At 42.0% G+C, this 115,343-nt stretch carries 109 protein-coding genes, 4 pseudogenes and 1 CRISPR repeat array (1 of these 114 running past the window's edge); of the genes and pseudogenes, 8 read left to right on the forward strand and 105 right to left on the reverse strand.

Annotated elements, in window-relative coordinates:
* The 27 genes and pseudogenes from ADI74_RS03235 to ADI74_RS03365 all read right to left on the reverse strand — a co-directional run.
* Positions 1 to 526 (reverse strand): annotated as a pseudogene (locus ADI74_RS03235) (endo-beta-N-acetylglucosaminidase); the annotation flags it as partial.
* A gap of 90 nt (positions 527 to 616) precedes the next feature.
* Positions 617 to 2,338 (reverse strand): aminodeoxychorismate synthase component I, encoded by a 1,722-nt coding sequence (pabB, locus tag ADI74_RS03240; protein WP_049536989.1) that lies wholly within the window; start codon positions 2,336 to 2,338, stop codon positions 617 to 619.
* A 230-nt stretch (positions 2,339 to 2,568) separates the two neighbouring features.
* Entirely contained in the window at positions 2,569 to 3,096 is a 528-nt protein-coding gene (locus tag ADI74_RS03245) for an AAA family ATPase (protein WP_007518403.1), read from the reverse strand.
* Between the two features lie 55 nt (positions 3,097 to 3,151).
* Complete coding sequence (locus ADI74_RS03250; RefSeq protein ID WP_049536990.1) at positions 3,152 to 3,715, reverse strand: TIGR01440 family protein; 564 nt, start codon at positions 3,713 to 3,715, stop codon at positions 3,152 to 3,154.
* 109 nt (positions 3,716 to 3,824) lie between these two features.
* Positions 3,825 to 5,516 carry a cache domain-containing sensor histidine kinase gene (locus ADI74_RS03255; RefSeq protein WP_049536991.1) on the reverse strand — a complete coding sequence of 564 codons (1,692 nt, stop codon included), beginning with the start codon at positions 5,514 to 5,516 and terminating at the stop codon, positions 3,825 to 3,827.
* On the reverse strand, positions 5,513 to 6,250 hold the full coding sequence (locus tag ADI74_RS03260; RefSeq protein ID WP_049536992.1) for a response regulator transcription factor: 738 nt from the start codon (positions 6,248 to 6,250) through the stop codon (positions 5,513 to 5,515). The genes ADI74_RS03255 and ADI74_RS03260 overlap by 4 nt, the downstream gene beginning before the upstream one ends.
* A gap of 70 nt (positions 6,251 to 6,320) precedes the next feature.
* The gene (gene msrB / locus ADI74_RS03265) at positions 6,321 to 7,433 is read right to left on the reverse strand and encodes a peptide-methionine (R)-S-oxide reductase MsrB (protein ID WP_049536993.1); all 1,113 of its coding nucleotides are present in this window, start codon (positions 7,431 to 7,433) and stop codon (positions 6,321 to 6,323) included.
* Between the two features lie 9 nt (positions 7,434 to 7,442).
* The gene (locus tag ADI74_RS03270; RefSeq protein ID WP_049536996.1) at positions 7,443 to 8,006 is read right to left on the reverse strand and encodes a redoxin family protein; all 564 of its coding nucleotides are present in this window, start codon (positions 8,004 to 8,006) and stop codon (positions 7,443 to 7,445) included.
* A gap of 13 nt (positions 8,007 to 8,019) precedes the next feature.
* Positions 8,020 to 8,730: pseudogene (gene ccdA2, locus ADI74_RS03275) on the reverse strand (thiol-disulfide oxidoreductase-associated membrane protein CcdA2).
* 163 nt (positions 8,731 to 8,893) lie between these two features.
* Positions 8,894 to 9,445, reverse strand: coding sequence for a GNAT family N-acetyltransferase (locus ADI74_RS03280; protein ID WP_049536997.1), 552 nt, complete (start codon positions 9,443 to 9,445; stop codon positions 8,894 to 8,896).
* 346 nt (positions 9,446 to 9,791) lie between these two features.
* A complete protein-coding gene (nadE, locus tag ADI74_RS03285) occupies positions 9,792 to 10,616 on the reverse strand; it encodes an ammonia-dependent NAD(+) synthetase (RefSeq protein ID WP_049536998.1) in 825 nt (274 codons plus the stop codon).
* Complete coding sequence (locus tag ADI74_RS03290; protein WP_049536999.1) at positions 10,613 to 12,073, reverse strand: nicotinate phosphoribosyltransferase; 1,461 nt, start codon at positions 12,071 to 12,073, stop codon at positions 10,613 to 10,615. The genes nadE and ADI74_RS03290 overlap by 4 nt, the downstream gene beginning before the upstream one ends.
* A gap of 116 nt (positions 12,074 to 12,189) precedes the next feature.
* Complete coding sequence (locus ADI74_RS03295) at positions 12,190 to 12,678, reverse strand: DUF6773 family protein (RefSeq protein ID WP_049537000.1); 489 nt, start codon at positions 12,676 to 12,678, stop codon at positions 12,190 to 12,192.
* Positions 12,668 to 12,877, reverse strand: coding sequence for a helix-turn-helix transcriptional regulator (locus ADI74_RS03300; RefSeq protein ID WP_001107501.1), 210 nt, complete (start codon positions 12,875 to 12,877; stop codon positions 12,668 to 12,670). The genes ADI74_RS03295 and ADI74_RS03300 overlap by 11 nt, the downstream gene beginning before the upstream one ends.
* Before the next feature lie 198 nt (positions 12,878 to 13,075).
* Positions 13,076 to 13,486: a GNAT family N-acetyltransferase gene (locus ADI74_RS03305; protein ID WP_080980344.1), complete on the reverse strand. Its 411-nt coding sequence runs from the start codon at positions 13,484 to 13,486 to the stop codon at positions 13,076 to 13,078.
* A gap of 99 nt (positions 13,487 to 13,585) precedes the next feature.
* Complete coding sequence (locus ADI74_RS03310) at positions 13,586 to 14,950, reverse strand: amino acid permease (RefSeq protein WP_000006111.1); 1,365 nt, start codon at positions 14,948 to 14,950, stop codon at positions 13,586 to 13,588.
* 78 nt (positions 14,951 to 15,028) lie between these two features.
* Entirely contained in the window at positions 15,029 to 15,511 is a 483-nt protein-coding gene (gene greA / locus ADI74_RS03315) for a transcription elongation factor GreA (protein ID WP_000818752.1), read from the reverse strand.
* A gap of 63 nt (positions 15,512 to 15,574) precedes the next feature.
* A complete protein-coding gene (gene mltG / locus ADI74_RS03320) occupies positions 15,575 to 17,326 on the reverse strand; it encodes an endolytic transglycosylase MltG (protein WP_080980345.1) in 1,752 nt (583 codons plus the stop codon).
* A 74-nt stretch (positions 17,327 to 17,400) separates the two neighbouring features.
* Positions 17,401 to 17,904 (reverse strand): GNAT family N-acetyltransferase, encoded by a 504-nt coding sequence (locus tag ADI74_RS03325; protein ID WP_049537001.1) that lies wholly within the window; start codon positions 17,902 to 17,904, stop codon positions 17,401 to 17,403.
* The gene (locus ADI74_RS03330; protein ID WP_049537003.1) at positions 17,901 to 18,380 is read right to left on the reverse strand and encodes a GNAT family N-acetyltransferase; all 480 of its coding nucleotides are present in this window, start codon (positions 18,378 to 18,380) and stop codon (positions 17,901 to 17,903) included. Before ADI74_RS03330 ends, ADI74_RS03325 begins: the two co-directional genes overlap by 4 nt.
* 9 nt (positions 18,381 to 18,389) lie before the next feature.
* The gene (murC, locus tag ADI74_RS03335; protein ID WP_049537005.1) at positions 18,390 to 19,724 is read right to left on the reverse strand and encodes a UDP-N-acetylmuramate--L-alanine ligase; all 1,335 of its coding nucleotides are present in this window, start codon (positions 19,722 to 19,724) and stop codon (positions 18,390 to 18,392) included.
* Positions 19,725 to 19,735: 11 nt separating this feature from the next.
* Positions 19,736 to 20,347: a hypothetical protein gene (locus tag ADI74_RS03340; protein WP_049537007.1), complete on the reverse strand. Its 612-nt coding sequence runs from the start codon at positions 20,345 to 20,347 to the stop codon at positions 19,736 to 19,738.
* 47 nt (positions 20,348 to 20,394) lie between these two features.
* A pseudogene (locus ADI74_RS03345) lies at positions 20,395 to 23,485 on the reverse strand (DEAD/DEAH box helicase).
* A gap of 92 nt (positions 23,486 to 23,577) precedes the next feature.
* Positions 23,578 to 24,744, reverse strand: a complete 1,167-nt coding sequence (locus tag ADI74_RS03350; protein WP_049537009.1) for a MalY/PatB family protein — start codon at positions 24,742 to 24,744, stop codon at positions 23,578 to 23,580.
* Positions 24,745 to 24,751: 7 nt separating this feature from the next.
* On the reverse strand, positions 24,752 to 25,846 hold the full coding sequence (locus ADI74_RS03355; protein ID WP_049537011.1) for a cystathionine gamma-synthase: 1,095 nt from the start codon (positions 25,844 to 25,846) through the stop codon (positions 24,752 to 24,754).
* A gap of 145 nt (positions 25,847 to 25,991) precedes the next feature.
* On the reverse strand, positions 25,992 to 27,950 hold the full coding sequence (locus ADI74_RS03360) for a peptide ABC transporter substrate-binding protein (protein WP_049537013.1): 1,959 nt from the start codon (positions 27,948 to 27,950) through the stop codon (positions 25,992 to 25,994).
* A gap of 202 nt (positions 27,951 to 28,152) precedes the next feature.
* On the reverse strand, positions 28,153 to 29,775 hold the full coding sequence (locus tag ADI74_RS03365; protein WP_049537014.1) for a putative polysaccharide biosynthesis protein: 1,623 nt from the start codon (positions 29,773 to 29,775) through the stop codon (positions 28,153 to 28,155).
* 105 nt (positions 29,776 to 29,880) lie between these two features.
* On the opposite strand from ADI74_RS03365, the gene ADI74_RS03370 reads away from it, so the two are divergent.
* The gene (locus ADI74_RS03370) at positions 29,881 to 31,326 is read left to right on the forward strand and encodes a UDP-N-acetylmuramoyl-L-alanyl-D-glutamate--L-lysine ligase (protein WP_049537016.1); all 1,446 of its coding nucleotides are present in this window, start codon (positions 29,881 to 29,883) and stop codon (positions 31,324 to 31,326) included.
* A 30-nt stretch (positions 31,327 to 31,356) separates the two neighbouring features.
* Here the strand turns inward: ADI74_RS03370 and ADI74_RS03375 are convergent, their stop codons facing one another.
* The 16 genes from ADI74_RS03375 to ADI74_RS03450 form a co-directional block, all read right to left on the reverse strand.
* Positions 31,357 to 31,557: a CsbD family protein gene (locus tag ADI74_RS03375; protein ID WP_000051179.1), complete on the reverse strand. Its 201-nt coding sequence runs from the start codon at positions 31,555 to 31,557 to the stop codon at positions 31,357 to 31,359.
* 101 nt (positions 31,558 to 31,658) lie between these two features.
* Complete coding sequence (locus ADI74_RS03380; RefSeq protein ID WP_049537018.1) at positions 31,659 to 32,309, reverse strand: DUF1803 domain-containing protein; 651 nt, start codon at positions 32,307 to 32,309, stop codon at positions 31,659 to 31,661.
* A complete protein-coding gene (locus tag ADI74_RS03385; protein ID WP_049537020.1) occupies positions 32,293 to 32,805 on the reverse strand; it encodes a YiiX/YebB-like N1pC/P60 family cysteine hydrolase in 513 nt (170 codons plus the stop codon). The genes ADI74_RS03380 and ADI74_RS03385 overlap by 17 nt, the downstream gene beginning before the upstream one ends.
* A gap of 85 nt (positions 32,806 to 32,890) precedes the next feature.
* On the reverse strand, positions 32,891 to 33,826 hold the full coding sequence (locus ADI74_RS03390) for a manganese-dependent inorganic pyrophosphatase (protein ID WP_049537022.1): 936 nt from the start codon (positions 33,824 to 33,826) through the stop codon (positions 32,891 to 32,893).
* A gap of 85 nt (positions 33,827 to 33,911) precedes the next feature.
* Positions 33,912 to 34,196, reverse strand: coding sequence for a GIY-YIG nuclease family protein (locus ADI74_RS03395; protein WP_049537023.1), 285 nt, complete (start codon positions 34,194 to 34,196; stop codon positions 33,912 to 33,914).
* Complete coding sequence (locus tag ADI74_RS03400; protein WP_049537024.1) at positions 34,186 to 34,935, reverse strand: tRNA1(Val) (adenine(37)-N6)-methyltransferase; 750 nt, start codon at positions 34,933 to 34,935, stop codon at positions 34,186 to 34,188. The genes ADI74_RS03395 and ADI74_RS03400 overlap by 11 nt, the downstream gene beginning before the upstream one ends.
* A gap of 53 nt (positions 34,936 to 34,988) precedes the next feature.
* Positions 34,989 to 35,348 (reverse strand): S1 RNA-binding domain-containing protein, encoded by a 360-nt coding sequence (locus ADI74_RS03405; RefSeq protein WP_000689618.1) that lies wholly within the window; start codon positions 35,346 to 35,348, stop codon positions 34,989 to 34,991.
* A gap of 1 nt (position 35,349) precedes the next feature.
* The gene (locus tag ADI74_RS03410) at positions 35,350 to 36,750 is read right to left on the reverse strand and encodes a bifunctional Cof-type HAD-IIB family hydrolase/peptidylprolyl isomerase (RefSeq protein ID WP_049537026.1); all 1,401 of its coding nucleotides are present in this window, start codon (positions 36,748 to 36,750) and stop codon (positions 35,350 to 35,352) included.
* A gap of 82 nt (positions 36,751 to 36,832) precedes the next feature.
* Complete coding sequence (locus ADI74_RS03415) at positions 36,833 to 37,342, reverse strand: GNAT family N-acetyltransferase (protein WP_049537028.1); 510 nt, start codon at positions 37,340 to 37,342, stop codon at positions 36,833 to 36,835.
* Positions 37,343 to 37,724: 382 nt separating this feature from the next.
* Positions 37,725 to 37,964: a 30S ribosomal protein S18 gene (gene rpsR, locus ADI74_RS03420; RefSeq protein ID WP_000068664.1), complete on the reverse strand. Its 240-nt coding sequence runs from the start codon at positions 37,962 to 37,964 to the stop codon at positions 37,725 to 37,727.
* Between the two features lie 31 nt (positions 37,965 to 37,995).
* Positions 37,996 to 38,466 carry a single-stranded DNA-binding protein SsbA gene (gene ssbA, locus ADI74_RS03425; protein WP_000609592.1) on the reverse strand — a complete coding sequence of 157 codons (471 nt, stop codon included), beginning with the start codon at positions 38,464 to 38,466 and terminating at the stop codon, positions 37,996 to 37,998.
* A gap of 11 nt (positions 38,467 to 38,477) precedes the next feature.
* A complete protein-coding gene (gene rpsF / locus ADI74_RS03430; protein ID WP_001151776.1) occupies positions 38,478 to 38,768 on the reverse strand; it encodes a 30S ribosomal protein S6 in 291 nt (96 codons plus the stop codon).
* Between the two features lie 135 nt (positions 38,769 to 38,903).
* The gene (locus ADI74_RS03435; RefSeq protein ID WP_049537030.1) at positions 38,904 to 40,109 is read right to left on the reverse strand and encodes an MFS transporter; all 1,206 of its coding nucleotides are present in this window, start codon (positions 40,107 to 40,109) and stop codon (positions 38,904 to 38,906) included.
* A gap of 133 nt (positions 40,110 to 40,242) precedes the next feature.
* Complete coding sequence (asnS, locus tag ADI74_RS03440; protein WP_049537032.1) at positions 40,243 to 41,586, reverse strand: asparagine--tRNA ligase; 1,344 nt, start codon at positions 41,584 to 41,586, stop codon at positions 40,243 to 40,245.
* Positions 41,587 to 41,738: 152 nt separating this feature from the next.
* On the reverse strand, positions 41,739 to 42,917 hold the full coding sequence (locus ADI74_RS03445) for a pyridoxal phosphate-dependent aminotransferase (protein ID WP_049537033.1): 1,179 nt from the start codon (positions 42,915 to 42,917) through the stop codon (positions 41,739 to 41,741).
* 9 nt (positions 42,918 to 42,926) lie between these two features.
* Entirely contained in the window at positions 42,927 to 43,403 is a 477-nt protein-coding gene (locus ADI74_RS03450) for a DUF5590 domain-containing protein (protein WP_049537035.1), read from the reverse strand.
* A 247-nt stretch (positions 43,404 to 43,650) separates the two neighbouring features.
* Here ADI74_RS03450 and ADI74_RS03455 point away from each other — a divergent pair, with 247 nt between their 5' ends.
* Positions 43,651 to 44,199, forward strand: a complete 549-nt coding sequence (locus ADI74_RS03455) for an NAD(P)H-dependent oxidoreductase (protein WP_000039630.1) — start codon at positions 43,651 to 43,653, stop codon at positions 44,197 to 44,199.
* 31 nt (positions 44,200 to 44,230) lie between these two features.
* Here the strand turns inward: ADI74_RS03455 and yaaA are convergent, their stop codons facing one another.
* The 4 genes from yaaA to ADI74_RS03475 all read right to left on the reverse strand — a co-directional run bounded on the left by yaaA (position 44,231) and on the right by ADI74_RS03475 (position 49,857).
* On the reverse strand, positions 44,231 to 44,959 hold the full coding sequence (gene yaaA / locus ADI74_RS03460; protein ID WP_049537037.1) for a peroxide stress protein YaaA: 729 nt from the start codon (positions 44,957 to 44,959) through the stop codon (positions 44,231 to 44,233).
* Positions 44,960 to 45,038: 79 nt separating this feature from the next.
* The gene (locus ADI74_RS03465; RefSeq protein WP_049537039.1) at positions 45,039 to 46,634 is read right to left on the reverse strand and encodes a hypothetical protein; all 1,596 of its coding nucleotides are present in this window, start codon (positions 46,632 to 46,634) and stop codon (positions 45,039 to 45,041) included.
* An 11-nt stretch (positions 46,635 to 46,645) separates the two neighbouring features.
* Positions 46,646 to 47,056 (reverse strand): peptide deformylase, encoded by a 411-nt coding sequence (locus ADI74_RS03470; protein WP_049537042.1) that lies wholly within the window; start codon positions 47,054 to 47,056, stop codon positions 46,646 to 46,648.
* 104 nt (positions 47,057 to 47,160) lie between these two features.
* On the reverse strand, positions 47,161 to 49,857 hold the full coding sequence (locus ADI74_RS03475; RefSeq protein WP_049537043.1) for a cation-translocating P-type ATPase: 2,697 nt from the start codon (positions 49,855 to 49,857) through the stop codon (positions 47,161 to 47,163).
* A 307-nt stretch (positions 49,858 to 50,164) separates the two neighbouring features.
* Here ADI74_RS03475 and mntE point away from each other — a divergent pair, with 307 nt between their 5' ends.
* Positions 50,165 to 51,358, forward strand: coding sequence for a CDF family manganese efflux transporter MntE (mntE, locus tag ADI74_RS03480; RefSeq protein WP_049537044.1), 1,194 nt, complete (start codon positions 50,165 to 50,167; stop codon positions 51,356 to 51,358).
* A gap of 95 nt (positions 51,359 to 51,453) precedes the next feature.
* On the opposite strand, the gene ADI74_RS03485 is transcribed toward mntE, so the two are convergent.
* The 9 genes from ADI74_RS03485 to cdaA all read right to left on the reverse strand — a co-directional run bounded on the left by ADI74_RS03485 (position 51,454) and on the right by cdaA (position 60,330).
* A complete protein-coding gene (locus ADI74_RS03485; protein ID WP_239682806.1) occupies positions 51,454 to 51,900 on the reverse strand; it encodes a hypothetical protein in 447 nt (148 codons plus the stop codon).
* Positions 51,901 to 52,025: 125 nt separating this feature from the next.
* Positions 52,026 to 53,894: an ABC-F family ATP-binding cassette domain-containing protein gene (locus ADI74_RS03490; protein ID WP_049537046.1), complete on the reverse strand. Its 1,869-nt coding sequence runs from the start codon at positions 53,892 to 53,894 to the stop codon at positions 52,026 to 52,028.
* The gene (locus tag ADI74_RS03495; RefSeq protein ID WP_080980347.1) at positions 53,891 to 55,090 is read right to left on the reverse strand and encodes a CCA tRNA nucleotidyltransferase; all 1,200 of its coding nucleotides are present in this window, start codon (positions 55,088 to 55,090) and stop codon (positions 53,891 to 53,893) included. Before ADI74_RS03495 ends, ADI74_RS03490 begins: the two co-directional genes overlap by 4 nt.
* Entirely contained in the window at positions 55,087 to 55,854 is a 768-nt protein-coding gene (gene dapB / locus ADI74_RS03500; RefSeq protein ID WP_049537050.1) for a 4-hydroxy-tetrahydrodipicolinate reductase, read from the reverse strand. The genes ADI74_RS03495 and dapB overlap by 4 nt, the downstream gene beginning before the upstream one ends.
* 152 nt (positions 55,855 to 56,006) lie before the next feature.
* On the reverse strand, positions 56,007 to 56,855 hold the full coding sequence (locus tag ADI74_RS03505) for a DegV family protein (protein WP_049537051.1): 849 nt from the start codon (positions 56,853 to 56,855) through the stop codon (positions 56,007 to 56,009).
* 2 nt (positions 56,856 to 56,857) lie between these two features.
* Complete coding sequence (locus tag ADI74_RS03510; RefSeq protein ID WP_001050092.1) at positions 56,858 to 57,232, reverse strand: DUF1149 family protein; 375 nt, start codon at positions 57,230 to 57,232, stop codon at positions 56,858 to 56,860.
* 73 nt (positions 57,233 to 57,305) lie between these two features.
* Positions 57,306 to 58,658, reverse strand: a complete 1,353-nt coding sequence (glmM, locus tag ADI74_RS03515) for a phosphoglucosamine mutase (protein ID WP_049537053.1) — start codon at positions 58,656 to 58,658, stop codon at positions 57,306 to 57,308.
* Between the two features lie 30 nt (positions 58,659 to 58,688).
* Complete coding sequence (locus tag ADI74_RS03520) at positions 58,689 to 59,486, reverse strand: CdaR family protein (protein ID WP_049537055.1); 798 nt, start codon at positions 59,484 to 59,486, stop codon at positions 58,689 to 58,691.
* On the reverse strand, positions 59,473 to 60,330 hold the full coding sequence (cdaA, locus tag ADI74_RS03525) for a diadenylate cyclase CdaA (protein WP_049537057.1): 858 nt from the start codon (positions 60,328 to 60,330) through the stop codon (positions 59,473 to 59,475). Before cdaA ends, ADI74_RS03520 begins: the two co-directional genes overlap by 14 nt.
* A gap of 136 nt (positions 60,331 to 60,466) precedes the next feature.
* Between cdaA and ADI74_RS03535 the strand changes: the two genes are divergently transcribed.
* Positions 60,467 to 61,435: an NAD(P)/FAD-dependent oxidoreductase gene (locus ADI74_RS03535; protein WP_049537059.1), complete on the forward strand. Its 969-nt coding sequence runs from the start codon at positions 60,467 to 60,469 to the stop codon at positions 61,433 to 61,435.
* Positions 61,436 to 61,467: 32 nt separating this feature from the next.
* Here ADI74_RS03535 and whiA read toward each other — a convergent pair whose 3' ends face one another.
* From whiA to ADI74_RS03585, 9 genes are all read right to left on the reverse strand, one after another.
* Positions 61,468 to 62,379 (reverse strand): DNA-binding protein WhiA, encoded by a 912-nt coding sequence (gene whiA / locus ADI74_RS03540; protein WP_049537061.1) that lies wholly within the window; start codon positions 62,377 to 62,379, stop codon positions 61,468 to 61,470.
* Positions 62,376 to 63,353 carry a YvcK family protein gene (locus ADI74_RS03545; RefSeq protein ID WP_049537062.1) on the reverse strand — a complete coding sequence of 326 codons (978 nt, stop codon included), beginning with the start codon at positions 63,351 to 63,353 and terminating at the stop codon, positions 62,376 to 62,378. Before ADI74_RS03545 ends, whiA begins: the two co-directional genes overlap by 4 nt.
* Positions 63,350 to 64,240, reverse strand: coding sequence for an RNase adapter RapZ (gene rapZ / locus ADI74_RS03550; RefSeq protein WP_000163048.1), 891 nt, complete (start codon positions 64,238 to 64,240; stop codon positions 63,350 to 63,352). Before rapZ ends, ADI74_RS03545 begins: the two co-directional genes overlap by 4 nt.
* Before the next feature lie 51 nt (positions 64,241 to 64,291).
* Complete coding sequence (locus ADI74_RS03555) at positions 64,292 to 64,672, reverse strand: RidA family protein (protein ID WP_001140420.1); 381 nt, start codon at positions 64,670 to 64,672, stop codon at positions 64,292 to 64,294.
* 9 nt (positions 64,673 to 64,681) lie between these two features.
* Entirely contained in the window at positions 64,682 to 65,269 is a 588-nt protein-coding gene (gene yihA / locus ADI74_RS03560; protein ID WP_000405196.1) for a ribosome biogenesis GTP-binding protein YihA/YsxC, read from the reverse strand.
* Positions 65,270 to 65,277: 8 nt separating this feature from the next.
* Positions 65,278 to 66,510, reverse strand: a complete 1,233-nt coding sequence (clpX, locus tag ADI74_RS03565; protein WP_004240351.1) for an ATP-dependent Clp protease ATP-binding subunit ClpX — start codon at positions 66,508 to 66,510, stop codon at positions 65,278 to 65,280.
* Positions 66,511 to 66,711: 201 nt separating this feature from the next.
* The gene (locus ADI74_RS03575) at positions 66,712 to 67,218 is read right to left on the reverse strand and encodes a dihydrofolate reductase (protein ID WP_049537063.1); all 507 of its coding nucleotides are present in this window, start codon (positions 67,216 to 67,218) and stop codon (positions 66,712 to 66,714) included.
* A gap of 118 nt (positions 67,219 to 67,336) precedes the next feature.
* A complete protein-coding gene (cmk, locus tag ADI74_RS03580) occupies positions 67,337 to 68,011 on the reverse strand; it encodes a (d)CMP kinase (protein ID WP_049537065.1) in 675 nt (224 codons plus the stop codon).
* 9 nt (positions 68,012 to 68,020) lie between these two features.
* The gene (locus ADI74_RS03585; protein ID WP_049537066.1) at positions 68,021 to 68,527 is read right to left on the reverse strand and encodes an SAG1386/EF1546 family surface-associated protein; all 507 of its coding nucleotides are present in this window, start codon (positions 68,525 to 68,527) and stop codon (positions 68,021 to 68,023) included.
* Between the two features lie 45 nt (positions 68,528 to 68,572).
* Between ADI74_RS03585 and ADI74_RS10740 the strand changes: the two genes are divergently transcribed.
* Positions 68,573 to 68,776 (forward strand): ferredoxin, encoded by a 204-nt coding sequence (locus tag ADI74_RS10740; RefSeq protein ID WP_009755186.1) that lies wholly within the window; start codon positions 68,573 to 68,575, stop codon positions 68,774 to 68,776.
* Between the two features lie 82 nt (positions 68,777 to 68,858).
* On the opposite strand, the gene ADI74_RS03590 is transcribed toward ADI74_RS10740, so the two are convergent.
* From ADI74_RS03590 to ADI74_RS03615, 6 genes are all read right to left on the reverse strand, one after another.
* Positions 68,859 to 69,842 (reverse strand): glycosyltransferase family 2 protein, encoded by a 984-nt coding sequence (locus ADI74_RS03590; RefSeq protein ID WP_192833026.1) that lies wholly within the window; start codon positions 69,840 to 69,842, stop codon positions 68,859 to 68,861.
* The gene (galE, locus tag ADI74_RS03595) at positions 69,826 to 70,845 is read right to left on the reverse strand and encodes a UDP-glucose 4-epimerase GalE (RefSeq protein ID WP_049537068.1); all 1,020 of its coding nucleotides are present in this window, start codon (positions 70,843 to 70,845) and stop codon (positions 69,826 to 69,828) included. The genes ADI74_RS03590 and galE overlap by 17 nt, the downstream gene beginning before the upstream one ends.
* 101 nt (positions 70,846 to 70,946) lie before the next feature.
* Complete coding sequence (locus ADI74_RS03600) at positions 70,947 to 72,050, reverse strand: NAD(P)/FAD-dependent oxidoreductase (protein WP_049537069.1); 1,104 nt, start codon at positions 72,048 to 72,050, stop codon at positions 70,947 to 70,949.
* Between the two features lie 16 nt (positions 72,051 to 72,066).
* Positions 72,067 to 72,864, reverse strand: a complete 798-nt coding sequence (locus ADI74_RS03605; protein ID WP_049537070.1) for a Nif3-like dinuclear metal center hexameric protein — start codon at positions 72,862 to 72,864, stop codon at positions 72,067 to 72,069.
* Positions 72,851 to 73,528: a tRNA (adenine(22)-N(1))-methyltransferase gene (locus tag ADI74_RS03610; protein WP_049537071.1), complete on the reverse strand. Its 678-nt coding sequence runs from the start codon at positions 73,526 to 73,528 to the stop codon at positions 72,851 to 72,853. The genes ADI74_RS03605 and ADI74_RS03610 overlap by 14 nt, the downstream gene beginning before the upstream one ends.
* Positions 73,529 to 73,629: 101 nt before the next feature.
* Positions 73,630 to 75,966 carry a cation-translocating P-type ATPase gene (locus tag ADI74_RS03615; RefSeq protein WP_049537072.1) on the reverse strand — a complete coding sequence of 779 codons (2,337 nt, stop codon included), beginning with the start codon at positions 75,964 to 75,966 and terminating at the stop codon, positions 73,630 to 73,632.
* Between the two features lie 133 nt (positions 75,967 to 76,099).
* Between ADI74_RS03615 and ADI74_RS03620 the strand changes: the two genes are divergently transcribed.
* Positions 76,100 to 76,849, forward strand: coding sequence for a lysophospholipid acyltransferase family protein (locus ADI74_RS03620; RefSeq protein ID WP_049537073.1), 750 nt, complete (start codon positions 76,100 to 76,102; stop codon positions 76,847 to 76,849).
* 42 nt (positions 76,850 to 76,891) lie between these two features.
* Here the strand turns inward: ADI74_RS03620 and ADI74_RS03625 are convergent, their stop codons facing one another.
* The 10 genes and pseudogenes from ADI74_RS03625 to ADI74_RS03670 form a co-directional block, all read right to left on the reverse strand.
* Positions 76,892 to 77,584 (reverse strand): alpha/beta hydrolase, encoded by a 693-nt coding sequence (locus ADI74_RS03625; RefSeq protein ID WP_049537075.1) that lies wholly within the window; start codon positions 77,582 to 77,584, stop codon positions 76,892 to 76,894.
* A complete protein-coding gene (locus ADI74_RS03630; protein ID WP_049537077.1) occupies positions 77,565 to 78,575 on the reverse strand; it encodes an ABC transporter substrate-binding protein in 1,011 nt (336 codons plus the stop codon). Before ADI74_RS03630 ends, ADI74_RS03625 begins: the two co-directional genes overlap by 20 nt.
* A 19-nt stretch (positions 78,576 to 78,594) precedes the next feature.
* A pseudogene (locus tag ADI74_RS03635) lies at positions 78,595 to 79,348 on the reverse strand (ABC transporter ATP-binding protein).
* 1 nt (position 79,349) lies between these two features.
* A complete protein-coding gene (locus ADI74_RS03640; protein WP_049537078.1) occupies positions 79,350 to 80,396 on the reverse strand; it encodes a FecCD family ABC transporter permease in 1,047 nt (348 codons plus the stop codon).
* Between the two features lie 233 nt (positions 80,397 to 80,629).
* Positions 80,630 to 81,241: a CadD family cadmium resistance transporter gene (locus tag ADI74_RS03645; RefSeq protein WP_049537080.1), complete on the reverse strand. Its 612-nt coding sequence runs from the start codon at positions 81,239 to 81,241 to the stop codon at positions 80,630 to 80,632.
* Between the two features lie 298 nt (positions 81,242 to 81,539).
* Positions 81,540 to 81,963: a CRISPR direct-repeat array (repeat unit 35 nt; unit sequence GTTTTTGTAGTCTCCAAAATTGTGATCGATAAAAC).
* 307 nt (positions 81,964 to 82,270) lie between these two features.
* Positions 82,271 to 82,540, reverse strand: coding sequence for a 30S ribosomal protein S15 (gene rpsO / locus ADI74_RS03650; protein WP_001018251.1), 270 nt, complete (start codon positions 82,538 to 82,540; stop codon positions 82,271 to 82,273).
* Between the two features lie 144 nt (positions 82,541 to 82,684).
* Positions 82,685 to 85,393, reverse strand: coding sequence for an ABC transporter permease (locus ADI74_RS03655; protein WP_192833028.1), 2,709 nt, complete (start codon positions 85,391 to 85,393; stop codon positions 82,685 to 82,687).
* Positions 85,389 to 86,090: an ABC transporter ATP-binding protein gene (locus ADI74_RS03660; RefSeq protein ID WP_049537083.1), complete on the reverse strand. Its 702-nt coding sequence runs from the start codon at positions 86,088 to 86,090 to the stop codon at positions 85,389 to 85,391. The genes ADI74_RS03655 and ADI74_RS03660 overlap by 5 nt, the downstream gene beginning before the upstream one ends.
* 118 nt (positions 86,091 to 86,208) lie before the next feature.
* The gene (locus ADI74_RS03665; protein ID WP_000240124.1) at positions 86,209 to 86,901 is read right to left on the reverse strand and encodes a phosphoglycerate mutase; all 693 of its coding nucleotides are present in this window, start codon (positions 86,899 to 86,901) and stop codon (positions 86,209 to 86,211) included.
* Positions 86,902 to 87,087: 186 nt separating this feature from the next.
* A complete protein-coding gene (locus ADI74_RS03670; protein WP_000856379.1) occupies positions 87,088 to 87,468 on the reverse strand; it encodes a hypothetical protein in 381 nt (126 codons plus the stop codon).
* A gap of 206 nt (positions 87,469 to 87,674) precedes the next feature.
* On the opposite strand from ADI74_RS03670, the gene ADI74_RS03675 reads away from it, so the two are divergent.
* Positions 87,675 to 88,466, forward strand: a complete 792-nt coding sequence (locus ADI74_RS03675) for a nucleotidyltransferase domain-containing protein (RefSeq protein ID WP_049537084.1) — start codon at positions 87,675 to 87,677, stop codon at positions 88,464 to 88,466.
* A gap of 407 nt (positions 88,467 to 88,873) precedes the next feature.
* Here the strand turns inward: ADI74_RS03675 and ileS are convergent, their stop codons facing one another.
* The 14 genes from ileS to pbp2b form a co-directional block, all read right to left on the reverse strand.
* Positions 88,874 to 91,666 carry an isoleucine--tRNA ligase gene (ileS, locus tag ADI74_RS03680; protein WP_049537085.1) on the reverse strand — a complete coding sequence of 931 codons (2,793 nt, stop codon included), beginning with the start codon at positions 91,664 to 91,666 and terminating at the stop codon, positions 88,874 to 88,876.
* Positions 91,667 to 91,917: 251 nt separating this feature from the next.
* Positions 91,918 to 92,712: a DivIVA domain-containing protein gene (locus ADI74_RS03685; RefSeq protein ID WP_049537087.1), complete on the reverse strand. Its 795-nt coding sequence runs from the start codon at positions 92,710 to 92,712 to the stop codon at positions 91,918 to 91,920.
* Positions 92,713 to 92,720: 8 nt separating this feature from the next.
* The gene (locus ADI74_RS03690; RefSeq protein ID WP_049537090.1) at positions 92,721 to 93,512 is read right to left on the reverse strand and encodes an RNA-binding protein; all 792 of its coding nucleotides are present in this window, start codon (positions 93,510 to 93,512) and stop codon (positions 92,721 to 92,723) included.
* Positions 93,509 to 93,769: a YggT family protein gene (locus ADI74_RS03695; protein ID WP_000576501.1), complete on the reverse strand. Its 261-nt coding sequence runs from the start codon at positions 93,767 to 93,769 to the stop codon at positions 93,509 to 93,511. The genes ADI74_RS03690 and ADI74_RS03695 overlap by 4 nt, the downstream gene beginning before the upstream one ends.
* Entirely contained in the window at positions 93,769 to 94,299 is a 531-nt protein-coding gene (locus ADI74_RS03700; protein WP_049537092.1) for a cell division protein SepF, read from the reverse strand. The genes ADI74_RS03695 and ADI74_RS03700 overlap by 1 nt, the downstream gene beginning before the upstream one ends.
* 9 nt (positions 94,300 to 94,308) lie before the next feature.
* Entirely contained in the window at positions 94,309 to 94,980 is a 672-nt protein-coding gene (locus ADI74_RS03705; protein WP_049537094.1) for a YggS family pyridoxal phosphate-dependent enzyme, read from the reverse strand.
* A gap of 3 nt (positions 94,981 to 94,983) precedes the next feature.
* The gene (gene ftsZ / locus ADI74_RS03710; RefSeq protein ID WP_000144251.1) at positions 94,984 to 96,240 is read right to left on the reverse strand and encodes a cell division protein FtsZ; all 1,257 of its coding nucleotides are present in this window, start codon (positions 96,238 to 96,240) and stop codon (positions 94,984 to 94,986) included.
* A gap of 16 nt (positions 96,241 to 96,256) precedes the next feature.
* Complete coding sequence (gene ftsA / locus ADI74_RS03715) at positions 96,257 to 97,627, reverse strand: cell division protein FtsA (protein WP_049537096.1); 1,371 nt, start codon at positions 97,625 to 97,627, stop codon at positions 96,257 to 96,259.
* A 217-nt stretch (positions 97,628 to 97,844) separates the two neighbouring features.
* Positions 97,845 to 98,549 (reverse strand): TIGR02206 family membrane protein, encoded by a 705-nt coding sequence (locus tag ADI74_RS03720; protein WP_049537098.1) that lies wholly within the window; start codon positions 98,547 to 98,549, stop codon positions 97,845 to 97,847.
* A gap of 88 nt (positions 98,550 to 98,637) precedes the next feature.
* On the reverse strand, positions 98,638 to 99,249 hold the full coding sequence (locus ADI74_RS03725; RefSeq protein WP_049537099.1) for an NUDIX hydrolase N-terminal domain-containing protein: 612 nt from the start codon (positions 99,247 to 99,249) through the stop codon (positions 98,638 to 98,640).
* Positions 99,236 to 100,609: a UDP-N-acetylmuramoyl-tripeptide--D-alanyl-D-alanine ligase gene (locus ADI74_RS03730; RefSeq protein WP_049537100.1), complete on the reverse strand. Its 1,374-nt coding sequence runs from the start codon at positions 100,607 to 100,609 to the stop codon at positions 99,236 to 99,238. Before ADI74_RS03730 ends, ADI74_RS03725 begins: the two co-directional genes overlap by 14 nt.
* Before the next feature lie 84 nt (positions 100,610 to 100,693).
* On the reverse strand, positions 100,694 to 101,737 hold the full coding sequence (locus ADI74_RS03735) for a D-alanine--D-alanine ligase (protein ID WP_049537102.1): 1,044 nt from the start codon (positions 101,735 to 101,737) through the stop codon (positions 100,694 to 100,696).
* A gap of 175 nt (positions 101,738 to 101,912) precedes the next feature.
* Positions 101,913 to 102,509, reverse strand: a complete 597-nt coding sequence (gene recR, locus ADI74_RS03740; protein ID WP_000966754.1) for a recombination mediator RecR — start codon at positions 102,507 to 102,509, stop codon at positions 101,913 to 101,915.
* A 10-nt stretch (positions 102,510 to 102,519) separates the two neighbouring features.
* Complete coding sequence (gene pbp2b, locus ADI74_RS03745) at positions 102,520 to 104,562, reverse strand: penicillin-binding protein PBP2B (RefSeq protein ID WP_049537104.1); 2,043 nt, start codon at positions 104,560 to 104,562, stop codon at positions 102,520 to 102,522.
* Positions 104,563 to 104,817: 255 nt separating this feature from the next.
* Here pbp2b and ADI74_RS03750 point away from each other — a divergent pair, with 255 nt between their 5' ends.
* On the forward strand, positions 104,818 to 105,669 hold the full coding sequence (locus tag ADI74_RS03750; protein WP_049537105.1) for a MurR/RpiR family transcriptional regulator: 852 nt from the start codon (positions 104,818 to 104,820) through the stop codon (positions 105,667 to 105,669).
* A 288-nt stretch (positions 105,670 to 105,957) separates the two neighbouring features.
* Here the strand turns inward: ADI74_RS03750 and ADI74_RS03755 are convergent, their stop codons facing one another.
* The 10 genes from ADI74_RS03755 to ADI74_RS03800 all read right to left on the reverse strand — a co-directional run.
* Positions 105,958 to 106,722 (reverse strand): class I SAM-dependent methyltransferase, encoded by a 765-nt coding sequence (locus ADI74_RS03755; protein WP_049478458.1) that lies wholly within the window; start codon positions 106,720 to 106,722, stop codon positions 105,958 to 105,960.
* Positions 106,723 to 107,050: 328 nt separating this feature from the next.
* A complete protein-coding gene (locus tag ADI74_RS03760; RefSeq protein WP_049537107.1) occupies positions 107,051 to 107,935 on the reverse strand; it encodes an ROK family protein in 885 nt (294 codons plus the stop codon).
* Between the two features lie 17 nt (positions 107,936 to 107,952).
* On the reverse strand, positions 107,953 to 108,870 hold the full coding sequence (locus ADI74_RS03765; RefSeq protein WP_033630084.1) for a dihydrodipicolinate synthase family protein: 918 nt from the start codon (positions 108,868 to 108,870) through the stop codon (positions 107,953 to 107,955).
* A gap of 170 nt (positions 108,871 to 109,040) precedes the next feature.
* Positions 109,041 to 109,685, reverse strand: a complete 645-nt coding sequence (locus ADI74_RS03770; RefSeq protein WP_044020393.1) for a YesL family protein — start codon at positions 109,683 to 109,685, stop codon at positions 109,041 to 109,043.
* A 20-nt stretch (positions 109,686 to 109,705) separates the two neighbouring features.
* Positions 109,706 to 110,158: a YhcH/YjgK/YiaL family protein gene (locus tag ADI74_RS03775; RefSeq protein WP_049537109.1), complete on the reverse strand. Its 453-nt coding sequence runs from the start codon at positions 110,156 to 110,158 to the stop codon at positions 109,706 to 109,708.
* 490 nt (positions 110,159 to 110,648) lie between these two features.
* Positions 110,649 to 111,488, reverse strand: a complete 840-nt coding sequence (locus ADI74_RS03780; protein ID WP_001192118.1) for a carbohydrate ABC transporter permease — start codon at positions 111,486 to 111,488, stop codon at positions 110,649 to 110,651.
* A 15-nt stretch (positions 111,489 to 111,503) separates the two neighbouring features.
* The gene (locus ADI74_RS03785) at positions 111,504 to 112,370 is read right to left on the reverse strand and encodes a carbohydrate ABC transporter permease (protein WP_001209416.1); all 867 of its coding nucleotides are present in this window, start codon (positions 112,368 to 112,370) and stop codon (positions 111,504 to 111,506) included.
* Positions 112,371 to 112,588: 218 nt separating this feature from the next.
* Positions 112,589 to 113,917 (reverse strand): ABC transporter substrate-binding protein, encoded by a 1,329-nt coding sequence (locus tag ADI74_RS03790; RefSeq protein WP_049537111.1) that lies wholly within the window; start codon positions 113,915 to 113,917, stop codon positions 112,589 to 112,591.
* Positions 113,918 to 114,031: 114 nt separating this feature from the next.
* On the reverse strand, positions 114,032 to 114,730 hold the full coding sequence (locus ADI74_RS03795; protein ID WP_033630087.1) for an N-acetylmannosamine-6-phosphate 2-epimerase: 699 nt from the start codon (positions 114,728 to 114,730) through the stop codon (positions 114,032 to 114,034).
* 245 nt (positions 114,731 to 114,975) lie between these two features.
* Positions 114,976 to 115,343 carry the end of an SIALI-17 repeat-containing surface protein gene (locus ADI74_RS03800; RefSeq protein WP_049537112.1) on the reverse strand. It continues 3,241 nt past the right edge of the window, so 368 of the gene's 3,609 nt are visible here — the last part of the coding sequence; its start codon lies beyond the right edge, outside the window; it ends in the stop codon at positions 114,976 to 114,978.

Here is a 115,343-nt window from a genome sequence, read left to right on the forward strand (position 1 = left end):
AAGCATTTTGGACATAGTTTCCCGAAGCATTTAGATAGAAATAAGAATTAGCTTTTTTATCAAAAATCCACTTATTAGTAACTTTAGTACCATTTTGATAGTATGATGAGCCTACCCAACCAGACTGAGCTGTAGATTTGGACTTATCCTCTTTAGGACTTGTATTTTTTGCCTGCTCAGGAGATTTTTGTGCTGGTGTTTTCGGTTTCTCAGCAGGATTTTGAGCTGGCGTTTTCGACTTCTCAGCTTGATTTTGCGCTGGTGTTTTCGATTTCTCAGCTTGATTTGGTGCTGGTGTTTTCGGTTTCTCAGCAGGATTTTGCTCTGGCGTTTTTGACTTCTCAGCTTGATTTGGCGCCGAAGTTGTATTCTCTTTTAGAATCTTACCGTTTTTAGATACATCCTTTTCTTGAGCAGAAACATGCTGAGCCGAAAAAGGAAAGGCTCCAGTTGTATCTGTAAGTGAAAGAAGTCCCAGTGTTGCAGTTGCTAAGCTAGTTACTAAAATTTTTTTTGATTTTTTCATCAAAAATCTCCCTTAAATTTTTATTGTTTACGGTTACATTATAACACAAATATGTATTAATATATACTAAAAACTATTAATCGATAAAACTCACAATACTATTAATTCCAACTCATACAAGCCTCTGACTGCATTACAGCCATAGATAGTCTCCGCTTGGTTCAAGTCTGCCAAAGTCAAAACTTTTTCCTCTACCTGTCCTCTTTCCAGCAAATGTTGACGATAAATTCCTGGCAAAATCCCTAGACTGATAGGCGGTGTGTAGAGCTTACCATTAATTTTTAAGACCAGATTTCCAATAGAGGTTTCTAATAGCTCTCCTACCACATTATGGTAAATGATTTCCTGTTCCCCTAAGCTCAAGTGCGGTCTGTGAGTGGTTTTGAAGTAGGTAAATGGCGTTTGCAAATCAGCTTCTTGCAGACAAAGTTTGGCTTTGCAGAAGGTCGGACTAAGAGGTTCCAATATTTGGGGACTGAGTTCCATCTCTCCAGACTTGCTGATAGTAATTCGCAAACGGTAGTCTTGGTGGGAATCACAAGCTTGACACTCTTCCTCTATCTTTTGTCTCATTTTTTTTGGATCAAAAGGATAGGCAAAATAACGACTCGCCTTTGTCAATCTTTCCAGATGTTGATCTTCAAATAGCAGGCTCTTCTGACTGATTCTTCCTGTAGTAATCAATTTGAAACGAGCTTGTTTACGGTAGAGAACAGCCGCCTTTTGATGAACTTCACGGTACTCAGACTCCCAGGTGCTATCCCAAGTAATCCCTCCGCCAACTCCATAAATGGCTTGACCCTTGTGAAGTTGGATAGTCCGAATGGCGACATTAAAAATCCGTCGCCCATTTGGAAGCAAGATACCAATCGTTCCACAGTAAACTCCTCTGGGTTGTGGCTCCAAGTCCTTGATGATTTCCATGGTCGCAATTTTGGGAGCTCCTGTGATGGATCCACAAGGAAAGAGTGACTGAAAAATGGCAACCAAGTCCACATACTCTCGCAACTGACTCTTGATGGTCGAAGTCATCTGCCAAACAGTCGAATACTGCTCCACTTGGCACAGACACTCCACATGCTCACTGCCCACTTCAGAAATACGGTTCATATCATTTCGCAAGAGATCCACAATCATCATATTTTCAGAGCGATTTTTAGGATCCTGCTCCAACCAAGCTGCCTCTTTCAAATCATCATCGTCAGTCAGACCACGTTTAGTTGTTCCCTTCATTGGACGAGTCGTTAATTCTCGGTCATTTTGCTCAAAAAAGAGCTCTGGGCTCATGGAAATCACTGCCATCTCATCATGTTCAACATAGGCATTGTAGCCCGCCTCCTGCTCTACCACCATGCGATTGTAGATGGCAAAAGGATTAGCACTCAAGTCTTGCTTGAGTTGGACAGTGTAATTTACCTGATAGGTGTCCCCCTGACGCAAATGATGGTGAATCTGGGAAATAGATTTTTCATAGTCCTCTGCAGATGTTACTTCCTGCCACTTTGAAGGCAAATCTACTTCCTCATAAGTCAGTGGAATAGGGGATGTTTCCACCCTATCATGAACTGTAAAGTAAAGCAAGTACTCGCCCAGTAAAGGAGCTTTATGAACTGCTAGTTTTTCCTCAAAAGCAGGTGCAGCCTCATAGCTAACATAGCCCACCACATAATATCCTTGCTCTTGGTAGCTCTCCACCTGTGCCAGCAGGTCCGCGACTTCTGCTAAATCTCTCGTTTTTAACTCTTTTATAGGCTGGGTAAAGGTAAATCTCTCCCCCAAAGCTCTAAAATCAATCACTGTTTTTCTATGCATACCTTAAGTATAGCACAAAAAAGCCGACCTAGAACAGCTAAATCCAGCTTTGTTTATTGATTTCCATAACTAAAAATCTTCTCTAAGTTGCTTTTTTCTACTTTTGGCAATTCTCCATCAGATAGCACCCCTTCTTCTTGTAAAAAATGGTCTTATTTGGAGCACTTTTCACAAAAATTCAACAAAAACAGAGAGAGTCTTGGTTGCTATACCCTCACTCTCTCTGTTTTTTACTGTTCAGAAATTAAAAATTGATTTGAAGTTTTAATGATGTTTACCGTTTCCTTGACATCTAAATCATCCGTGAATAGAAAATGATGTTTCTCACTATTTTTAGCTAGAAACTCATTTCTTGCTTGGATTGATAAATCGCCCGTTCTCTCAATTTCTTTTCGAGAAGAATCCCTATCTTTCAAGGTTTCTTCTTGAGCCATTAGGACACAATATTTTAGCTTAATTCGTTTTTCTTTTAAGAAGGCTGCAATTTTCTTCAGTTGATCTTCAAATATGACATACTCTATCACGACAGTAATGCCACGATCCAAGAAATTATTGGTCAGACTGATGATATTATCCCAGAATAAATCCATGTAAAATCCATCATCTTCCCAAGGAGCTACGAGACCTCCTTTAATCATTAAGTAAATCATGTCGCCCTCTATAACTGCACTTTTGTCAAAAGAATAGGCCAACTCTTTGCTGACGGTGCTCTTTCCAACGCCTGGGGGACCTGAAATAATATAAACACAATTTTCCAACCTTATACCTCTACATACTTGAAATATCTCTAACTTACGATAACTTTCAGCCCACTTATGACTTTCTGATAGAATCTTCTGGATACTGCGCACGCGCACCTCCAATTAATTTTGGACGACTTGCGAGAGCCGTTACATGGGCATGCCCAATCTCTCGTAGTACAGGACGAATCGGTACCTGCACATGCTTGACATGCATGCCAATTGCAGTATCTCCGATATCAATCCCTGCATGAGCCTTGATAAATTCAACCTCAACTGGATCCTGCATAAACTTGAAGGCTGCCAATTGACCCGAACCTCCTGCATGAAGTGTAGGAAGGACACTGACGATTTCAAGACCAAACTGCTCTGCCACCTGACGTTCAACGACGAGGGCTCGATTGACATGTTCACAACCTTGAACGGCTAGATGAATTCCTTTCCCTCCCAGGATATCTAGGATCGTCTTCACAATGATTTCCCCAATTTCTTGGCTGGATTCCTTGCCAATCTGGCCACCTATCACCTCACTAGAAGAAAGGCCCAAAACAAAGATAGCTCCTTGCTTCAAATCAGCCTTTTCTAATACATCTTCAACAATCTGGCTTGTTGCTCTTTGAATGTCTTTTTCCGTCATACTTGATACCTCTTTTGTTACTATCTATCATATCTTTTTTTACTGATTTTATCAAGGCCAACTAATCATTCTGATTTTTAATAGCAAAACTCCCAGAATTGACTGGGAGTTAGCTAGTTGCTAATTTATTGATGTATATTTCAACTGTCGTCCCTTTTTCGGGTGCAGAATTAATCTTCATCTGGTAATTGTCTCCAAAATGAAGTTTGAGTCGTTGGTCGACATTTTGAAGACCAACTCCCCCACGTTTGAGCTGACTTTGACTACTATCGTCAGGATTTTGGAAACCAACGCCATCATCCTCAATGCGGATGATTAGTCCTGAATCCTTTTTATGGACGGAAACTTTAATATGTCCCTGTCCATCTTTCTCCTTGATGCCGTGATAAAGAGCATTTTCTACTAGGGGTTGTAGCACCAGTTTAGGCAAGACTAAATTATCAAAGTCAGGATCTTCAGCAATTTCATACTCCAGCTTATCCCCATAACGTTGTTTCTGGATAAAGAGGTACTGGCGGACATGATTGATTTCATCAGAAAGAGAAATCAAGTCCTTTCCTTGATTGAGCGCCAAGCGGAAATAGGTTGCCAAGGACTTAGTCACCTGAACCACTCGCTGACTATCCTGAAACTCAGCCATCCAGATGATAGTGTCCAAAGTATTATAGAGGAAATGGGGGTTAATCTGGCTTGACAAGGCTTGAAGTTCATACTGCCGGGTCGCTTCTTCCTGCCTGCGAATAGCTGCCATCAGCTGATCAATCTGATCCAACATGGCATTAAACTGGCGAGTCACTTCTCTCAGTTCATAGGCGCCAGCTTCCTTAGCACGAAGATTTTGTGTACCAGAAGCAATTTTCAGCATGGTTTCTCTCAGGTCCTTCAAAGGGGCAATCCAGCGTTTGAGACTGAACCACACCAAGCAGATACAGGCAAGAAGAGATGTCACACTGGCCCCAAGAAAGGTCCACATGAGTTGACTCCGAACCAGGTCTAACTTCTCCAACGAAGACACGCCTATAACCGTCCAATCAGTCCCTGCAATCTGTTCTTGACTGACGTAGGATTGATGATCCAGCGTATAGCCCTGCCCCGTCTCGATGTAGGGTTTCATAGCCTCCATTTCACTTGCTGAGCTATAGACAGTACGTTTAGGATGGTAGACAAATTCATGGTTTTCATTGATGATAAAGGCAAAGCCCTGATGGCCCAACTGGAGTTGGTTGAGATAGGCTTCCAGAGTTTCATAGGAAATATCCAAGCGAAGCACGCCAAGATTGGCTCCCTTTGCATCAACAAGTTCCTGAGTGACAGAAATAACCCACTGACTATCCGATTTACGAGCTGGTGTCAAAACTGGCTTAGCTCCCTGATGAATAGCCTTTTGGTACCAATCCTCAGCCATCATATCAGAGGAAGTTTTCATCTGCACACTGTCATCTGTAGAAATAACCTGACCTGATTTGGTGACCAGTACCACCGTTTTCAAGTCCTGGTCTGCCTTTAAGATAGTCAAAAACAGATCTCTGATTCCCTTGACCTGGTCTTGGTTAGAATTCTCAGCATAGGCTAAGACATCCTTCTGCTGGGTCAAACTGGTAGAGGTGGTTTCTAATTTTTTGATATAAGACTGAATAAAGTGGCTAGTCTGGCTAATTGTCGTTTGGCTATTACCCTCAATAGTGGACTCAATGGCTGATGAACTAGATTGATAGTAGAAAGTCCCAACCAGAGCTAGGAGAATGAGAAAGACCAGAAAGATAGAAATAACCATTCTGACTAGGAGAGAAGAACGTTTCATTGACCTTCCCCCTTCTTAAACTGACGAGGTGTCACACCTGCAATCTGTTTAAAACGTTGGGTAAAATAGTTCATATCTTCAAAACCAACCTTTTCGGCTATCTGGTAAATCTTTAAATCCGTGGTCAAAAGCAAGAGCTTGGCTTGTTTGACACGCTCTCTCACCAGGTAATCCTGAAAAGGCAAACCCAACTCTTTCTTAATCAAGGAGCTCAGATAAGTCGGACTAAAGCCCAAGTCACTGGCCAAAGACTTCAAACTAAACTGACTGTCAGCCAGATGAGACTGGATCTTCTGAGCCAGGTTTCCCTCAAACTTATCGGTTAATAAATCTTGTAACTGCTCTTCTTTTTCTTCCTTGTCTAGTTTTTGCTTGATTTTCCCCAACATTTCCTCAATATCCTGACGAGAAAAGGGCTTGAGCAGGTAGTCATCTACACCGAGTTTGACGGCAGACAAGGCATAATCAAAATCATCGTAGCCAGTCAAAAAAACCAAATGCACCTGAGGATAGGTTTCTCGGACCAGACTGGCCAACTGGATGCCATTTAGCTGAGGCATGTTGATATCGGTTAAAATGATATCTGGCACCTGCTTTTGAATCAAGTCCCAAGCCTGCCTTCCATTTTCAGCCTGACCGATGATTTCCATATCGTAGGCTGCTACATTGACCAGCTTGGTCAAGCCTTGTCTTACCAGATACTCATCTTCTACGATTAAGATTGTGTAGGTCATGCTCTGCTCCTTTGTCACTTACTAGTATCAGTATAGCAAAATTCTCCTCTAACTGCTTAGAAAAGACTTCTTAATCAACATAATCTAGTAAATAAGCATAACCTTTTTCTGCCATTTGATCTTTGGGAATAAAGCGGATAGAGAGACTATTGATACAGTAGCGTAAGCCCCCCTTGTCCTGAGGCCCATCTGTAAAGACATGGCCAAGGTGAGAATCTCCAACTCTGCTCCGCACTTCCATACGCGTCATATTGTAAGACTTATCTTCCTTGTAGGTGGCAACATCTGGACTGATTGGTTGGGTGAAACTAGGCCATCCGCAACCAGACTCAAACTTGTCCTTTGATGAAAAGAGGGGTTCGCCAGTAGCGACATCTACATAGATACCGGATTCAAATTTATCCCAGTAGCGGTTTGAAAAAGCTCGTTCTGTTTGATTTTTCTGGGTAACTGCATACTCCTCAGGTGACAAGTTCTTTTTCAATTCCTCATCACTTGGTTTAGGATATTTACTGGCATCGATGACGGGGTAGGCAGCCTGATTGACATTGATATGACAGTAGCCATTTGGATTTTTCTTGAGGTAGTCTTGGTGGTAATCCTCAGCCACTACAAAATTCTTCAAGTTTTCCTTTTCAACTGCCAGAGGTTGGTCATATTTTTTAGCAACTTCATCAAAGACTTGGTTGATTACTTCCAAATCCTTGTCATCTGTGTAATAAACGCCGGTACGATACTGGGTCCCTACATCATTTCCTTGTTTATTTTTGCTGGTTGGATTGATAATGCGGAAGTAATGAAGCAGGATTTCTTTGAGGGAAATTTGGTTGGCGTCATAGGTGACATGGACAGTCTCTGCATGTCCTGTTTGGTTAATCAATTCGTACTTGGTTGTTTCCCCTCTACCATTTGCATAGCCTGAAACGGCATCTGTCACTCCAGGCACGCGTGAGAAGTATTCCTCCACTCCCCAGAAACATCCCCCAGCTAGATAAATTTCATGCAAGTCTGCGTCTTTGCTAATCTCTGTTTTTTTCACTGTTTTTCCTCCTTGGCTAACTGACGCTTTCTCAATTTGCGAGCTATCTGTCTGGCCTGCATTTCGCATCAATAGAAAATAGAAACCGCTTATGGCTAGGAGAATGACCCCTGCCAAGACAAACAATTTTACTTTATCATTCATGATCTTTCTCTACCCCATTTCTTTCAATTCTTTTAAAATCATATCCTTATCCATAAAACCTGGTTGCGTTTTGACCAGCTTGCCTTCCTTGTCTATAAAGGCTTGAGTCGGGTAAGAACGAATACCATAACTTTCCAAAAGTTTGCCTGACGGATCAATTAGAACTGGAAAATTTTTATAATCCAAGCCCTTGTACCAGTTCTTAAAGTCCGCTTCTGCTTGCTCCCCCTTGTGGCCAGGAGATACCACTGTCAAGACCACGTAGTCATCACCAGCATCCTTAGCAATTTCGTCCGTATCTGGAAGGCTGGCTAGACAGATGGAACACCAAGAAGCCCAGAATTTAAGATAGACTTTCTTGCCTTTGTAGTCAGATAAACGATAGGTCTTACCATCTACTCCCATCAGTTCAAAATCAGCGACTGCCTGACCTTTAGTCGCAGTTTGCGCACCGACTTGTTCTGTTTTGGTTTGCTCCTTCATAGTTGATTCGTCTGACATGTTTTTAGCCGAACAAGCTGCCAAGCAACAGATTGAGCCTACTCCAAGTAGACATGTTTGCCATTTCTTCATTTCTTCTTCCTCTCTATTCAAATAATCTTGTCAAAATAGAAGCATTTCCCAAAAGCACCAAGATTCCCATCAGGATAATGAGGAAACCACCCACTTTTTTGAGGGTTCCGAGGTAAGGATGGAGTTTTCGAAAATGTTTCAAAACATAGCTGGAGGCGAGAGCTAGAACCAAAAATGGTAGCGCCAAACCTAGCGTGTAAACCAACATGAGACCAGCTCCCTGTCAAGCACCTGAGCCACCTGAAGCCGCTAAGGCCAAAACAGACCCCAGAACTGGCCCCACACATGGCGTCCAAGCAAAACTAAAGGTCAACCCCAGTAAAAATGCCTGACTATAGCCGTTAGCGTTTTGACCCTGTCTCTTTAATTGTAGCCTTTTTTCCTTGTAGAGCCCCTTCAAATGTAAGACTTCCATCTGGTGTAAGCCCAAGAGAATGATAACTGCACCTGTCACATACTGAAACCAAGAAGCATACAGCAAATTGCCTAAAAAACCAGCTCCATAGCCCAGTAAGATAAAGATAAAAGAAATCCCCGCTATAAAGGCCAGAGTTCGCACTAAACTAACAAGTGAGATTGAAATTTTTCCGCTAGAAGCCTGAGCACCATCTTTGTCATCCAACAAGATCCCTGCATAGACCGGTAACAAGGGTAAGATACAAGGAGAAAAGAAGGAAAGAATTCCAGCAAGAAAAACACTGATAAAAAAGAATACATTGTCCATTGCCTTCCTCCATTCTTTGATTTGTTAAGTCTATTATAATTCCCAACTCTAAGAAAAAACAGGGACAATGATAGGAAAAAATAGGAATTTAATCAGTTTATTCAGAAATATGGTACAAAAAAAGCCAGACAAGGTCTGACTTTGATAGAAACAGAAAAGAAAATCACCTGTCTTCCCTACTTATCTGGTAATAAATAAGGTCCGAAACGTAGTCTTTTCTCTCCACACCATTGGCAATAGTTTTTAGATAGGACATTCCAGCCTTCTCCATCACACGGCCTGAAGCTGGGTTAAGACTGGCGTAACGAGCTCTGACCTTTTGAAAGCCTGCTTGAGTAAAACAAAAGTCTAACACAGCTCTCAAGGCTTCCGTCATCATACCACGACCCCAATAGTTTTTTCCTAAAATATATCCAATTTCACAACTTGAATCTTTCTCATTCATCTCAACGATGCTGATATCTCCTATCACTTGCTCAGGATTTTCTTTGAGACAAATGGCCCATTTGTAATAGTTGGGATTGGGATAGGATGCAACCCAATTTCGAATCGAGTTTCGAGTCACCTCGACATCAGGATGAGGATCCCAGGTGACATAGGTCAGATTCTCAGCAGACGAAGCCCAATTTTGAAACATGGCTTCCGCATCACTCTCCACAAATCTTCTCAAAATCAAACGATCTGTCTGTAACATTTGCGTACCGATTGCTTCCATAATGTTACCTCGCTTTCTAAGCTTAAGGCTCAAGCTAAAAAAGTCCCCCGGGCCTTCCTCGCTTTCTCATTTCTAGATTCAGGGTAAAAAGACTGTACTCAGTAACAGCTAGAAAACAAGTTTTTCATCTAGTTACTTGACGCAGTAGCTGTCTGGTTTGAAATGCGCTTTACCAAGATTTTTCAGACCTAGTCATCGTTGCGGGGGTGAGGCAAGGAAAATAGAACTCTACGAGTTACCGAATCTGCCTCGCTTTCTCGTTTCTAGACTCGGGCTAAAAAGGTCCCCCGGACCTACCTCGTTTTCCTATTTTTAGACTCGGGGTAAAAAGGTCCCACGGACCTTTTTACTCCCAAAAGTCATCAAATACGGTGATTGGTAGGTGGCGTTTGTGTTGGCCTTTGTGCCACCAGTTTTCAATAGTCGCTTGGGCTTCTGGGCTGATTATTTTGCCTTCGAGGTAGTCATCAATTTCATTGTAAGTGACTCCCAAGGCTACTTCATCTGCAATACCTGGTTTGTCTTCTTCCAAATCTGCTGTTGGGATTTTTTCATAAAGTGCTGGGTCCGCACCAAGTTCCTTCAAAAGTTGCTTTCCTTGGCGTTTATTGAGGCGGTAAAGAGGAAGAATGTCTGCACCACCGTCACCAAACTTAGTAAAGAATCCTGTGATATTTTCCGCAGCGTGGTCTGTTCCAATGACCGCTCCGCTATGGGCACCCGCAAGGGCATATTGGGCAATCATACGACTACGAGCCTTGATATTTCCCTTGTTAAAGTCTGAAACAGGACTTCCTGCCACTTCAACTGCAGCTGTCATGGCATCAGCTGATTCCTTGATATTTACAACCAAGCTGACATCTGGCTGGATGAAAGCGAGAGCTTTTTGTGCATCTGCTTCATCAGCTTGCACGCCATATGGCAGGCGGACAGCGATAAATTTGTAGCTGTTATCTCCAGTTTCTGCTCGCATTTCTTCCATAGCTAATTGCGCCAAGCGCCCTGCTAAGGTTGAGTCTTGTCCTCCAGAAATCCCTAGTACAAAGGTTTTAAGGAAGGGGTGTTTTTTTAGGTATTTTTTTAAGAAGTCAATGGAACGACGAATTTCTTCCTGGGCGTCAATCACTGGCTTGACACCCAGTTGCTGGATAATAGTCTCTTGCAAACTCATTCTTCTTCTCCTTCACCAAGAGCTTCTTTGCGCATCTTATCAATCAAGTCCATCTTATCTTGCCAAATATCACGCGCCAAGTCCACTGGATAGTGCTGCGGATTGAGCACACGCTTGTACTCATCCCATAGCTTGTCAAATTCCTTGCGAGCATAGGACTGAATCTCAGTCAAACTAGGCAAGTTGTAAACTAATGTTCCTGCTTTGAAAATATCCACCAAGAGAGGAACGGCATCAAAATTTCGAACGGTCTTTTTGATGTAGGTATAAGTTGGATGGAACATCTTGATTTCTGTCATGTCACTCACATCCACACCATCATAAGTGATGTAGTCGCCTTCTGACTTGCCTTTTTCACGACTGGTAATGCGCCATACCTGCTTCTTACCTGGCGTTGACACTTTTTCTGCATTATTAGACAGTTTGATGGTATTGCGCATCTGACCATTTTCATCTTCGATAGCCACAATCTTATAAACTGCCCCAAGAGCTGGCTGATCATAAGCTGTAATCAGCTTGGTTCCCACGCCCCAGACATCAATCTTGGCCTTTTGCATCTTGAGGTTGAGGATGGTATTTTCATCTAGGTCATTAGAAGCATAAATCTTAGCCTCTGTAAATCCAGCCTCGTCCAATTGCTGACGGACTTTCTTGGAAATGTAGGCAATATCCCCAGAGTCAATCCGTACACCCATAAAGTTAATCTGATCACCCAACTCACGCGCCACCTGAATGGCAGCTGGCACACCGATTCGCAACGTATCATAAGTATCCACAAGAAAGACACAATCACGATGGGTCGCCGCATAAGCCTTGAAGGCTTCATAGTCGTTTCCATAAACCTGTACCAAGGCATGGGCATGAGTCCCCAAGACAGGAATGCCAAAGAGCTTCCCTGCTCGCACGTTGCTAGTTCCGTTGGCTCCACCAATCACGGCTGCGCGTGTTCCCCAGATAGCTGCATCCATTTCTTGCGCACGACGTGTCCCGAACTCCATTAAGGGTTCATCCTCAATGACCGAACGAATACGTGCTGCCTTAGTCGCTATCAAGGTTTGAAAGTTAACGATGTTTAAGAGAGCCGTTTCGACCAATTGACATTGGGCTAGAGGCCCTTCCACCTGTACAATCGGTTCATTGGCAAAGACCAAGTCCCCTTCCTGAGCAGAACGGACTGTCAACTCCAACTTGAGATTGCGGAGGTAATCTAAGAACGCCCCATGATAGCCAAGCGTCTCCAAGTAGGCAATATCGCTATCTGAAAAGCGTAAGTCTTCAAGATAATGTACAATTCTTTCCAAACCAGCAAAAACCGCATAGCCGTTATTAAACGGTTGCTGGCGGAAGTAAACCTCAAAAACCGCCTTCTTATTGTGAATTCCTTGGTCAAAGTAAACTTGCATCATGTTAATCTGGTACAAGTCCGTGTGCAATGTCAAACTATCATCTGGATACATCTGTTTTCCTTCTTCCTACTTTACAAAGGTATGAACGTATTCTACCACTTTCACACCATCCGATAAATTAGTACTATTATAACACATTTTACTGAGATTGATAAAAAGCTAACAAGCTATTCTCCATTCTCCAATTCATCCATATCTTGCTCAAACTTTTTTTGAGCCCATTCGCCATAACTTTTAAGCCCAAGATTGCCGATAAAAACCCAAGGAAGGTAAATCAGATAAGTAATAACCCAAGCAGACAAATATTTAACGTTCAGAGGATTGTGCTGATAAATTTCGATATTGAATTGATAATTCTGCAACATCAAAAGAGTCGTAATAGCGAGAGTTACCAGCAAACACCCTATAATTGTAAAATGAAAACGACTATAGTAGTTCACACCCAAATCTCGAGCACGGCCGAAAAAGTAAGAAGTTCCAATAATGATAATGATGAGAATCATTCTCGGATTAAAAAGACTTGGTGCTAATACTGTAATCATATAAGATAAAAGCAAGAAAGCTATAGAGATATAGAAACTTTCAGCCCCCGCTTTATTCATCAGTTGTTCTTCTCTTTCGTCTAGTAATTGATAATAAAAAAATCTATTTTTCATCTTCTTCCTCCCAAAATAATTGATCTAAAGTTTTGCCTAAGCATCTGCAAATAGACTGGCAGAGGGAGAGACTAGGATTGTATTTCCCTGCTTCTATCAAGCCTATAGTCTGCCTCGTAACACCCACAGCCTCTGCCAAATCACCCTGTGTCATATCAAGCTCCACACGAGCTAGTTTTAACTTTAAATTTTTAGCCACTTGCATCCTCCTTCTATTTTTTAAAAAGTTACGCTTCTTTTAAAAACATTATACCATATATCTAACTTAATGCAATATATATATGTCATTTTGTAATATTTTATTAACAAAAAAACTCTCTATCATCTTACATGATAAAGAGTATTCGTTATTTTATGCCACTTAGCTAAGCTCCTCTTCAAAGGAAAGAAGTCTAGGTCACAAATCCTTTTGGTAATAGTATCTTTGCCCTGTATAGGGATAGTCTTGCAAGGTAAAGACTTCCTTGTAGCCATGACTTAGATAAAAATCTGGTGCTTGAAACTGGTAAGTGTTCACAAAAGCAAAACGACAGTTTCGATTCTTGGCTTCATTTTCTGCTTGCTGCAGTAGTTGCGAACCAATTCCTTGTCCCCTTAATTCCTCTTTGACAAACAAATATTCGATTTCCAACCAATTTCCGAAAGTCTCAGCTACTAAGCCCGCCATGAGATTGCCCTTTTCGTCCTCAACATAAAGGTTCAGTGGCTTACTTTCAGCCTCTTCTCTTTTAGAACGATTATAAGAACGAATCAGATTTCCTATTTCTTGCGCTTTATGCGATTCCTTATTTTCCAATCTAAGGTACATCCAAACCTCCTAATAAACTGCTACAGCTTGATTATAATCTTATTTCAATAGACTGTCAAACTAGAAAAACTCACCAAACAGAGTTGATGAGTTCATGATTTATTTTCTAAATTTCCACTGACTATAAATCCCAAAAACAAGGATCCAAATAGCAGAACCAACTGCCCCCATGAAAGTAGACTCTTGCAAAAAGAGGGTCACAAAAACAAAGACAAAAAAGAGAATGGTTAGGGGATTAAGCAAGCGATACTGAGGCATGAGGTAGCCATCAGCCATGAAATCTTGTGACTTGCGGTATTTGAGGTGAGCCACCATAATCAAGATATAAATAGCGATATAAACACCTGATGAGGATGCTGTGATCAAAGCAAAAGCATCTGAAACACCTGGCAACACATTGATAAAGGCGGCGAGAGCAATCAAGATTGCTGAGGCGATGATGGCATTTTGTGGAACATTGTGGCGAGAAAGGGTATCGACCTTGATGGCCTTTAAGAAACGATTGGGCGAATCATGGGCAATCTGATATAAGTGTCTCCCTGTTGAGTAGAGAGTTGAGTTAAGAGCAGACGCCGCTGAGGTCAAGACAACAAAGTTGATTAGAGCTGCTGCCCACTTGATTCCCGCCAGTTCAAAAACCGTTACAAATGGAGAATCTGAAGAATTAAGATAAGACCAAGGAATAATGGCCATAATCGCAATGAGAGCTCCCCCATAGAAGAAGATAATTCTGAGAGGAATTTCCTTAACAGCTTTGGGCAAGACCTGACGAGGGTTCTTTGTTTCAGAAGTTGTCACTCCGATAAATTCAATCATCAGATAGGCAAAAAATACCATTTGAAAGGCCATGACAAAGTTCATAACTCCGTTTGGAAAAAGAGAGAACTGGTCGCTGATATTTGCCAAACTTGCAACACCATGAGGTGTCTTAAAGCCCGTCAAAACCATAAAGACCCCAGTGGCAATCATGGCTAAAATCGCCACAATCTTGACCATAGCAAACCAAAACTCGACTTCTCCAAAGAGCTTAACCGCAATCAAGTTGACCAAAGCCAAAATCGTTAAAAAGACAAGCTGAATCATCCAGCTAGGCCAGGTAGGGAACCAGAAGCGGACATAGTCTGAGATGGCAGTGATTTCTGCCATACCGATAAAGACAACAGACAACCAATAAGACCAAACTGAAAAATATCCCCAGCCTTTCCCCAAATGACGGGTGATAAAGTTGATAAAGGTATGCTGTTCTGGATCCTGATACAGCATCTCCCCAACAGCTCTCATCATTAAAAACATAAAGGCTCCTGTAATCATATAAATCAGGATGATCGAAGGTCCTGTAAGGCTGATAGAGCGACCAGCACCTAGGAAAAGTCCTGTTCCGATTGTTCCCGCAATAGCCATCACCTGAACATGGCGATTGGTTAATCCACGCTCCATTTTATTTTTCTTCTTGTATTCACTCATATAGTCCCCCATTTCATCTAAAAAACCAAAAAGGAGTTGAACGAGGCGAAAAGCCTCCCCTACTCCTTTTTATTCTCATTAAGCTGTTTTTTCAACCTTCAAAATTTTTACTTGATAGCTGCCCACTGGTGTCTCGATGGTTGCTGTATCTCCAGTCTTTTTACCAATCAAGGCTTGTCCAATCGGACTCTCATTTGATACTTTACCAGCAAAAGCATCTGCACCCGCAGAACCAACGATGATGTAAACTTCTTCATCGTCTTCACCGACTTCTTGGATAGTTACAGTCTTACCAATCGCAACTTCATCCAGTGCAACTGCATCGCTGTTGACGATTTCAGCATAGCGAATCTTTGTTTCCAAACTAGAGATTTGTCCTTCAACAAAGGCTTGTTCATCTTTTGCTGCTTCATATTCACTGTTTTCTGAAAGGTCTCCGTATGAACGAGCGATTTTGATACGCTCTACAACTTCGGGACGACGAACCAGTTTCAATTCTTCTAATTCTTTTTCAAGTTTTTCCTTTTCTTCAAGGGTCATTGGGTAAGTTTTTTCTGCCATTTTTCTCAACTTTCTTTTTCTATTAGGTTTTTAAAACAAAATTATGTGGAAAACCACATAATTTTAGTTTGAACTACTTGATTGGGGTAATTTGCTATTGATATGCTCTGCAACATTTTGATCATGTTCTTCTTTGGTTGTTGCAAAGTATACTTTACCATCTTCTACATTGGCTACAAAGTACAAGTAGTCACTCTTTGTCTGATTTACACTTGCTTCAATAGCATCCAGACTTGGACTATCAACTGGTCCAGGCATGAGGCCAAGATGCGTATAGACATTGTATGGTGAGTCGATATTTGTATCAATTGTAGCGTCATCAGCTAAACTAATCTTTTGACCAAGTTTGCCTTGAGCATACAGGATAGCAATGTTGCTTTGAAGTGGCATACCGACATTCAAACGGTTATAGAAGACACCTGCAATGGTCTTGCGATCTTCCGTTTTAGCCCCTTCTTTTTCGACAAGAGAAGCAATGCTGAGCAATTCATTGACTGTCAGATTCTTTTCTTTAATCGTTGCGTAGTATGGTGACATAGCCTTGTCCATAGCAGCAACCATCTCATCAATCAAGCTTTCAACAGTTGTGCTTTCTTTGATAGTGTAGGTTGCTGGGAAAAGGTAGCCTTCAAGACGATAGCGAACGCCACTGTCTTTTGTTGGGAGGCTTCCAAGTAGGTTTGGATACTTAGCTACTAATTGGGAAATAAAGGTCTCATCTTGAGCTTTTGCCAAGAAAGCATCCGCAGTAAGAGGTTCTTTAAATTCACCTTGAAGTTGTCCTACTGTTTGAGCGATTTGCTCTAGTGTATAACCTTCTGGAATTGTCAAACTTGCAAGAACAGGCGCCTGAGCCTCAGGAGTCCCACCTTTTTGCAATTCTTGAATCAACTCATCCGTACTCATACTCTTCTTCAAGTTGTAATAACCTGACTTCAAGTTAGCATGGCTATAGTATTTAGCATAAAGACTAAAGATAAGTCCATGTTTAACCAAACCAGATTTTTCCAAGGTGCTTCCAATTTCTTGAACATTTGCACCATCTGGGATTTGAACCGTTACATAGTCCTTAGAGCTCGCATCCACAGGTTTCAAGGAATCTTGAACGTAACCATAACCAAAGTAACCACCAACTGTAACGAGTACTAGGAGAACTAGAACTGTTACTAGGCAACCTTTAGCTTTTGATTTTTTCTTTTTCTTAGTTGATGTTGCACCTTGACGACGACTACGACGTGGAGCATCAGCTAATCCACTGCTAGATTCTGTAGAAACAGGCTCAACTCTTTCAGGCATTCCTGGGGTGATTTCCTCTTTCTTGTCTTCTGTTTTATAAGTTACGGCTACCTTAGTAGGAGTATCGTTAAATTCTTTTTCTTCGGGTTTAAGCTCAACTGGTTCTACCTTAGGTTGAACAGGTTCCACTACAGGTTCTTCAGCCAGATGAATCGGCTCTACTAGAGGTTCTTCAGATTCTACAACTTCAATCTTGTCAATGATTGGCTGTCTAATCTCTTTCTCTTCTTGTCCATACGTTTCATCAGTTCTAGCACTTGAAAGTGGAGGAACACTTGGTGCATTCTTTAGGATTTTATCGACAACAGATAGGGAATCAGCCATCAACTCTTCTGTTGACGTTTCTGGTTCAAGATCTGAAGGAGTTGCTGAACTAGCTTGAGATGATGAAGCCGTCAGATTTGGAATCTCTACTTCTTTCTCTCTTTTATCTTGTTCTTTTACTCTTTCTAAATCACGTAGAATCTGCTCTTTAAAGCTTAATTTTTCTTCTTCTCTTGATTTTTCAGTCAAAAGCATTACCTCCTTGTTGACAATCCATAATATTATATCTTAAAAGTCGCAGAAAAGCAACTAACTAGGGCATTCCCTAGCTAGTTTTCTTTATTTTCTGGCTGCCAAACCATATCGTACCAGATCTCACCTGCAAAGGTTGACTGGGATACTCCTTCATTAACAAAGCCGTGTTTTTCATAATAGGGAATCAAGTAGTCATGGCAGGTCAGGTTGATACCTTCCCTTTCATGCTCTAAAGCCACTTCTTTTAGGGCCGTCAGCAATCTCTTACCGACACCCAAAGCTTGTGCTTCTTTAGCAATGGATAGACAGGTTACAGAGATATAACCTCCAGATTTGTGACCGTGGTCCGCTATTTCTTCTGTAAAGGACAAATCTTGAAGGTGACGGTGTGGAACGACTGGACCCTCAATGTAGCCAAGGATACGTCCTTCTTTTTCAGCTACGAGAAAACTGGCCTTAATTTCCCGCAAATGAGCCTCAAAGACAGAACGAGGAATGGCTTCTTCAAGGGAGAAATTCTCTAGCTCTATCTCTAAAATTCGGTCCAAATCCGAAAATCTTGCTTGTCTGATTTTCATATTTCCTCCTGATAAAAGGGATTGACCCAAGTCAGATACCATTCAGAACCACTGTCATATTGACTCCCTGTCACTTCTTCTTCAACAAAGCCATTCATTTCAAAATAAGATAGTAGTTCATCAGGACTCTGCAAAAGAATACCTTGATAATCTAGTTCGACTGTCACCTGTTTCAAGGCTGCAAGAAGAAGAGTTCCCAGCCCCTGTCTCCAATGGTCTGGATGAATGGCTAAACGCTTGATTTCAAGTTTTAGGAGTGCTTGAGTGTGTGTTTCTGACACTTCAGCCCCAAGAACATAGCCCACCAGCTGATTTTCATCCCTAGCTACAAGAAAGGTACCCGCAGACTTGCGGATACACTTTTCTAAGGATTGTCGACTCACTGCCTCTTCTGATGAAAAATTGGCTTCTTCAATCGCCAACATTTCATCTAGATCTGATAAGGTGGCTTGCCTTATAGTAATTGGAATTTCCATTTGGTTTTCCTATTGGACGTTGCTTGTCAAGTTTGACAAGAGACGTTCAAATGAGTACTCATAGGTTTGGATGTCTCCTGCTCCCATAAAGACGTAAACAGCATTGTCATGGTCAAGGAGTGGCGATACATTTTCAACGGTGATGACTTGATTTTTCTTCGTAATCTTGCTTGCTAGGTCTTCTACCTTAACATCGCCATGGTCCACTTCACGAGCAGATCCATAGATTTGAGCTAGGTAAACGGCATCTGCCTGATTCAAGGCTTGTGCAAAATCATCCAACAAGGCAATGGTTCTAGTAAAGGTATGCGGTTGGAAGATTGCCACGATTTCCTTGCTTGGGTATTTCTGACGAGCTGCATCCAAGGTCGCAATGATTTCTGTTGGATGGTGGGCAAAGTCATCGATGATTACCGTGTCATTAACGATTTTCTCAGTGAAACGACGCTTAACACCAGCAAAAGTTTTCAAGTGTTCACGAACCAAGTTCAAATCAAATCCTGCTGTGTAAAGCAAACCAATTACAGCTGTCGCGTTCATGATATTGTGACGGCCAAAGGTTGGAATGTGGAATTGACCCAATTCTTGTCCACGGAAATGAACAGTAAAGGTCGAACCAGTTGTTGAACGAAGGAGATCGCTAGCTACAAAGTCATTGCCCTCAGCTTCAAAACCATAGTAATAGATTGGAGCATTGGCTGTAATCTTACGCAACTCAGCATCCTCACCGTAGATGAACAAACCTTTCGTGATTTGTTTAGCATAGTCATTAAAGGCATTGAAAACATCTTCTAGACTAGTGAAGTAGTCTGGGTGGTCAAAGTCAATGTTGGTGATGATAGAGTATTCTGGATGATAAGGCATAAAATGGCGCTCGTATTCGTCTGATTCGAAGACAAAATATTTAGCATTTTCTGAACCACGACCTGTCCCGTCACCAATCAAGAAGCTGGTATCTGTAATGTGAGACAAAACATGAGACAACATACCAGTTGTTGAGGTTTTCCCATGTGCTCCAGCAACTCCCATGCTGACAAAGTCACGCATAAAGCTCCCTAGAAATTCATGGTAACGTTTGTAGCTGAGGCCATTTTGATCAGCGTAGGCAACTTCAACATTATTATCTGGACGAAAGGCATTCCCGGCGATAATTTCTAGATCGCCTTGCAGATTCTTTTCATCAAACGGAAGAATGGTAATTCCTGCTTGCTCCAAACCACGTTGTGTAAAGTAATACTTTTCAACGTCTGACCCTTGAACCTTATGCCCCATTTGGTGCAACATCAAGGCCAAGGCACTCATCCCTGATCCCTTAATTCCAATAAAATGATATGTCTTTGACATGCTTTTCTCCCTTATTCCGTGATTCTTGTCAGGTTCAACTCTTGGGCAACCTGACGTTCCTGTTCTGATTGCTTATTCTTTTTATTATAAATTTGGCTCTTCTTCAGAAAATCATAGTTGTTCTTTTTAGCTTTTCCAGCTTGATTTTCTAGAGTCGGAGTCGCTACTTGTCCAGCTTCTTCAGCTAAAATATAGTGGGACTGGCTCAAGTTTTTGCTAAATTTGGCAAACTCACCTGGATTTTCCTTTTGAAATGGTGCTGTTGGTTGGCTTCCATGACGAGCATGAGTTGAAGAAGAATGACGTCTAGTATGACTAACGTCTTGGGTCAAATACTTGGCTGAACGTTTCTTTTTTAGATCCGCACGCGCCTCTTCTCGAGCCAACTCTGCATAAGTCTTTTCAACTTTTTTTACTTCTGGAGCTGGTTCTGGCTTTTTGCTAACCACAGGAGCAACTACACTAGCTTCCTCAACAATAGGAGACCATTCTAAATAGTTTTTATCTCGGTAATCGCCTTTGATATTGCTGATAAAGTCAGACTCATCATACAAGTCCATGACTGGCATTTCGGTCAGCATGATCTCGTCATCTGACACCAATGGAAATCGATCTTGTTTCATTTTGTATTTCCTTTCAACTCTTCATTATAGCGTATTGTCTTGATTTTTCAAGTGTTGGCTTCAGAAATCCCTAAAATTTCTCGAATTTCTGCCAGACTGAGGCTCGCACGCGACTCTGTACCATCTAAAACTTGGGAAACCAAATGCTTTTTCTGTTCTTGGAGTTCCTGAATTTTTTCTTCAATGGTTCCTCTCGTAATCAAGCGATAAACCTCTACCTTCTGCTCCTGTCCCATACGGTGAGCACGTCCGATAGCTTGGGCTTCAACCGCAGGATTCCACCAGAGGTCCACTAGGATGACGGTATCAGCACCCGTTAGATTAAGACCGACACCTCCTGCCTTGAGAGAGATGAGAAAGGCGTCTCTTTCTCCCTGATTAAAGGCTTTAGTCATCTCCTGTCTATCTTGAGCAGGAGTTGATCCTGTGATTTTGAAGGAAGTCAAGCCCAAGTCTGGGAGTTCTTGCTCGATTTTTTCCAACATTCCTTTGAATTGTGAGAAAATCAAGACACGATGGCCACCATCAGCCACTTGTAGCAATAAATCTCGGAGACTATCGAGTTTCCCGCTGGCACCTTGGTAATCGTCCATAAAGAGAGCTGGGGTATCGCAGATCTGACGCAAACGCATGAGTCCAGATAAGATTTCTACCCGACTTCTCTGGAATTCTTGATCTGTCACTTGCGCTAGACGCTCTCGCATCTGTTGCAACTGGGCCAGATAGATGGCCTTCTGCTGGTCTTCCAGTTCATTTTTATAGACGACTTCAATCAAATCAGGCAGTTCTGTAAGGACTTCTTCTTTCTTACGCCTCATGACAAAGGGCTTGATAAACTGCGCGACTCGGTCAGCCGGTAATTTCATAAACTCCTTTTTACTTGGTAAGAGCCCCGGAAGCACAATTTGAAAGATAGACCACAACTCCCCTAAATGGTTTTCGATAGGTGTACCTGACAAGGCAAAGACTGCTGGCACCACAAACTGGCGCAAACTCTGGGCAATCTTGGTGTGAGCATTTTTCATGACCTGAGCCTCATCTAAAAAGAGAAAATCAAAGGACATCTCTTGATAGAGATCACTGTCTTGACGAAAGCTCGCATAGCTAGTCACATAGATTTGATGATTTTGAGAAAGAATCACTTCCCGATTCGCTTTCAAACCATGAACAACAGCCAAATCCAACTGCGGTGCAAATCTTCTGAATTCATCTGCCCAGTTGTAGATCAAACCTGACGGCGCCAAAATCAAAACACGACTATCTTCTGTAACCTGACTTGTCAAAAAAGCAATGGTCTGCAGTGTTTTACCCAGTCCCATATCGTCTGCCAAGATGCCTCCAAAACCGTAATGATGGAGCATCTGGAGCCAACGCACACCCTTTTCTTGATAGTCTCTCAAACTCGCTTGAACCTGTACCTCTCCTAAAGGAAAGTCCTCTGGATGGGTCAAATCATGGGCCAAATGCTGAAATTCCTCCGAAAATGCTATCCGATCGCGACCTTCAAAAAGTTGAGAAAGACTATAAGCTAAAGATTTCCTAGCTTGGAAAGAACCATCTTTTAGTTCAACACCCAGTTCCTGCAAATTCTGACGAATCTGCTTGGTTTCCTCATCAAAAAAGAATACTTGATCAGAAGAACTGATATAGAAATCCTGATTACTGGTCAAGAAGAGCTTGATCAATCTCTTCTTGACCAATCCCTTGGAAGTCAAACTGAATTTCCAGCAGTCCTCCCTTGGACTCAATCTGAACCTGAGGAGTTTGGACACTGTAGAGCTGATTTATCTCATCAGATAAAGAGACCTGACCCAATTTCTCAAAAGCTGGAATCGTATGGTGAAAGAAAGAGTAAACTGCCTCTGGCTTTAAAGCCTGTCTCCAAGACTGAAATTCAGCCTCAAAACCAGCCCCTAAACTAACTTGAAATATCTTATTTTCTACGGCAGCATCACTAGCGAAAGGTAATTCTTCCAGCTCTTGATGGCTAGTCACCTGAATATCTCCATAATCAAACTCGATATCCAAGCGGATACGACCATCCTTCTCCTTGTCAAAGTAAAAGATCGGTGAAAAGGGGCGTATTTGTAAACGTTCTGGAGCAGAAATCTTTCCCAGATGCCCAAACAAAGGAAGACAGGAAGCCAATCGATCCCGATCGCCAGTATCAAACTGGAGGCATTTTCTCCCTTTTGTTTCCTGAGGAAGCTCATTGATTTCCTTCAAAAGACTCATTTGTTTAGGGTTTAAGAGATAAACATTGCCCTTACGAAAGAGAACCGCCCCTCCATAGAATACATTGACCCGGTCAGTCTCAGAAATTTCCATTTCAAAATAATCTGGGAACTCCTGCACGGAAAAAGAGAAAAGTCCTGCATCAGAATCTAAATCATGAAAGAGGAGATTCTCATAACTATCAAGCTGGTGGTCAAAATGAAAATCTTCCAAGTTCATCAATAACCCCACCCCTTGCTCAAAAAAGGTCAGAGGGAAAAAGAGGTGACGACCTTGATTAGGGAAAAAGAGATCTTGACTCAGTCCCTCCTCAATCAAGCCACATAAAAAAGTAAGAACTTCTTGACTAGCTGTATCAAAAGCATCCCAAGACAAGTCATTTTCATAGTGTTTCCCAATCATATATGGTTTTCGATGGACTAAGACCTTCAAAAAGAGAGGGATGTCACGAATGACATAATATTTTTGACTATCAACTAAACCGATTCGGAGAGTCCAAAGGAGGCGATTGGTCCCAGCTTCTACCTGACCTTGAGCCGACAAAGTGTAGTTTTTCTCTCGCTTCTGAGGTTGGATCCGCTCCAAAAAACTACCGCCAAAACTAACCTTGGTTTCGACCTCTTCTTGCTCTTCATGTCCTTTTTCTAAGGCTTGTAAAATCACCTGACCTTCTTCATCATTTTTCAGATAATGCTCGAGCGCTGCGAGGTGAACACAGTAACCTCTTTTTTGGAAAAAATCGCAAGCACAAAAAACCAGATCATCCTCTAAACTGTAGCGCAAGTCTTCTCCCGCCACACGAGTATAGAGGCGATTCCCTTTTTCCTTGATAATCTCAATGTTGCCTGTCTCATAGAGTGTAACCCCCTCCATGCGCAACTTCCCTGGAATCAATTTAGCCATAGTTACCCCTTTATCTTATCTCCTCATTATACCACATTTTCCCCTATGAAAATAGCCTTCTAGGAAGACTTTTCTCCTAGAAGGCTGGATTTTTAAAGTGTAGCAAAAGTGGTTACGATGCGTTGGCAAACCTCTTCCAGTACTGACTTCGGCATAGCTACATTGAGGCGGGCATGAAGGGTTCCTTCCTCCCCAAAGTCCAAACCTCGGTTCAAGATGACCTTGGCATCATTCTTCAAAAGCTCTTGCAAGCGGTCATCCGTTAGGTCATAGGCTGAAAAATCAAGCCAAATCAAGTAGGTACCTTGCGGTTTCATGACCTTAATCTTGGTTTCTTTGCTCAAAACATCCACTACATAGTTAATGTGGTCCTCGATGACTTCTTTCAACTCTCCTAACCAGTTCTTGCCATAACGGTAGGCAGCTTCTGTCGCCAAATAACCCAAGCCTGAGATCTCATGCTGGTTATTGGCCAACTGGCGTTTTTGAAAAGCAACACGAAGCTTTGGATTTTCAATGACAGCATAGGAATTTTTCGTTCCAGCAATATTAAAGGTCTTAGTGGCACTGCTCAAGATAAGGGCAAAGTCTTTAAAGGAGGGATCAATGGTGTTGAATGACTGGTGTTTGTGACCAAAGAGGGCCAAATCTTGGTGAATCTCATCCGAAACCAGCAATACACCATGTTTTTGGCAGAGATGACCTATCTTTTCTAACACTTCCTTTTCCCAAACACGGCCCCCAGGATTATGAGGATTGCAGAGGATATAAAGCTTCACATCCTCTCCCACCATATCCTTCTCCAACTGGTCAAAGTCAATCTCAAATAGCCCATCCTTTTCCACCAAAGAATTGGTGATCAATCGGCGATTGTTGAGTTTGACACTGCGAGCAAAAGGTGGATAGACCGGTGTGTTAATCAGGACAGCCTCTCCTTCTTTTGTAAAGGCTTGAATAGCTGTTGAAATAGCTGGTACCACTCCCTCGATAAAGACGAGAGCATCCTTGTCAAAGTGATACCCGTGCTGACTGGCTTCCCAGTAACGAACCGACTCAATCAAAGCGTCGCTAGCATAGGTATAGCCATAAACCAACTGATCTGCGTAGACTTGTACAGCTTGTCGAACCTCAGGCAAAACCACAAAGTCCATATCTGCTATCCAGGCTGGTAGAACTTCTCGATCAGCTTCCGCTTCTTTCCATTTATAGGTATGGTGCCCAAAACGATTGGGCAGGCTTGTAAAATCATATTTCCCCATATCTGTCTTATCCTTCCAAAGCTTGGCGCAAGTCCGCAATCAAATCTCTAGCATCCTCAATCCCAATAGACAAACGCAAAAGATCATCTGTCAATCCATAGGAATGGCGCACTTCTACTGGAATATCCGCATGGGTTTGGGTTGTTGGATAGGTGATCAGGCTTTCCACCCCACCCAAACTCTCAGCAAAAGAGAAAACCTTCAGACTATTTAAAATATGAGGAATTCGACTCTCATCAACCACTTTAAAGGAAATCATTCCCCCACGACCAGTATAGAGAACTTCCTTGACTGCAGGTGAACCTTTCAGATAGGCCACAATTTCTCGCGCATTAGCTGTCGAACGCTCCATGCGCAGAGACAAGGTCTTAAGACCACGAATCAACTGATAACTATCAAACGGCGACAAAACAGCACCAGTCGTATTGAGATTGTAGAACAGTTGTTCATATAGTTCTAAACTATTAGTCACAACTACCCCTGCCAAGACATCATTGTGCCCTGCTAGATATTTGGTAGCCGAATGAAGAACAATATCTGCACCGTCTTCAATCGGACGTTGGTAAATTGGGCTGTAGAAGGTATTGTCCACCACTACCTTGGCACCCTTGGCATGAGCTAGTTTTGCCAGTTTTGCAATATCAAATTCTAACATCAAGGGATTGGTTGGCGTTTCGATATAGAGAACATCCACATCCTTTTCTAACTCAGCAATCAACTCTGCTTCAGTATTGGCATAGGTAAAATGGAAACGACCTTCCTTCTCCACTTGGTTGAACCAACGGAAAGAACCACCATAAAGGTCTCGCACTGCCAAGACTTTACTTCCTACAGGAAAGACACTAAAGGCCAGTACAATCGCAGCCATACCTGAACTCGTTGCTAATGCATAGTCTGCTGATTCAATCGCTGCCAAGACCTCCTCCGCCTTACTGCGAGTTGGGTTTTTGGTACGAGTATAGTCAAATCCCGTAGACTGACCGAACTCTGGATGCTGATACGTGGTTGAAAAATGTAGTGGTGTCACCAAGGCACCTGTCGCCTTATCTGACTTGATCCCCGCCTGGGCCAAAATTGTGTCAATGTGTCGTTCTTTGCTCATACAATACCTCCAAATCTATAGTAACTATTGTATCATTTATTTTCACCAACTCATTTTCTTCTTTTCAAGAGCTAGTTATAGTTTCAAACTATATAAAAACGATAGCTTCCTGAGAAACTATCGTTTATCCTGTTGAATAGACTGGTTACTTAACGTGTTTTGCCAGTTCTTCTTGGGCTTTCTTATTTGATTCTTCTTTTTCTTTCAGCCATTTTTCTTTAGCTTTTTCGTACTCAGCAGTTGTCACCGTCTTATCTTGCAACTTGAGGTACTTGTATGACTCTACACCCTTATTTCCAGCAAGAGAATATGGTGCTGAGAATGGAACTGTCTTTCTCAAGCTAGGTGTTCCACCACGAGAAACGTTTGGAATTGCAAGGGCACTATCAACGAGCCAAGCTTGAATTTCAGCATATTTCTCATAACGTTTTGCTGGGTCTTGCTCTTTATTGGCTTCTTCCAACATTTGAGTATAGGTATCAAGTCCAACTGCCTTGGCCTTGTCATTGACTTCACCTGGCTCTAAACCGAGGTTTTGCAACATACCTCCGCTCTTCACGCTAAAGATATCGAGATAAGTTGATGGGTCTTGATAATCTGGGCTCCACCCACCATTATAAAAGTCATAATCTTTTTGAGCTGCAGTTTGAGCAAGATAGCCAGAGTTATCATAGTCATCTGTTGATAATTGTTGGATATCGATGACTATATTATCAGTTCCTAGAACAGATTCAATCGATTGCTTCATTGAGCTAATTTCTTGAATTTCTGTTTTATTGGTCATTTCTACAGTCTTATCCAAGTGAATTGGGAACTGAACACCCTTGGCTTCTAGTTCTTTCTTGGCTTCTGCAAATTTAGCCTTAGCCTTTTCTGGGTTGTAGTAAGGATCCTGTGCATCTGCAAAATTGATTCCTTGCCACTCTTGGCCATAGTTGACCATTTTTTCAGAGACAACATCACCAAAGTCTTTTCCATTTATGGTCACAAATGTAGGAGGTACAACTAAGTTACGAAGAATCTTCGTTGCTCCGTCTTCCCCTTGAGATTGGGCCCCATAAGCCGCACGGTTGTAGGCAAAATTGATGGCTTGGCGGAAGTTTTTATTCAGAACTGCTTCTTGAGTCGATGTCTTTTCGATGTCAGTCGTTTTAGAAGTGAAATTATAAGATTTTCTATCTAGATTAAAGTTCAAGAAAAATGTTGTCGCATCTTGCATACTGTAGATGATATTGTCCTTGTTCTTCTCTTTAATCCCTTCAAAGCTTGAGCTATTTGGATAGAGACGAGCATAACTGTAGACTCCTTCTGCAAAGTTACGAGCTAGAGCATCTTGGTCACTGCCGTCATAATAAGTCAATTTCACATCATCTACAAAGACATTTTTAGCATCCCAATAATTTGGATTTTTCTTGTATTCGATGACGGATTTTGAAACAAAGGATTTCATTAAGAAAGGTCCATTGTACAAAATACTAGAAGGGTCTACCTTACCAAAGTCATCCCCTTTTGATTTTAAGAAATCTGCATTGACAGGGAAGAGAATGGTTGAAGTTGTTTTAGAATTCCAATAAGATTCTGGACGTGTCAAAGTGTACTGAACTGTTTGGTCGTCAATCGCCTTAACACCGACAGTTGAAAAGTCACTTGTTTTCCCGTTGATATAGTCATCCAAACCTGCTACAGAGTCTTGAACCAGGTACAAGGCTTCGGATTTTTTATCAGCAGCATATTTCAAACCTGTCACAAAGTCTTGGGCCGTTACAGGGGCGTATTCTTCACCCTCATAAGTATACCATTTTGCATCCTTACGCAATTTGTAAGTATAGGTCAAACCGTCCTGAGAAACAGTCCAATCCTCTGCCAACGATGGAACATAGTTACCGTATTGGTCATTTTCCATCAACCCATCCACCAAATTGGTAACGATGTCGTTGGTTGTTGCACGGTTTTCAGCAAGATAGTTCAAACTAGATGGATCGCTCGAATAAACATAGTTATATGTTTTAGAAGCGCTACTTGAATTTCCACATGCGCTTAGTAGGATACCTGCGCTTAACACGACACCTGCCAGTGTCAGATACTTGGCCTTAGACTTTTTCATTTCCAGAACCTCCTGTTTTAAATATTTGTCTTATTATACAGTTTTGGTTTTATTTAGTCAAGCTTTTTTTGAAGAAAAAGTCAAAAAACATATTTTTTCGCTACTAAATTTAGAAAAAGTTCTACTTTTTTAATATTTTGAACAATAAAACAACCTTTCTTTAATAGAAAGGTTGTAATTATCACTTTTATTTATAAATCATTTACGATATTTTCAATCGTGTCCGTAGTCGATCTGCTTGAGCTTTGCCGATTATCTTGTCCAAGAGTCGTGTCCGTAGGCTCATCAAACCATAGAGACCTCCTCCAAGCCCTCCGATGAGAGCTACGTAAAGGAAACTCCAGAAACGTCCACTTGGTTGGAAGACAAAACCGAGTAGCCACTGCAAGAAGCCAACTAGGATGAACATGACAAGGGTTAAGATGGTAATCAAGATAGTCCGCTTCAAGATTATCTTTCGACGAGCACCCGTTACCTGGCAGATGTCTCGGTACATCAAGACATTCGGAATAATCAAGCCGATAGTCGTTGAGATCAAGGGACCGTAGCTGTGAAAAATAGCAATACTTGGAAGTTGCAAGACGAGCTTGGCAATGGAACCATAGATAAAGTAAAGAACTGCCTTGCGGTTGCGGAACATGGCCTGAAGCATAGGAGACAAGACCATATACAAGCCTAGGATAGTAGACTGTAAAACCGCAAAGACAAACAAGCCCATGGCCAGACTATCTGGCTTGCCATAAAAAACTGTATAGAGAGGTTCCCCTACCATGACCACTCCAACCGTTGCCGGTAGTAGAAATAAGAAGAGCATGGTGAGGCTATCTTGGACTAGGCGAGCCGCTGCCTGCAAGTCGCCTTTTACATAGTTTTCCGTTAACAGCGGCAAGCCAACACTCCCAATTGAAACCCCCACAGAGATTAAAATCATGGTGATTTTATTGGGATTGGCAGAGAAATAAGAAAACATGACAACCAAGTCTTCGTTGCTATAGTTGGTAAACCACTTCATACTATTGATAAAGGTCATTTGGTCTAAAATCTGAAAGAGTTGAATGGCCGATCCTGTCAGGATAAAAGGAATGGCTTCCTTGATAGTATCGACTAAGAGTCGCTTACTATTAATCTTATCTCGTGTTTCAAAGACTCTCTTAAGCAAACCTTCTTGGGCAAGAAAATAAATCAAAACTGCAAAACTTGCCACCATCCCCACAAAGGCCGCAAAGGTCGATTGGGTAACGGCTGATAGGTAGTCACCAGAACCCATCTTCATAATGAAGAAGGTCGCCAACAACATCCAGATAACACGAATCACCTGCTCAGCGATTTGGCTCATAGCATAGGGTTTCAGATTGTTCATCCCTTGGAAGAAGCCCCGGATGACACTCATAGATGGGAAAATCAAGACCGCCCAAGCCAAGCTCTGCATGATGGGAATCAGGTCTTTCCCCACACCTGACAAATCTGCTAACCAGGGAGAAAAGAGATACAAGACCAAAGCAAAGACTAAGCCCAAGCCCGTCATAAAGCTTAGGAAACTCCGAATCAATGCAAAGCTATGCTCTTCTTCTCGCATAGTATTGTACTTAGCCACTTGTTTGGCGACCGCAACTGGGATACCCGCTGTCGAAATCAGCAAAAACCAGGCGTAAATATTGTAGCCCATGGTAAAGAGTCCGTTTGCCTTAGCAGCATAGGTCCCCATCCAGATATACCAGGGAATAATATAGATAGCACCAAGGAGGCGACTAATAAAGTTACTAGCTGTTAGCCAAGCAGTCCCTCGCAACATCTGGGCTTGCTGGTGATTGTTTTCGTTAGACATAGCTTCCTCATTCAATTTTGATAACTAGGAAAAGTTCCTTATCTTCCATTATAAACTTTTCCTTGTTACTTGTAAAATTCGGGCTTGAAGTTTATAATAGAAAGTATGATTAAGATTAAAACCGTATTAGATATATTAAAGAAAGATGGTCTCTTCCGCGAGATTATCGACCAAGGACACTACCACTACAACTACGGTGAAGTTGTTTTTGACAGCATCAGTTACGACAGCCGAAAAGTAAAAGAAGGTACTCTTTTTTTTGCCAAAGGCGCTGCCTTTAAAAAAGAATACCTCCTATCCGCTATAAGTCAAGGCTTAGCTTGGTACGTCTCCGAAAAGGACTACGAAGTCGGTATCCCTGTCATCGTTGTGAACGATATCAAGAAAGCCATGAGTTTGATTGCTATGGAATTTTATGGCAATCCACAAGAAAAACTCAAAATTCTCGCTTTCACAGGGACAAAAGGAAAGACAACATCTGCTTACTTTGCATACCACATTCTATCTCAGCGCTACCCAACAGCTCTCTTGTCAACTATGAACACAACTTTGGATGGCAGGACCTTCTTTAAATCTTCCTTCTCAACGCCTGAAAATATCGATCTTTTCGACATGATGGCTCAGGCTGTTAAGAATGGTAGAACCCATCTTGTAATGGAAGTCTCTAGCCAAGCCTATCTTGTTCATCGAGTATATGGTCTGACCTTTGATGTAGGTGTCTTTCTTAACATCACACCTGACCATATCGGTCCGATTGAGCATCCTAGCTTTGAAGACTACTTCTATCACAAGCGTCTCTTGATGAAAAATAGCCGAGCAGTTGTCATTAACAGCGACATGAACCACTTTTCTGTGCTAAAAGAACAAGTGGAACATCAAGAACATGACTTCTATGGTAGCCATTCGAGCAACCAAATCGAGAACTCCAAAGCCTTTAGCTTTTCAGCTACTGGTAAACTCGCTGGTGATTATGATATTCAACTCATTGGCCACTTCAATCAAGAAAATGCTGTTGCTGCAGGACTTGCCTGTCTTCGTCTAGGTGCTAGTCTTGAAGATATCAAAAAAGGAATCGCTGCAACCCGCGTTCCTGGACGTATGGAAGTCCTGACTCAGAAAAATGGAGCCAAGGTCTTCATCGACTACGCCCATAATGGTGACAGCCTGAAGAAACTGATCTCTGTTGTTGAAACTCATCAAACTGGAAAAATCGCTCTGGTTCTCGGTTCGACTGGAAACAAGGGTGAAAGTCGTCGCAAAGACTTTGGACTCCTTCTCAATCAACATCCTGAGATTCAAGTCTTTCTCACCGCTGATGATCCCAACTATGAAGATCCAATGGCCATTGCTGAAGAAATCAGTAGCTATATCAGTCATCCTGTTGAAAAGATTGCCGATCGTGAAGAAGCCATCAAGGCGGCCATGGCCATCACAAATCAAGAACTCGATGCCGTAATTATTGCTGGTAAGGGAGCTGATTGTTACCAGATCGTACAAGGAAAGAAAGAAGACTATCCTGGAGACGCAGCTATCGCAGAACGTTATCTATAAAAAAATCAAGGGAATATTTCCCTTGATTTTTTAGTCTTCTTTCTTAAATGAGTTTTTAAGACCTTCAACGGCACCTTCTACAGCACCTTTAGCATCTTCAACTACTTCTTTTGCTTTCGCAACTGTTTTTTCTACAGTGCCTTCTGCTTCTGTCTTGCTATCGCCAGTAACTTTACCAAATCCTTCTTTGATAGCACCAGTTGCTTGATCCAATTTATTTTCAAGTGACATAGCTCTGTCTCCTTTGCTTTTAATACGATAAACGTTATCGCTTACATTCAGTTTATGCTTATTCTTTAGCAAAGTCAAACAATCAGCTCAAAATTAAGCCATTAAGACAAATAGAAAGTCAACCGTTCCTTGTCGAAATCAACAGCCAGCTCATACTTTCCAGCTTCATTTTGAACAATATAGCCTAGAACGACTAAACTGTCCACAAAGATATCACGACGTTTCTGAATTAATTGATCTTTTTTGAGAAATTTCAGTAAAAAAGTCGTCATATATTTGAGAGCATACTCAGGATTGACATCTCCCAAAATAGCATAAAGTTCCTGCTGTTTTTGTGTCAAAGGATAATGATTCTTGACCTTGTAGAAATAATTCGACAGGGTCATCTTTTCTCTTGCAAAATCCGTAGATTCGACTAAAATGGCTGCATTGGTTTGATTGCGCAATTCTGTCTCAAAAGTCTTCTTCAGCAAAGCTTGATAGACTGGACTATCCTCTCTGACAAAAATCTCTTGGTCAAGGACCAGACTGGCTATTGATTCTAAAAAAGGGAGATTAAGGGAATAACGTTTGTTTTCCCTTCGGATCAAACCTGCCTTTATATACTCTTCCATGAGTTTATCAACTGCTATATCTGGAAACTGGGCCTTGATTTCTCGTAGGATCACATCATTATGCTGGTCCAGATAGTCCACCAAACCTATAAAAAATGGCTGCCGAGTCAAACGGGAGGGATTAAAAATCTGAATCATGAAGATTCCTTTCTTTACAAACTAAAAGAGGAGATGCTGCTAATTGACTGGGATTGGTCCCTGGTTGATTCATGGGTACAGGAAGTTCGAGTTTCTGGTAATATTGCCTCCAAAAATCACTGATCTCCTGCTCCCCGTCCCCAAATTTCATGGGAATAGTTTCAAAAATCGGTAGGATTTCAGCGATGTACTGGGAGCAATAAAAGCCATTCCCATCCGGATAAAACGAGCTATTATAGGGTGCACCTAAATGTTTGCTAGCTCTCTCCTTTACCAAGTCAGCTTCCAGCTCTGGATAGACATAAAGGTCGTAAAGATGAGTCGGTTCAAAAAAATCAGCTGGTTCTTGACAGATAACACCAACTTCACCAGTTGCATGATAAACAAAACCGTCCAAAAAGATGGCTACATGACTATAGTTCCCAGTAGAAGCCTGGATGGCCTGCCCCATATCTGAAAGCTCCTTCACAAAAATCAAATCACCATTTTCTAACATCTTTCTCTCCTAGAAAAAAAGGAGTCGAAACCCCTTTAGCTATAAGGAAACTAACGTTTCCTCATTTCAACTATCACTCAGACTATTAGCCATTAAAGCTTTCTGTCAACTGAGGCACCACTTGTTTCTTACGTGAAACGGCACCTGGAAGGAAAGCGTGGTTGTTTTCAAGTTTGAAGTTAAAGGCTGCTTCGACCTTGTCCATGTTTGACCCAAGAGCAAGGATTTCTGAGTTTGAGTTAACGATATCTGTAATCATCAAAACAAAGTCAGAGTAGCCGTTTGCTGCATTAGCTGCTTGCATTGCTACTTCGATTTCTGCTTGACGTTCCAAGACTTCAGCAATATCCACTGTATTAACCTGAGCAACACGAACCTTATTGCCGTTGAGTTCAAAAGTCTTAGCATCGATGTCAATCAATTCTTCAGCAGATTTACTAGCCAAGTTTGTACCAGCTTTCAGCATGGCAAGACCATATTCTTCCAAGTTTACACCAGCCAATTCAGCCAATTCAGGTGCAATCACCTTATCAGATGGGTGGGTTGTTGGTGATTTCAAAAGTAGGGTATCTGAAATCAGACCAGATAGCATCAAACCTGCGATTTCTTTTGGTACAGCTACACCATGTTCTTTGAACATGCGGTAAACGATAGATGAAGCTGATCCAACTGGTTCCAAACGCATGTAAAGTGGGCTTGCAGTTTCAAAGTTAGCCACACGGTGGTGGTCCACAACACCGTAAACTTCTACTTCAGCGATATCTGACACTGATTGTTGGAATTCATTGTGGTCTGTTAAGATAACTTGCTCTGCACCTTCTGCTTTAGCAGATGTGATGACGCGTGGTGCTTCTACACCAAAATAGTTCAAAACAAAGGCTGTTTCCTCATTTGGAGTACCTAGAGCTACTGCTTCTGTGTCCAATCCATAAGCCTCTTTCGCAAGATAAGCAAAGGCTACAGATGACCCGATGGCATCTGAGTCTGGATTTTGGTGACCAAATACTAGAATCTTAGACATGATAATACCTCTTTAAATTTATTCATCTTATTTTAGCACTTTTTTCTTCTTTTGACAAAAGTAAGAGGAGTCAAAGGACTCCTCATTAGACATCAATATCGTTAACTAGATTTTTTTCTTGATTTTCGGATAAAAATCGTTCTTTCTGGGGTCTTTTCTTGCGTTTGAGGAGAGCCTCTGCAGACATGGCTTCTTCCTTGCTAGCAAAAGCCTCTACATAGATAAGTTTGACAGGCAAGCGAGCTCGGGTATACTTGGCTCCCTTACCACTATTATGAACGGTAAGGCGCCTCTTCACATCCGTTGTATAGCCTGTATAGTAAGAACCGTCACGGCACTCCACCACATACATATAGGCCTTATGATCCATAGTAAATCTCTTGAATTTCTGGCGTATAGGAACCATCATCATTGTGAACAATGAGCGGTGGCAAGACCTTGAAGCCACTAATAGACCCATCTTTGATAGCTTCGATTAAAAGCATATTGGCTTCCTTTTCTCGTTTAGGATAGACAAATTGCAGGCGCTTGGGTGCTAAATTGTAGCGTTGAAGCATGTCTAGAATATCCAAAAGTCGATCTGGACGGTGAACCATGACAAAACGACCATTAGACTTGAGAATACTCTGAGCACTTCGACAGATTTCCTTAAGATTAGTCGCAATCTCGTGTCTTGCTAGGAGGTAGTGTTCACTCTCGTTCAGATTGGAATGCGGATCCACCTTGAAATAAGGCGGATTGCACAAAATCATGTCCACCTTACTTCCCTGAATGCGAGCAGGCATATTTTTCAAATCATCGCAAATAACCTGCATCTGCTCTTCCAAGCCATTCAACCGAACCGAACGCTCTGCCATATCCGCCAAACGCTCCTGAATTTCTACAGAGAGAATTTTTGCCTTGGTACGACTACTTGCAAAAAGTCCTACTGCACCATTGCCAGCACAAAAGTCCACAATTAAGCCATTTTTAGGAAAGCGAGGAAAGCGTGACAAGAGAACACTATCCACCGAATAGCTAAACACTTCTCTATTTTGAATGATCTTGATATCTGTCGAAAAGAGCTGGTTGATTCGCTCTCCTGATTTTAATAATTGTTCTTCTTTCATACTTTCATTATATCAAATTATGTTAACATCACAAATGATTTAGATAATTGTATTTACGGCTTCTTTTTTAAATGTTCTAATGCTTCACGCGTCCAAACTGGCATCATTCGAGCAAGTGGCGCAAAACCATGCTTGATACGATCATTTGAAAAACGTCTCCGTCTTGGCAATTGATGTTTTTCTTCCTCCAAAGTACGGATAGAAAGACTGGCTTTTCCAGTGTATTCGTCAAAATCCACCACCTGTACTTGAACCTCATCACCAATTTTTAAAATATCATAGATATTCTCAATAAATCCCGTTCGGATTTCCGAGATGTGAATCAGCCCTGTCACCCCTGTCTCTAATTCGACAAAGGCACCATAGGGCTGAATTCCTGTAATACGCCCAGTTAGCTTATCACCGATTTTCATCTTAATCCTCAATTTCAATCGTTTCAATTACTACATCTTCAACTGGTTTGTCCATAGCACCAGTCCCAACAGCTGCAATGGTATCTAACACCGCAAACGATTCTGCATCTACCAATTGCCCAAAAACAGTATGGCGACGGTCAAGGTGAGGAGTTCCACCTTGTTCTGCATAAATCTCAGCGATTGGTTCAGGCCAACCACCACGCGCAATCTCTTTCTTAGAGTAGGGCAAGTGTTGGTTTTGCACGATAAAGAACTGACTGCCATTGGTATTTGGACCAGCATTAGCCATAGAAAGAGCCCCACGAACATTATAAAGTTCTTCTGAAAATTCATCTTCAAAAGCTTGTCCATAAATAGACTCTCCCCCCATACCAGTACCAGTTGGGTCTCCGCCTTGGATCATAAAGTCCTTGATAATACGGTGGAAAATCACTCCATCATAGTAACCGTCTTTTGAAAGAGCGACAAAGTTTGCTACTGTTTTGGGAGCCTGTTCAGGGAAGAGCTTGATACGCAAGTCTCCATGATTCGTCTTAATAGTCGCTAGAGGACCTTCTACTGTTTCAATTTCTACTTGTGGGAAATGCAATTCTTTTTCTACCATACCAAATCCTTCTAAGGCATCAAAAATGCCATCTTCTTCTACTGTTTTTGTAATATAATCTGCTTTTTCTTTGATCTTTTCGTGGGAAACTCCCATAGCAATACTGATTCCAGCATAATCAAAGAGTTCTAAGTCGTTAAGACCATCTCCAAAGACCATGACATTCTCTGGTTTCAAGCCTAGATGTTCCACAACCTTGGCTACACCAGTTGCTTTGGATCCTGAAATCGGCACGATATCAGATGAATGTTCATGCCAACGCACCATGCGAAGTTTATCTGATAAGGACTCTGGTAAGTGCAAGCTATCTCCTTTATCTTCAAAGGTCCACATCTGGTATATATCTGCTTTTTCATGAAAGTCAGGATCCACACCCAGGTTCGGATAAATCGGATCAATCGCCTCACTGATCAGTTCTGTTCGCGTGGAGAGTTTGGCGTCATGACTGCCTACCAAGCCATACTCAATTCCCTCTTTCTTGGCCCAAGAAATGTACTCTTCAACATCTGACTTGTCAATCTGATGTTGATAAACGACATTTCCTTTTTTATCTTCTATATAGGCACCATTTAAGGTTACAAAAAAGTCAGGCTTGAGATCTTGAATCTCTGGAACAACACCAAAAATACCACGTCCAGAAGCAATTCCTGTCAAAACCCCTTTTTCACGCAACTGTTTAAAGACAGTGGGAATTGTAGCTGGAATAAAACCTGTCTTTGACGTACGCAAGGTATCATCAATATCAAAAAAGACAATCTTAATCTTCTTTGCCTTATATTTTAATTTTGCATCCATCTCTCTACCTCTTTCAATCTAACTCTTTCCATTATACCATAAAGTAGAGAAATCCCCTATCTTCAAAGAAATTCACTATCTCTTATTCGAATTTCTTGGATAGATACAGAACTAAATCATCATTATTTTGAATAGTATCATTCATTTTCAACGGTTGGTTCTGATACCAAATACCCGTCCCATCTGGAATATAGCCTCGTTTGATGTACAATCTCTGGGCAGGTCCATACCCTGAATGGAGACCAACACCAAGGGTCACCTTATCCGATATGAGCTTAACTCGTTTTTCCGCTTCTTCCATCAAGAGATTTCCAATACCTTGATTTTGAAAGGGCTCAAAGACATTGAAATCTGAGAGTTCTGGATAGATTTCTGCAAAAGGCCCCTGCTTAGCGCAGGGAAAAATTGTGATATAACCCGCTAAAGCACCCCCAACCTCTGCAACTAAGACTTCTCTCTCCCTACATTCTTGTTCAAGAAAATACCTAGACAAAATTTCTTCTCTACCCGGCCAACCTTGGCTGATAAATCCTTGAGATAGATCTTTAATGTCAGATTCTTGCATTTTTCTAATTGAACATGTCGTCTTCATAAGATGCTCCTTTAAAGCTTTCTCCTACCATTATAACACGATAATAAAAATTAAAAGAAAAAACCTAGTAAGGCAAAAGAATCTTACTAGATCAAAAGAGAGCCCTTTCTAATAGAGTCCTGTAAAGTCTGAAAAAAGAGGTTCGGGGGACCTGAAAAAAAGACACACCCGGGTCTTAATTCGCTTTTTTGTTTTCAAGCTCATGAAAAAGAGGTCCCCCGGACCCAACTCGCTCCCTCGTTTCAAAGCTCGTGAAAAAAAGACCCGTTGGGGTCTTAATTCGCTTTCTTGTTTTCAAGCTCATGAAAAAGAGGTCCACTGGACCTCAACTCGCTCTCTCATTTCCATGCTCGTGAAAAAAAGACCCATATGGGTCTTTTCTTTAATCTTCGTTTACGAAAGGCATCAAAGCCATTACGCGAGCGCGTTTGATAGCTGTTGTTACTTTACGTTGGTTTTTAGCTGAAGTTCCTGTTACACGACGAGGAAGGATTTTCCCACGTTCTGAAACGAAACGGCTAAGAAGCTCAGTATCTTTGTAATCAACATATTCAATTTTGTTTGCTGCGATGTAATCAACTTTTTTACGGCGTTTGAATCCGCCACGACGTTGTTGAGCCATGTTTTTTCTCCTTTATAGTATTAATTGTCCATTAGAATGGTAAATCATCATCTGAAATGTCCAATGGATTTGTTGCTCCAAATGGATTTTCAGAACGTGAAAAGTCTGGTACTGGGTTTGCAGGTGCTGATTGACCAGCAGTTGGTGCAGAATAAGCTCCACCTGAATGTCCTTCACGCACTCCGCGGCTTTCCAACATTTGGAAATTATCCGCCACGACTTCTGTTACGTAAACACGTTGTCCTTGCTGGTTATCGTAACTACGAGTCTGGATACGACCTGTAATCCCGATAAGAGAGCCTTTTTTAGCCCAGTTAGCAAGATTTTCAGCCTGTTGACGCCACATAACGACATTGATAAAATCAGCCTCACGTTCGCCATTTTGACTCTTAAATGTACGGTTTACTGCAAGAGTAAAAGTCGCAACTGCTACATTTGATGGGGTATAACGCAACTCAGCGTCACGCGTCATACGCCCTACAAGTACAACATTGTTAATCATAGTCTACCTTCTTACGCGCCAAGTTTGACGATCATGTGACGAAGAATGTCAGCGTTGATTTTTGAAAGACGGTCAAACTCTTTAAGAGCTACGTCATCGTTTGCTTCAACGTTAACGATGTGGTAAAGTCCTTCACGGAAATCTTGGATTTCGTATGCAAGACGACGTTTTTCCCAATCTTTTGATTCAACAACAGTTGCACCGTTGTCAGTCAAGATAGAGTCAAAACGTGCTACCAAAGCGTTTTTCGCTTCTTCTTCAATGTTTGGACGAATGATATAAAGAATTTCGTATTTAGCCATTGATATGTTCCTCCTTTTGGTCTAATGACCCCCAGTCTTTGCAAGGGGTAAGTGAGGTTCGCTCACAATAAACCATTATACTAGAAAAACTGACAGATAGCAAGTAAAAAAGATAAAAGTGAAAAAATAACTTTATTACTTAGAAATAACATCCTCTTTGAGTTCCAAAGCTCTGGCCATCTCTTTCAAAATGAAAAATAGCAAAAAGCTGGCTAGCACTAAAACGAGCCCTAAGTAAAGGAAGGCTGCTACAAATCCTAGATAGTCAATCAACCATCCCGTCAGAGGAAAAATGATGATCATACTTAGGCTGAACATCATAGAGTAGACACTTAGCATGGTTGCCCGTACCTCGCTTGGGAGTCGCTTTTGTAAATCATTATCAAAAATCGGCTGAAAGAGGGCATATAAGGCGTTACTGAGCCAATAAATCAAAATGTAAATCAGTGGCGTACCAAAATAGGAAAGCAAATAAGTTCCTCCCGTCAAGAGTACAAGAATTGGAAAGAGTTTTAAGGCTGAATACCTCTTTCCAATCTTACTCGCTAGATAAACTGCCCAGATATTCAAAACACTGCCGATCAGCATGACCATCGAAATCTGCCATCCTTCTAAGTCCGGCAGTTGATTTTGATAGTAAAAATAAAACATGCACATCAGTGTCCCGATGATTTGGGACAGAATCATCCAACTAAAAAGACTGGGGTTTCTCCGCAACTCCTCTTTAACAGTCAACATAATCTTTTTCATGGTCAGACGCTCAGATTTTTGCGCTTTAACACTAGGCTCTTTTAGCATCCAAGTTAGGAAAAGAACGATTATAGAAGTGGCAATCATGATATAGTAGGTCAAGTGCAATTGACCATGGACAAAAAATCCTGCTAAAACGGTCCCCAAAGACCGAGTTCCTTCTGCTACTCCTGACATAAAACTTGAGATCGACAAGTAGCGCTCTTTTAATCCAGCCTCCACGGCCGAATCATAAACCATAGCTGCACTCGTCCCCGAATCAAAATTATAAGACAAGGCACTCACCACCATAGCGAGTGCATAAATCCAAAAATTACCTTGCCCTAGTAACATGAGAATAGACGACGCAATCCCAGCTATTCGACTTAAATACAGATTGGTTTTATAGGAATAGCGGTCAGCTAACATTCCCGAGGGAATTTCACAGATGACACTGGTGGCATGAAAAATACTTTCCAATAAGCCAATCTGCCAAAGCGACATCCCGTTTTGACTGAGAAATAGAATCCAAAAGCTGGTAATGCCCAAAAAGGCAAAAAATTCCACACCAGCCATGAGACCGATATTCTTCCGGTAATTTCGTTTAAACATAGTTTCTCCTTTAACAAGTGTATTTGTATCTTTGTGTTTATCACTTGTTAAGCTGTGCTTTACATGTTCTCCACCTCTTCTTTCAAGTATTATGGTGTTTTGAAAAAACGCCTATTACGGCGTTTTAGTTTTTTTATGGTTTAATACGATGCAACATACGTGGGAATGGAATAGCTTCACGGATGTGTTTTGTACCTGCTGCGAAGGTTACCATACGCTCGATACCGATACCAAATCCTCCGTGTGGTACTGTACCATATTTACGAAGGTCAAGGTAAAATTCATACTCTGTACGATCCATACCAAGTTCTTCCATCTTAGCGACAAGGGCATCGTAGTCTTCCTCACGCATAGATCCACCGATGATTTCTCCATAACCTTCTGGTGCAAGCAAGTCTGCACAAAGCACACGTTCTGGATTTCCAGGAACTGGTTTCATGTAGAAGGCCTTGATAGCTGCTGGATAGTTCATGACAAATGTTGGCACACCAAAGTGGTTTGAGATCCAAGTTTCATGTGGTGAACCAAAGTCATCACCATGCTCAAGGTGTTCGTAGTCAGCGTCTTCATCGTTTTCATGCTCTTGCAAGAGGTCAATGGCTTGATCGTAAGTGATACGTTTGAATGGCTCTGCAATGTAGCGTTTCAAGAGCTCTGTATCACGTTCCAAGGTTTCCAAGGCTTGAGGCGCACGATCTAGAACACCTTGAAGAAGAGCCTTTACATAAGCTTCTTGCAAGTCAAGTGACTCGTCGTGTGTCAAGTAGGAGTACTCAGCATCCATCATCCAGAACTCAGTCAAGTGACGGCGCGTTTTTGATTTTTCAGCACGGAATACTGGACCAAAGTCAAAGACACGGCCAAGAGCCATAGCACCTGCCTCTAGGTAAAGCTGACCTGATTGACTCAAGTAGGCTGGCGTTCCGAAGTAATCTGTTTCAAAGAGCTCTGTTGAATCTTCTGCCGCATTTCCTGAAAGAATTGGGCTATCAAACTTCATGAAGCCATTCTTATCAAAGAACTCATAAGTTGCATAAATGATAGCGTTACGGATTTGCATCACAGCCACTTGCTTACGAGAGCGGAGCCATAAGTGACGGTTGTCCATCAAGAAGTCTGTTCCGTGTTCTTTTGGTGTGATTGGGTAGTCTTGAGATTCACCGATCACTTCGATGTCTGTAATATCCAACTCATAGCCAAACTTAGAACGTTCGTCCTCTTTGACAATTCCTGTCACATAAACAGAAGTTTCTTGGCTCAAGCGTTTGATGGTGTCAAATTTTTCAAGACCTACTTCTTCACCAAATTTTTCAATAAAGTTTGGTTTGAAGGCTACACCTTGTAAGAAGGCTGTCCCATCACGCAATTGCAAGAAGGCAATTTTCCCTTTTCCTGATTTGTTGGCAACCCAGGCTCCGATGGTCACTTCTTGACCAACGTAGTCTTTTACATCGATAATTGTTACACGTTTTGTCATAATCTATCTTCCTTTTTTCGTTTAACTTGTCCGAAGACATCATTACCCACTATTTTACCATAAATAGACTGTGATAGCTAGGTTCTACTAGAGAAAAATCGCGAGATTTTCGATACAAAAAATCTTCGCTAAAACGGCGAAGATTCTAAGTTTTATTTTTCCATAAACTGATGCAAACGGCGAATAGCTTCTTTTAATGTATCCAAGTCTGTGGCATAGCTGAGACGAACATTTTCTGGTGCTCCAAATCCAGCTCCTGTAATCAAGGCAAGGCCGACTTCTTCGAGGATAGCCGTTGTAAATGCTGTCACATCAGTATAACCTTTCATCTCCATCGCTTTTTTAACATTTGGGAAGAGATAGAAGGCTCCTTGGGGCTTGACAACTTCAAATCCTGGCACTTGGCACAAAAGAGGATAAATAGTGTTCAAACGTTCCTCAAAAGCCTGGCGCATGATTTCGACAGAGTCTTGTGGCCCAGTTAGGGCTTCAATGGTAGCATATTGCGATACGGCAGTCAGGTTAGAGGTTGTTTGTCCTGTTAGTTTGCTCATGGCAGCGATAATTTCAGGATTTCCCACAGCATAACCTACCCGCCAACCAGTCATGGCATAGGCCTTAGATACACCGTTAATCACAATGGTTTGCTTGCGAATGGCTTCTGACAAACTAGAAATTGGAACAAATTCGTTCCCGTTATAAACCAGACGTCCATAAATATCATCTGCTAGGATAAGGACATCATGCGCAACAGCCCAATTTCCGATAGCCAAGAGTTCCTCACGAGAGTAGATCATACCGGTCGGATTTGATGGCGAATTGAGAACCAAGACCTTGGTCTTATCTGTTCGGGCTGCTTCTAGCTGCTCTACTGTTACTTTAAAGTGATTGTCTTCCTTGGCCTGGACAAAGACTGGCACACCTTCTGCCATCTTGACCTGGTCTCCATAGCTGACCCAGTATGGTGTAGGGATGATGACTTCATCACCTGGATTGACCACAGCCATAAAGAAGGTGTAGAGAGAGAACTTAGCACCAGTGGCAAAGGTAACCTCGTTAGCTGCTACGGAATACCCATAATAGCGTTCAAAATAGGTATTAACCGCCGCTTTTAACTCTGGTAGACCTGAAGCAACTGTATAAAAGGAAGCTCGTCCATCTCGAATCGCTTCTACCGCTGCATCCTGAATGTTTTCAGGAGTATGAAAATCAGGCTGTCCCAAGGTTAAGAAAAGAACATCCTTTCCCTGAGCTTTTAATGCTTTGGCTCTTGCATCACTAGCTAGAGTGACGCTTTCTTCCATTTCTAGTACACGTTTGGATAGTTTCATATGCCCTCCTTATTGGATCACTGCTCCTGTTTCAAAGTCGACCAAATAGTACTGATTTCCTGACTTGACTTCCCAAATCGGCTTGTCCTGATAGCGACCAAAAGTAATCTTGTCAATGTCGCTAGCTCCTTTTCCCCTCGAAATCGTCGCTGCCTTGTCTTGAGAAATCCCCTTATCAAGCTGATAAACATAAATCTTGTGGTCATTCTTTTCAATCAGTACGGCAATGGCCTCTTGCTTTTTATTATGTCCCAGAACGCTGTAATAGCCCTCTAGACCATTGTAGAAATCAACCTGATCTGCTTTTTCCAATTCAGCATACTGCTTGGCCAGTTTTTCTCCTTCAACCCTAGCATCTTGATAGGATTTCATGCTGAGTGATATCAGATAAAGGAAGGAAGTTGTCATGACTAGTACTACCAGAGCAATGCCGATTCCATACTGTATAAGTAGCTTGTTTTTTGCGTTTTTCTGTCTTAGTTTCACCCGTCTATTTTACCATCTCTCCTCTTTTATTACAAGTGAAGATAGGAACATTCCGAGATTATTTTCCCTTTGAAATTAAATACAATATTTGCCTGTCTATCAAATACTGTTTTCTCAGAACTAAGTTTTCCACCCCTAACAAGTAAACTTAGCTGAGCAAAATTATTGCTAATCAGTATCATTTGTTGTAACATAGATGGTAACAAAAGAGTTCGCTCTTTGAATTTTAAACTAAAGGAGACTTATCATGTCTAAAAAAGTACTATTTATCGTCGGTTCACTACGCCAAGGTTCTTTCAACCACCAAATGGCCCTCGAAGCTGAAAAAGCACTTGCCGGAAAAGCGGAAGTCAGCTATCTTGATTACTCAGCTGTTCCTCTCTTCAGCCAAGATTTGGAAGTTCCAACTCATCCAGCTGTAGCTGCTGCTCGTGAAGCAGTCCTTGCTGCAGATGCTATCTGGATCTTCTCTCCAGTCTACAACTTCTCTATCCCTGGAACAGTGAAAAACTTGCTTGACTGGCTCTCTCGTGCCATTGATTTGTCTGATACACGTGGTGCTTCTGCCCTCCAAGACAAGTTTGTTACTGTCTCATCTGTAGCCAATGCCGGTCACGAACAACTCTTTGCGATTTATAAAGACCTCTTGCCATTTATCCGTACACAAGTCGTTGGTGACTTTACTGCCGCTCGTGTCAATGACTCTGCTTGGGCAGACGGAAAATTGGTGTTAGAAGAAGCAACTGCTTCATCACTTGCAAAACAAGCGGACGACCTTCTTGCAGCCATCAACTAATCCAGCAAAAACCAGCTCGAATGAGCTGGTTTTATGCTTGTTTCACAAAGACGAGTTCTAAATCACTTGATAAATCAGGTCGGTAGTCAAAGCCTGCAAAACTGAGCTTGCGAGCTTGCTCAACTGTTTGAACTTGCCCTTCTATCAAGGCGGTCAAAAAGGCCCCACGCGCTTTTTTTGAAATGGTTGAGTGAATCTTCAGCTGACCTGCCTTATCCTCCATAAATTTGAAGGTCACCATCTTTTCTCTAATTTCCTTCGAAAATACGGTTTCAAACTCTGATGACAAGAGAGAAAATATCAAGTCCTCATCCTCTAGTGCCTCATCGTAGGCTGATTTCCAATGACTCTTTAGGGTTTTTCCAGCCACTTTTAACTTCATCAAGAAGTCCAAACGGTGAGGAGCCATGGGAGATAGGGCAGGAACTACGCCATAAAAAGCTGATGTAATTAAAACATGATCTTCAAGATAGGCTTGTTCAGTCTCAGTCAACTCATCTCGTTTGATGTGACGGTACATGAGACCATCAAAGAGTTTCAAGGCTGGATAATGTTTAGCCCTCTGATCTTTTAGAGCTTGAATGTGAGCGTACTCTTCCTCTGCTTTTTCGGCAGATACCTTATAAAAACTTTCTAATTCACTAGCTGAGTAGTGCGCCAGTGAGTCAAGAACCGACTGACTTTCTTCCCTCAAAGGGAGCGCTTCGATACAAGGATGGTCTGTATTCATTTCTTTTGCTGTTGGGATTAAAATTTTCATATTGTTAGTGTAGCATATTTTTCAATCACGACCAAGAATTTCATCTGAAAAACCTCGGTTTATACCGAGGTTTCTTTATTTACTGCACTTTAAAGGTCTTGAGATAGTTATCTTTTCCAACTTGACCTTCGAAAGATTGGCCATTTTCAAGGTAAGGAAGGTCGTCTGACACTGAAGCCTTGACCTTGTAGATTTTGCCATCAACTTTAAAGAAGTAGACGGTGTCACCCTTGATAACAGCTGATTTCAAATCCGCAACTACACCCTTGATGTTTTCTACCGTTTCGTTATCCAGGTCGAGGTCGTTTTTATTGGCATATTTGCTGAGGAGTTCATCTACTGTAGCTGCTACGATGACGTTTTGGTACTCCACTGCATCGACCAATGCATACTCCTTGACCAAGCCTGCATTGTCCTTCAAGCCCATGATGTAGAGCGGTTTGTCGTTTAGATTGACAAGGATAGGGAAGGTCGCCTTGTAGGCTTTCTCTTGCACGGCTCCTTCCGCGGAAGCACGGGCAGATTCTTCGGTTGCTGATGCTAGATTGTACTTGGTGATTTCACCTGTACGCATGTTTTCAAGGATAAAACCTAGATTACTTTCGTCAGCATTTGCTGAAGTCACCCCTGTGTAGAGATAAATATCATTTCCGATAGAAAGATAGTTATATCCCTCAGTCGTTTGGGTAACGTTTTTCTTAGAAATCAAGGCATTCCAGAAGCCATCTTTATACTTGCCGTTGTAGTTGATTTGCTCGATGGTTTCTTCTGCTGGATAGACACGATCCACCCATTCTGGGACTTCATCCAAGCTGTATTCCTTGGTTTCTCCATTGGTGGCGTCTAAGATAATAACAGATGAAGGACGAGGGACTCCTAGACCAAACTGTTTTTGATAAACGGTTGCTACATAGAAAGGATTTCCTTCATCATCCACCTCAAAGGACGGGGTTTTAAAAATCTTGGTCGGATACTTGATTCGAAGATGACGTTTGACGTCGCGGTTAAAGTACTCGGAGTCCGAATACTTCATTGGCGTTTTTAAATCCACCAATTCCGCATTTCCTGTCACCATATCAACCTTGATATACTCGCCAATTCCCTTGGCTTGATTATTGAACCATTTGATGGGATCGGCATACTCCAAGGGGGTGACTCGATAAGGTTTGCCATCAACCGTCAGCTGGGTATAGGTGTCTGCTGCTACGTACTGGGATACCTTATCTGTCAGAGAGCCCAGATAACGGTCCCCAATTTTTTCAGCAGTGCTCCGATCCAAGATCGGAACCTTACTGGTATCACTCTTAGGAAAATCTTTAAAGTCTTTTTCGGTGATAGACACCACATTGGCATAGTTTTTTGCTTGAAAAAAGCTTGATGTCACTAAGCTAACCAGACCAGCAAGGGAAAAGATAAGGCCTGCAGCCATCAACAATCCTCTACTGAGTTTGGTAAAATGAAGTCCTTCTAGATTGAGCTCATTGGCAGGCTTGCCATGTCGTACATGAACCGTTTTGATGAGATTAGAATCCTTGCGGAAACTAAACAAAATCCCCATCACCACCAGATGCCCACAGAGAAAGAAGATGAATTCCCAGCTAGTAAGATTGAAGGGCGGCAAAAAAATATACCAGGTCGTTGCAATAAAAACAAGTTCAAATAATATGCGTTTCATCTGAGTTCCTCCTAAATAATCCGTCCTTCCAAATGATCCAGTTCATGCTGGCAGATCTGAGCTGGAAAACCTGTTAGCGTAATAGTCTGTTCCTGCCACTTGCTATCGCGATAGGAAACCGTAATCGTTTCATAACGAGTCGTCGTTCGAACCCCAGTCAAAGACAAACAACCTTCCTCTGTCTCGTAAGGTCCTTTATAGGAAAGGAGAATGGGGTTAAACATAACTATGGGAACTAGGCCAAGATTAAAGATAATCACGCGCTTCTGCACACCAATCATATTAGCCGCCAGACCGACACAGGTCTCGCGATTAGCCAGCAGGGTATCCTGCAAATCCTTAGCCAGATAAAGGTCTTCTTGACTTGCAGGTTTCGAGACCTGCGACAAGAATAAGACATCTCGGACAATTTTCTTTTCCATTCTCTTACGCTCCTTACAACTTTACTTTATTATAGCACAAAAGGGGGCAACTTCTAGTCCTTTCCCTCAAATGCAAAAAAAGCCATCCGAAGATGACTTTCTTTTTAAATCGCGTTCTTATCAAGACCAAGTTTACGTTGAACAAACTTGACGATTTCGACGATAAGTATCATTAAGAAGCTTCCGGCTAGAACAATGGCCCATTGTGACAAGTCTAGTTTGGTTACGTGGAAGATACCTTCAAGTGGTTCTACGACGATGGTTGCCATCAGAAGAATGAAGGATACCAAGATTGACCAGTTGAAGGTCTTAGACTTGAATGGTCCAACTGTCAAGATGGATTGGTAAACAGACTTAACGTTGTAGGCATGGAAGAGCTGAATCAAACCGAGTGTTGCAAAGGCCATAGTAAGGGCATCCGCATGAATGGCATGATTGTCACCCACATGAACTGGGTAAGCAATTGCAAGTCCATAAACACTCATAACAATAGCTGCTTGGAGTACACCTTGATAGATGATAGAACTCAAAACACCACCTGAGAAGAAGCTTGCCTTTCGTCCACGTGGTTTGTGATTCATGACACCAGGCTCAGCAGGTTCAACACCAAGAGCGATAGCTGGGAAGGTATCTGTTACCAAGTTGATCCACAAAAGATGAACTGGCTGCAAGACGTCCCAACCAAACAAGGTTGATAAGAAGATAGTTAATACTTCAGCAGTATTGGCAGAAAGTAAGTACTGAATAGTCTTTTGAATGTTTGAGAAGACCTTACGTCCTTCTTCAACTGCGACGATAATGGTCGCAAAGTTGTCATCCGCAAGAATCATATCAGAAGCCCCCTTAGAAACCTCTGTACCAGTTATTCCCATACCGATACCGATATCAGCTGTTTTCAGAGCTGGCGCATCATTAACACCATCACCTGTCATTGCAACGACCTTACCTTGGTTTTGCCAAGCCTTGACGATACGAACCTTGTGTTCTGGAGATACACGCGCGTAAACAGAATACTGACCAACTACTTTTTCAAATTCTTCATCAGAAAGTTCGTTGAGCTCAGCACCAGTCAAGACATGGTCTTCTGAATCATTTTCATCGATGATTCCCAAACGTTTAGCAATGGCTTCTGCTGTGTCTTGGTGGTCACCCGTGATCATGATTGGACGAATTCCTGCTTCCTTAGCGACACGAACAGCTTCTGCAGCTTCGGCACGCTCAGGGTCAATCATTCCAATCAATCCAGTAAAGATCAAGTTGTTTTCAAGCTCTTCAGAAGTCAAGTTTTCTGGAATACTATCGATAATCTTATACGCACCCGCAAGGACACGCAAGGCTTGGTGAGCCATTTCAGAGTTGTTTGTGTGAATTAAGTCATTGACTTGATTATCAATCGGAGCGACATCTCCAGCTTTATCACGAGCAACACAACGTTTCAAAAGTTGGTCTGGAGCCCCTTTGACTGCTACGAGGAATTTACCATCTGGCAATGGATGAACCGTTGACATGAGTTTACGATCTGAATCAAACGGCAATTCAGCCACACGAGGATATTGCTCTAAAAACCCTTTAACATCGTAGCCCTTGTCCAAGGCATACTGGATGAAGGCTGTTTCCGTTGGATCCCCGATCAGGTTTCCTTCCGCATCAATCTTGGTATCATTAGCCAAGACAACTGAACGAAGTAGTGGCATGTCCAAGCCAAGTTCAATATCATCAGCTGAATCATGTAGGACTGCGTCATAGAAGACTTTTTCGACTGTCATCTTGTTCATAGTAAGCGTACCAGTCTTATCAGAAGCGATGATTTCAGTTGAACCAAGCGTTTCAACTGCTGGCAACTTACGAACGATAGAGTTTCGTTTTGCCAAAACTTGAGTACCAAGGGCAAGAACGATGGTCACGATAGCAGGAAGTCCTTCTGGGATGGCTGCAACAGCAAGCGCAACAGAGGTCATCAACTCACCAAGTGGATCTTTGCCTTGGATGAAGACTCCAACTACAAAAGTAACAAGGGCAATAACCAAAATTGCATAGGTTAAGACCTTAGAAAGGTTGTTCAAGTTTTGTTTAAGAGGTGTATCCGTCTCATCAGCATCTTGGAGCATGCCAGCGATATGACCCACTTCAGTATACATACCTGTATTGACAACAACACCAAGACCACGACCATAAGTCACGTTTGAGTTTTGGAAGGCCATATTGACACGGTCACCAATACCAGCATCTGCAGCGAGCTCGACTGTCAAGTCTTTTTCAACTGGAACAGACTCACCTGTCAAAGCTGCTTCTTCGATTTTAAGAGAGTTGGCTTCTAGCAAACGTAGGTCTGCTGGTACCACATCACCAGCTTCAAGGGCAACGATATCTCCTGGCACCAATTCTTTGGAATCAATCTCTGCCATGTGCCCATCACGAATAACGCGAGCAGCTGGACTGGACATAGACTTGAGGGCCTCGATGGCTTCTTCTGCTTTTCCTTCTTGGTAAACACCAAAGGCAGCGTTGATGATAACCACGGCTAGGATAATGATGGCATCTGCGATATCTTCACCACCAGATGTTATGACTGATAAGATAGCTGCAGCAATTAGGATGATAATCATCAAATCCTTAAACTGTTCAATGAATTTAACCAAGAGAGATTTTTTCTCACCCTCTTCCAGTTCATTGCGTCCATATTCAGCTTGGCGTTTTTGCGCTTCGCTTGACGAAAGGCCTTGCTCAGTTGCTTCAACTGACTTCAAGACCTCTTCAGGACTTTGAGTATAAAACGCTTGGCGTTTTTGTTCTTTTGACATGCGTCTCCTCCTTGACATTGTGTGCAAAACAAGTTCTCTTTTTGTTTTATGACAAACAAAAAGAGACTTGTTAATCATAACAAGTCTCGCTGTTTAAGATAGGGCCGGAAGGTATACTTTGCAGTACACAATTCGGAATGACGACACTATCACAGGTTTCTGCCAGCTACTCCCTTGAGTAGTACTATTATACCAAATTTTGAAAAGTTTTCAATCATTAAAATTCGGTGAAGGTGGACTAAATTTGAATTTTCCCGCAAAAACCAGTATAATGAAAGAATATTACTTATACTGAAAAGGAAGTTTGATGAAACAATCAATCTCAAATCTCAAGTTAGCTGAGCGTGGTGCCATTGTCAGTATCTCGACCTACTTATTCTTGTCTGCGGCAAAATTAGCAACTGGTCATCTACTTCATTCATCCAGTTTGGTAGCGGATGGTTTCAACAACGTATCCGATATTATCGGAAATGTTGCTCTTCTGATTGGCATTCGGATGGCTCGCCAGCCTGCAGACCGTGACCACCGCTTTGGACACTGGAAGATTGAAGATTTAGCTAGTTTGATTACTTCCATCATCATGTTCTACGTTGGCTTTGATGTGCTTCGGGATACCATTCAGAAAATCCTCAGTCGGGAACAAACGATTATCGATCCTCTGGGAGCATTTCTAGGAATCATTTCTGCGGCGGTTATGTTTGTCGTTTATCTCTATAACACACGCCTCAGTAAGAAATCCAAATCCAAAGCTCTAAAGGCAGCAGCTAAAGATAATCTTTCCGATGCAGTCACCTCGCTTGGTACTTCCATTGCTATCCTAGCCAGCAGTTTTAATTATCCGATTGTGGATAAATTAGTCGCTATCATCATCACTTTCTTTATCTTAAAGACAGCCTATGATATCTTTATCGAATCGTCCTTCAGTCTTTCAGATGGTTTTGATGACCGACTACTAGAAGACTACCAAAAGGCCATAATGGAAATTCCAAAGATTAGTAAGGTCAAGTCTCAAAGAGGGCGTACCTATGGTAGCAATATCTACCTTGATATCACGCTGGAGATGAATCCTGATTTATCAGTCTATGAAAGTCACGAAATTGCAGACCAGGTCGAATCCATGCTAGAAGAGCGTTTTGGAGTATTTGACACCGATGTCCATATCGAACCTGCTCCTATACCTGAAGACGAAATTTTAGACAATGTCTACAAAAAACTACTCATGCGCGAGCAATTGATTGACCAAGGAAACCAACTAGAAGAACTCCTTGCTGAGGACTTTATCTATATCCGTCAAGATGGAGAGCAGATGGATAAAGAGGCCTATAAGGCTGAAAAAGAACTTAAAGCTGCAATTAAGGACATTCAGATTACCTCCATTAGTCAGAAAACCAAACTCATATGCTATGAGATGGACGGAATCATCCACACTAGTATCTGGCGCCGTCACGAAACTTGGCAAAATATCTTTCATCAGGAAACAAAAAAAGAAGACAAACAGTGACCCTATCCAATGAATAGGGTCTTTTTGATTATTCTACTTTAAGCAAAGACAGACTATGACGGTTTGGAAGATTTGCTTTTCAAAGCTTGTTTTGCCTATTTTCTTGCTTGGCGATTTTGCTTGATACGCCATTCTCGCTCAAAGTAGGACATGGTTTCAAAGACTCTTCTAGGAAAGTCAACATCCAGTAAATGAATCGGAATTATCAAGTCGACAGCAGGTTTAGCACTTGAAAATTTACTTCGCAGTCGATTCCATAGAGATTTCGTTTTTACAAGGTCTTTGTCAAAAAAACAAACTTCAATCTGGTAAAAATCCCTCGAACTTCTACCACCCTTGATTCTCATAAGAGAAAATGTTTCTACTTGCCTCCAGGAATAAAACTGCCAGTCTTTCTTTGGATGTGGCTTATAGAAAAAACCTTGAGTCGTAAATTTTAAATACTCTTTGCCTGATAGAAGAATCTGCATCCGTTCATACAAGAGCCAACCAACAATAATGAGTAGGAATCCAACAAAAGCAATTAATACTATGATTCCCATTGAATCTTCTTCGGGATAAATCAGCAAAAAAGATAGTATATAAGTAAAAAACACTAACTCGACCAAACAGAGAAGAATAGTCCAGATGACTTTCTTGCTGCTCCATTTTATGATTACTTCTTCCATTATACCAATTCACTTAAATATTCATAGCGTTCGTATTTTTCAAGGAGTGCTTCGTTTTTCTCGTCTAGCTCTTTTTGAAGAGTCGCTAGTTTACCAAAGTCGGAGCCATTTGCCTGCATTTCTTCTTCAATGGATGCGATACGATTTTCCAAGGCTTCAATATCGCCTTCAATGCTTGCCCACTCCTGCTTTTCTTGGTAGGTCATGCGTTTCTTGTCTTCACGGACCTTGACTACTTTCTCCTTTTCTGCCTTTTGCACTTGATTGGCCATCTCTGTTTCAAAGGCTTTTTCATCAAGGTAATCAGTGTAATGACCAAAGAAAGTACGGATGCTTCCATTCTCAAAGGCGAGAATCTTAGTCGCTACCTTATCCAGGAAATAACGGTCGTGGCTAACTGTTAAAACAGGGCCTGCAAAACTCTGCAAGAAATTCTCCAAAACTGTCAAAGTTGCAATATCTAGGTCATTGGTCGGCTCATCCAAAAGAAGAACATTGGGTTTTTCCAAGAGAAGTTTGAGGAGGTAGAGGCGTTTTTTCTCTCCACCAGACAATTTCTCAATCAGGGTTCCATGCGTCGAACGTGGGAAGAGGAACTGTTCCAGCAACTCAGCGATGGAAGTTGTGGAACCACCACTGGTCTTAACCTCTTCTGCTACTTCCTGCAGGTAGTTGATGACCCGTTTGCTTTCATCCAGGCCATCGATTTGTTGAGAGAAATAGGCAATGCGAACCGTCTCACCTATGATAACTTGACCTTTAGTCGGCTCAAGACTCCCTGCGATGAGGTTAAGCAGAGTTGACTTCCCCACACCATTATCCCCAACGATTCCGATACGGTCTTTAGCTTGCACCAAGAGATTAAAATCTTGCAAAATGGGCTTGTTTTCATAGGCAAAGGAAACATCCTGAAACTCGATGACTTTTTTCCCAATCCGACTGGTTTCAAAGTTCATGGTCAAGTCTGTCTCAGCAACGCCACCTGAAACTTCTTTTTTCAAATCGTGGAAACGATTGATACGGGCCTGTTGCTTGGTCGCACGCGCTTGCGGTTGTCTGCGCATCCAGGCTAATTCTTGCTTATAGAGTTGTTCTTTTTTGTGGAGAAGCGCTGCATCACGCTCATCTTGTTCAGCCTTGAGACGAACATAGTCCTGGTAATTGCCCTGATACTCGGTCAAGCCTGCTTGGTCCAACTCGAAAATTCGTGTTGACAGCGCGTCTAGGAAATAACGATCATGTGTGATAAAGAGAACGGTCTTCTTGGAATTTTTCAAAAAAAGAGTCAGCCACTCAATGGTCGCAATGTCCAGGTGGTTGGTCGGCTCGTCCAGAAGCAAGAGGTCGTGGTTTCCTAGAAGAACTTGCGCCAACTGAACACGTCTTCTCAGACCACCTGACAATTCACCAACTGGAGTTGACAAATCCTGAATACCCAACTTGCTGAGAACGGTCTTGACCTGACTTTCGATTTCCCAGGCTTGGAGAGAATCCATCTCAGCCATGACTCGTTCCAAACGAGCCTGCTTGTCCTCGCTATAGTTGAGCATGAGGAGTTCATACTCACGAATCAACTGGATTTCCTTGAGGTCGCTGGATAGGACCGTATCCAAAACTGTCTTGCTATCATCGAACTCTGGATCCTGGGTCAAGTAGCCAATCTGGTAATCATTCTTAGCCAAAAAAGGACTGACATCCCCATCAAAGCCTGAAACACCTGATAAAACATCTAAAAGGGTGGTCTTACCCGTTCCATTGACACCAATCAGACCGATTCTGTCCAAATCATGGATGATAAAAGAAATATCCTTAAAAACGGTCTTGTCACCAACGGATTTACTTAGTTTTTCAACAATAAAATCACTCATTTTTTCTCCCTCAGGTAAGTATGAATGGCATCACGGTCATTCTCCAAGTCACCATCGACAATGGCAAACTCAATCTCTGTTAAAATATCTCCCAAATCTGGACCTGGCTGGTAACCATATTCCTTAATCAAAATGCCGCCGTTAATCTGGATTTCTTTCTTATCATGAATGGTCAAACTATGGTAAGTTTCTTTGATGGCTTGTGGGTTGACTTCCTTTCCTTGTGCCTGACGAAGACTTTCAGCCTGTAGAAGGGAATCCAAGTCAAAGCGGTAACAATCGCGCTTGCTCAGCTCTCCTTCTTCTCGCAAAGCCAAAATAGTCAGCAAATCCTGTACTTGCTTGGCAAACTGGCGTGAGGTTTTCCAAGCTTTCAAAAATGGCTGTGCATCTCTAATCTCCAAAGCCCACAATAGAGCCGCCCAGGCTTGCTCTGAAGATTCAAAAGTGAAATCAGTCTCCAAATCAAACAATTTTTGAAGCTTTTCTCGACTGTCTGCCATATCAGGGAGATAATCATAAGCCTGACTCTCAATCATGGAAGACAAGCCAACTCGCCAAAAAGGTGCCAGCAAGAGTTTATCAAACTCAACAAAGGTACGTTCCACAGAAATCTTCTCCAAGAGCGGAGTCAAGGATTTCATCGCTTCAAATGTTTCTTGCTCAAGTTTAAAACCGAGACTGGCCTGAAAACGAAAACCACGCATAATGCGCAAAGCATCCTCGTTAAAACGCTCACTAGCCACTCCAACTGCTCGCAAGACTTGGTTTTCCAAATCCTCTAAACCATGGAACAAGTCAATAATTTCGCCTGTCTCATCCAAGGCAAAGGCATTAACTGTGAAATCACGGCGCTTGAGATCTTCTTCTAGCGAACGTACAAAGGAAACCGCACTGGGTCTGCGATAGTCTACATAGACATCCTCAGTCCGAAAGGTTGTTACTTCATACTCCTCGTCCCCATCTAAAACCAAGACGGTTCCATGCTCAATTCCGATATCGGCAGTGCGAGAGAATATCTGCTTGGTTTCCTCCGGATAGGAAGAAGTCGCAATATCCACATCATGGATGGGACGATTGAGGAGAGCATCTCGAACAGAGCCCCCAACAAAATAGGCCTCAAAACCTGCTTCTTTAATTTTTTCTAATACTGGTAAAGCCTTCTGAAATTCAGAAGGCATTTGTGTTAATCTCATAATAAGTGTTCTAATCCATAGACAAGCTCATGACGCTTGACAACTTCTTTGATTCCCAAATTCACCCCTGTCATGAAGGAGCTGCGATCATAGGAGTCATGACGCAGAGTCAATCCTTCTCCTTGATTGCCAAAGATGACTTCCTGATGGGCTACCAAGCCTGGTAGACGGACTGAATGGATGCGCATACCATCAAAATTAGCACCACGAGCACCCGCAATCAATTCTTCCTTATCAGGCGCACCTTGCTGGATTGATTCCCGAACTTCCGCCATTAACTCAGCTGTTTTGATGGCTGTTCCACTCGGAGCATCTTTTTTCTTGTCATGATGGAGCTCGATAATCTCCACATTTGGGAAATATTTGGCAGCCTGCGCCGCAAATTGCATCAGCAAGACAGCTCCCAAGGCAAAGTTAGGGGCAATCAAGCCACCCAAATCTCGAGCACGGGAAAATTCTTTTAATTCTGCAATTTCTTCACTAGTAAATCCTGTTGTTCCTACGACAGGAGCAAAGCCATTTTCAAGAGCAAAACGCGTATTTTCGTAAGCAACGGCTGGTGTAGTAAAGTCTACCCAGACATCCGCTTCAAAACCAGCCAAGGCAGCCTTATCATTGAAGACAGGAATTCCCTGCCACTCTGATTCAGACTCAAAAGGATCCAACACTGCCACCAAGTCCAAGTCAGGATCAGCCAAAACCATCTGACAAGCAGCCTGGCCCATCTTTCCCTTAAAACCGGCAATAATCACTCGAATACTCATCTCTACTCCTATTCAAGATACAAAGGACGCTAGCTGCCCATGAAAAATAGGGAATGGCGCTGACTTTCCATGAAAGGCAAGACAGGCATCTTTTTTCAAGAGGCAGATAGTCCGTGTTCAATTTCTAAGATATAAAGTCTGCCCAGAACAATCTAGACAACTGGCGTATAGCTCAAGGCGATACTGCCTTCTCCAAGGTGGGTCCCAATGACACCACCAAAGCTGACAATTGAAATCTCAGAATTCACACCACTCTCAATCAAGAGTTGGCGCAAATCTGCCGCCTTTTGAGGTGCGTTACCATGAATTACTGTAATACGGTAGTCCCCATCTTTTGTCAACTCTTTGATGATTTCCACCAAACGTTTGGTTGCCTTCTTTTCCGTACGAACTTTTTCGTAAACTTCAATTACACCTTGGTCATTGAAGTAAAGAATGGGCTTGATACTGAGGAGATTCCCTAAGATAGCAGCCCCATTTGACAGACGTCCTCCCTTAACCAAGTGATCAAGGTCATCTACTATGATAAAGGCTGAATTATCAGCGATTTGAATAGCCAACTTCTCCTGAATCTGAGCAAAATCATCGCCCTGTTCTGCCCATTCAAAGGCACTCTCTACCATAAATCCTAGAGGAGCACTTGTGATATGGGTGTCCGGAAAGGCAATGGTCAAACCTTCATACTCATCCAACAAGTATTGGATATTCTGATAAAAACCTGAAATCCCTGACGAAAGGAAAAGACCCAAGACATGGGTATAACCCTCTTCTTTCAAGGAACTTAGAGTCTCATCCAATTTGGCAATACTTGGTTGACTGGTCTTAGGCAATTCAGCAGACTGAGCCATTTTTTGATAAAATTCCTCAGCAGTCAGATTGACACCTTCGACATACTCTTCCCCATCAATATTAACAGGAATATCCAAGATAAATAGATTCTCTCTTTGCAGCGTCTTCTCCTCTAAATAGGCGGAAGAATCTGTAATGACAGCTAATTTCATGACTAAAACTCCAAATTGATTCCTGGAAGATCCAAGGCAATTTCTGTTACTTCATACGTCAAACGGTTGAGCATGTTCAAGCATGGACGTGCCAAGGTTTCGACTTCTTCTTGGTTAAATTCGCTTGGTTCGTTGACAATACGACCTTCCACGTGGTTCACTTGGGAAATCGTCCCGCTGATGACAAATTTGTCAAAAACAATCATGAAACTCAAGATAACAACTAGCGAAGTTACTTGGTTTTCTTGGTCGTGTTGGAGTAACTGAAAGTTCACGTCTACCTTGGTTTCAGGAGCTCCATTTTCATTTTCCCATTCAAAGTTACGAGCATCAAAGTGATACTGGCTAACAAATTCTTGTTCTCGTTTAAGATTCATTTTTCTCTCCCTTTGCTACAATTTACTATGCAATTGTACCACATTTTTATCATTTCATCTAGTTTTCTAGACTTTAGTCAATTCCGATTTCATCTTTAACCACAGCAGCAATCGTATCTACGTAGTAGTTGACTTCTTCTGTTGTTGGCGCTTCTGCCATGACGCGCAAGAGAGGTTCTGTTCCACTTGGGCGGACAAGGATACGGCCGTTGCCAGCCATCTCTTCTTCCATCTTTTCGATGATTGCTTTAATAGCTGGTACTTCCATGGCTTTCTCTTTCATGGCATTTTCCACTCGGATATTGACCAGTTTTTGTGGGTAAATCGTCACTTCTGATGCTAGTTGAGACAAGCTCTTACCTGTTTCTTTCATGATTTTAGTCAATTGGACAGCTGATAATTGACCATCACCAGTTGTATTGTAATCCATCAAGATAACGTGACCTGATTGTTCACCACCAAGGTTGTAGCCTGATTTTCTCATTTCTTCGACAACATAGCGGTCACCAACAGCAGTCACTGCCTTGTTAATGCCAGCACTATCCAAGGCCTTATGGAAACCAAGGTTAGACATAACCGTTGTCACGATGGTATTTTGAGCCAACTGGCCTTTTTCAGAAAGGTATTTCCCGATGATGTACATGATCTTATCACCATCGACGATGTCACCATTTTCATCGACAGCAATCAAGCGATCACTGTCTCCGTCAAAGGCCAAACCAATAGCTGACTGGCTTTCTTTGACCACTTCTTGAAGAGCTTCTGGATGTGTAGAACCCACATTCAAGTTGATATTAAGACCATCTGGTGTCTCACCGATAACAGTTATCTGAGCTCCAAGGTCTGCAAAGATTTGACGAGCACTTGTAGACGCTGCACCATTGGCTGTATCCAAGGCCACTTTCATCCCTTCAAGAGGAGTTCCAGTTGAAACAAGGTAGCCTTCATACTTACGCAAACCTTCTGGATAGTCCACCAAGGTTCCCAAGCCCTCAGCACTCGGACGAGGAAGGGTGTCTTCGGCAGCGTCTAGCAAGGCTTCAATTTCTGCTTCTTTTTCGTCATCAAGTTTGAAACCATCCCCACCAAAGAACTTAATTCCATTATCAAGGGCTGGGTTGTGACTCGCTGAAATCATAACACCCGCACTAGCTCCCTCTGTTTTTACCAAGTAAGCTACTGCTGGTGTTGCAAGGACACCGAGTTTGTAGACGTGAATCCCTACTGATAGAAGACCTGCCACTAAGGCAGATTCTAGCATTTCTCCTGAGATACGTGTATCACGTCCTACAAAGACTTTAGGGGCTTCCGTTTCATGTTGGCTAAGAACATATCCACCAAAACGTCCCAGTTTGAAGGCCAACTCTGGCGTTAGTTCCACGTTTGCTTCTCCACGGACTCCATCGGTCCCAAAATATTTACCCATTTTGTTAATCATCCTTTTCTAAAATTTAGTTTATTCTTGTTTAGACGAGTCTGGTTTTGTTTCTGAACTCGTTGAAGACGAGCTGCTAGTCGAGGATCCTGTTGACGAGGTCGTTGACGAAGAACTCGAGCTAGACGATACTGTCTTGGTTGTAATTTTCATTGTAGTATCAAATGGCATAATGACGCTTGGTAAAACATTTCCATTTTTATCAACAGCTTGTAGTGGAACAGAAGCCGAATAGTTACCTGTTATCCGTTCACTTGTCGGTAAGATGGCAATGACACGATCTACTCTAGAGAGAGTTTCCTCGTCACTAATAACCGTTACTTTTTCATCTGACACAGTCACTGTATCAATTTTCACACGAGAATCAATCTGGCTAGGGTCAATCTCCGGCACAACGATTACATTGTCTCGTTTTGCTTTTTTTCCGACCTTCACTGTTATCTTTTGCGGTGTTGCAACAGCGGTCAAACCACTCGGTAGATTTTCTATGTTTAGAGGAACTTCGATGGTTCCTACACTGGCATCAGAAAGATCAGCCGTCACCTTAAATTTGCGCGTACTTTCCTGCATTTCGCTTGCCAAAGCAACTCGATTGGAACCTGTCAAGAAAACCGTTACTTCTGACGTGAAGCCGCTAATAAAGTACTGTTCACTGTCATAGTGGATATCAATTGGCACATTGAGTACTGTATTGGTATAGGTTTCCGTCCGCACCTGTCTGGCACTATTATTATTCTGATAGTTCGTAGAAGTCGCATAGATAAAGAGAATGCAGGCGAAAAAGAAGGAAGAAATGATATAAAGACTATTTTTTCTCATGTTTCAATCCTCCTAGCAAGCGCTCTTTCAAACCATGTTTTTCCTCTGATGTTGGAAGCAGGATTCTTCTCAATTCAGATTCAAACTCTTCCAAGGTCAAATCGTGCTTAAAGACTCCATTATAGGTGATTGAGATTCCACCTGTCTCCTCCGAAACCACAAAGGTAAGAGCATCTGACACTTCCGACAGACCAATCGCCGCCCTATGTCGCGTTCCAAACTCTTTGGAAATCTCTGTATTTTCAGTTAGTGGCAAGTAGGCTGAAGTAACAGCAATCCGATCTTCTCGGATAATGACAGCTCCATCGTGCAAGGGAGTGTTAGGAATAAAAATGTTGATGAGTAATTCAGCTGAAATCTTGGCATCTAGGAGAATCCCCGTCGAGATGTATTCCTGCAAGGTTCTCACTCGCTGCACTGCTACCAGAGCACCAATTTTACGCGGACTCATGTATTCGACTGATTTCACAAAGGCACGAATCATCTGCTCTTCTGCACTAATCGGAGCATTGGTAAAGAAATCCGTTGCCCGACCCAACCGCTCTAGACCCGTTCGAATCTCTGGTGAAAAGATGACCACCGCTGCAATGACCCCGTAGGTGATGATTTGATTGATCAACCAAGAAATGGTCGTTAAACCAATCATATTAGAGAGAATCTGGGCTAGAATGAAGACCAAAACTCCCCGAACCAAGATCATGATTTTGGTACCTGCAATGGCCTTTGTAAAATGATACAAAATATAAGTCACAATGAGAATATCAATCAGATTGGTGACTATACTCCAAGGGCTTGAAAACAAACTCGTCCAGTATTGTAAATTGGATAATTGTTGAAAATTCATCCCTGGCCTCCTCCCTGTCAAAACACTTTCCGTACTATTATACCATTTTCTGCTCATTTTTTCCCCATCCTACTTCATTTTAAATTAAGCAAAATTATGATAAAATAAACTGACTAGAAAAAACGAAGGAGAAATCATGTCTCAACTCTATGATATTACCATTGTAGGGGGCGGTCCTGTCGGCCTCTTTGCTGCCTTTTACGCCCACCTACGCCAAGCCAAAGTCCAAATCATCGACTCCCTTCCCCAGCTCGGTGGTCAGCCTGCCATCCTCTACCCTGAAAAGCAAATCCTTGATGTGCCAGGTTTTCCAAATCTAACTGGAGAAGAGTTAACCAAGCGTTTACTTGAGCAGCTAGATGGCTTTGACACACCTGTTCACCTCAACGAAACCGTTCTTGAGATTGAGAAACACGATGAAGGATTTAGCATTACAACCAACAAGGGAAGTCACCTGACTAAAACCGTCATCATTGCTATGGGGGGTGGTGCCTTTAAACCGCGTCCGCTCGAACTAGATGGCGTCGAAAATTATGAAAATATCCACTACCACGTTTCCAACATTCAGCAATACGCAGGCAAGAAAGTGACCATCCTTGGTGGAGGGGACTCAGCAGTTGACTGGGCATTGGCTTTTGAAAAAATCGCCCCAACTACTCTCGTTCACCGTCGAGATAACTTCCGTGCCTTGGAACACAGTGTGCAAGCCCTGCAAGAATCATCTGTGACTATCAAGACACCATTCGTTCCTAGCCAACTCCTTGGAGATGGAAAAACACTTGACAAACTGGAAATCACCAAAGTCAAATCTGATGAAGCCGAAACGATTGAGGTAGACCACCTCTTTGTCAACTACGGCTTCAAGTCTTCTGTCGGAAATCTTAAAAACTGGGGTCTGGACCTCAACCGCCACAAGATTATCGTCAACAGCAAGCAAGAATCTAGCCAAGCAGGTATCTATGCTATCGGCGACTGTTGCTACTATGACGGTAAGATTGATTTGATTGCGACAGGACTGGGGGAAGCTCCAACAGCTGTTAACAATGCCATCAACTACATTGACCCAGAACAAAAAGTGCAACCCAAACACTCGACCAGTTTATAAGAAAAGAACCACGAATCAACTGATTCGTGGTTTTATAGTTCTTCCGCTAATTTATTTATCTTTCTGAGTCTGTGGTTGACACCACTCTTGGTCAGGGGATTGCTCAGGCTATCCGCCAACTGCTGGATAGAGTAGTCTGGGTGCTGGATCCGCAAGCGAGCCACCTCTTGCAAATCCACTGGTAAATTTTCCAAACCCATTCGATCTTTGATTTTACTGATATTGTTGATAGTCTTCATACTAGCAGAAACCGTTCGAGCAATATTAGCTGTTTCAGCGTTATTGGCTCGATTGAGATCATTACGGGTTTCACGCAAAATCTTGACGCGCTCAAAATTATCACGCGCCTGCATGGCCCCAATCACAATCAAGAAATCCATGATGTCTTCTGCCCGTTGGAGATAAGTAACTGCACCTTTCCTGCGCTCAATGACCTTGGCGTCCAGCAAAAACTGCTGGAGGAGAGAGGCCAATCCTTGGGCATGGTCTAGATAAACGGAACTAATCTCCAACTGGTACTTACCAGACTCCGGATCTCGGATGCTGCCATTTGCCAGAAAAGCCCCACATAGGTAGGCCCGTCCAGCTTCCTCATCTGCTAAAATATCAGGATCGATGCCTGTCTCCAAACCAAAGAAGGAATCCGCAAGCCGCAAATCAGCCAAAAGCTCCTGCACCCTCTCATCGGTATAGACCGTATAGACACGGTTCTTACGAAGATTGCTTCTCTGATGGTGTCGAATCTCAGACTTAATCTCATAAAAATGGAGAAAGGACTCATAAAGGTGACGAGCTAACTTGGCATTTTCAGTCACGACTGACAAGGTTAGGCCCGAACTAGATAGACCGATACTGCCAGACATCTTGATAATGGCCGATAGTTCATAACGACTGAGATGGTGTTGACCAAGAATTTCCTCTTTTACTGCAACTGTGAAACTCATTTTCTCACCTGTATAATCCGCATCAACTCATCCACAATCAAATCGCCATCATGGAAGGCTCCTCCATTTTCCAAACGAAGGAAATTGGAAGAAATCACACGAGGCACCTGCTTGCAGAGACCAGCAAAATCATGTTCCACCTGTACCAAATATTCATCGAAACGGTTGGTATCCATGTATTCTCTAGGGACCTTTTCAATATTGACCAAGACTGTATCAATAAAAGGCCGACCTAAGTGTCGATGGAGGACTTCCACATGGTCACTGTCTGAAAAGTGTTCTGTTTCCCCACGCTGGGTCATGATATTGCAGACATAGGCTATCTCTGCCTTGGTCTCCAAGAGTGCTTGTCCAATCTCTTCGATCACGATATTGGGTAAAATCGATGTAAAGAGGGAACCAGGCCCCAAGACGATCATGTCACTCTCGAGAATAGTATTGACTACTCGACGGCTGGCTTGGGGTATTTCATCATCCAAGGTATTAGTCACATAAACATGGTCGATCATGCCTGGATGATCTGCAATGTGGCTCTCACCTGCCACCTCAGAACCGTCTCTAAAGACTGCATGTAGCGTCAAAGGGTGGTCACTTGAGGGGTAGATTTTTCCTGTTGTATGGAAAAAGAGACTTAGTAGCTGCATGGCATTATAAGTAGATCCCTGCATTTCAGAAAGGCCTGCGATGATGAGATTCCCTAGGGGATGACCCGCAAAAGCTCCAGCTTCTTCTGAGAAACGGTACTGAAAAACCTTCTCATAAAACTTAGGCATATCCGACATGGCTACTAGAACATTGCGAAGATCACCTGGTGGTGTCAGCTGTTGGATATTCTTTCTTAGCTCACCAGAAGACCCACCATCATCAGCTACCGTTACGATGGCAGCGATATCAACATCCTTTTCCCGCAAACTTTTCAAAATGACGGGGATACCAGTTCCTCCACCAATCACCGTTATTTTAGGTTTTCTCATGAACGGTTTACCGTTTCCTTTCTTCGATCTTTGTCACGATGGCTTTCATTGACAGGCCAATTTTTAGCAAGGTCCTCTGCGATTCGTTTGGCAAAGGCCACACTACGGTGCTGTCCACCTGTACATCCCACTGCAATGGTCAAAACAGACTTACCTTCTTTCTTGTAACTTGGCAAGATCGGCTCAATCAAGGCGAGCAAGTGCTGATAGAAACTTTCAGACTCTTCATGATTCATTACATAGTCATAAACTGCTTGATCCTCACCTGTCTGATTACGGAGTTCAGGGAGGTAGTATGGATTTGGCAAGAAACGGACATCAAATACCAAGTCCGCATCGATAGGAATACCATACTTAAATCCAAAAGACATGACCTCTATACGGAAAGACTGGGTTTGTTCTTGGTCCGAAAATTGCTCAGCAATGGTTTTACGAAGTTCACGCGGGGTAAGTTCTGTCGTATCCACCACATTTTGGCTCATGTTTTTCAAAGGTGCCAAAAGTTCACGTTCCAGCTTAATCCCATCTAAAATTCGACCATCTGCTGCTAGAGGGTGACTCCGTCTGGTTTCCTTGTAACGGGCTACCAATTCCTTATCTTTTGCATCCAAAAAGAGGATTTTGAAATCCAATTCATCCTGGTTTTCCAATTCATCCAAAACAGCTTGAATCTCCGAGAAGAAGGAACGACTACGCATATCCACTACCAAGGCCAGTTTGTGGTCATCATCTTTGGTTTCGACCAACTGTAAAAACTTTGGCAAGAGGGCTGGCGGCATGTTGTCAATAGTGAAATACCCCAAATCCTCGAAGGACTGAATGGCTACGGTTTTTCCTGCACCACTCATCCCTGTCACAATCACTAGGTGAAGTTGTTTTTTTGTCATCTATCTCTCCTTATATCAAAAAAAGTTTGGCAGAGCCAAACTTCAACTAGCTTATCCAATCTCTGCGATCACTTCAATTTCGACTTTCACATCACGAGGAAGACGTGCAACCTCTACAGCTGAACGAGCTGGGAACTCCTCTTTGAAGGCCGTTTGGTAAACCTCATTAAAAGGAACAAAGTCGTTCATATCGCTCAAGAAGCAAGTTGTTTTAACAACGTGATCAAAGTCCGTTCCCGCTTCTGCCAAAATAGCACCAATGTTTTTCAAGACTTGTTCTGTCTGTTCCTGGATAGTCTCTCCTACAATCTCCCCAGTTTCAGGAGATAGGGGAACTTGACCGCTTGCAAACAAAAGATTGCCAACGATTTTCCCTTGAACATAGGGTCCGATTGCTTTTGGAGCTTTGTCTGTATGAATTGTTTTTGCCATTTCTTTCCCTCACAATTTTTCTAATATTGCATCCCAAGCCTGATCCATCCCTGCCTTGCTGACAGATGAAAAGAGGATGAAGTCGTCACTTGGATCAAAGTTTAATTTCTTTTTGATTGCAGATTCGTGCTTGTTCCACTTACCACGAGGAATCTTATCTGCCTTAGTTGCAACGATGATGACCGGAATTTCATAATACTTGAGAAATTCGTACATCTGCACATCATCTGCTGATGGGTCATGACGGAGGTCAACCAGACTGACCACTGCACGGAGATTTTCCCGAGTTGTCAGGTACTCCTCAATCATGCGGCCCCACTTTTCACGTTCCTTTTTGGAAACGCGGGCATAGCCATACCCAGGCACATCCACAAAGCGCATCTTGTCATCAATGTTAAAAAAGTTAAGGAGCTGGGTCTTCCCAGGTTTCCCTGATGTACGGGCAAGATTTTTGCGGTTGAGCATGGTGTTGATAAAGCTGGACTTCCCAACATTGGAGCGCCCTGCAAGGGCAATCTCTGGCAGGTCATCCTGCGGATAGTGGGACTTGTTGGCCGCACTGAGCAAGATTTCTGCATTATGTGTATTGATTTCCATAGTCACCTCTAGGCTGTTTCTAGGATCGGTTTATCCGTTCCATCAACAGCTTCTTTAGTGATGCGGACCAATTTCACATTTTCCTGACTCGGTACCTCAAACATAACATCCAGCATGGTTTCTTCAATGATGGAGCGAAGACCACGCGCACCCGTTTTGCGTTCGATGGCCTTATTGGCAATTTCTTGAAGGGCTTCATCGTCAAATTCCAACTCAACATCGTCATAAGAAAGCAAGGTTTGGTATTGTTTGACCAAGGCATTTCTTGGTTCTTTCAGGATGCGAACCAAGTCATCGACCGTCAATTGCTCGAGAGCCGCAAAGACAGGCAAGCGTCCAATCAACTCTGGAATAATACCGAATTTTTGAATGTCTTCCGCGATGATTTCTTGCATGTAGGAGCTATTTTCATCAATCGCCTTGTTATTTTGTCCGAAACCGATGACTTTTTCACCCAAACGTTGTTTAACGATCTCTTCAATGCCATCAAAAGCACCACCCACGATGAAGAGGATATTCTTGGTATCTACCTGAATCATCTCTTGTTGTGGATGTTTGCGTCCACCTTGAGGCGGTACACTAGCTACGGTTCCTTCGATGATTTTAAGAAGGGCTTGTTGCACTCCTTCACCAGAAACGTCACGTGTGATAGACACGTTCTCGCTCTTCTTGGCAATCTTGTCAATTTCATCTACGTAGATAATCCCACGTTCTGCACGTTCGATGTTAAAGTCAGCGGCCTGCAAGAGTTTGAGGAGGATATTTTCCACGTCCTCACCCACATACCCAGCCTCAGTAAGAGCTGTCGCATCTGCAATAGCAAAAGGTACATTCAAGCTCTTAGCCAAAGTCTGAGCCAAGAAAGTTTTCCCTGAACCAGTTGGACCAATCATCAAGATATTTGACTTCTGCAAATCCACATCTTCTGACTCTTCACGCGTATCGTGGAAATTGATGCGTTTGTAGTGGTTGTATACAGCTACTGCCAAGGCACGTTTGGCACGATCTTGACCGATAACATAGTGGTTCAAGATATTGAGGAGCTCGATTGGTTTTGGTACTTCAGACAAGTCTGCCAAGACTTCCTCAGCCAACTCCTCCCGAATGATTTCCTGGGCCAACTCCACACATTCATTACAGATAAAAGCGTTGTTCCCAGCGATTATTTTCTTTACTTCTTCTTGGCTTTTGCCACAAAATGAGCAATAAACCATCATATCATTTTTCCTATTTGTAGGCATGATTTCCTTCCATTCTAATTTATCATTCTATCTAAAATAAGTTCATGTAAAAAGCATGAATACTGTTTACCAGATTGGTAAAAGCATTCAGCCAGAGTAAGGCAGACAGTCCATAGCGCTTCTTACGAAAAGCCTGTGCTCCAGTCAAAATACAGATCACACACAAAAAAGCTGTAAAAAATCCAAATATACTGCGCTCCATTAGACTTCCTTTCTATCTCGGTATTCGATGGTAAAATCATAGTCGTTTTTCTCATCTCGCTCATAAGATTTTCTTGCTACTGTCTCAAAACGAGACAAGTCAAACTCCTCAGGGAAATAGGTATCTCCCTCCACCTGAGCATGAATCTGCGTCACGATGATTTCATCTAAATAGGGCTCAAAAGCCTGAAAAATCTGTTTCCCACCAATGATATAGAGATTTTTTTCCTGACTCTGATACCAAGCTAAAACAGATTTCACATCTTGAAACACTAGCGCACCATCCACGACTTCGTCACTGTTTCGTGTCAAAATCAAGGTTTGGCGTTTGGGAAGCAGACGACGCCCCATTCCATCAAAAGTCACTCGTCCCATCAAGATGGCGTGGTTCAAAGTTGTTTCCTTAAAATGTTGTAATTCTGCTGGCAAATGCCAAGGAAGACGGTCTTCTTTACCAATCACACCTGTTTCATCTTGGGCCCAAATGGCTACGATTTTCTTTGTCATGCTTCCATCCTTTTTATTGATACTACTATTTTATCAAAATTCTCCCAAAAAGGCTGTTTTGAAACGCGCGCAAAAGAGAGAAAAGGAGCAGGCTTCATTTAGCCTGCTCCTCTCGTCCCTAGGACATATATTTTTTTGCTTCTGATTCAATTCTTTCGACTACTTCTTGGATACTTAGTCCAGTTGTGTCAAGGTAAACTGCATCCTCAGCCTGTTTGAGAGGTGAGGTTTCACGATGACTATCCTTGTAGTCACGCGCCGCAATCTCTTCTTTCAGCGTTTCAAGGTCTGTTTCAATCCCTTTAGCAATATTTTCCTTATAACGACGCTCTGCTCTTTCTTCAACAGAAGCTACTAGGAAAATCTTAAGTTCAGCTTGTGGTAAAACAACTGTCCCGATATCACGCCCATCCATCACGGTGCCACCTTGCTGAGCAATCTTCTGTTGGAGAGAGACCAGTTTCTCACGCACTTCTGGAATAGCCGCAATGCTTGAAACCTGGTTGGTCACTTCATTTTCACGAATAGGATGAGTGATATCCACATCCCCTACAAAAACAAGTTGATCACCTGTTTCTGAACGTCCAAAACTAATGGGATGTTGATCAAGCAATTCCAAAAGTTGCTCTACTTTTCCTGCATCCAACTGGTGCTTGAGTGCTATATAAGTCGCAGCACGATACATGGCACCTGTATCGAGATAAGTGTAACCAAAATCCTTAGCAATAATCTTTGCGACCGTACTCTTACCACTGGAAGCTGGACCATCAATAGCAATTTGAATTGTCTTCATTCCCGACTCCTATCTTGTCTTGATCACATCACCTGGATTGGCAAACCAAGATCCAGATGACATATGAGAAGGATTCAGAGCTTCTAGCTGGGCAATGGAAATCCCTGCACGCTGAGCGAGAGCTGCTTCTCCTTCTCCAGGTTGCACAGTAAGCGTTCCTTCTCCATCTGTGTGTTCTTCAGAACTACTTTCTGAAGGAGTTGATTCAGAAGAAGCTGTTTCTTCTACTTTGCTGCTTGAAGAGGAAGACTCTTCCACTTTTGAAGTGGAACTGCTAGCAGGTGCTGAAGGATCATAAAAATCCTTCAAGGCAGCCGTGCGGTTGCTTCCTCCAGTAGAAAGGTAAATCAATACGACAACCATTGCTACAACGATTACAAAGAAGAGGCTAGCTAGAACTGTCAAGACACGATTGGCAACAACACCTTTTCCCTTTTGTTTACGGTGACGACGTTCCGATCTTGATTCTTCCTCATTGTTTTCATAAATATCTTCTTGCCATGGTTCTTTTTCCATACCTTACTCCTTGTATTTTTTAAACTTTCTTATTACAATATAAATATGAAACTCACACTTATACCTGAACGATGCATCGCCTGTGGGCTTTGCCAAACCTATTCTGAACTCTTTGATTATCACGATAATGGAATCGTTCGCTTTTATGATGATCCAGTTGAATTACAAAGAGAAATCACTGAGACCAGCGATGTTCTGGAGGCCATCAAAAATTGTCCTACACGTGCACTTCTAAAAGATCCGTCATAGTTTAAAAGGGAGATTGATATTGTAGATTCTTTTTATCACTTTAATCCCTTCATCTACTAGTTTAGCATATTTCTAGGTAAAATTATAGTCTTTTCCGGCTATTTTTTCCTTCAAAAATAGAAAGGTCACTTTTTTCTTTGACCAGATAGAGTGGTCTTTTTTTGGTCTCTAGATAAATCTTACTGATATACTTGCCTAGAATCCCTATGGTCAGGAGTTGAATTCCTCCAAGAAAGAGAATAACAGCCATCAGAGAGGTCCAGCCAGATGTCGGATTCCCCAAGATAAGGGTCCGAAATACCACAAAAACAGTCATCATAAAAGAAATAAAACAAGATAGGAGCCCCGCTACAAAAGCTATACTCAAGGGAAAATCTGAAAAGTTGAGAATCCCTTCAATCGAGTAGAAAAAGAGCTGCCTAAAACTCCAACTGGTTTCGCCAGCCTGTCTTTCAACATTTGGATAATCAAGATAGTGCGTTCGAAAACCAACCCAGGCAAAGAGACCCTTAGAAAAACGATTGGATTCGGTCAAGGCTAAAATAGCATCCACCACAGACCTTCTCATCATCCGAAAATCACGGACACCCGAGGGCAGAGCTACGGGGCTGATTTTTTGCATGAGGCGGTAAAAGAGATCGGCACAGAAGCTACGAAGGAAGGGTTCTCCCTCCCGACTAGTTCTCCGTGTCCCAACACAGTCTAAGTCTGCATTCTGGTCTAGTAAGGCCTTCATTTCGAGCAACATACTAGGAGGATCCTGGAGGTCTGCATCCATCACAACCACCAAGTCTCCAGTTGCATGCTGCAAACCTGCATACAGAGCTGCTTCTTTCCCAAAATTTCGCGAGAAAGAAATGTAATGTACCGCAGGATTTTGCATCCGATAGGCCTTTAGCAAGTCTAAGGTTCCATCGCTAGACCCGTCATCCACAAAGACATACTCGATCTCTGCTCCCAATTCTGGAAGCAGTGCTTCAACAGACTGATAAAAAAGAGGAAGTACTTCCTCTTCGTTTAAACATGGGACAATGATTGAAATCATCATCTTAGTCTTCAAATCCATTTGGATGCTTGCTTTGCCAACGCCATGCGTCTTCACACATTTGGGTGATGCTGAGTTCTGCTTCCCAGCCCAGTTCAGCTTTGGCTTTTGCAGGGTCTGAGTAGCAGGCAGCGATATCACCTGGGCGGCGTTCTACGATGCGGTAAGGAATAGGACGTCCCACTGCTTTTTCCATATTTTGGATAATTTCAAGAACTGAGTAACCTTTACCTGTTCCAAGGTTATAAACATTAAGACCTGAACCTTTTTGAAGTTTTTTCAAAGCTGCAACGTGACCTTTGGCTAGATCTACAACGTGGATATAGTCACGAACACCAGTCCCATCTTCCGTATCGTAATCATCTCCAAACACTTGCACTTGCTCTAGTTTACCAACTGCTACTTGCGCAACATAAGGCAAGAGGTTGTTTGGAATACCGTTTGGATTTTCTCCCAAGTCTCCACTTTCATGCGCTCCGATTGGATTAAAGTAACGAAGCAAGACCACATTCCATTCTGAGTCTGCCTTGTAGATATCCGTCAAAATTTCCTCTAGCATGAGCTTAGTACGACCGTATGGATTGGTCACTGAAAGTGGGAAATCTTCTAGGATTGGCACTGTATGAGGATCTCCGTAAACTGTCGCAGAAGAACTGAAGATGATGTTCTTACAGTTGTTTTCTTCCATGGCTTTCAAAAGGCTGACAGTTCCAGCGATATTATTGTCATAGTAGGCAAGAGGGATACGTGTTGATTCACCAACAGCCTTCAAACCAGCAAAGTGAATGACGCCAGTCGGCTCTTCCTGCTTGAAAATATCTCTGAGGGTATCTGTGTCACGGATATCTGCCTCATAGAAAGGAATCTCAACTCCTGTAATTTTTTCAACAACTTCTAAACTCTTACGATTGCTGTTGACAAGATTATCCACCACAACCACTTGATGACCTGCTTGGATCAACTCAATAACAGTGTGTGTTCCGATAAAACCAGCACCACCAGTTACCAAAATCTTTTCTTGCATCTTTCTTCCTCGATTCTCGGATTATTTTTTCTTATTTTATCATTTTTGATAGGGAATGTCATTTGACATCCTAAACTACCTGCTAAAATTTCAGTAAAATCTTATTCGCTTTTTACTCGTTTGACATAGTTTCCAATTGGATAGTTTACTGGGTCCAAGGTCAACTCCTTATCTTGAACCAATTGGGCTAGATGGTAACCAATGATAGGGCCCGTTGTCAAACCTGATGACCCTAGTCCACTAGCTGCATAGACACCTGCTAAGCCTGGGACTTGCCCAAAAAATGGAGAAAAATCACTGGTATAGGCACGGATTCCTACTCGCTCACCTCTTATAGTAGCTTCAGCCAAGGCTGGGTAGTATGGCAAGGCTGCTTCCTCCATTTGTTGGAGCAAGGTTTCATCTACCGTCAAGTCAAATCCCATATCATTTTCATGGGTAGCTCCTAGGGACAATTTCCCACCTGCAAAAGGAATCAAATCCCACTCCCCTTCTGGCATGACAACCGGGTAAGATTTCATATCTTTGGTAAATTGATAATCTCGTAGTTGTCCCTTTTGGGGACGAACATCTACCACATATCCTAAAGGTTTCAAAATGTCCCCCAACCAAGCTCCCGTCGCTAAAACAACCCGTTCAAACACCTCTTCACCAATCTGGTAACCTGATGCTAAAGGTGTCAGACTCACTTTTTCTTTGACCAACTTGACTTGACTAGCTTCTAGCAGACGAGTCACTAAGAGGTGGCCATCTACTCTCGCCCCACCAGAAGCATAGAGCACGCGGTCAAATCCCTGCAAGCAAGGGAATAATTCATTTGCAGACGCTTGGTCTAAAATGGCTAACTGGCCTATCAAGGGAGACTCTTCTCTGCGCTGGAGGGCTAGTTGATAGAGTTCTTCAAGCTTGGATTCATCCTTTTTCAAGAGAAAAACTCCCGAACGTTGGTAAAAGTCGATTTCCTGACCAGACTTTTCTAAATCAGCCAACAGTTCCTCGTAAAAGTCAGCTCCCAAGCGTGCCATCTTGTACCAGGCCTTGTTTCGGCGTTTGGAAAACCAAGGACTGATAATTCCTGCTGCTGCCTTGGTAGCCTGACCCTGTCCATGGTCAAAAACGGTCACCTCTAAATCTGCTTCTTTGGCGAGGTAGTAGGCAGCAGTTGCCCCTACAATCCCTGCTCCAATAATGGCAACTTTTTTCATTGTCTTCACTTTCTAACTAGATATGGTGGAAAGGATTGGTCGATGCTTGACTAGGTATGATATCAATGGACCAATCCTTTTCTGCCTTCCATTGATTAAGGAGGTCAGCAATTTTTTCGACAAAAAGAATTTCGATATAGTGTCCCGGGTCCAGCGCCAACAAGCCATCAGACAGCATATCCTGTGCTGTATGGTAGTAGATATCACCAGTAATATAGACATCCGCCCCCTTTGCCAAAGCATCAGGATAGAAAGACTGACCACTACCACCGCAAATGGCAACTCTTGAAATAGGCTTCTGCAAATCACTCTCTTGGTAATGCACCATGCGAAGACTATCAAGATCAAAGACTTGCTTGACATGCTGGGCCAATACCCCAAAAGGCTGAGGCTGAATATTCCCAATCCGCCCAATCCCACGTTCTGGGCCTGTTTCCTGAAGATAAGTCGTCTCCTCAATACCTAGCATCTGACAGAACCAGTCATTGAGACCATTCTCGACAATGTCAATATTGGTGTGACTGACATAAACTGCGATATCATGCTTAATCAAATCAATGTAAATCTGATTTTGCGGACTACTAGAGACCAAATCCTTGATGGGACGGAAAATCGGCGCGTGCTTAACGATAATCAAGTCCACACCCTTTTCAATGGCTTCAGCCACCGTCTCTTCACGAATATCCAGAGCAACCATGACTTTTTGGATATCCTTGTCTAGAGTACCGATTTGCAGGCCACGACTGTCTCCCTCCATGGAAAATTCCTGAGGACAAAAATCTTCATAACGTTTAATCACTTCACTTGCTAACATGGAGCACCTCCTTGATGGCTTGAATTTTATGAGCTAGAACTTGACGTTCCTCCAGATTTTTTTCTGGGATTTGGTCAAGAGCAACCTCTAACTTAGCAGCTTCTTTTTGCCACTTTTGAACGAAAACTGGGCTGACTTCCTTGGACAAGAAAGGTCCAAAGCGAACATCACTAGCTGATAGCTCCATTTGTCCCGCTTCCACCACTAGAATTTCATAAAACTTGCCAGCTTCTTCTAGAATGCCTTCTGCTATAATCTGGAAACCGTTCTCTTGTAACCAGAGACGCAAGTCATCTTCACGATTATTGGGCTGGAGGATTAAACGTTCTACACTCGCTAGTTTATCCAATCCTTCTTCTAATATGGTCGCAATCAAACGCCCTCCCATACCAGCAATGGTGATAATCGACACTTGGTCTTCCTCTTCAAAAGCCGCCAAGCCATTGGCTAAACGGACTTGGATTTTCTCCTTTAGACCGTGAGCCTCAACATTTTTTACAGCAGATTGGTAGGGACCAACCACCACTTCGCCTGCAATGGCAGCTTCAATTTGGCCTCTCTCGACCAACTCGATAGGCAGATAAGCATGGTCACTCCCCACATCTAGTAAAATGGCCCCCTGTGGCACAAAGGACGCCACCAATTCTAATCTCTTTGAAATCATCTTCTCTCGCTTTCCAAAACTCTATTACCTTTTATTATACCACATTTCAGCTAGCAATCTTGCACCTAAAAAGACCGCAATCCACAGATTGCAGCCTTTCTTTATTTTCTAGCTTGATAACGACTGGTTAAGATAAATATCACAGTAAAGACAGCCATCATGACAAGGTAAACAGGGAATGTTTGTCCTGTAAGTGTCGAAATTTCAAGCAGTTTCTGAATTCTTGGGTAAAGAGCTGTAGCTAGGAAGCCTCCTACTGACCAAACAATCAAGAGGACACGCCAGAGGGTAAATGGCATGCAGGCTCTAAATACGGATAAGAAACCGATAGACCCAAGGAGATAGTAGAGGAGGGTTGAGATTTCTAACTCTGACCAACCTTGGCTAGCCCCAAAGATTTTGACAAAAAGAACGCTGAAGACGACCATAAGTGCACTTGGTAGGGCACGAAGCATGGATCTTCTGAGGAAATTTGGCTCAACAGGTTTGATATTTCGCTCAAAAGTCAAGACAAATGGCGGAAAACCTTCCACGAACTGGTCGATCATGGTAATCTGAATCGGAATGAAAGGGAAAATCAAAATCCACTCAGACCGACCTAGTAGAGCACTGGCAATACAGATGACTGCTAGCAAGAAGGAATAAATGGTCTTTATCAAGAAAATCGGTGCAATGTGGGCAATGTTATTGACCACGCGACGACCTTCAAAGAGAATCTCAGGAACATCATTAAAGTCTGAGTTCAAGAGAACTAGATTGGCAATCTGACGAGTCGCAGGATCTCCTTCAGCCATAACGATAGAACAATCTGCTTCGCGGAGAGCTAGGATATCATTGACACCATCCCCTGTCATAGCTGTTGTATGACCCGCTTTTTTCAGGGTTTGGATCAGTAGTTTCTTTTGATGAGGAGAAACACGTCCGAAAATCGCAGTCTCCTCAGCCATGGCCATCAATTCCTCATCCGTGATTTTTGAACAGTCTACATAGCTATGGTAGTCTGCAAAACCAGCCTTCTGGGCAATGCTGGACACAGTGACCGGATTATCACCAGAGATAATCTTGAGGCCCACTTCCTGAGAACGGAGGTAGTCCAGCGTCTCTGCTGCTCCTTCTCGAATAGGGTCTAAGATTTCTAGCAAGGCTAGAGCCTGAATATCAGATGGTTTCTGTGGTTTGTGGTGGTCTAATTTTTCCTGACTGAGGGCTAAGACCAAGACACGTGAACCTCTCTCCAAGGCCTCTCTGGCTTCTAGGACTTCATAGTCCAGCAACATCTCAGGTGCACCTAAGAAAACTGTCCCCAAATCTTCCAATTCCATAGCTCCCCACTTGCGGTCGCTGGAGAAAGGCAGATTAGAGATCATAGGATAGGCAACCTGTCCTTGGAAACGCTGGCGAATAGCTTGGGCAGTTGGATTTTTATCTTCACTATGGGCTATGTAGCTAGTCAGGATGCTGGAAATAGCCTCATCACCATAAGTTTCCGTCAGCGGAAGGACAGCTTCCACCTGCATCTTTCCTTGGGTGATGGTACCCGTCTTATCCAGACAGAGCATATCCACGCGCGCCAAGGTCTCAACAGAGTACATCTCCTGCACCAAGACCTTTTTCAAGCCCAACTTAATCACTGCAGTCAAGAGCGAAGTGATTGTCAAAAGGGCAATTCCCTTGGGCAACATCCCCAGAAGGGCTGTCGACGAATTTACAACGGATGACTTGAGAGGCAGGCCTTTTAACAGCAAGGCTTCTAGCAAGAGAGCCAGACCAAAGGGAATGATAATCTTCCCAGTAAAACCAGCTAGCTTGTCCAGCGATTTCATGATACGGGAGTTGATTGGTTTAACGGTCTTAGCTTCCAGCATGAGTTTGGCAGCATAGTTGTCTGCACCGACATGGTGGACTTGAGCTAAAACTGACCCACTGGCTAGGAAACTTCCTGACAAAAGCAAGGCGTCAACTTCCTTTTGCACCAAATCACTTTCTCCCGTTAACATGGCTTCATTGACTTCCGCAAAGCCTTCCAAAACCAAGGCATCACTGGGAATCTGCTCTCCAGCAGACAGACGAATGATATCTCCTAGCACCAATTCTTCTGGATTAAGAGCAACTTCCTGACCATCACGAATAGTCTTGACCTTTTCCTTGGTCATGAGATTAAGCTTGTCCACCATGTGTTTGGCCCGTAGCTCGGTCACAATCCCAGAAAAAGCGTTAAAGCAGATAACAGCAAAGAAGACCAAATTGCTCCAAGCCTGCACAAAAGCTAGCGCCAAGGCAATGGCAAAGTTCAACGCGTTAAAAAGTGTAAAAACATTTCGTTTGAAGATTTGCCAAGTACTGGTACTGGCCGACGCGGTAAAGTCATTAACCAAACCTTGAACCTGTCTATCCTTGACTTCTCTTTGGGTTAATCCCATTATCTTATTTTTATCCATAAATTCTATCATATCATTTTTTCTAGCAGAATTCTAATCCTATCCAAAACATCTCCACTGATAACTGAAAAAGTTTGCCAGTAGTCTTTTGATAAGGTATAATAATAAAAGCAAGACAATCGAAGGAGATCTCATGTTTTATACTTATTTGCGTGGACTAGTCATGCTGATCTTGTGGTCCATCAATGGCAATGCCCACTACCACAATACTGATAAAATCCCTAGTAAAGATGAAAACTATATCCTCGTAGCACCTCATCGGACTTGGTGGGATCCAGTTTACATGGCTTTTGCGACCAAACCAAAACAATTCATCTTTATGGCCAAAAAAGAGCTGTTTAACAACCGCATCTTTGGCTGGTGGATCCGTATGTGTGGGGCCTTTCCTATCGACCGGGAAAATCCTAGCGCCTCTGCTATCAAATACCCTATCAATGTCCTCAAAAAAAGTGACCGTTCCCTTATCATGTTTCCTAGTGGTAGTCGCCACTCGACAGATGTCAAAGGCGGAGTTGCTCTGATTGCCAAGATGGCTAAGGTCCGTATCATGCCGGTTACCTACACCGGTCCCATGACCTTGAAAGGCTTGATTAGCCGTGAACGTGTCGATATGAACTTTGGAAATCCAATCGATATCTCAGACATTAAGAAAATGAATGATGAAGGAATCGAAATGGTTGCAGATCGTATCCAAGCAGAATTCCAACGTTTGGACGAAGAAACCAAGCAATGGCACAATGATAAAAAACCAAATCCACTCTGGTGGTTTGTCCGCATCCCTGCCCTTATTCTTGCAGTGCTTGTTGGTATCCTAACGATTATCTTTACCTTCATCGCAAGCTTTATCTGGAATCCAGATAAGAAGAGGGAGAAACTTGGTTAAAAAATACAATTATCCCTTGGCTTTTACCAAGGGATATTTCTTTTATTCAATCTCCCATTTCTTTGCCAACCAGTTAGAAAAAGCCACAAATCGCTCAGCAACTTGCTCATGATGCCCATAGGGATCAAAGACAAACTGACCAGTCGGATAACGTTTCTGAAGACTGGTATGGATCTGCTCAGCATAGGTTGGTGCTTGAGCCAAGCGATTGGTATGATGGGCTCCTTCTGTTTGACCATTCTGTAAATACAGTAAACAGTCCAAATTTTTCACCTTTTCTTCCTTGCAGTAAGCCACAAAATCAGGATACCAAAAGGAACCGCAGATAGAGAAGATACAGGAGACCTTATCAAAATGGAAAAGACTGTATACTGCCACCAAACCACCTAGTGAGTAACCTCCATAAGCAAGGCGATTTTTATCCAAGCGATAAAGCGACTGCAACTTGTCTAAAAGACCTCCAAATAAAAGATCATGATAGGCATTTGCCTGACCACCAAAATCTGGAGCTCCATCTCTCAGAGCAGATGCCTTCCATGGAGTGTAGTCATCTAGGCGATTTTCAGAAGTCAAACCCACTAAAATCACAGATTCTGAAAGGGAGGATAGGAAATCCAAGTTTCCATCATTCAAGAGAATAACTGGATAGGTTTGATTGGGATCATAGATCGAAGGAAGGCTGACCTTGACTTGGATCCCTTCCCAATCAAACTCATTATTTATTGATAAAATCATTGATTTTCTCAAGGGAATCAATCACTGCTGGACCATAATCCATCAACTCATCGTAAGAAATGGTCATGATTTTTTGATTCTTAATTGCAGGAACGTTTTCCAAAACTTCATTTGCCTTCATCAACTCTACAGCTGTGGCATCCAATTTTTTATTGCGGTCGCTGGTTACATAGATAATCAACTCAGGATCCATTGACACGAGATTTTCCAAGGTCAAGCCTGATGTTCCCGTTGCAACGTTGGTATAACCAAGTTGATTCAACAAGCTCTCTTGCAAAGCAGACTTGTAAGCACCGAAGGTTTCGTCATTATAAGCAACCATAATCAAAGCCTTTTTCTTTTCACCTTGGCTTGTTGAATTTGCTTTCTTAACAGCGTCAATTTTAGCTTGTAATTGGGCTGCGTATTCATTAGCCTTGTCCTGCACATTAAAAATCATTCCAAGATTTTTGACATCTTCTACAATATTCCCTAAATCTTGCTGAATCGTTGAGAGAGAAGCTTTTTGCGTATAGACTGGGATTTTGTTTTCATTCCAAGTGCTAACTGTCCCCAAGGATTTTTCAGAAAACATCATATTTCGACCCATTACTGCGTCCGGCTCATAAGAAAGGACTGTCTCTTGTGAAACTGTTTTTTTATCGCCAATTTGAGGAATCGTCGCAATCGCGTCTTTGTATTTGTCTGTTACAGCATTGTCCGGGTTGAGCATGCCAGCAATTTTATCCTTCAAGCCTAACTCCAATAAGATTTCAGTGGTTGACAGATTGTTGGTGATAACTTTTTCAGGTGCCTTGTCAAAGACTTGTTCGACTTCATTCCCTTTAGCGTCATAGGTTTTGACCGTTAGTGGATAAGTCGTCTCTGTGCTGGCTTTTTGACTTGTTTCTGTGCTAGACTGTGTGGTAGTTTTTTCTGTAGTAGTATTGCCACAAGCTGCCATGGTTAGGGTAGCTACTGTTACGAGTAAAATGCTTAGTGTTTTTTTCATTTTGTTTTCCTTTTCATTTTTATAAATAGTGAATCATGGCTTGCTGATCCTCAGTCCAAGTCACCTGACTTTGAACTCCATATACAGTTTGCAATGACTCAGGGGTGATGGTCTCCTTTGGAGTCCCTTGGTAAAGGATTTCTCCCTCTTTCATCAGATAGAGATAATCCGAATAGCGACAAGCAAGTTGAATATCATGCAATACAGCTAAAACATTGACCTTAAGATTCTTCACAATGGCCAACAAGTCTAACTGGTACTTGATATCCAGGTGATTGGTTGGTTCGTCCAGGAGCAAGAGAGTCGGTTCTTGCGCTAAGGCGCGGGCTAATAAGACTCGTTGTTTCTCCCCCCTGACAGAGACGAATAGAGACGAGTTTTCTTCTCAAGCATATCCACCTTGACGAGAGCATCTTGAACGAGGGCATAATCTCTTTCCTTTTCCTTCTGTAAAAAAGAGAGGTGGGGAGTTCTTCCCAGCAAGACGATTTCCTCAACTGTACAATCAAACTGCAATTGATTAAACTGGGTGACAACTGCCATTTGCTTGGCTGTTTCTTTGAGTGACCAATGCTCCAGTGGCTTTCCATCTAGGCTTATCAAACCTTTGTCCGCCTTTTCCTGACGATAGAGGAGTTTAAGCAAGCTGGTTTTTCCACTTCCATTTGGCCCTAATATCGTATGAAATTGATGCCCCTCAACCTTAAGAGAAACTCCTTTGAGGATTTTTTCTCTCCTAATCCAAAGTGAACATCCTGACAAATCAAGTCCATATCAGGCCCTCACCTCCCTTCGCCTACCTCCTACAATGTAGATAAAGAAGGGAGCACCTACTAAGGCTGTGAAAATACCAATAGGCAGCTCTGCGTTTGGAATGATGATACGAGAGAGTACATCTGCCCAGATGACAAAGAGGGCACCCAGCAAGGTTGCAATGGGAAAAAGCCTCCTGTAATTCGTTCCTACTAACCCTCGAGCTAAGTGAGGAGTAATCAGACCGACAAATCCAATAATCCCACAAGTTGCCACTAAGACAGCTGTCAGCACAGCCACCACGGTCACGTAAAGATACCAATAGAAGCGTAAGGGAATTCCCAAAGTTAAAGCAGCCTCATCTCCCATCATCATCGCATTGAAAACACGATACTGGGTAGCGAAAAATAGAAAGTCCAATCCTACTACTATAGTTGGCAGGACTAAGTCAGACCAAGTAGTCCCAGCAAGCGAACCCATGGTCCAAAACTTAATAGTCATCACACTGTCCGCATTAGCGCCAACAGAGATAATAAAGTTGGAAAATGCTAGAAAGAGAGCATTGACCACCGTTCCTGATAAGATCAGACTAGAAGTCGTCATCCTGCCCTGCATAGAGGCAATGATGAGGACAGCGATTGTTGCCAAAATAGCTCCAAGGAAAGCTCCAAGGCTAATCACCAATTTTAAACCAAGAATGATGCTTAAGGTTGCCCCTAGAGTTGCACCCGCAGAAATTCCTAAGACATAAGGCTCAGCGATGGGGTTGTTCACTGTGGACTGCATCACACTACCACACATAGAGAGACCAGCCCCTACTATCAGACCTAACAATACTCGGGGGAATCTCATGTTCCATACAATGGCAAGAGTAGACTTGGAAACCTCTCCTATCTCAAGAGGAAATCCTAACCTGCTCAAAATAATCCGATAGGTATCTCCTAGATCAATCGCAACGGACCCCATAGAAACAGCTAGAAAAAGTGAAATTCCTAAAACACTTAGCAAAATACCCAAAAACAACACAAATTGCAAATCTTGTCGGCTTCCAGAAAATTTGGAAAGCATGCAATCCTCCTTTGATAGAATCTTAAAAATTTAGAAAATTCTCATAAAAAGTATACCATATTTTCAACAATGGAACAAGATGAGAAAAATAAATATAGTTGGTCTTACAGTGCTAATAATCGTAACCGAAGATTATACTTGGGTATATCGAGGTAAAGTGACAACATAAAAAGCCCTCTAAAATTAGAGAGTTGATTTGAGCCCGGGCTAAAATCCTAGTGAAACAAAAAAATCTACACGATCAGAAAAGTCTCTATCGTGCCATTTTCATACATGATGTATAGTCCAAGTAGAATGAATACTATGGGCACAATGATTCGCTCGTATTTTTCAATTGTCTCGAATATTAACGGAATAGAGGATAACATCCGACTAATCTCGCAAAAGATAATTATGCCGATTACAAACACAAGCAACGCCACGAGGGTCTGTGACCAATCTAACGAAGCAAAATAAGGTATATAGATACCTAAATTATCTCCGCCAGACGCAATTGTCAGCAATGTAACTGTCCAAAACAGTTGATTTGCCTTGCTTTGTTCTAATCTTTCAATAATTTCTTCCTCTTCTTCCTCACCTTCTCCAACAATTGCAAAGCGAATCCCTAAATAGATAGGGATTAAACCAAGCAATCCAACCATCCATTCTTCAGGCACGAAATTAACGACATAAGCAGCAACTAAACTCGTCCCTACAAGTAAGCCTGTTCCTAGATATTGCCCCGCATAAATATGCCATTTCTGTTTATTCTGTGATAGCTGTGCAAATAAAATAATTAAAATAATTAAATAATCGATACTGGTGGAAATATAAACACCAATAGCAGATATGATTGTCTGTCCCATAAAAACCTCCTGTATTAGTTAGTAATAAATCAGCAGATTTTAGGAGAGCACAGACACATTAATTTAGCTATCGCTAGTGGGTAATGTCGAACGTAGGAAAGCATTTTACTCCTCCTCAAAACGTAGTTACAAAGTAATTTCTAACTGGAATTCGGTGACTACTTCCATGTAAAGTATAACATACTATACTTTACTTCGTAAAGTGTGGGCTCTCCGAGGGGGCTTGCAGACAGTTACTCGGCTTGAAAAGCCGAGTAACTGCGCACCTTCATGGTGTCATTAGCTGATACCATTTGAGGTTTTTGTAGTCTCCAAAATTGTGATCGATAAAACAATTGGCTCATCGTTACAAACAAGCTGGCAGTTTTTGTAGTCTCCAAAATTGTGATCGATAAAACCCACATAGACACCATTGGTAGCAGTCGCCTGTTTTTGTAGTCTCCAAAATTGTGATCGATAAAACTACTATTATGATGGATGTATTAGTTTTACTGTTTTTGTAGTCTCCAAAATTGTGATCGATAAAACAATGTCTCAAGCTTGGTCCCCTTAGGCAGGTTTTTGTAGTCTCCAAAATTGTGATCGATAAAACGCCCATCAGTTTCTTCCTTCCAATCGGATAGTTTTTGTAGTCTCCAAAATTGTGACCGATAAAACCATTTTCGTTCTTCTTGTGTGAGAGTTTCTGTTTTTGTAGTCTCCAAAATTATGACCAATAAAACCTCAATAAAAAAGCCCTCTAAAATTAGAGAGCTGATTTGAGCCCGGGCTAAAATCCTAGTGAAACAAAAAAATCTCCCCGAAGGGAGATGATCTGGTTTATTTTACCTTACAGTGCTAGGAACCGTAACCGAAGATAATACTTGAGTATATCGAGGTAGGGTGACAAAAGTAAAAAAGCTCTCTGAATATCAGAGAGCTCAAGTCTTGCTGGATAAAACGTTTATAGACTAGGCGACGAGGCGAAGATTGTACTAATGGTACATCGAGCTGAAGCCAATGAAGTATAGAAACGTTTTAGACGCAAGATTAGCGACGAAGTCCAAGAGAGTTGATTAACTCACGGTAACGGTTAACGTCGTTTTTACGCAAGTATGCAAGCAAGTTACGACGGCGACCGATTTTCTTCATCAATCCACGGTAAGTAGCGTGGTCTTTTTTGTGTTGTTTGATGTGTTCGTTAAGGTGGTTGATTTCCCAAGTAAGGACAGCAACTTGAACCTCTACTGAACCTGTATCACCTTCGTGACGTGCATATTGTGCGATGATTTCATTTTTTTTCTCTTTTGAGATTGCCATGATGTTTCTCCTTTTTATTTGGCTTCATCCGAGTGACAGGTTGGCATGCCTGTAACCAAGAAGAAGTTATTTGTCTTTACGACAGTTCTTATTCTACCAAGAAGCAGGGACTTTGTCAACTGATTTACTGTTTAAACCCTTGAATTACTCTACTGATTTCAGGGCTTCGAGCATATCCACCTTTCTTAGGTGGTGATTGACAAAGAGGCCTAATAAGGCTAAGATTACAGTCACTGCGACGATTGGAAGAGCATAGACTTCCCAGCTGACTCGTGGATAAAAAAGTATGGTGGCAGGTGAAATCATTTGTATCAAAAATTGATGTAAATAGTAGCCAGCTACCAAACCAAGAACAATCCCCACAAGGGATAGCACTATGGTCTCGCGGTAGATATAGAAGGTCACTTCTTTATTGTGGAAACCGAGAACCTTGATAGTGGAAAGTTCGCGGATACGTTCTGCCACATTGATATTGGTGAGATTGTAAAGAATGACAATGGCTAATAAGACGGAAACAAGAACAAGGATTGCCATGGTTTTATTGAGAGAATTGGCTACAGATTCAAAGAGGTGGATGGCCGTTGCATTTTGGACCACCCCAGAAACAGCAGGTTTTTCCATGAAAACAGCCGCTTCTTTCTCTGTATTGGAAGGTGTTGGCTCTTTTAATTTTACTAAGTAGGTATTGTCTTGTGGACTGGTGCCATAGACTTGTTCGTAAGTCGCTCGTTTGAGATAAACAAAGTGTCCAACATAGTTTTCAGAAATAGCCGCGACCTTGATTTCCTTCCCGTCAAGCTCCAGCTCGTCCCCAACCGTAACACCTGCTAGTTGGGCTAGTTTTTGACTCACGACCGCTCCATCAGTGAACTCCACCTCTTGCCCATTTTCCTCTAATGCGATAAAAGGCTTGAAGTCTTCTCCACTAGTAACCATCATGGTAATCGTTTGAAGGCCTGCTTTTCCTTTGAAATCTTTTTCAATGGTTTTAGAGTAAATCTTTTGATAAGCATGGATACGGTCCACTTGCAAGGCACTTTCTAAATCGGCCTTTTCTTGCTCACTGGCACTGCTCTTTTCCGCTACAATCATCTGGTATTGCTGGATTTGTTCAAATTGACGCTCCACAACTCCTCCTACAGAAGACTGAATACCAAGACCTGCAAATAGGAGAGCAACCGAACCCGCAACTCCAAATATGGTCATCAACATCCGTTGCTTATAACGGAAAATATTTCGCGCTGTAACCTTATGAGTGAAGCTCAAATGACTCCATATAAAGCTCAACCGTTCCATCAAAATCTTTGATCCTTTAACGGGAGGTTTGGGAAGCAAAAGTTGGGTTGCTTCATCGTGTAATTCCCTTCGCGCCACCAGATAAGCTGGCAAAACGCTGGATACCCAACTTAAAGCTAGGGCAAGGAGGCTATAAGACCAGTAAAAATACTCCTGGCTTTTCCCAATGACCATTCCAGCTGTTATAACATCCGAAATGACGCCTGCAAGGAGATAATGTCCAAGAAGCGTTCCTATAAGGGTTCCCACAGTTCCTGCAAGAAAACCATAGAGGACAAACTTGGCAATTATATCTTGATTCCGGTAACCTAGAGCCTTGAAAATACCAGCATTGGTACGCTCTTCATCCACAAAGCGAGTCATCGTTGTAAAGGTCACCATTGCAGCGACCATATAAAGCACCACGGGGAAGATATTCCCGACAGAACGAATGCTTGCTGAAGCGTTACTGTACATGAGATAGCCTTGACCACCTGGCATGGTTTGGCGGTTGTATACATGGTATTTCGGCTCTGCCAGTTCATCCAGCTCTTTCTGACGCTGTTCAAGCTTCTCTTTTTCCTTGGCTAGATTACTCTCTGTCTGAGCCATTTTTTCTTTTTCTGTAGCCAATTCTTCCTTAGCTTTTGTCAGCTGTCCCTCGATTTGACTCTTTTGCGGTTCTGGTAAAGCGGTCGCTTGTTCTTCTTGCGTTTTCAAGCGACTTTCAGCCTGCTCTAACTGACTCTTGCCTTTTTGAAAGTTACTTTCAGCTGTTTGTAGTTGTTCTTTTCCAGCTTCTAAGCTCTTTTGCCCATTTGTTTTGATGCTTACCAATCGTTTTTGACCATTATCAGCAAGCATGTCTTGCAAGTCTTCCTGATGTTGAGCTCGTTTGGTCCTATAGTCTGATGAAAAAGCATCCAGGTTTTTTAAATCATCATAGCGCACACGCGCAATACTATACACTTCTGTATCAAACTGACTGGCTACAAGCACTCCATAGCCAGCTAAACTTCCATTTCCACTACTAGCCCCTCCCAAGTCTTCTTGAGAAAGCATCTCACCCGACTGAACAAATCCTGAAATGGTGTAAGTTTGGGATTTCAAAAAGGACTTCCCCTCTTCTTTCTTGCTAAAGGTGATTGTCTGTCCAATCTGATAGCGGTCTTTCCAGAATTCAGCTAAGGCAATTTCCCCATCAGCCTCTGGAAGTCGCCCTTCTGTCACTTGGAAGGTTGAAATATCCTCTGGCTTGGAATAAAGTCGAATTGCTTCTTCACTTTTTTCAACGGTTAGGTCTGCCATATAGCCAAACTCGACACTTGCTCCTTGAAGGGTCTTTAGTTCGTCCAGATCTTCTTTGTCCAAGCCATAATCAGCTATCACTGCCAGATCCAAAGTATTGGCTTTACGGAGATAATCTTCTGCCGTACGTTCCATATTTGGACTAGTCACTTTGAGCCCTACTAGAGCTAAAGAACCCAGCATCATCAAGGTCAGGATAGAAGCAAAGCGTCCCTTGGAAGCAATCACCGACTGGAACATGTCTTTTCGGTATGTTTTTTTCATGCTAATACTCCAATGTATCAATATCCTGTGGATGCTCATTGATTGTTACGTTCTTAACCGTAGCATCACGCATGTAAATCACCCGATCTGCGATAGGAGCTAACGCGCTATTATGGGTCACGATAATCACCGTTGCTCCTTTTTGACGAGACATGTCTTGGAGAATCTTCAAGACTTGCTTCCCCGTCTGGTAATCCAAGGCACCTGTTGGTTCATCACAAAGGAGGATTTTAGGATTTTTGGCTACAGCACGTGCAATGGAGACTCGCTGTTGCTCCCCTCCAGAAAGCTGGGCTGGAAAGTTATTGAGGCGATGAGCCAGACCTACGTCTTTGAGCACTTGCTCAGGATCCAAGGCATCCGCTACGATTTCTGAGGCCAACTCCACGTTTTCCTTGGCTGTCAGATTAGAGACCAGATTGTAAAATTGAAAAACAAAGCCTACATCTTCACGACGATAGTTTGTTCGTTGGTGCGAACTATAGTTGGCAATATTGGCACCATCAATCCAAATCTCTCCCTCATCATTAGTATCCATACCTCCTAAAAGATTGAGAACGGTTGATTTTCCAGCACCTGAAGCGCCAAGTATGATAACCAACTCCCCTTTTTCAATTTCAAAATTCACATCACGATTAGCCACAATCTCCGTATCCCCAACCTGGTAACGCTTACAGCTGTGTTTCATTACAATATAAGCCATCAGACACACCTTCTCTCAAATAAATTACTTCTTATTATCATTATAACGCTTTTTCAACTAGTTGGAAACCAGAAGCAAAAACAAAAAGCCTAGGAATCCTAGGCTTTCTGTTTATAGATTATTTTCCAAGGTAGTATTCAGAAACTACGTTCAATTTTTCGTCAAATTCGAATACCAATGGTGGGAAGTTAGGAATTTCAACGCCCATGATTTCATCATCTGACAATTGTTTGATGTGTTTAACAAGGGCACGGATTGAGTTACCGTGAGCTCCTACGAATACGTTCTTGCCATCTTTAAGAGCTGGCGCGATTTTGTCTTCCCAGAATGGAAGGGCACGTTCCAAAGTCACTTTCAAGTTTTCAGCATCTGGAACAACTGTATCGTCAAGGTTAGCGTAACGACGATCGTTGTGCGCTGAATATTGATCATCTCTGTCCATATTTGGAGGCAATACATCATAAGAACGACGCCAAATGTGAACTTGCTCATCCCCGAATTGTTCTGCCGCTTCTGCTTTATTTTTACCAGTCAAACCACCGTAGTGACGTTCGTTCAAGCGCCATGATTTTTCAACTGGAACCCAAAGTTGATCTGAATATTCAAGAGCCAAATTAGTTGTTTTAATAGCACGAGTCAAAACTGATGTGAAAGCAATATCAAACTCAATTCCTGCTTCTTTAATCAATTTACCAGCGTCAATCGCTTGTTGTGTTCCTTTTTCAGAGAGGTCTACGTCAGCCCAACCAGTGAAGAGGTTTGCTTTGTTCCATTCAGACTCACCGTGGCGAGCAAAAACTAATTTTACCATTAGAAGTTCTCCTTTTATTTTCCGAGGTAACCCTCGTTTATCTATTCTATTTTACACAATTTTTCACAAAAAAGCTAGTTAAAATCAACTAAAAAGAGAAGAGCTTATCAGTCTTCTCTTTATCACACTATCATAATTGTTCTCGATAGAGGATGAAATAGTCCCCAAAAAATAATTGGAAAACTACTACTCTTCAATTACAAATTTTTTCAATGTTCCAAAGTAAAGTGAACCACCAATAATGGTTAGAATTCCACCTACCCATCCTAAAAATGGAATCAAGCCGACCGCACCACCTACAATGAGCAAGACAGAAGGTGCATTCGTAACACGTTCATCATCTTTATAATACACAATAGCCACAATTCCCAATACTAAAACAGCAATTTTAACCAATGACAAAATAATTGAGAGCCCTGTTAATGTCCCAACTGTTACATCTGCGTCTTCAGTTGCCGCAGCAGCTCCAACAGCCATGATAAACATGATGACTGGCGCTAAAAGCAATACAATTCCTGAAATAAGACCAAAAATAGCGTTAACACGAGCAAGTGTATTTGTTTTCATAATATAATCTCCTTAAAATTTTTATAGGTATCATTCTATCATAATTCATCTAAAAATTAAACAATCTTATAAAATTTTATAAAATAAAAACTTGCATAATATGAAATAAAATTAAGCAAATATGTAGAAAGAAATTTCCATTTCACTCTTGCTAGTCTCCTTACTTTTTGTTAGAATGATATCAAAAAATAACGAAGGTTAGCATTATGCCACAACATCTCTTTAAAGAATTGGTTCAACTGGAGCAAGTAGAGGCTCTAGCTCTAGGAGGATCACGAGCTGGACAAGATTTTGACAAAGACTCTGACTATGATGTATATGTCTACCTCAGTGCTCCTCTCTCGCCAGACATACGAAAAGAAATTCTCAGTAAATACTGCTCCTATATGGAAATTGGCAATCAATTTTGGGAATTGGAGGATGATTGTGTTCTCAATAATGGCATCGAGATTGAACTGATTTACCGCTCTTTAGACGAATTCGACAAAGATTTACAGATCGTAGTTTTAGAGCACCAAGCCCAGAATTCTTACACTACTTGTATGTGGTACAATCTACTCAACAGCAAGATTCTCTACGATCGAGATGGTCACTATGCTGCCCTCCAGAAAAAGTACAATCTTCCTTATCCAGCTGAGCTGAAAAAGAATATCATCAATAAGCAATTCCTGCTTCTCGACCAAGCTATGCCAGCTTTTTCAAGACAAATCAAAAAAGCCCTCAAACGCCAGGACTTACTCAGCATCAATCACCGCAGTAGCGAGTTTTTCGCTTCTTATTTCGATTTGCTCTTTGCCTTCAATGAACAGCTCCATCCAGGAGAAAAACGCATGCTCCAGTATGCCAAAGAAAATTGCTCCCGCCTGCCTCGGGATTTTGAATCCAATATCCAAGACTACTTCCAACATCTCTACCAGCCAGACCAGCAACAGAAAGCGGTCCTAGCCTTGGATAGACTCCTAGACAATCTTAAGCACTTGATTGAACCATCCATCTAGAATTTCAACAGATAAAAAGCTCATGAAGCCAGTTTTTTAGCTGATTCATGAGCTTTTTAAATCTTCACAATATATAGCAATTCATTAGCCGACAAAAAAGCAAACATTCCAGTTCCCTTCTGTCAGAAATTCATTGACCCTTTAACTTTAAACTTTTTGAGGCTTTTAAAAATTGGAAACCATCAATCGTTGCTAGGATTCCTCCTAATCAGATAAATTTTGAAGTTAGAATAGCAACTTTCAGAAATGACAAATAATCAAAAAAACTATTAGTACTCCAACTATCATATCTGAATCTCCTATTGCTACAACAATTCCAAAAAATATAGATAGAAAAAGCAATACAATACTTGAAACCAGATAAAAAATACAGGAAACTTTCCTGTATTTTTTAAACAACCTATAGCTTATTTCGCTTCAAATCCTTCTGCGACTGCGTCTGCAAAGTTTTCTTCTACAATACTTGCACAGTGGTCACAGATGACTGCATGGTAGCTACGATCTGCAGTAGTTGGATCGATACGACGGCAACGGTCACATACTTCACCTGCAGCACATTTAACTGTGAAAGCTACATCCTCAAAGCTAACTGCACTCTCTGGTGCTGCACCTTCTGCGATGGTCAATTCTGATACAATCAAGAGTTGAGCTACATTGCTATCCACTGCTCCAAGTAGAGTTTTCACAACTTCATTTGGATAAACTGTCAAGTGTGCTTCAAGTGATTTACCGATTACTTTTGCATTACGAGCTTCTTCCAATGCTTTTTGAGCTTGTCCACGGAAGTCCATGAAGGCAGCCCAGGTATCCAAGATTTCTTCTTGGTTAGCAAATGTTTGAGCTTCTGGCAATTCTGACAATTGCACAAAGTCTTCAGCTTCAAACTCAAGATATGACCAAATTTCTTCTGCAGTGTGAGGAAGGATTGGTGTCAAGAGTTTGGTGATTTTCACAAGAATGTCATAGAAAACAGTCTGCATTTGACGACGTTCAAGTGATTTGGCACCTTCGATGTAAACAACGTCTTTGGCGAAGTCAAGGTAGAAGGCAGACAAATCAACGTTAATAAAGTTCACCAAAGCCTTGTAGATTGTCAAGAATTCAAAGTCAGCATAGGCATCACGAATTGTTTTCACAAGTTGATTAAAGCGAATAGTCATGTACTTATCAACAGAACGTAGTTCATCGTAAGCTACTGTATCCTCAGCTGGGTTAAAGTCAGAAGTGTTGGCAATCAAGAAACGAAGGGTGTTACGAATCTTACGGTAAGTTTCGGAGACTTGGCTCAAGATATCCATAGAGATACGCACGTCGTTGCTTGAGTCTACACTTGTTACCCAGAGACGCAAGATTTCCGCACCAAATTGTTTTTCAACATCGCTTGGGGCAATGGTATTTCCAAGAGATTTAGACATCTTCTCACCCTTACCATCAAGGGCAAATCCTTGTGACAAGATTTGTTTGTATGGCGCTACGCCATGGTTGGCAACAGATGTGATAAGTGATGAGTTGAACCAACCACGGTATTGGTCAGAACCCTCAAGGTAAAGGTCTGCTGGGTATTTGAGTTCTGGACGGTTGACTACTACTCCATTCCATGACGAACCTGAGTCAAACCATACGTCCATGATGTCTGTTTCTTTTTTGAACTCGCCATTTGGTGAACCTGGATGGGTAAATCCTTCTGGCAAGAGGTCTTTGGCATCACGTTCCCACCAGATAATAGACCCGTGTTCCTCAAAGAGTTGAGCCACGTGCTCGATCGTTTCAGCAGTCATGATTGGTGTGCCATCTTCAGCGTAGAAGATAGGAAGTGGAACACCCCAAGCACGTTGACGAGAGATAACCCAGTCGCCACGGTCACGGATCATGTTGTAAAGACGCACTTTACCCCATTCTGAGTGGAATTTCACTTTTTCAATTTCGTCCAAGATTTCTTGGCGGAATTTAGATACAGAAGCAAACCACTGTGGAACAGCTCGCCAGATGATTGGTTTCTTGGTACGCCAGTCAAATGGGTATGAGTGAGAAATTTCTTCCTGAGCAAGGAGTAAATCACCCAGTTTTTCGATAACAGTCGGCACAACCTTGTCATAGAACTGACCTTCAAAGTCAGAGCCAGCATTTTCCATCATAATACCGCGTTCGTTAACTGTTACAGCAACTTCAAGGCCGTTGGCAACACCGACATTGTAGTCGTCCTCACCAAAACCAGGGGCTGTATGGACAATACCAGTACCAGAGTCAGTCGTAACGTGGTCACCAAGGATTACCAACTCATCTACAGCCGTATCCCATGGGTGAGCTGTCACGATTTGGTTCAATTCTTGACCACGGTAGGTTGCCAAGACTTGCACATCCGCCCAGCCAAATTTCTCAGACAAACTGTTCAACAATTCTGAAGCAACTACAAACTTACGAGATTCACCAGCTGGTTGAACGACTACGTAGTCAATATCAGCTCCAACTGTCAAACCACGAGAAGCTGTGATAGTAAATGGAGTAGTTGTCCAAACTACGATGTAAGTATCTGTATCTAGGACACCTTTTCCGTCTTTGACGCGGTTAGCATAGTAAAGGGAAGTTGAAAGCAAATCATGGTATTCAATTTCCGCTTCAGCAAGAGCTGACTCAGAAGACCATGACCAGTAAACTGGCTTGGCACCACGGTAGATGTAGCCTTTCTTAGCCATTTCACCAAAGACACGGATCTGAGCCGCTTCATAGTCCGGAGTCAAAGTCACATAAGGATTTTCCCAGTCACCAGAAACACCCAAACGTTTAAAGTCTTCACGTTGTTTATCTACTTGAGAAAGAGCGTAATCACGGCAAAGTTTCAAGTACTCAACCAAGTCCATTTCTTTGCGTTTGACACCTTGTTTTGCCAAAACTTGCTCGATTGGCAAACCATGAGTGTCCCAACCTGGAATATAAGGCGCATAAAAACCTGACATAGACTTCGAACGAACAATAATATCTTTGGAAATCTTGTTCATAGCATGTCCAACGTGGATATTTCCGTTTGCATACGGAGGTCCATCATGCAAGGTGAAATGCGGTTTTCCTTGGTTCAATTCTTGACGACGTTGGTAAAGTTTTGCTTCTTCCCATTCTTTTTGCCAAACTGGCTCTTTGGTTGGAAGACCAGCACGCATTGGAAAGTCTGTTTTTCCAAGATTAAGGGTATCTTTGAGTTTCATTATATCTCCTTTAATTTAAAATGACAAAATAAAAACCACGATTCGCAAAAAGGACGAAAATCGTGGTACCACCTTTGTTCGAAAAAAGACAGCGTCTCTTTTCCTCTTTTCCCGTAACGTGGGGAACGTCCAGTCTTACTGCTTTCAGACTGGATTGCTTGAGAGGATAATCTAACCACTAGGGATTGCAGGACTCGCACCATCTCCTGCTCGCTGAAAATATAGTTGGTTAGACCTTGTTCTCACTTTTTTTATAGGATAAGAACAGATTCTTTGTTTGCATCGTCCTCAGTTGCTGCAGTAGCTTCTACTTCAACTGACTCTTCATGCTGGACAATTTCTTCTGTATGTTGATTTTGTTGGGCTTCAAATTCAGCCAATTCTTTGTTGCCTGCCTCGATACGAGCTTGCAATTCTGCTACCTCTTCTGGAGTGAATTGACGAGTCATATCAATTGGTTCTTCCTCTGGTTGTAAAGATACTGATTCACCAAGAACTTCAGCAACTACCTCTTTAAAGGCTTCATCACTTGTTTGAAGGTAAGTAGCTGTTGGACGTAGAATATCTTCCCAATCAGATGATTCAACAATAGCTAACTGACTTTCAATCGTTGATTTAAGACGCTGATGGAATACACGGCTCTTATTCTTCAATTCTTCAGTCTCAACAGCGACTTTCTTAGCATTATCTGTTGCCTGACGGAGAATTTCGTTTGCCTTGTATTTCGCTTCTTCGAGCAAACGCTGAGCGTCTTGTTCAGCTTGTTGAATAATATTGTTTGAACGTTCTTGAGCAGCTTGTTTGACACGCTCAGCAGTATCCTGGGCAATCAAAACTGATTGGCTCAAGGAATCCTTCATTTCATCAAAGTAAGACAAACGTTCTTCCAAATTCTTGATGCGTGTTTCTTTGTCGTGATTGCTACGAACCAAGTCTTCATAATCACGAACAACGATATCCAGAAACTCGTCTACTTCTTCTGGGTCAAAACCTCTAAATCTTGTACCAAAGGTTTTATCTTTAATTTCTAACGATGTAATTGGCATACTTTTCCTCACTTACTTAATAATAATTGAATGCTTAATTTTATCTTGTCTCTTTTTGTCTGACCATTGTCTTTGACAACTTTCAAACGACCAAACTTTCTCACACTGATCAAATCTCCAACTGCGACCTGGTAATCAGATTTTTCAACAACATGATAATTTACCTGGACAGATTTTTTCTCAATCAGTTGGCTAGTTTGATTTCTAGATAATTTCAAGGCACTTGATAAGAGGGCATCCAATCGAAAACTCGAAACTAAAATTTCTCGTTCTCTATAATCAATTTTAGACAAAATCCTATCGGTAAAAGGACGTTCCTCCAGCGATACAGGAAGTCTGCCAATCTTTCTTATTCCATCCTGAAAAAGAGGAATGAAATCGCGATTGACAAAAATCTGTGCTCTCTTTTCATCTACCAAGATATCACCAAATAATTTACGGTCAATTCCTAGCTGATTGATGATTGTTCCCAATATTTTTCCATGACTCAGTTGTTCAAACTTACTCGGATAGCAAATCTCTAACAAGGTTATTTCAAAATCTGATATCTCCGGTTCAAAGTAATCTGGATAGAGAAGAACACGAACCGACTCAGTCGGAAAAAAATCACCGCTACTTTGACAACCCAGTCCATATGTCCCAGCTAGCACCCTCAAGATCTGTTCCTGATGGGGATTGATAAAAGGGCTAAGCACCGGTGCATAGGTATCTTCTACCCGCTTGATCCACTCCAATCCCTTATCAATAAAAGGAATATCTTCATGGGAAAAGTGCTGATAAATGGCTCGATTTGCTGTCATAGTAATAGGACTAGTCGTGTTAAGAGATTTCCAACAAACTGGATTAGAATAAGCGCAGCCCAAACAGTAAAATCAAGCCCCGCAAATTGCAAATTGAGCTTACGAAGAGGCTCGATAACTGGACGAGCAAGTCTGATGACTAAGCGTCCTAGCTGGCTTTCATAGGCATTTGGAAACCATGAAAGAAGAGCAAATGCAACGAGAATGATCGAGTAAATGCTAACTGCATTTTGGATTAAACGGATTAAGAAAATCATTATTTTGCTCTATTTCGTTTAATATCAAAACCAAACTCGGCGCTTTGTGATTCATCTGGAAGTTTGATATCTTCAATATTCACAATAACATTAACAGGAGTCAATAGATACATTGTGCTCGCAACTTTTTTCATATTTCCAGCCAAGACATGACGAGCTCCATCCAAGTAATCAAGGCAACGACGGGCTTGTACTTCTGTCATATATTGGAAATCGATCAAGATACTTTCATTTCCAGCCAACAAATCAACAATCTCAGTTGCATCTTCATACTTTCTTGGATAGCGAACGTCGATTGTCACTTTCTCATCAGAACGATGGCTTTGCATTGCCAATTCTTGTTGACGAGCATGTAAGCGAGTAATGTTTGCATCTTTTGCTGATCCTGACTGAGCAGGTGCTGGTAATTCCTTAGAAGTTGAGACGGCTGGACGAACTGTTTCCTCTTGTTGAGGCTGGTAGTTAGTTGTTTCCTCTCCATCTTCTGTGAAATAATCTATAAATTTATCGAATTTATCTTTTAAAGACATAGCTCTCTCCTATTTAAAAAATGCTGTACCGATTCGAACAAAGGTTGAGCCGAACTCAATGGCTTCTTTGAAATCACGACTCATTCCCATGCTGAGTTCTGTCATCGGCATATTAGGGATTTGTTTTTCTCTAATTTCTGCCTGCAGAGCTTGTGTTTCTTTGAAAATTTCTTTCAATTTCTCACTATCTGCCTCAAAAGGAGCCATGGTCATTAAACCAACATACTCAATCTGATCTAACTTAGCCAATTCTGGCAAAAGTTCTAGCAATTCTTCTTTTGAAAACCCATGCTTGCTTTCTTCCCCAGAAATATTGACCTGCAAGAAACACTTGATAACCTGGTCTCTTCTCTTTTGAATTTCCTGAGCCAATTTTAGGGAGTCTAAAGCATGAAAGTAATCCACATATGGGATTACTTCTTTTACTTTCCGTCTTTGTAGTGTTCCTATTAAATGCCAAGTGACTGGATAATCTTTCAAGGCCTGATATTTTTCTAAGAATTTATCAACTCGATTTTCACCTATATGACGGACACCAAGCGGAAGCAAGGCTTCCGCTGTTTGTATGTCTACATATTTTGTCACTGCAATAACTGAAACAGCATCTAAAGCACGGTTTGCTTCTAGACTAGCATCAGCAATCTGCTGAAATACTAATTCAGTATTTTTTTTCAAATTCATTGATTAACGATTTTTGAAGAATGGTGGAGTATCCAACTCATCTTCATCCTGTGAAACTGGTGTCTCAAAACGTTCTACCGGAGAAACTACTGAATCTGTTTGGCGAACAATTGATTCACGACGCAAATCCCAGTCCCCAAAAGCAGACGCTTGGTTCGTTTCAAAACGACGTGGACTTGATTTAGGCAATTCTGCTGTTTCTTCCAAATCGAATTGACGGTCAAAAGTATGAGACTGTGGAGTTTTAGCTGATGGACGGCCTGTTGTGTATGGCGCATGAGAACCAACTACTTTTTCCACTCGATCTTGACGAACACCTGTAGCCACAACGGTTACACGGATTTCATCCTTCATGCTTTCGTCGATTGATGTTCCAAGCCAGATGTTCACTCCTTGACCAGCTGCTTGGTTGACGATTTCTGAAGCTTCTTCCGCTTCAATCAATGTCAAGTCAAGACCACCCGTAACGTTGACGATGACATCTTCAGCACCATCAATAGTTGTTTCAAGAAGTGGTGAGTAAATCGCTTTACGAGCTGCTTCAACGACACGCTCTTCACCACTACCGATACCGATACCCATAAGGGCATTCCCTTTGTTGGCCATTACAGTTTTCACGTCAGCAAAGTCAAGGTTAATCAATCCTGGGTTCGTGATCAAGTCAGTAATCCCTTGAACACCTTGACGAAGAACGTTATCTGCTTCACTAAGTGCTTCAAGAAGTGGTGTTTTCTTGTCAACAATCTCTAGCAAGTTGTTGTTTGAGATAATCAATAGAGTATCAACATGCTCGCGAAGTTCGTTGATTCCTTCTACAGCGTACTGGCCACGTTTGCTTCCTTCAAATCCAAAAGGACGTGTCACGACACCAACTGTAAGAGCACCAAGATCTTTAGCGATACGTGCGATCACTGGGGCAGCACCTGTTCCAGATCCTCCACCCATACCAGCAGTGATGAAGACCATGTCTGCACCGCTGATTGCTTCAGTCAGAGCTTCTTCGCTTTCTTCTGCAGCCTTACGTCCAACTTCTGGACGACCTCCAGCACCCAAACCACGAGTCAATTTTGGACCAAGTTGGATAACTGTTTCTGCTTTCGTACTACTAAGGGCTTGTACATCAGTGTTGGCTGCGATAAATTCTACACCAGCAACACCTTCGTCAACCATGCGGTTGATGGCATTACCACCACCGCCACCGACACCAATTACTTTAATAATTGCGCCTTGAGCTGCTGCTGTATCAAATGAAAATGTCATAATTTCTTATCCTCTTTTATTCATCAAACATGCTTCCGATCAAACCACGGAAACGTTCTGTTAGCTTCGGTTTACTTTGAGAACTTGCTTGGAATTCTTCCTTAGGAGCAACTGGAACTTCCGTCACAGTTTCAGCAGGAGCTGCTTGTGCAGGACTTGGTTGCACTACTGGATTCAAACGTTGATTTGGAATGCCAAAGTTGATTGGTTTTTGACGAAGGAATTCATCTCCTTTAACCGCTTTTTGAGCAAGAAGATTCACTTCTGTCAATTTACCAGCAAACTCAGACAAACTAATCACATGAGCAAATGCAGGGTTGCGAATTCCCACTTGGTTTGGTACGTGAAGTTTTACTCGAACACCAAATACTTCTTGGGCCAATTCAACAATTCCTGGCAAAATTGCATTTCCACCGATAAGGACGATACCACCTGGCAAATCTAACAAGTGTCTTCTTTCCAACTCTTGTTTGATTTGGTCAAAGATATGTTTGATGCGTGCTGAAATAATTTCTGCCAAGTAGCTTTCTGTCACTTCAACAGGTTCTACCTCACCGATTACTTCAACTTGGAATGTTTCATTACTTGCTAGTGGAACATAAGCTTCACCGTAGTTTAGTTTCAAACTTTCAGCAATTTTTTGAGATGTTTTTAAGACTTTAGAAATGTCTTTTGTAACGTAATCTCCACCTTCTTGGTAGATGTTGGTGAATTGCAATTCTTGGTTACGGATAGTGGCTACAGTAGTTTGACCTCCACCCATATCGATGACAGTCGCACCAAATTCACGTTCACCTTCATTGAGAACTGAATTGACGATTGCCAAAGGTGAAATAATCACATTATCAACATGGATACCCACACGCTCCACTGTCTTACGGAGATTGTGTAGAATTGTACGAGGTCCTGTGTAAAGCAGACCACGCATTTCCAAGCGAACACCCATCATACCACGAGGGTCACGAATTCCTTGGAAACCATCCACGATGAATTCTTCTGGAATAAAGGTAATCACTTCACGATCAGGAGTCATGCTCTTAGTCAAAGCTGATTTGACAACATTTTCAACATCTTGGTCTGTGATTTCTTTAGTATCTGAAGTTACAGGAATCATTCCTTGTGTTGGTTCAACCTGCAAGAGGTTTGCTGGAAGTCCAACGTTAACAGACTTAATAGAAATACCAGCTTTCTCTTCTGCCTGTGTGATTGCAGATTTGATTGCTGAAGCAGCTGCTTCAATATCAACAATAATTCCGTCTTTTACACCTTTACTTTTGGCATTGCTAACACCAATTACGTTTACTTCGCCATCTCTATGCTCAGCTACTAGCACTTTAATTGAGCTAGTTCCGATATCCAAGCCTGTAAAAAAACCATCTCTAGTCATTACATCGCATCCTCTCTGTCTTCCAAGTTTCTCACTTCTATTTAATAACTATACTTGGGCATAGCTATTCACAGAATATTATAACACAAAAAATCTTATCGTGCTTAGATTTTGATATATTTCCTAGTCATTTTTTCACTTTTTATTTCAATTTTTTTATCTTAACAGCCTTACTTTAAAAAAAGTATCGGTTTTTTTAAAAAAAGAAAGCTTAAAATTAAGCTTTCTTCACAAGTATTTTTTCTGCTTTCTGCTCTAAAAAAGCTTCTAATACTTTCTTTGTCAAACTAATAGCTGTAGCTAACACCAGCGACACAATCAGGTAATTGGCCACTAAGCCATGATCACCAACCAATGGTGGCTTTGTCAAGAATCCATAATCTCCTCCAGTCACTAAATTAACCACAAAAATCAAAGCATTTAGTGAGAAGGTTAATAAAGCAATCCTCTTAACATCCAATAATTGAGAATCATAGTGTCTAAATAAATAAACCAAAGAATTTCCTAGAAGAGCTAGGTGACCAAAAATGAAAGATAGGATGGCTATGTGGGGAAAAGGATAGGCATCTGGTACTGGATAAACAAAAGCCGCTAGCGTTCCAAAGATTCCAAGTAGAGAAAAATATTGCTTGTACATTGACTTACCAGGAAGTAATAGCACTACAAACATCGCCATACGACAATGATAAAATGGTAAACTTTCTGACAGAGGCATGTGATTTCCCCAGTACCAACTGTAGAGAAGGATCAACTGGACTGCTTGCAAAATTTGGAAAAAACGTTGATAGCCTTTTTTGTCGTAATAGCGATAAGAAGCGTAGAAGGTCAAAGCTAATAACGTAAATAAACTTACATACCAGACAAGATCAAATTGGGGTGGTTCTGTCGCTTGCGTAGTAAAGAAAATATCCCATAAATTCATTTAATATTCCTCATCATTTCAAAATCTTCTCACATATTATACCATGTCAATCGAAAAAAATGAATTCAGAAATACGATAATAATCTTCTCAGTCAAGATATTGGTCTCTTTGTCCTTTATAAACTTTCCAAAGAATCTCCATTTGGTCCTTGGTGATGCGTTTTTCAGATAAGACTGGCAATTGGTCAATGGCAAAAAATTGAAGCTCAGCAATTTCTTGATTCTCTTGAAATTGTCCATCAAGAAGTTGGCATTCAAAGACAAACTTTGCATATTGTTTGCTCTGTAGTTGGAAACGATTAGTGTCAAAAACTGCAAGTAACCTTTCAGCTTTTGCTTTAAAACCAGTTTCTTCTTCAATTTCTTTAAGAATATTTTCGGTTGGAGAATATCCGACTTCACCAAAACCACCTGGCAAAGCCCAACTATCCTCCCCTTTTCCTCTAACTAAACAGACTTTTTCATCCTCAACAATCCAAGCACGGACGTCCATCAGAGGAGTTGCATAAGCGGAAGTTGGTTTCAAGACTTCTGCAACTTCTTCTGCATCGAGGTCTGATACCTGATTCAACATTTCAGATAACAGACTTCGCAAGTCCTCGTAGCGCTCACGGTCGAAAGGATCTTTTGTAAAGGTTAATCCAGTATCCGTAATGGCTAGCATTCTTTGCAGATACTTGGTAAAATCACTTGCATTCATTTTCTAAACTTTCTACCAACTTGGCTAGATTCATGGAGTTAGAGCCTTTGAGCAAAATTTGGTCATTGGCACCGAGGTTTTCCTTGACCTGCTTTATCATAGACTCAAATTGATCTTCGTCAGCTGTTTTTTTGAAGTAATAAACGTGGCCGATTGGGAACATTTGACTAGCCAGCTGGCTTAATTCCGCAATGTCTTCTCCGTAGAAAATAACGGTATCCAGCACATCTGGCGATAGGCTCAAAATCATCTGATTATGGAGTTGGACAGACTGGTCGCCGAGTTCCTTCATGTCTGCTAGAACAGCAATTTTCTTGCCTCCTTCGTTGGCTGGAATGGCAGAGAATGTCTCCAAAATCAACTTCATAGCAGTTGGATTGGCATTGTATACGTCAGACAGAATATCTGCTCCATTGGCTGCTTTCTTCCACTCAGTACGATTACGGGTCAATTCCAGATTTTGGAAGGCCTGACGAATCTGTTCCTCTGAAACTCCTTCTTGTAGAGCCACATAAGCAGCAATCATAGCATTGGTGGCATTGTACTTACCTGTCACTGGCAAATCGAGGGCTTGCTCCAAGAAATTGGCCTTAAAGGTCAGACTATCCTTGCGCTCAATCAAGTCTGTGATTTCCAGCTCTGCTCCTTGCCCAAAACGGACCACCTTTTTATCAGTTGGCAAGTAGTCCTCTAAAATCGAGTCGGCTGGTGCCAAAAGCAAAGAACCTGGTGCCATACCGTCTGCAATTTGCAATTTTCCTTTAGCAATCTCTGAACGGTCTTTGAAAAAGGCCAAATGAGCCTCTCCAACCAAGGTCACGATGGCTGTCTTGGGGTGAGCCAATTCAGACAAGAGATGAATATCTCCCAAGTGATCCTGCCCCATCTCCAAGACCAACTTTTCAGTATCATCAGGTATATGAAGAACTGTATAAGAAAGTCCGATCTCGTTATTGTAGTTCCCTTGTGTTTTGTAAGTCTTGTAGGTTGTTGACAGTAAATGCGCCAGCATATCCTTGGTCGTCGTCTTACCATTTGAACCTGTGACAGCAAAGACATCAACCGCTGTTTTTTCAAGATAGTAGGCAGCTAGGGTTTGAAAGGCAGTCAAGACGTCGTCTACTAGAATGTAGGGATGATTTGCAACCTCTTTCTCAGTCAAGGTTACTACTGCACCATTTTCAAAAGCTGTTCCGATAAAGTCATGACCGTCACGCGCACCTTTAAGTGGCACAAACAAATCACCTGATCCAATCAAACGACTGTCAAACTCAGCTTTTTCTAACTGAACGTCCGCAAAAAGACTAACATCATTTTTAGCTCCAACAGCTTGTGCCACTTCATGGATTGTTAATTTCATTTCTACTCCTTTAAAAAGGGTTGAAGTCCGAGAACTCTAGTCACCATGCAGTGATAGTTCTGGCTTCTACCCTCTCTTTCATTTTTATAGCAAATGCGCTTCACGCTTGTCAAAACTTTGCTTAGCAAGGTCAACCAAATGCTCGATTAGTTCTGGGTAGCTGATTCCCATATTGTCCCAAAGTAGTGGGTACATAGACCACTGGGTAAAACCTGGCATGGTATTGAGCTCGTTTAGAAAAATCTCGCCCTTATCTGTATAGAAGAAATCACAACGAGACAAACCGAGGCCACCGATTGCACGGAAGGCAGTTTCTGCATTTCGACGCATGATAGCTACCACATCATCACTAATCTTGGCTGGGATGTCCATGGTAATCTTGTTATCGATATATTTGGCATCATAGTCATAAAAGGCAACATCCTTGACCACTTCACCAGGAAGCGTGCTCTTGACATCGTAGTTGCCCAAGAGACCAACCTCGATTTCACGAGCATTCACCCCTTGCTCTACTAAGACACGGCTGTCATATTGAAAGGCAAGCTCCAAAGCTTGGCGTAGTTCCTCATGGTTTTCAGACTTAGAAATACCGACACTTGAACCCATGTTTGACGGCTTCGTGAAGACTGGATAAGTCAATTTTTCTTCAACTTCAGCGATTTTAGCAGTCACATCATCACCTTCGACGATGGCCACATAAGGTACTTGGGCAATCCCGGCAGACTCCAAGACACGCTTGGTCGTGATTTTATCCATGGCAAGACTAGATGACAAAATGTTGCAACCAACGTAAGGCATTTTCAAAACTTCAAGGAATCCTTGAACAGAGCCATCTTCTCCCATCGGACCGTGAAGAACTGGAAAGACAACTGCCCCTTCTTCGTAAATGGCACTTGGTACAACTTTCTTATCCCAATCAATGGTCGCATTGGTCATGAGACGGTCCTCTTGACCTGGAGTCTGACTAAATTCCTGCGTTTTGATAAAGTCACCTGACTGACTGATAAAGAAAGTCTTAACTGTGAAACGGTCGTAGTTAACCGCACGCATGACACTCTCAGCTGAAAGGACAGAGACTTCACGTTCCGCACTCCGTCCACCATATAAAAGAATAATCGTTTGTTTCATATTATTTGTCCTAATTCTACTAGAATACTCGCTCTTTAGTATATCATATTTGCTTGTTTTTTTAAAACTTGAACCTGATCCTACTCATCACACTATACAAAAAGAGGCCGATATGAACGATTTTCAGCCTCCTTAATTTTTTATAAATGAATGGAGTTCGTAAATTTGTCTACACTTACAACTCTGTTCGATTTTCAATAGCCCGTAAGAGGGTCACTTCGTCCGCATACTCGATATCTGCTCCCACAGCAAGGCCTCGTGCCAGGCGCGTAACCTTGATCCCAGCTGGCTTGAGTAAACGGGAAAGATACATGGAAGTCGCTTCCCCATCTGCTGTGGCATTAGTCGCCACAATCACTTCTGAAACTTCACTATCCATCAGACGAGTCATAAGACTCTTGAGATTGATATCATCTGGACTGATACCATTCATCGGAGAAATGAGCCCGTGCAAGACATGATAGAGTCCGTGGTATTCTTGGATATTTTCCATGGCTGCCACATCCCGACTATCCTCTAGCACCAAAATCGTTGTCTGGTCACGAGTCGGATCGGTACAGATAGAGCAAGGATCATCATCAGTCAATCGACCACAAATTGAACAGTAGGTCAATTCTCTCTTAGCAGAAAGGAGATTTTTTGCAAATTCATTGACATCATCATCAGACATCCCAATCGTATAAAAGGCCAGACGCGTAGCCGTCTTAATCCCGATACCTGGTAACTTAGAATAACTGTCAATCAGCTTGGCAATGGGTGTTGGATAAAGCATAAATTCCTTTCTAGTTCATTGGATGGTATTTTTGATACAGATTGATAATGTCACGCGCAATGGAAGGTCCTACACCATTTGTTAGATTGGTATTATGAGGAAAGACCACTGCAACAGCGATTTGGGGATTATCAGATGGGGCATAGGCCACCGCATTGGTATTGGTTGCTTGCTGACCATCTGCCACATAGCTTTCGGCTGTACCCGTTTTTCCGCTAATGGATACCAAGGCACCATTTGAAAAGGCACGTCCAGTTGTCAATCCGCTAGTCCCATGAGCAACCTGATAAAAACCTTGGTGCAAGACACTCATATCGGAGTCGGATATATTGACCTTATTCATCTCTGTCGGTTGCAGTTGCTGAATCAAGTCGCCTAAGCCTCCCTTATCATTATTGCCATAAATGCCTTCCACAATACGAGGAGCCACACGAACACCATCATTTGCAATAGTTGCCACATACTGAGCCAATTGCATTGGGGTATAGTTATCAAACTGCCCAAAGGCATTGGTAATGAAATTGGCAAAGTTATACTCTTTGGGAATAAATCCAGTAGATTCATCTGGTAGGTCAATCCCAGTCGCAGACCCCAAGCCATATTCGCCAAAGGTTGAACGCAGTTTTCCCATAGCAGACTCTAGATTGCTGGTGCCGACAAACATATTTGGTTGATAGGTTTGCCCCATAAGACCTAAGGCTGTTTGAACCATATAAGCATTTGATGAATACTCTAGAGCCTGAACTGCCGTAATCGGCATTGGCACAGAAAAGGCAGGATACCAAGAATTAATTGGAGCTGAACCTTGAAAGACAATGGACTGGTCTGTCAAGGTCTGGTTTCCTGACAAGACTCCATTTTCCCAACCAGAGCTGATGGTCGCCGCCTTAACAACAGATCCTGGCACAAAGACGTTGGTTATCGTTCCAAGCGAATCTGAACTTAATTTCCCGGATTCGACATCATGCTTGACTCCTGACATCGCCAGAACTGCACCGGTTTTAGGATTGAGGGCTACAGCGTAGACTCCTTCAGAATATTTGGCTCCACCGTTACCCAACTCTGAGTTGAAGTAGCTCTTGAGTAGGTCATCCACACTATTCTGGAAAGCTAGATCAATCGTCAACTTGATATTGTTCCCTTTGCTTCCTTCCTCGACATTTTCTACACTTTCCATGTTTCCATGTTTGTCGAGATGGATTTCTTTGACGGAGCGTTTGCCTTGAAGGACATCTTCATATTGCTTTTCAAGATAGGAAGTTCCCACTCGGTCATTGAGAGAGTATCCTTTCTTGAGATAAGCGTCGACTTCCTCGGCTGGAAGACCTGACTTTTCACTGGAAACACTACCAACGATAGACGATAAAGAAGTGTCCAGTACTTTTCGGTCCCATGAGGTTGAAATGCTAATGCCCGGTAATTCCTTGGACGCAGAAGCTACAAGTGCAACTTGCGTATCATCCAAGGCATCTGTTGAAATGGTTCCAGTTGCGAAATTTCCAACTGCATTGAGCTGACTAAAGAGATAGATTTCCTTTTTCTGATCATCCGTATAGTTAAGCTGACTCACATTGATACTTTCAACCGCGTTATTGTAGAGGGTCGCTTCTGATAAGCGATTGCCATCTGAATCCAGGCGTTTGTCACTTGGAAGGGCCTCGACTGTCTTCTTGTAGATTTCTTGGTCAGCTAAGTAATAGTCCGCAATCTGACGGTCTGTGAGTTCAGGGGAAGTGACATTCACATACGTCAGCAGTTTTTTAGCCGTCTCCTTTAACTCTGCTGCCGTCATCTTATTGTTTCGTGTGAAAGAAACAACTTGCTTTAGTGCGTTTTCTACCAAGGGTTTCCCTGCCGCATCATAGATCTGTCCACGAGCCGAACTGGTTGTCACCCTAGTCTGGCTGGCTGATGCCAACTTTGCTTCATAGAAGTCTTTATTCAGTACCTGCATGTATAACAATCGACCAATAATGGCCATAAAGAGCAGAATGACAATCGCAAACAGTAAATTAAGCCGAATCGGAATCGAATGGCTATTAAATTTTCTCATACAACTAAGACTCTTTTCTAGAAAAATTTCTGGTTTTTACCCTTATTTCCCCTAAAATAATAGAGCAAACAGGTGAAGCTCAGTACTTTTCATTGTACCATATTTTATGGAGAAACTCTTGGAAAAGTCTATCTCTTTTTTGAGATTTCATCCAAAACGCATTTTTATTTTGTTATCCAACCTTCTATGATATAATGATAGTAATAGTTAGGGAAGCGTCAACTTTTAAGAGTTTGACTCATGAAAAGGAGCCTCATGAATAAGCCAGATATCGCAACCATAATCGACCTCCATTTTGAAGAATTAACTGAGCTCGAGCAAGAAATCGCTCGCTATTTTTTGCAGTCTGATACGATCCAAGATGATCTTTCTTCTCAGCAAGTTACCCAAAAATTACATATCTCCCAAGCAGCTCTGACTCGCTTTGCCAAAAAGTGTGGTTTTACAGGCTACCGAGAATTTGTTTTTCAATACCAACACCAGGCTAGTAAACAGGACATCCATTCACACAAACACAGTCCCTTGACCAAACGAGTTCTTCGAAGCTACAGCATCATGCGGGAACAAACGCAGGATTTGATTGATGAAGCGCAGCTTGAACGAGTTGCCCAGCTAATCGATGACGCTGAACGAGTTTACTTCTTTGGGACGGGAAGTTCTGGTCTGATAGCCCGTGAAATGAAACTCCGTTTTATGCGATTAGGTGTGGTCTGTGAAGCTTTGACCGACCAGGATGGCTTTGCTTGGACGACCAGTATCATGGATGAAAACTGTTTGGTGCTTGGCTTTTCTCTATCAGGAACTACTCAATCCGTCCTCGATAGTTTGTTGGATGCCAAGGAAATGGGGGCCAAGACCATTCTCTTTACCAGCGCTCCAAACAAAAATAGTCAGGCCTATACCGAAACAGTCCTTGTCGCAAGTCATAGTCAATCTTCTTACATCCAGCGTATTTCCGCTCAACTCCCTATGCTCATTTTAATAGATTTGATTTATGCCTACTTTTTAGAAATCAATCGCGAGAGCAAGGAAAAAATCTTTAACAGCTATTGGGAAAATAAAAAACTCAACGGCTATCGTAGACAAAAACGTGTTAGAAAATCCTAGTTTGGTTGAACCAAACTAGGATTGTTTTGTTTTAATACTCTTCGAAAATCTCTTCAAACCACGTCAGCTTCACCTTGCCGTAGGTATAGGTAACTGACTTCGTCAGTCTTATCTACAACCTCAAAGCTGTGCTTTGAGCAACCTACGGCTAGCTTCCCTACTTTGCTCTTTGGTTTTCATTGAGTATAAAATGATAATAGGCACCCAACATCCCTGCGTTATTTTGGGTATGGGAAATTCTAATCGTAAAATAAAACGAGCTATTCTTCAGAAGTACGTTCTATAATATCATAGTTTAATGCAGAGTGTAGCGATGTAGTCATTTCCAAAACGTGACAATCGATGTCTTTTGTCACACGATTCATAAAAATCGATCATAGCGAGACCGTTTTTTAGTTGTCCTCTAATCTGACTTTCTAAGGTATGACTAAATTCATATCCATATTCTGGATTGATGGTGATTTTACCTTCCTCTTCAAGGTCTCTTGAATTAAAAGGTAGTGCAAACTTTAAAAGTAATTCCTCATCGGGTTTGTTCCATACAGTGTCAGCATCATACATGTATATCCAAGGATTCATAAATCCGACCATTAACAAACCGCCCTTTTTCAATACTCGAGAGGCTTCTTTATACATGTTTTCTAAATCTTCTATATATACATTTGAAACCGGATTAAAAACAATATCAAAAGTTTCATCTTCAAATGGAAATGCTTTTGTCATATCGCCTTGAACGGTATTGATTTTTAAGCCTTCTCGTTTTGCAACCATTTCATCTCTTTCTAATTGTGATTTAGAAAAATCCATGATGGTGACATCATAACCTTTTGCAGCAAAAACGGGACCCTGCTGTCCACCACCACAAGCTAAACCTAATATCTTTTTTCCCTTGGCTTTTTCAAACCATTCTGTCGGAACTTTTTTCCCCACAGTTAAGGCGACAGAAATTGGATGCTTTCTAACTTCTTCTAATTCTTCCTGTGTCAATGGCTCAGTATAGTCATTTTTTACATTATTCCATCTATCTTCATTTAATTTTATATAATTACTCATCTTACAATCTCCTCGTAATTTTATAGTATTTCGATTTAAGTTGGATGTGTTGCCACACTTCTCTCACCTCTAGAAATTTTAATTTGTTAATTTTTCGTCCATCTCATTATATCATTTTTCCACATTTTCTCATTTACTCAAACTAAACACTAGTTGAATTTGATGATAGAATTGCTCTCGCTTCAACCTTTCATACAAGATGCTTATTTTCTCCTAGTTTCTCACGATTACCTCCTTTGGCTTAAATTTTTCAATAAAAAAAGAATTAAGCAAAACAGTTTTCACTCAAGTAGTGATTCAGTGTTTTTCTTAATTCTATAGCTCCAAACTAGGATTGTTTTGTTTTGAAATGATAATAGGCTCCCAACATCCCTGCTGTGTTTTGGTGATGGGCAAATTCTAATCGTGTTTTTTCAGCTAGACTTGGTACCAAGGCCGCCTTCAAGGCTGTGCGGATCTTTGGTTTGAGGATAGCCTCTTGCCCCATGATACCGCCACCGAGAATGACCACTTCTGGATTGGCAACGTAGCAAATATTTGCCAGACCTTTTCCTAAATAGTCTACCATGCGGTCAATCCCAGCCATACAGATCTTGTTTCCTTCAGTAGCTTCCTTGAAAATACGTCGGCCATTCCACTGATCAACTGAATCTCCATGAGCTGTTGCTACATGCTCAACCAAGGCTGTCGTAGAAGCAAGATCCTGAAAAGCTCCATCCTGCATGTGCATGTAACCGACTTCGCAGGCCGAATTGCTAAATCCATGGAAGACTTTCCCATCCATAATCAAGCAACCACCGATACCGGTTCCAATGGTCAAGCAAAGTGTGACACTCGCTCCCTTGCCTGAACCAGATACTGCCTCAGCCAGACCTGCACAGTTGACATCATTTTCAATCTCACAAGGGATATTAAAGCTCGTCTCAATTTCCTTCTTGAACTGGGTTCCTGCATAGTTGGGAATCTGAGGACCAGCATAGAAAATCTTACCCTTATCAGGATCCACCATTCCTGCAGAAGAAATGGCAACACCTGCTACTGGGCCTTTTTCTAAATAGCTGGCTACGATATCTTTTGTCTTTTGTAAGATATGAGGTCCACCCTTATGCGCCTCGGTTGGCATTTCATGCGATTCAACAAGTTGGCCTTCTTGGTCAATCAAACCATATTTGATGTTGGTTCCACCGATATCAATTGCAACGTAGTGTGTCATAAATACCTCCTTATGGATTAGAGGAAGCGCTCCTTGGTTTCACGAATCAATTGTGCTGCTGCTTCTACAACTGGGCGATCTTCTTCGGTTACTGGCGTCAATGGCGAACGAACTGAACCAATGTTCAAGCCTTCATTGATCTTCAAGACTTCCTTAATCACACCGTACATATTTCCATGTGCAGAAGTCAATTTACCAATGATTGCATTGATAGCGTATTGCAATTCACGCGCTGTTTCCAAGTCTTTCTCAGCAATCAACTCATTGAGTTTCAAGAAGAGTTCTGGCATCGCACCATAAGTACCACCGATACCAGCTTTAGCACCCATGAGGCGTCCACCTAGGAACTGTTCATCTGGACCATTAAAGACGATGTGGTCTTCTCCACCAAGGCTGACAAAGGTTTGGATATCTTGAACTGGCATAGAAGAGTTCTTAACACCGATAACACGAGGATTCTTCAACATTTCAGTGTAGAGACTTGGAGTCAAAGCAACACCTGCCAATTGAGGAATGTTATAAATCACGTAATCTGTGTTTGGAGCTGCAGCACTGATATCGTTCCAGTATTTGGCAACTGAGTATTCTGGCAAGCGGAAGTAAATCGGTGGAATTGTTGCAATGGCATCTACACCCAAGCTTTCCGCGTGGCGAGCAAGTTCCATACTGTCTTTGGTATTGTTGCAAGCTACGTGAGCGATGATAGTCAATTTGCCCTTGGCAACTGCCATGACTTCTTCCAAAATCAATTTACGATCTGCCACACTTTGGTAGATACATTCACCAGAAGAACCATTGACATAGAGACCTTGAACACCTTTATCAATGAAGTATTGGACCAAGGCGCGCGTACGCTCTGGACTGACTTCTCCTTGATCATCATAACATGCGTAGAAGGCTGGAATGACACCTTCGTATTTTTTCAAATCTGACATAGATTTTCTCCTAAGATTTCTTTTTTTCTGCTGAGAGCAGTTCTATTTTTACAAGTTTAGTATACACCTTGTGAAAATCGCTTTCAATATCTTGTATACACTTAGATTTTAGTTTCTACTTGTATTTTAGAAACTGTAACGATTGAAAGTAGTTTCAGAAACAAGTCATCCTACTGGTATTTGGCGAAAATTTTCTCCATCAATCCTGCTTGGAGAAAGACCAGCAAACCAAAACCAAAGAGGATAAAAGCTGACCCACCCAAAAGGAGAGTGAAGGCGGACAGATAGAGAACCATCACTATGAGAAAGAGAATGGCTAACATGAGGAAGAACCATGGAAAGTTAAAACTTGCCAAGATAAGCCCTTTTTGCAGCACTTCTTTCCATGACAAATCATAGCGCGCAGCGATGGGATAACTAGCTAGCATCACCAGAGTGAGGAAGATGAGAATCCCCAAACAAATTGCTTTCACAATCTGGAAAGGCAAAGCTGTCTGGCCCCAGAAGAGATAGAGATCTAAAAGGCTTAATGACACAATGCCCAACTCTAGCAAACCTAACTGAAGCCCCAGTTTCAGATTTTGCTTGAAAGCTCTTAGATAGGTTCTGAAAACTGGAACTCGTCTGCTTCTCTTAATCTCAAACATGGTTTCATAGAGGCTGATTTTCGCCACTCCAATCGTCACAATGGGCAAACAAGAGACGACAAAAAGAAGATTGACTGTCACGATATCCAAGACCTTCTCACTGAAACGCATGAGAAAATTATCTGTATCAAATGCTGCCTTGATAAGGCTTACTCCTTTTTGTGCCATGTTTGCTCCTCCTGATTCTTTTAATCAATCAAAATTTTAAAGAGATATTTGCGAACCTTCTCTTCCATACCTGCATAGCCATTTGGCTGATGCGGTTCTCCTGGGAAGAAAATCGCAAAATTGTGATAGCCCAACAAGAGTGGGTATTTTTCATGACAATGGACAAAGCCAATGTCACTCGCTTCGTCGAATGCTACTGCCTCATCTTTGATACGTGAACCGTAGCTCGAATATTCATGTCCTTCTACCAGCAAATGCAAGTCTGCATAGTTCTTATGGTGCTCAAATTGATCATTTTCAGCTTGATTAAGGACATTTTCCTGAACAACTAGAAAGACCTTATCCCCGTCAATCTCATACTTACCGAGTTCAAAAGAATCCTTACGGTGCTGATAGAGATAGTCGATAGCCTTGTCTAGATTGTGATGGATTCCCTTGTAAAAGGCGATGTTTTTCAAATCGTCAAAAATCATACTGTTTCCTTCGTTTCTGATAGTTACTAGTTTTCAGTTCCGAATGTTTCTTTTTCTATTTCCCTGTAACAGTGCGGACGGAAGCAAATTCCTTCGGAATTTCATTCCTAATTTTTGAGCCTTTCACTCCTTCATCGTCAGTCTCAAAAATTCCGTCTAAGATAAGCGTTAATTGCTTATCTTAGATACCACTAAAGCGGGAAATAGTTACCATAAAACGAACCTACTCTAACTAGTATCATGAAAAGAGTTCATTCTTAAGTTGATAAGTGTCTGACAAAACTTCACGAAGTAACTGCATACTCTCCATTTTGTAGACACTTATGAAACTATATTTCTCTTAGTCTATAACATATTCTTCTGAATTTTGATAGACAGTTTTTCCTATACTCAATGAAAATCGAAGAACAAACTAGAAAGCTAACCGCAAACAATACTTAAGTATGGCAAGGTGATACTGACGTAGTTTGACTTCGATTTTTGCAGAGTATTATCCTTTAACAGCTCCCATAGTGATACCCTGAGTGAAGGATTTTTGGAAGACAAGGAAGACGGTTACGATTGGTACGGCTGCAAGAGCTGCACCCGCCATGATTAAACCATAGTTGGTTGCCATTTCGGCCTGCATGGTCGCAACCCCGAGTGAGATGGTCAAGTTTTGACGTGAAGTCAACATAACCAACTGCATGAAGTAGTCGTTCCAAGTATTGATGAAGGTAAAGATTGCAAGGGCTGCAAATCCTGGCTTCACAATAGGGAAGGCTACGCTCCAGAAAGTACGAATTTCACCACAACCGTCGATTTTAGCTGATTCAAGCAATTCTGTTGGAATATTTTCACTGAACTGTTTCATGAGGAAGACCCCGAATGGCCATCCAATCAAAGGCAGGATAACTGCCCAAAGAGTATCGTGAATTCCCATGAAGTTGACGATACGTACCAATGGTACAAGGACAACTTGTTTTGGAAGAGCCATGGCAGCGATAAAGACTGCAAAGAGAATGCGCTGACCATAGAAACGTTTTTTAGCCAAGACATAACCTGCTAGAGAAGAGGTCGCACAAACCAAGAACATAGTTACCAATGAAATAAATACAGAGTTCCACATCCACTGCATGGCAGGGTTTTGCACCATGAGTTGTTGGAAGTTTTCCATTGTTGGAGCTTTAGGGAACCATTGTGGTGGAATCATAATGGTATCCGGTTGTGATTTGAAGGCCCCTGTCAAAATCCAGTAGAATGGAAAGATGAACAGCACGGTCAACAAGAGCAAGATAATCGTTGAAATAACAGTGAAAGCTGTTAAGGGTTTCTTTTGTGTAGATTGCATAGCTGTCTCCTTTCTTTAGTATTCTACGTCGTTTCCAAGTACTTTAAATTGAACAAAACTTACGATCGCAATCATAATTGCCAAGAAGACACCGATAGTGTTTGCATAGCCGTATTCTGTCAATTGGAAGGCTTTTTCGTAAAGATAGTACATCAAGGTACTTGTTGAGTAGTTTGGACCACCAGATGTCAAGAGCTGAATCAAGGCAAAACATTGGAATGAGTTGATAGTCGTAATGATTGCGATGTAAAGTGTTGTTGGAAGAAGGCTAGGCCATTTGATCTTCCAGAAGACTTGAAATTCAGTCGCACCATCAACACGCGCTGCTTCAACTAGTGAGTTATCAATATTTCCCATGGCAGCGATATAAAGGATAATCGGTTGCCCAACAGATGTTGTCAAAAGGATAATCATAATCGCTAGCAATGCCCAGTTTTTATCTCCCAGCCAAGAAATGTTTTGGCTGATGATATGACTTGATTTAAGGACAAAGTTTAAAATCCCTGATAGTGGGTCATAGATCCATTTCCATACAACTGTTACGGCAACACTACCTGTTACAACCGGTAGGAAGAAGACGAAACGGTAGAAAGAACGGGCAATGGCATTTTGATGATAGGTTTGAGATGCTACAAAGAGCGAGAAGAGAACTACAATCGGAACAGATCCAATAACCAGGATAACGGTATTGATCAAAGACTTGGTAAAGACAGGATCTTTAAACATACGAATGTAGTTGTCCAAGCCTACAAACTCAAATTTCGTCATGGAGTAGTTAAAGAAACTTGTAATGAATCCCATAATCATAGGAGCCAAGACAAAGATCACAAAGAAGAATAATACTGGTGCTAGGAAAGCATAGGAAATCACTGTTTCCCGCATGCGAATTTTATTGACTTTCACAGTCGGCACCTCTCTTTCAAATAGAATATTTTTTGATTTTCTTAAACTGTTTTAAAATCAAAATGAAATTTTTTAAGATTCGCTTATGTAAGAACTTCATTTTAATTTCGTGACAGTTCCTACCATTTCAAACAAAAGTCCCCCTTTTCTTACACCTTAGTGCACAGGGAAAAGGGGGAATCAATCTGACTTAGTGCTTATTGTTTTGTAGCTTTTTTGATTGTTTCGTTAGCTTTTTCAGTGAAGGTTTTCAAAGCATCCGCTGGTTTTTCGTCACCATTAGATACAGATTGCAACATTGGGAACCAAAGTGTTCTCATTTCAGCAAATCCATCGATAGTGTTGTAGTATGGTGAGTAGTATTTAGTCCAGCCACTGATTGTTTCCATACGTTTGTCTTCATAAAGTTTGCCAAATGAAGTACGAACTGGGAAGGCACCTGTACGAACAACGTCTTTAGGACCCCATTCTTTGTCATCAGCGATGAATTGAACGAATTTCTTAGCAGCTGCGATTTTCTTATCGTCTTTGTTGTTAAATACTGCAAATCCGTTTACAAGGTATTCAAGAGATGGTTTACCTGAGTCTGATGGGAATGGTACTTCTACCACATCTACCTTACTTGCTTCCAAGAGTTTCGCTTGGATACCGTTTTGAGCTGGAGCCCAAAGGATTGTGTATGAAGTTTGACCGTTAGCAAAGTTTTGGATGTCAGCTCCACCGTCAAATTGTGAACCATTGTTCAACAAACCGTCTTTGATCCAGCTAGCAGCTTTTTCAAGACCTTTGACAAATTTAGGATCGTCAGTTGTATATTTCGTTACTTTTTCATCTGTTACAGAACCGCCATAAAGGTTTGCAATGAAGGCACGTGTTCCTTGGTCTCCCCCTTGACCAGAACTGAACAATGAACCTGGAGTGTAGCCTTTATCTTTAAGCGCTTTCAAAACTTTTTCAAAGTCATCAGTTGTCCAACCTTCTTTTACAAGGTTTGCAACTCCAGCATCTTCCAACATCTTCTTGTTCATTGCCATGTAGAATGGTGCTGAACTGATTGGATACATGTAAGCTTTGTCTCCAGCCTTACTTGCTTGTACGATGTTTTCGTTGTTAACATCTTTGACGAATTCGTCTGTGAAGAGGTCGTTCAACTCAGCCAATTTACCATTTTTACCGTATTGGATGATACGTCCTGGTGCGTCAAAGAGTACGTCTGGCGCTGTTCCTGCTTCTATAGCTGTTGTGATCTTTTCTGGACCTGACTTAAAGTCGATGGTTTCCAATTTCACTTTTACATCTGGATTTGCTTTTTCAAAAGCTTCGATGATTGATTTTTCATAAGTTCCAACACCGTCACCAGTTTTTTCTTGTGTGAAGACTGGGAATGCCCACCAAGTGATTTCTGTTTTTCCGCTATCGCTACCAGAATTTGCAGCATCTTTACTTCCACCAGAGTTACCACAAGCAGCAAGGCCAAGAATCGCAGCACCTGCAAGTACTGTACAAGCTAGTTTTCTAAATTTCATTTGTATTCTCCTAATTGATAAGCGTATCCATATTGGATAATGAGCAAGTTTATATTTGTATACGTTTTCATTTTGTCCGACGCATCAACCACTCTCCTCTGTTTTGAGATTGTGTTATTTAAGACCGGCAACAAAGCGCTCCGTAATCTCTTTTGGTCTAGTAATTGCTCCACCAACAACGATGCCTCGCACCCCATATTCAAGGATTTGTTTGGCTTGTTCTGGTGTATGAATTTTCCCTTCAGCGATGACATCCACTCCTGCTTCACAAAGTTTTTTGATTAGTTCAAAGTCTGGACCATCTACTTTTGGACTATAAGAAGTGTAACCTGATAGGGTTGTTCCCACAAAATCAATCCCTGCTTCGACTGCTGCTAGCCCTTCTTCAAAAGTGCTAGTATCAGCCATTAAGAGTTGATCTGGATACTTTTCTTTGACTTGTCGGATGAAGTCCTGAATTTCCAAACCGTCGTAACGTTCACGTTTGGTACAATCCAGAGCAATAACCTCAATGTCTAGTTCAGCCAACTCATCAACTTCTTTCATAGTCGCTGTAATGAATGGCTCCTGTGGCGGATAGTCACGTTTGATGATCCCGATAATCGGTAGTTTCGTAACCTCCTTGATCTCCTTGATATCACGAACACTGTTTGCTCGGATACCGACTGCTCCACCTTGCTCAGCCGCTTTGACTAGCAAGGGGATAACCCCTCCCGCTTCTGTATAAAGCGGTTCGTGAGGAAGTGCCTGGCAAGAGACAATGATTCCATCTTTGATCTGTTCAATCAAGGCTTCTTTGCTGATCTGTGGCATCCTCTTTCCTCCCTTTCTTTCTTCTATGGGCTTATTATATATCATTTGTTAAGCGCTTTCAATACTTTGTGGTGGAATAGATTTCAGTTTCAAAACTATTTTATAGAACAGACTATCCTGAAAGTAGTTTCAGACATCTTAGAATTTCTTATTAGTACAACTTGAGTCGAAAGAAAAAGATAGCAGGCTGAAAAACCTACTATCTCCTTCTACTTTTACAAAGCCAAATGCTTAAAATTATTCTCTTATTTTTCTCTCTTTTTCCCCATTGCAAACAAACCAAGGAAGAAAGCTGTTAGCCCTAGTGAGGCAAGGATTCCACTCTCCTTATTCCCTGTATTAGGAAGTGTCTGCTGAGCAAGAGGAGCTTTGTAAGTATAATCTTCTGCAGCAAGAGTTACAAGCGAATTAGCTCCCTTATATTCTGCGAGTTCATGTACAGCTACATCGGCTGCATTTACACCACCTTTGTACTCTGGAAGTTCATGGACTGCTGCCTCAACAGCATTAACCCCGCCTGTAAATTCTGGCTTTTCAACTGTCAGAGCGGCCTCTTCACCCGCTGTGCCTAGTGGGCCTGTGTACTCTGGAAGTTCATGGACTGCTGCTTCAA

It is taken from the genome of Streptococcus pseudopneumoniae (assembly GCF_001074565.1).
Taxonomy (GTDB): domain Bacteria; phylum Bacillota; class Bacilli; order Lactobacillales; family Streptococcaceae; genus Streptococcus; species Streptococcus pseudopneumoniae_J.

Coding starts and splice junctions, on each gene's coding strand:
- ADI74_RS03470 (WP_049537042.1), bottom strand. CDS start 47,056: ATGGAAAAGAAAATTGTCCGAGATGTCTTATTCTTGTCGCAGGTCTCG.
- murC (WP_049537005.1), bottom strand. CDS start 19,724: ATGTCAAAGACATATCATTTTATTGGAATTAAGGGATCAGGGATGAGT.
- rapZ (WP_000163048.1), bottom strand. CDS start 64,240: ATGACAAAAAAACAACTTCACCTAGTGATTGTGACAGGGATGAGTGGT.
- yihA (WP_000405196.1), bottom strand. CDS start 65,269: ATGGAAATCAATACACATAATGCAGAAATCTTGCTCAGTGCGGCCAAC.
- ADI74_RS03790 (WP_049537111.1), bottom strand. CDS start 113,917: ATGAAATTTAGAAAACTAGCTTGTACAGTACTTGCAGGTGCTGCGATT.
- rpsO (WP_001018251.1), bottom strand. CDS start 82,540: ATGGCAATCTCAAAAGAGAAAAAAAATGAAATCATCGCACAATATGCA.
- ADI74_RS03415 (WP_049537028.1), bottom strand. CDS start 37,342: ATGAAGACGACATGTTCAATTAGAAAAATGCAAGAATCTGACATTAAA.
- mltG (WP_080980345.1), bottom strand. CDS start 17,326: ATGCTTTTGACTGAAAAATCAAGAGAAGAAGAAAAATTAAGCTTTAAA.
- ADI74_RS03755 (WP_049478458.1), bottom strand. CDS start 106,722: ATGAGTAATTATATAAAATTAAATGAAGATAGATGGAATAATGTAAAA.
- ADI74_RS03615 (WP_049537072.1), bottom strand. CDS start 75,966: ATGGATAAAAATAAGATAATGGGATTAACCCAAAGAGAAGTCAAGGAT.
- ADI74_RS03770 (WP_044020393.1), bottom strand. CDS start 109,685: ATGGCACAAAAAGGAGTAAGCCTTATCAAGGCAGCATTTGATACAGAT.
- ADI74_RS03605 (WP_049537070.1), bottom strand. CDS start 72,864: ATGTTAGCAAGTGAAGTGATTAAACGTTATGAAGATTTTTGTCCTCAG.
- ADI74_RS03705 (WP_049537094.1), bottom strand. CDS start 94,980: ATGAATTTGAAAAAAAATACTGAATTAGTATTTCAGCAGATTGCTGAT.
- ADI74_RS03465 (WP_049537039.1), bottom strand. CDS start 46,634: ATGAAACGCATATTATTTGAACTTGTTTTTATTGCAACGACCTGGTAT.
- ADI74_RS03725 (WP_049537099.1), bottom strand. CDS start 99,249: ATGAATGCAAGTGATTTTACCAAGTATCTGCAAAGAATGCTAGCCATT.
- ADI74_RS03350 (WP_049537009.1), bottom strand. CDS start 24,744: ATGGGGAAATATGATTTTACAAGCCTGCCCAATCGTTTTGGGCACCAT.
- ADI74_RS03310 (WP_000006111.1), bottom strand. CDS start 14,950: ATGAGTGAATACAAGAAGAAAAATAAAATGGAGCGTGGATTAACCAAT.
- ADI74_RS03405 (WP_000689618.1), bottom strand. CDS start 35,348: ATGAAAATCGGTGATAAGCTAACTGGGCGTATTACAGGAATTCAGCCC.
- rpsF (WP_001151776.1), bottom strand. CDS start 38,768: ATGGCTAAATACGAAATTCTTTATATCATTCGTCCAAACATTGAAGAA.
- ADI74_RS03400 (WP_049537024.1), bottom strand. CDS start 34,935: ATGAAAGAAGAACAATTATTAAAATCAGGAGAGCGAATCAACCAGCTC.
- ADI74_RS03600 (WP_049537069.1), bottom strand. CDS start 72,050: ATGAAAAAAGTTGCCATTATTGGAGCAGGGATTGTAGGGGCAACTGCT.
- ADI74_RS03690 (WP_049537090.1), bottom strand. CDS start 93,512: ATGACAGCAAATCGAGCCATTTATCAGCACTTTTCCCATGAAGATATT.
- ADI74_RS03330 (WP_049537003.1), bottom strand. CDS start 18,380: ATGGAAATTCCAATTACTATAAGGCAAGCCACCTTATCAGATCTAGAT.
- mntE (WP_049537044.1), top strand. CDS start 50,165: ATGAAACAATCAATCTCAAATCTCAAGTTAGCTGAGCGTGGTGCCATT.
- ADI74_RS03545 (WP_049537062.1), bottom strand. CDS start 63,353: ATGAGAAAACCTAAAATAACGGTGATTGGTGGAGGAACTGGTATCCCC.
- ADI74_RS03585 (WP_049537066.1), bottom strand. CDS start 68,527: ATGGAAAAAGAACCATGGCAAGAAGATATTTATGAAAACAATGAGGAA.
- ADI74_RS03695 (WP_000576501.1), bottom strand. CDS start 93,769: ATGATTTTCTTAATCCGTTTAATCCAAAATGCAGTTAGCATTTACTCG.
- ADI74_RS03660 (WP_049537083.1), bottom strand. CDS start 86,090: ATGGCTTATATTGTAATGAAACACAGCTGTAAGCGTTACCAGGTTGGG.
- cmk (WP_049537065.1), bottom strand. CDS start 68,011: ATGAAGACAATTCAAATTGCTATTGATGGTCCAGCTTCCAGTGGTAAG.
- ADI74_RS03435 (WP_049537030.1), bottom strand. CDS start 40,109: ATGTTTAAACGAAATTACCGGAAGAATATCGGTCTCATGGCTGGTGTG.
- ADI74_RS03380 (WP_049537018.1), bottom strand. CDS start 32,309: ATGATTCAGATTTTTAATCCCTCCCGTTTGACTCGGCAGCCATTTTTT.
- ADI74_RS03495 (WP_080980347.1), bottom strand. CDS start 55,090: ATGAGATTAACACAAATGCCTTCTGAATTTCAGAAGGCTTTACCAGTA.
- ADI74_RS03375 (WP_000051179.1), bottom strand. CDS start 31,557: ATGTCACTTGAAAATAAATTGGATCAAGCAACTGGTGCTATCAAAGAA.
- pabB (WP_049536989.1), bottom strand. CDS start 2,338: ATGCATAGAAAAACAGTGATTGATTTTAGAGCTTTGGGGGAGAGATTT.
- msrB (WP_049536993.1), bottom strand. CDS start 7,433: ATGAATGATAAAGTAAAATTGTTTGTCTTGGCAGGGGTCATTCTCCTA.
- ileS (WP_049537085.1), bottom strand. CDS start 91,666: ATGAAACTCAAAGATACCCTTAATCTTGGAAAAACAGACTTTCCAATG.
- clpX (WP_004240351.1), bottom strand. CDS start 66,510: ATGCCTACAAATAGGAAAAATGATATGATGGTTTATTGCTCATTTTGT.
- ADI74_RS03410 (WP_049537026.1), bottom strand. CDS start 36,750: ATGGATGCAAAATTAAAATATAAGGCAAAGAAGATTAAGATTGTCTTT.
- ftsZ (WP_000144251.1), bottom strand. CDS start 96,240: ATGACATTTTCATTTGATACAGCAGCAGCTCAAGGCGCAATTATTAAA.
- ADI74_RS03630 (WP_049537077.1), bottom strand. CDS start 78,575: ATGAAAAAAACACTAAGCATTTTACTCGTAACAGTAGCTACCCTAACC.
- ADI74_RS03475 (WP_049537043.1), bottom strand. CDS start 49,857: ATGTCAAAAGAACAAAAACGCCAAGCGTTTTATACTCAAAGTCCTGAA.
- ADI74_RS03485 (WP_239682806.1), bottom strand. CDS start 51,900: ATGGGAATCATAGTATTAATTGCTTTTGTTGGATTCCTACTCATTATT.
- ADI74_RS03445 (WP_049537033.1), bottom strand. CDS start 42,917: ATGAAACTATCCAAACGTGTACTAGAAATGGAAGAAAGCGTCACTCTA.
- yaaA (WP_049537037.1), bottom strand. CDS start 44,959: ATGAAAATTTTAATCCCAACAGCAAAAGAAATGAATACAGACCATCCT.
- rpsR (WP_000068664.1), bottom strand. CDS start 37,964: ATGGCTCAACAACGTCGTGGCGGATTCAAACGCCGTAAAAAAGTTGAT.
- ADI74_RS03390 (WP_049537022.1), bottom strand. CDS start 33,826: ATGTCTAAGATTCTAGTATTTGGTCACCAAAATCCAGACTCAGATGCC.
- ADI74_RS03360 (WP_049537013.1), bottom strand. CDS start 27,950: ATGAAAAAGTCTAAGGCCAAGTATCTGACACTGGCAGGTGTCGTGTTA.
- ADI74_RS03510 (WP_001050092.1), bottom strand. CDS start 57,232: ATGAATCTTAAACGAGAACAAGAATTTGTTAGCCAGTATCACTTTGAT.
- recR (WP_000966754.1), bottom strand. CDS start 102,509: ATGCTTTATCCAACACCCATTGCCAAGCTGATTGACAGTTATTCTAAG.
- ADI74_RS03370 (WP_049537016.1), top strand. CDS start 29,881: ATGATTAAGATTAAAACCGTATTAGATATATTAAAGAAAGATGGTCTC.
- ADI74_RS03455 (WP_000039630.1), top strand. CDS start 43,651: ATGTCTAAAAAAGTACTATTTATCGTCGGTTCACTACGCCAAGGTTCT.
- ADI74_RS03735 (WP_049537102.1), bottom strand. CDS start 101,737: ATGAAACAAACGATTATTCTTTTATATGGTGGACGGAGTGCGGAACGT.
- ADI74_RS03730 (WP_049537100.1), bottom strand. CDS start 100,609: ATGAAATTAACAATCCATGAAGTGGCACAAGCTGTTGGAGCTAAAAAT.
- galE (WP_049537068.1), bottom strand. CDS start 70,845: ATGCAAGAAAAGATTTTGGTAACTGGTGGTGCTGGTTTTATCGGAACA.
- ADI74_RS03505 (WP_049537051.1), bottom strand. CDS start 56,855: ATGAAATTAGCTGTCATTACAGATTCTTCCGCCTATTTAGAGGAGAAG.
- dapB (WP_049537050.1), bottom strand. CDS start 55,854: ATGAGTATTCGAGTGATTATTGCCGGTTTTAAGGGAAAGATGGGCCAG.
- ADI74_RS03270 (WP_049536996.1), bottom strand. CDS start 8,006: ATGAAGAAATGGCAAACATGTCTACTTGGAGTAGGCTCAATCTGTTGC.
- ADI74_RS03520 (WP_049537055.1), bottom strand. CDS start 59,486: ATGAGAAAAAATAGTCTTTATATCATTTCTTCCTTCTTTTTCGCCTGC.
- ADI74_RS03325 (WP_049537001.1), bottom strand. CDS start 17,904: ATGAAAATCAGACAAGCAAGATTTTCGGATTTGGACCGAATTTTAGAG.
- asnS (WP_049537032.1), bottom strand. CDS start 41,586: ATGACAAAACGTGTAACAATTATCGATGTAAAAGACTACGTTGGTCAA.
- ADI74_RS10740 (WP_009755186.1), top strand. CDS start 68,573: ATGAAACTCACACTTATACCTGAACGATGCATCGCCTGTGGGCTTTGC.
- ADI74_RS03365 (WP_049537014.1), bottom strand. CDS start 29,775: ATGTCTAACGAAAACAATCACCAGCAAGCCCAGATGTTGCGAGGGACT.
- ADI74_RS03670 (WP_000856379.1), bottom strand. CDS start 87,468: ATGAAAACAAATACACTTGCTCGTGTTAACGCTATTTTTGGTCTTATT.
- ADI74_RS03765 (WP_033630084.1), bottom strand. CDS start 108,870: ATGTCAGATTTGAAAAAATACGAAGGTGTCATTCCAGCCTTCTACGCA.
- ADI74_RS03785 (WP_001209416.1), bottom strand. CDS start 112,370: ATGCGGGAAACAGTGATTTCCTATGCTTTCCTAGCACCAGTATTATTC.
- ADI74_RS03305 (WP_080980344.1), bottom strand. CDS start 13,486: ATGTACCTTAGATTGGAAAATAAGGAATCGCATAAAGCGCAAGAAATA.
- glmM (WP_049537053.1), bottom strand. CDS start 58,658: ATGGGTAAATATTTTGGGACCGATGGAGTCCGTGGAGAAGCAAACGTG.
- ADI74_RS03255 (WP_049536991.1), bottom strand. CDS start 5,516: ATGAAACGTTCTTCTCTCCTAGTCAGAATGGTTATTTCTATCTTTCTG.
- ftsA (WP_049537096.1), bottom strand. CDS start 97,627: ATGACTAGAGATGGTTTTTTTACAGGCTTGGATATCGGAACTAGCTCA.
- ADI74_RS03295 (WP_049537000.1), bottom strand. CDS start 12,678: ATGAAAAATAGATTTTTTTATTATCAATTACTAGACGAAAGAGAAGAA.
- ADI74_RS03780 (WP_001192118.1), bottom strand. CDS start 111,488: ATGCAATCTACACAAAAGAAACCCTTAACAGCTTTCACTGTTATTTCA.
- ADI74_RS03645 (WP_049537080.1), bottom strand. CDS start 81,241: ATGGGACAGACAATCATATCTGCTATTGGTGTTTATATTTCCACCAGT.
- pbp2b (WP_049537104.1), bottom strand. CDS start 104,562: ATGAGAAAATTTAATAGCCATTCGATTCCGATTCGGCTTAATTTACTG.
- ADI74_RS03590 (WP_192833026.1), bottom strand. CDS start 69,842: ATGGATTTGAAGACTAAGATGATGATTTCAATCATTGTCCCATGTTTA.
- ADI74_RS03720 (WP_049537098.1), bottom strand. CDS start 98,549: ATGAATTTATGGGATATTTTCTTTACTACGCAAGCGACAGAACCACCC.
- whiA (WP_049537061.1), bottom strand. CDS start 62,379: ATGAGTTTCACAGTTGCAGTAAAAGAGGAAATTCTTGGTCAACACCAT.
- ADI74_RS03760 (WP_049537107.1), bottom strand. CDS start 107,935: ATGACACACTACGTTGCAATTGATATCGGTGGAACCAACATCAAATAT.
- ADI74_RS03775 (WP_049537109.1), bottom strand. CDS start 110,158: ATGATTTTTGACGATTTGAAAAACATCGCCTTTTACAAGGGAATCCAT.
- ADI74_RS03795 (WP_033630087.1), bottom strand. CDS start 114,730: ATGCCACAGATCAGCAAAGAAGCCTTGATTGAACAGATCAAAGATGGA.
- ADI74_RS03665 (WP_000240124.1), bottom strand. CDS start 86,901: ATGGTAAAATTAGTTTTTGCTCGCCACGGTGAGTCTGAATGGAACAAA.
- ADI74_RS03260 (WP_049536992.1), bottom strand. CDS start 6,250: ATGACCTACACAATCTTAATCGTAGAAGATGAGTATCTGGTAAGACAA.
- ADI74_RS03640 (WP_049537078.1), bottom strand. CDS start 80,396: ATGCTTTCCAAATTTTCTGGAAGCCGACAAGATTTGCAATTTGTGTTG.
- ADI74_RS03535 (WP_049537059.1), top strand. CDS start 60,467: ATGTCTCAACTCTATGATATTACCATTGTAGGGGGCGGTCCTGTCGGC.
- ADI74_RS03340 (WP_049537007.1), bottom strand. CDS start 20,347: ATGAAACAAGATCGATTTCCATTGGTGTCAGATGACGAGATCATGCTG.
- ADI74_RS03385 (WP_049537020.1), bottom strand. CDS start 32,805: ATGTTAGAAAATGGTGATTTGATTTTTGTGAAGGAGCTTTCAGATATG.
- ADI74_RS03685 (WP_049537087.1), bottom strand. CDS start 92,712: ATGCCAATTACATCGTTAGAAATTAAAGATAAAACCTTTGGTACAAGA.
- nadE (WP_049536998.1), bottom strand. CDS start 10,616: ATGAGTTTGCAAGAGACTATTATCCAGCAACTGGGTGTCAAGCCAGTG.
- ADI74_RS03490 (WP_049537046.1), bottom strand. CDS start 53,894: ATGAGTGATTTTATTGTTGAAAAACTAAGTAAATCCGTTGGTGACAAG.
- ADI74_RS03750 (WP_049537105.1), top strand. CDS start 104,818: ATGAATAAGCCAGATATCGCAACCATAATCGACCTCCATTTTGAAGAA.
- ADI74_RS03290 (WP_049536999.1), bottom strand. CDS start 12,073: ATGTATCCAGATGATAGTTTGACATTGCACACGGACTTGTACCAGATT.
- ssbA (WP_000609592.1), bottom strand. CDS start 38,466: ATGATTAACAATGTTGTACTTGTAGGGCGTATGACGCGTGACGCTGAG.
- ADI74_RS03610 (WP_049537071.1), bottom strand. CDS start 73,528: ATGATTTCAAAGAGATTAGAATTGGTGGCGTCCTTTGTGCCACAGGGG.
- ADI74_RS03555 (WP_001140420.1), bottom strand. CDS start 64,672: ATGGCAAAAACAATTCATACAGACAAAGCTCCAAAAGCAATCGGACCC.
- ADI74_RS03620 (WP_049537073.1), top strand. CDS start 76,100: ATGTTTTATACTTATTTGCGTGGACTAGTCATGCTGATCTTGTGGTCC.
- ADI74_RS03575 (WP_049537063.1), bottom strand. CDS start 67,218: ATGACAAAGAAAATCGTAGCCATTTGGGCCCAAGATGAAACAGGTGTG.
- ADI74_RS03250 (WP_049536990.1), bottom strand. CDS start 3,715: ATGACGGAAAAAGACATTCAAAGAGCAACAAGCCAGATTGTTGAAGAT.
- ADI74_RS03395 (WP_049537023.1), bottom strand. CDS start 34,196: ATGGATCATAAGGCCTATATGTATGTGGTGGAGTGCCGTGACGGTTCT.
- ADI74_RS03700 (WP_049537092.1), bottom strand. CDS start 94,299: ATGTCTTTAAAAGATAAATTCGATAAATTTATAGATTATTTCACAGAA.
- ADI74_RS03355 (WP_049537011.1), bottom strand. CDS start 25,846: ATGAGCAAAGAACGACACATTGACACAATTTTGGCCCAGGCGGGGATC.
- greA (WP_000818752.1), bottom strand. CDS start 15,511: ATGGCAGAAAAAACTTACCCAATGACCCTTGAAGAAAAGGAAAAACTT.
- ADI74_RS03280 (WP_049536997.1), bottom strand. CDS start 9,445: ATGGAAGCAATCGGTACGCAAATGTTACAGACAGATCGTTTGATTTTG.
- ADI74_RS03675 (WP_049537084.1), top strand. CDS start 87,675: ATGCCACAACATCTCTTTAAAGAATTGGTTCAACTGGAGCAAGTAGAG.
- ADI74_RS03625 (WP_049537075.1), bottom strand. CDS start 77,584: ATGATTTTATCAATAAATAATGAGTTTGATTGGGAAGGGATCCAAGTC.
- cdaA (WP_049537057.1), bottom strand. CDS start 60,330: ATGAATTTTCAACAATTATCCAATTTACAATACTGGACGAGTTTGTTT.